The sequence below is a fragment of the Streptomyces sp. MA5143a genome, from assembly GCF_900290235.1.
Classification (GTDB): Bacteria; Actinomycetota; Actinomycetes; order Streptomycetales; family Streptomycetaceae; genus Streptomyces.
The window spans coordinates 111614-225267 of sequence record NZ_OLMK01000043.1; the positions used below are offsets into that span (position 1 = coordinate 111614).

General features: G+C 72.2%; 101 protein-coding genes, 3 tRNA genes and 1 pseudogene (2 of these 105 running past the window's edge). 49 read left to right on the plus strand and 56 right to left on the minus strand.

Annotated features, from left to right (window positions below; translation table 11 throughout):
* Window positions 1-645 carry the 3' portion of a sensor histidine kinase gene (locus SMA5143A_RS20455; protein WP_107464335.1) on the plus strand. It extends 585 nt beyond the left edge of the window, so 645 of the gene's 1230 nt are visible here — the last part of the coding sequence; its start codon lies beyond the left edge, outside the window; its stop codon occupies window positions 643-645.
* On the plus strand, window positions 630-1283 hold the full coding sequence (locus tag SMA5143A_RS20460) for a response regulator (protein ID WP_107464336.1): 654 nt from the start codon (window positions 630-632) through the stop codon (window positions 1281-1283). Before SMA5143A_RS20455 ends, SMA5143A_RS20460 begins: the two co-directional genes overlap by 16 nt.
* 38 nt (window positions 1284-1321) lie before the next feature.
* Here SMA5143A_RS20460 and SMA5143A_RS20465 read toward each other — a convergent pair.
* The 8 genes and pseudogenes from SMA5143A_RS20465 to SMA5143A_RS44005 form a co-directional block, all read right to left on the minus strand.
* Window positions 1322-1395, minus strand: a tRNA-Lys gene (locus SMA5143A_RS20465).
* A 111-nt stretch (window positions 1396-1506) separates the two neighbouring features.
* Window positions 1507-2265 (minus strand): IclR family transcriptional regulator, encoded by a 759-nt coding sequence (locus SMA5143A_RS20470; RefSeq protein WP_107464337.1) that lies wholly within the window; start codon window positions 2263-2265, stop codon window positions 1507-1509.
* A 214-nt stretch (window positions 2266-2479) separates the two neighbouring features.
* The gene (ehuA, locus tag SMA5143A_RS20475; protein WP_107464439.1) at window positions 2480-3256 is read right to left on the minus strand and encodes an ectoine/hydroxyectoine ABC transporter ATP-binding protein EhuA; all 777 of its coding nucleotides are present in this window, start codon (window positions 3254-3256) and stop codon (window positions 2480-2482) included.
* A gap of 10 nt (window positions 3257-3266) precedes the next feature.
* Window positions 3267-3917, minus strand: coding sequence for an ectoine/hydroxyectoine ABC transporter permease subunit EhuD (gene ehuD / locus SMA5143A_RS20480; protein WP_107464338.1), 651 nt, complete (start codon window positions 3915-3917; stop codon window positions 3267-3269).
* Window positions 3917-4633 carry an ectoine/hydroxyectoine ABC transporter permease subunit EhuC gene (ehuC, locus tag SMA5143A_RS20485; protein WP_107464339.1) on the minus strand — a complete coding sequence of 239 codons (717 nt, stop codon included), beginning with the start codon at window positions 4631-4633 and terminating at the stop codon, window positions 3917-3919. The genes ehuD and ehuC overlap by 1 nt, the downstream gene beginning before the upstream one ends.
* Window positions 4630-5553 (minus strand): ectoine/hydroxyectoine ABC transporter substrate-binding protein EhuB, encoded by a 924-nt coding sequence (gene ehuB, locus SMA5143A_RS20490; RefSeq protein WP_258193640.1) that lies wholly within the window; start codon window positions 5551-5553, stop codon window positions 4630-4632. Before ehuB ends, ehuC begins: the two co-directional genes overlap by 4 nt.
* Window positions 5554-5751: 198 nt before the next feature.
* On the minus strand, window positions 5752-6483 hold the full coding sequence (locus SMA5143A_RS20495; RefSeq protein ID WP_107464341.1) for a maleate cis-trans isomerase family protein: 732 nt from the start codon (window positions 6481-6483) through the stop codon (window positions 5752-5754).
* A pseudogene (locus tag SMA5143A_RS44005) lies at window positions 6480-6654 on the minus strand (decarboxylase); the annotation flags it as partial. The pseudogene SMA5143A_RS44005 and the gene SMA5143A_RS20495, both read right to left, overlap by 4 nt.
* Before the next feature lie 195 nt (window positions 6655-6849).
* Here SMA5143A_RS44005 and SMA5143A_RS20505 point away from each other — a divergent pair.
* Entirely contained in the window at window positions 6850-7806 is a 957-nt protein-coding gene (locus SMA5143A_RS20505; protein ID WP_107464342.1) for a D-2-hydroxyacid dehydrogenase, read from the plus strand.
* A gap of 314 nt (window positions 7807-8120) precedes the next feature.
* Window positions 8121-9230, plus strand: a complete 1110-nt coding sequence (locus tag SMA5143A_RS20510) for an LLM class flavin-dependent oxidoreductase (RefSeq protein WP_107464343.1) — start codon at window positions 8121-8123, stop codon at window positions 9228-9230.
* Between the two features lie 47 nt (window positions 9231-9277).
* Here the strand turns inward: SMA5143A_RS20510 and SMA5143A_RS20515 are convergent, their stop codons facing one another.
* A complete protein-coding gene (locus SMA5143A_RS20515; protein WP_375136528.1) occupies window positions 9278-10999 on the minus strand; it encodes a putative bifunctional diguanylate cyclase/phosphodiesterase in 1722 nt (573 codons plus the stop codon).
* A 546-nt stretch (window positions 11000-11545) separates the two neighbouring features.
* On the opposite strand from SMA5143A_RS20515, the gene SMA5143A_RS20520 reads away from it, so the two are divergent.
* A complete protein-coding gene (locus SMA5143A_RS20520; RefSeq protein WP_375136525.1) occupies window positions 11546-12997 on the plus strand; it encodes a M6 family metalloprotease domain-containing protein in 1452 nt (483 codons plus the stop codon).
* Window positions 12998-13051: 54 nt separating this feature from the next.
* On the opposite strand, the gene SMA5143A_RS20525 is transcribed toward SMA5143A_RS20520, so the two are convergent.
* The 7 genes from SMA5143A_RS20525 to SMA5143A_RS20555 form a co-directional block, all read right to left on the minus strand.
* Window positions 13052-13125: transfer RNA gene (locus SMA5143A_RS20525), tRNA-Lys, on the minus strand.
* Window positions 13116-13808: a hypothetical protein gene (locus SMA5143A_RS20530; RefSeq protein ID WP_107464345.1), complete on the minus strand. Its 693-nt coding sequence runs from the start codon at window positions 13806-13808 to the stop codon at window positions 13116-13118. The genes SMA5143A_RS20525 and SMA5143A_RS20530 overlap by 10 nt, the downstream gene beginning before the upstream one ends.
* Before the next feature lie 143 nt (window positions 13809-13951).
* Window positions 13952-14314 carry a hypothetical protein gene (locus tag SMA5143A_RS20535; protein WP_055515894.1) on the minus strand — a complete coding sequence of 121 codons (363 nt, stop codon included), beginning with the start codon at window positions 14312-14314 and terminating at the stop codon, window positions 13952-13954.
* 427 nt (window positions 14315-14741) lie between these two features.
* Complete coding sequence (locus SMA5143A_RS20540) at window positions 14742-16085, minus strand: AAA domain-containing protein (RefSeq protein ID WP_107464346.1); 1344 nt, start codon at window positions 16083-16085, stop codon at window positions 14742-14744.
* Window positions 16082-17695: a hypothetical protein gene (locus SMA5143A_RS20545; protein WP_107464347.1), complete on the minus strand. Its 1614-nt coding sequence runs from the start codon at window positions 17693-17695 to the stop codon at window positions 16082-16084. The genes SMA5143A_RS20540 and SMA5143A_RS20545 overlap by 4 nt, the downstream gene beginning before the upstream one ends.
* On the minus strand, window positions 17686-18837 hold the full coding sequence (locus SMA5143A_RS20550) for a hypothetical protein (RefSeq protein WP_107464348.1): 1152 nt from the start codon (window positions 18835-18837) through the stop codon (window positions 17686-17688). Before SMA5143A_RS20550 ends, SMA5143A_RS20545 begins: the two co-directional genes overlap by 10 nt.
* On the minus strand, window positions 18788-19861 hold the full coding sequence (locus tag SMA5143A_RS20555; RefSeq protein WP_107464349.1) for a phosphatase PAP2 family protein: 1074 nt from the start codon (window positions 19859-19861) through the stop codon (window positions 18788-18790). Before SMA5143A_RS20555 ends, SMA5143A_RS20550 begins: the two co-directional genes overlap by 50 nt.
* A gap of 192 nt (window positions 19862-20053) precedes the next feature.
* On the opposite strand from SMA5143A_RS20555, the gene SMA5143A_RS20560 reads away from it, so the two are divergent.
* On the plus strand, window positions 20054-20650 hold the full coding sequence (locus tag SMA5143A_RS20560; protein ID WP_107464350.1) for a histidine phosphatase family protein: 597 nt from the start codon (window positions 20054-20056) through the stop codon (window positions 20648-20650).
* A 212-nt stretch (window positions 20651-20862) separates the two neighbouring features.
* Here the strand turns inward: SMA5143A_RS20560 and SMA5143A_RS20565 are convergent, their stop codons facing one another.
* The gene (locus SMA5143A_RS20565; RefSeq protein WP_107464351.1) at window positions 20863-22374 is read right to left on the minus strand and encodes a hypothetical protein; all 1512 of its coding nucleotides are present in this window, start codon (window positions 22372-22374) and stop codon (window positions 20863-20865) included.
* A 317-nt stretch (window positions 22375-22691) separates the two neighbouring features.
* Between SMA5143A_RS20565 and SMA5143A_RS20570 the strand changes: the two genes are divergently transcribed.
* Window positions 22692-23141 carry a hypothetical protein gene (locus SMA5143A_RS20570; RefSeq protein WP_258193641.1) on the plus strand — a complete coding sequence of 150 codons (450 nt, stop codon included), beginning with the start codon at window positions 22692-22694 and terminating at the stop codon, window positions 23139-23141.
* Between the two features lie 91 nt (window positions 23142-23232).
* A complete protein-coding gene (locus SMA5143A_RS20575) occupies window positions 23233-24096 on the plus strand; it encodes a spermidine synthase (protein ID WP_107464352.1) in 864 nt (287 codons plus the stop codon).
* Between the two features lie 35 nt (window positions 24097-24131).
* Here the strand turns inward: SMA5143A_RS20575 and SMA5143A_RS20580 are convergent, their stop codons facing one another.
* Window positions 24132-24707 (minus strand): hypothetical protein, encoded by a 576-nt coding sequence (locus tag SMA5143A_RS20580; protein WP_107464353.1) that lies wholly within the window; start codon window positions 24705-24707, stop codon window positions 24132-24134.
* 146 nt (window positions 24708-24853) lie between these two features.
* On the opposite strand from SMA5143A_RS20580, the gene SMA5143A_RS20585 reads away from it, so the two are divergent.
* Together SMA5143A_RS20585 and SMA5143A_RS20590 are read left to right on the plus strand one after the other, a co-directional pair.
* Complete coding sequence (locus tag SMA5143A_RS20585; RefSeq protein ID WP_107464354.1) at window positions 24854-25558, plus strand: response regulator transcription factor; 705 nt, start codon at window positions 24854-24856, stop codon at window positions 25556-25558.
* A complete protein-coding gene (locus SMA5143A_RS20590) occupies window positions 25555-26952 on the plus strand; it encodes a sensor histidine kinase (RefSeq protein WP_107464355.1) in 1398 nt (465 codons plus the stop codon). The genes SMA5143A_RS20585 and SMA5143A_RS20590 overlap by 4 nt, the downstream gene beginning before the upstream one ends.
* Window positions 26953-26973: 21 nt before the next feature.
* Here the strand turns inward: SMA5143A_RS20590 and SMA5143A_RS20595 are convergent, their stop codons facing one another.
* Complete coding sequence (locus tag SMA5143A_RS20595) at window positions 26974-29889, minus strand: AMP-binding protein (protein ID WP_107464356.1); 2916 nt, start codon at window positions 29887-29889, stop codon at window positions 26974-26976.
* 173 nt (window positions 29890-30062) lie between these two features.
* Here SMA5143A_RS20595 and SMA5143A_RS20600 point away from each other — a divergent pair, with 173 nt between their 5' ends.
* The 9 genes from SMA5143A_RS20600 (at window position 30063) to SMA5143A_RS20640 (ending at window position 40325) form a co-directional block, all read left to right on the plus strand.
* Window positions 30063-31118 carry an iron ABC transporter substrate-binding protein gene (locus tag SMA5143A_RS20600; protein ID WP_107464357.1) on the plus strand — a complete coding sequence of 352 codons (1056 nt, stop codon included), beginning with the start codon at window positions 30063-30065 and terminating at the stop codon, window positions 31116-31118.
* Window positions 31119-31124: 6 nt separating this feature from the next.
* Window positions 31125-32729 carry an ABC transporter permease gene (locus SMA5143A_RS20605; protein ID WP_107464358.1) on the plus strand — a complete coding sequence of 535 codons (1605 nt, stop codon included), beginning with the start codon at window positions 31125-31127 and terminating at the stop codon, window positions 32727-32729.
* Complete coding sequence (locus SMA5143A_RS20610; RefSeq protein WP_107464359.1) at window positions 32726-33943, plus strand: ABC transporter ATP-binding protein; 1218 nt, start codon at window positions 32726-32728, stop codon at window positions 33941-33943. Before SMA5143A_RS20605 ends, SMA5143A_RS20610 begins: the two co-directional genes overlap by 4 nt.
* 273 nt (window positions 33944-34216) lie before the next feature.
* On the plus strand, window positions 34217-35527 hold the full coding sequence (locus tag SMA5143A_RS20615; RefSeq protein ID WP_107464360.1) for an ABC transporter substrate-binding protein: 1311 nt from the start codon (window positions 34217-34219) through the stop codon (window positions 35525-35527).
* 123 nt (window positions 35528-35650) lie between these two features.
* On the plus strand, window positions 35651-36637 hold the full coding sequence (locus SMA5143A_RS20620) for a carbohydrate ABC transporter permease (protein WP_107464361.1): 987 nt from the start codon (window positions 35651-35653) through the stop codon (window positions 36635-36637).
* Window positions 36634-37527 carry a carbohydrate ABC transporter permease gene (locus SMA5143A_RS20625; RefSeq protein ID WP_099964726.1) on the plus strand — a complete coding sequence of 298 codons (894 nt, stop codon included), beginning with the start codon at window positions 36634-36636 and terminating at the stop codon, window positions 37525-37527. The genes SMA5143A_RS20620 and SMA5143A_RS20625 overlap by 4 nt, the downstream gene beginning before the upstream one ends.
* A 34-nt stretch (window positions 37528-37561) precedes the next feature.
* The gene (locus SMA5143A_RS20630; RefSeq protein WP_107464362.1) at window positions 37562-39574 is read left to right on the plus strand and encodes a beta-galactosidase; all 2013 of its coding nucleotides are present in this window, start codon (window positions 37562-37564) and stop codon (window positions 39572-39574) included.
* Between the two features lie 125 nt (window positions 39575-39699).
* Complete coding sequence (locus SMA5143A_RS20635) at window positions 39700-39909, plus strand: type II toxin-antitoxin system VapB family antitoxin (protein WP_107464363.1); 210 nt, start codon at window positions 39700-39702, stop codon at window positions 39907-39909.
* Complete coding sequence (locus SMA5143A_RS20640; protein ID WP_107464364.1) at window positions 39906-40325, plus strand: PIN domain nuclease; 420 nt, start codon at window positions 39906-39908, stop codon at window positions 40323-40325. The genes SMA5143A_RS20635 and SMA5143A_RS20640 overlap by 4 nt, the downstream gene beginning before the upstream one ends.
* 140 nt (window positions 40326-40465) lie before the next feature.
* Here SMA5143A_RS20640 and SMA5143A_RS20645 read toward each other — a convergent pair whose 3' ends face one another.
* The 4 genes from SMA5143A_RS20645 to SMA5143A_RS20660 form a co-directional block, all read right to left on the minus strand.
* A complete protein-coding gene (locus SMA5143A_RS20645; RefSeq protein ID WP_107464365.1) occupies window positions 40466-41899 on the minus strand; it encodes a GH1 family beta-glucosidase in 1434 nt (477 codons plus the stop codon).
* A 128-nt stretch (window positions 41900-42027) separates the two neighbouring features.
* A complete protein-coding gene (locus SMA5143A_RS20650) occupies window positions 42028-42945 on the minus strand; it encodes a carbohydrate ABC transporter permease (protein WP_107464366.1) in 918 nt (305 codons plus the stop codon).
* A gap of 10 nt (window positions 42946-42955) precedes the next feature.
* Entirely contained in the window at window positions 42956-43960 is a 1005-nt protein-coding gene (locus SMA5143A_RS20655) for a carbohydrate ABC transporter permease (protein WP_099965003.1), read from the minus strand.
* A 5-nt stretch (window positions 43961-43965) separates the two neighbouring features.
* On the minus strand, window positions 43966-45330 hold the full coding sequence (locus tag SMA5143A_RS20660) for an ABC transporter substrate-binding protein (protein ID WP_107464367.1): 1365 nt from the start codon (window positions 45328-45330) through the stop codon (window positions 43966-43968).
* A gap of 438 nt (window positions 45331-45768) precedes the next feature.
* Between SMA5143A_RS20660 and SMA5143A_RS20665 the strand changes: the two genes are divergently transcribed.
* Complete coding sequence (locus tag SMA5143A_RS20665) at window positions 45769-46824, plus strand: LacI family DNA-binding transcriptional regulator (protein WP_055537306.1); 1056 nt, start codon at window positions 45769-45771, stop codon at window positions 46822-46824.
* A 103-nt stretch (window positions 46825-46927) separates the two neighbouring features.
* On the opposite strand, the gene SMA5143A_RS20670 is transcribed toward SMA5143A_RS20665, so the two are convergent.
* From SMA5143A_RS20670 to SMA5143A_RS20695, 6 genes are all read right to left on the minus strand, one after another.
* Window positions 46928-47635, minus strand: coding sequence for a GAP family protein (locus SMA5143A_RS20670; protein ID WP_107464368.1), 708 nt, complete (start codon window positions 47633-47635; stop codon window positions 46928-46930).
* Window positions 47632-48237, minus strand: coding sequence for a TetR/AcrR family transcriptional regulator (locus SMA5143A_RS20675; protein ID WP_181361945.1), 606 nt, complete (start codon window positions 48235-48237; stop codon window positions 47632-47634). Before SMA5143A_RS20675 ends, SMA5143A_RS20670 begins: the two co-directional genes overlap by 4 nt.
* 235 nt (window positions 48238-48472) lie before the next feature.
* Window positions 48473-48545 (minus strand) — tRNA-His (locus SMA5143A_RS20680).
* A gap of 127 nt (window positions 48546-48672) precedes the next feature.
* Window positions 48673-49275 carry an oligoribonuclease gene (gene orn / locus SMA5143A_RS20685; RefSeq protein ID WP_107464370.1) on the minus strand — a complete coding sequence of 201 codons (603 nt, stop codon included), beginning with the start codon at window positions 49273-49275 and terminating at the stop codon, window positions 48673-48675.
* Between the two features lie 92 nt (window positions 49276-49367).
* Window positions 49368-50597 (minus strand): helix-turn-helix domain-containing protein, encoded by a 1230-nt coding sequence (locus tag SMA5143A_RS20690; protein ID WP_107464371.1) that lies wholly within the window; start codon window positions 50595-50597, stop codon window positions 49368-49370.
* A 378-nt stretch (window positions 50598-50975) separates the two neighbouring features.
* Window positions 50976-51548: a hypothetical protein gene (locus tag SMA5143A_RS20695; protein WP_258193650.1), complete on the minus strand. Its 573-nt coding sequence runs from the start codon at window positions 51546-51548 to the stop codon at window positions 50976-50978.
* A 361-nt stretch (window positions 51549-51909) separates the two neighbouring features.
* Between SMA5143A_RS20695 and SMA5143A_RS20700 the strand changes: the two genes are divergently transcribed.
* Window positions 51910-52440 (plus strand): universal stress protein, encoded by a 531-nt coding sequence (locus tag SMA5143A_RS20700; RefSeq protein ID WP_107464372.1) that lies wholly within the window; start codon window positions 51910-51912, stop codon window positions 52438-52440.
* A gap of 241 nt (window positions 52441-52681) precedes the next feature.
* The gene (locus SMA5143A_RS20705; RefSeq protein ID WP_107464373.1) at window positions 52682-53245 is read left to right on the plus strand and encodes a GPR1/FUN34/YaaH family transporter; all 564 of its coding nucleotides are present in this window, start codon (window positions 52682-52684) and stop codon (window positions 53243-53245) included.
* 153 nt (window positions 53246-53398) lie between these two features.
* On the opposite strand, the gene glmS is transcribed toward SMA5143A_RS20705, so the two are convergent.
* Together glmS and SMA5143A_RS20715 are read right to left on the minus strand one after the other, a co-directional pair.
* Window positions 53399-55216 (minus strand): glutamine--fructose-6-phosphate transaminase (isomerizing), encoded by a 1818-nt coding sequence (gene glmS, locus SMA5143A_RS20710; RefSeq protein ID WP_107464374.1) that lies wholly within the window; start codon window positions 55214-55216, stop codon window positions 53399-53401.
* A 52-nt stretch (window positions 55217-55268) separates the two neighbouring features.
* On the minus strand, window positions 55269-55526 hold the full coding sequence (locus SMA5143A_RS20715) for a hypothetical protein (protein WP_107464375.1): 258 nt from the start codon (window positions 55524-55526) through the stop codon (window positions 55269-55271).
* 186 nt (window positions 55527-55712) lie between these two features.
* On the opposite strand from SMA5143A_RS20715, the gene SMA5143A_RS20720 reads away from it, so the two are divergent.
* The gene (locus SMA5143A_RS20720) at window positions 55713-57287 is read left to right on the plus strand and encodes a purple acid phosphatase family protein (protein WP_181361946.1); all 1575 of its coding nucleotides are present in this window, start codon (window positions 55713-55715) and stop codon (window positions 57285-57287) included.
* A 53-nt stretch (window positions 57288-57340) separates the two neighbouring features.
* Here SMA5143A_RS20720 and SMA5143A_RS20725 read toward each other — a convergent pair whose 3' ends face one another.
* The gene (locus tag SMA5143A_RS20725) at window positions 57341-58204 is read right to left on the minus strand and encodes a DUF4429 domain-containing protein (RefSeq protein ID WP_107464377.1); all 864 of its coding nucleotides are present in this window, start codon (window positions 58202-58204) and stop codon (window positions 57341-57343) included.
* Window positions 58205-58305: 101 nt separating this feature from the next.
* On the opposite strand from SMA5143A_RS20725, the gene SMA5143A_RS20730 reads away from it, so the two are divergent.
* The gene (locus tag SMA5143A_RS20730) at window positions 58306-59931 is read left to right on the plus strand and encodes a beta-N-acetylhexosaminidase (protein WP_107464378.1); all 1626 of its coding nucleotides are present in this window, start codon (window positions 58306-58308) and stop codon (window positions 59929-59931) included.
* Window positions 59932-60157: 226 nt separating this feature from the next.
* Here SMA5143A_RS20730 and SMA5143A_RS20735 read toward each other — a convergent pair whose 3' ends face one another.
* From SMA5143A_RS20735 to SMA5143A_RS20780, 10 genes are all read right to left on the minus strand, one after another.
* Window positions 60158-61930 (minus strand): IucA/IucC family protein, encoded by a 1773-nt coding sequence (locus SMA5143A_RS20735; RefSeq protein WP_107464379.1) that lies wholly within the window; start codon window positions 61928-61930, stop codon window positions 60158-60160.
* Window positions 61927-62472, minus strand: coding sequence for a GNAT family N-acetyltransferase (locus SMA5143A_RS20740; RefSeq protein ID WP_107464380.1), 546 nt, complete (start codon window positions 62470-62472; stop codon window positions 61927-61929). Before SMA5143A_RS20740 ends, SMA5143A_RS20735 begins: the two co-directional genes overlap by 4 nt.
* Window positions 62469-63758 (minus strand): lysine N(6)-hydroxylase/L-ornithine N(5)-oxygenase family protein, encoded by a 1290-nt coding sequence (locus SMA5143A_RS20745; RefSeq protein WP_107464381.1) that lies wholly within the window; start codon window positions 63756-63758, stop codon window positions 62469-62471. The genes SMA5143A_RS20740 and SMA5143A_RS20745 overlap by 4 nt, the downstream gene beginning before the upstream one ends.
* The gene (gene desA / locus SMA5143A_RS20750) at window positions 63739-65208 is read right to left on the minus strand and encodes a lysine decarboxylase DesA (RefSeq protein ID WP_107464382.1); all 1470 of its coding nucleotides are present in this window, start codon (window positions 65206-65208) and stop codon (window positions 63739-63741) included. Before desA ends, SMA5143A_RS20745 begins: the two co-directional genes overlap by 20 nt.
* Before the next feature lie 193 nt (window positions 65209-65401).
* A complete protein-coding gene (locus SMA5143A_RS20755; RefSeq protein WP_107464383.1) occupies window positions 65402-66259 on the minus strand; it encodes a siderophore-interacting protein in 858 nt (285 codons plus the stop codon).
* A gap of 222 nt (window positions 66260-66481) precedes the next feature.
* The gene (locus SMA5143A_RS20760) at window positions 66482-67531 is read right to left on the minus strand and encodes an ABC transporter substrate-binding protein (RefSeq protein ID WP_107464384.1); all 1050 of its coding nucleotides are present in this window, start codon (window positions 67529-67531) and stop codon (window positions 66482-66484) included.
* 155 nt (window positions 67532-67686) lie between these two features.
* Window positions 67687-68847, minus strand: coding sequence for an acyl-CoA dehydrogenase family protein (locus tag SMA5143A_RS20765; protein WP_107464385.1), 1161 nt, complete (start codon window positions 68845-68847; stop codon window positions 67687-67689).
* Window positions 68848-68853: 6 nt separating this feature from the next.
* The gene (locus tag SMA5143A_RS20770; RefSeq protein WP_107464443.1) at window positions 68854-69783 is read right to left on the minus strand and encodes a hydroxymethylglutaryl-CoA lyase; all 930 of its coding nucleotides are present in this window, start codon (window positions 69781-69783) and stop codon (window positions 68854-68856) included.
* 53 nt (window positions 69784-69836) lie between these two features.
* Window positions 69837-71783, minus strand: a complete 1947-nt coding sequence (locus SMA5143A_RS20775; RefSeq protein WP_107464444.1) for an acetyl/propionyl/methylcrotonyl-CoA carboxylase subunit alpha — start codon at window positions 71781-71783, stop codon at window positions 69837-69839.
* Window positions 71784-71802: 19 nt separating this feature from the next.
* On the minus strand, window positions 71803-73419 hold the full coding sequence (locus SMA5143A_RS20780; protein WP_107464386.1) for a carboxyl transferase domain-containing protein: 1617 nt from the start codon (window positions 73417-73419) through the stop codon (window positions 71803-71805).
* Window positions 73420-73506: 87 nt separating this feature from the next.
* Between SMA5143A_RS20780 and SMA5143A_RS20785 the strand changes: the two genes are divergently transcribed.
* From SMA5143A_RS20785 to tesB, 3 genes are all read left to right on the plus strand, one after another.
* Complete coding sequence (locus SMA5143A_RS20785; protein ID WP_107464387.1) at window positions 73507-74289, plus strand: TetR/AcrR family transcriptional regulator; 783 nt, start codon at window positions 73507-73509, stop codon at window positions 74287-74289.
* A gap of 228 nt (window positions 74290-74517) precedes the next feature.
* On the plus strand, window positions 74518-75675 hold the full coding sequence (locus tag SMA5143A_RS20790; protein WP_099964685.1) for an acyl-CoA dehydrogenase family protein: 1158 nt from the start codon (window positions 74518-74520) through the stop codon (window positions 75673-75675).
* Window positions 75676-75710: 35 nt separating this feature from the next.
* Entirely contained in the window at window positions 75711-76589 is an 879-nt protein-coding gene (gene tesB, locus SMA5143A_RS20795; protein ID WP_107464388.1) for an acyl-CoA thioesterase II, read from the plus strand.
* Window positions 76590-76607: 18 nt separating this feature from the next.
* Here tesB and SMA5143A_RS20800 read toward each other — a convergent pair whose 3' ends face one another.
* Together SMA5143A_RS20800 and SMA5143A_RS20805 are read right to left on the minus strand one after the other, a co-directional pair.
* Window positions 76608-77393 (minus strand): phosphatase, encoded by a 786-nt coding sequence (locus SMA5143A_RS20800; RefSeq protein WP_107464389.1) that lies wholly within the window; start codon window positions 77391-77393, stop codon window positions 76608-76610.
* Window positions 77394-77488: 95 nt separating this feature from the next.
* Window positions 77489-79135 (minus strand): helix-turn-helix domain-containing protein, encoded by a 1647-nt coding sequence (locus tag SMA5143A_RS20805; protein ID WP_258193642.1) that lies wholly within the window; start codon window positions 79133-79135, stop codon window positions 77489-77491.
* 162 nt (window positions 79136-79297) lie between these two features.
* On the opposite strand from SMA5143A_RS20805, the gene speB reads away from it, so the two are divergent.
* The 5 genes from speB (at window position 79298) to SMA5143A_RS20830 (ending at window position 85129) form a co-directional block, all read left to right on the plus strand.
* The gene (gene speB, locus SMA5143A_RS20810) at window positions 79298-80299 is read left to right on the plus strand and encodes an agmatinase (protein ID WP_107464391.1); all 1002 of its coding nucleotides are present in this window, start codon (window positions 79298-79300) and stop codon (window positions 80297-80299) included.
* Between the two features lie 34 nt (window positions 80300-80333).
* Window positions 80334-82028 (plus strand): thiamine pyrophosphate-binding protein, encoded by a 1695-nt coding sequence (locus tag SMA5143A_RS20815; protein WP_107464392.1) that lies wholly within the window; start codon window positions 80334-80336, stop codon window positions 82026-82028.
* 117 nt (window positions 82029-82145) lie between these two features.
* Window positions 82146-83423 (plus strand): AAA family ATPase, encoded by a 1278-nt coding sequence (locus SMA5143A_RS20820; RefSeq protein WP_107464393.1) that lies wholly within the window; start codon window positions 82146-82148, stop codon window positions 83421-83423.
* On the plus strand, window positions 83423-84103 hold the full coding sequence (locus tag SMA5143A_RS20825) for an RloB family protein (protein WP_107464394.1): 681 nt from the start codon (window positions 83423-83425) through the stop codon (window positions 84101-84103). The genes SMA5143A_RS20820 and SMA5143A_RS20825 overlap by 1 nt, the downstream gene beginning before the upstream one ends.
* 321 nt (window positions 84104-84424) lie before the next feature.
* Window positions 84425-85129 (plus strand): hypothetical protein, encoded by a 705-nt coding sequence (locus tag SMA5143A_RS20830; RefSeq protein ID WP_146193923.1) that lies wholly within the window; start codon window positions 84425-84427, stop codon window positions 85127-85129.
* A gap of 244 nt (window positions 85130-85373) precedes the next feature.
* Here SMA5143A_RS20830 and SMA5143A_RS20835 read toward each other — a convergent pair whose 3' ends face one another.
* Together SMA5143A_RS20835 and SMA5143A_RS20840 are read right to left on the minus strand one after the other, a co-directional pair.
* Complete coding sequence (locus tag SMA5143A_RS20835) at window positions 85374-86849, minus strand: FG-GAP-like repeat-containing protein (protein ID WP_107464396.1); 1476 nt, start codon at window positions 86847-86849, stop codon at window positions 85374-85376.
* Between the two features lie 114 nt (window positions 86850-86963).
* The gene (locus tag SMA5143A_RS20840) at window positions 86964-87578 is read right to left on the minus strand and encodes a TetR/AcrR family transcriptional regulator (RefSeq protein WP_107464397.1); all 615 of its coding nucleotides are present in this window, start codon (window positions 87576-87578) and stop codon (window positions 86964-86966) included.
* Between the two features lie 86 nt (window positions 87579-87664).
* Here SMA5143A_RS20840 and SMA5143A_RS20845 point away from each other — a divergent pair, with 86 nt between their 5' ends.
* Window positions 87665-88627, plus strand: coding sequence for an alpha/beta fold hydrolase (locus tag SMA5143A_RS20845; protein ID WP_107464445.1), 963 nt, complete (start codon window positions 87665-87667; stop codon window positions 88625-88627).
* Between the two features lie 87 nt (window positions 88628-88714).
* On the opposite strand, the gene SMA5143A_RS20850 is transcribed toward SMA5143A_RS20845, so the two are convergent.
* Window positions 88715-89671, minus strand: a complete 957-nt coding sequence (locus SMA5143A_RS20850; protein WP_107464398.1) for a helix-turn-helix domain-containing protein — start codon at window positions 89669-89671, stop codon at window positions 88715-88717.
* A 157-nt stretch (window positions 89672-89828) separates the two neighbouring features.
* On the opposite strand from SMA5143A_RS20850, the gene SMA5143A_RS20855 reads away from it, so the two are divergent.
* A complete protein-coding gene (locus SMA5143A_RS20855; RefSeq protein WP_107464399.1) occupies window positions 89829-90881 on the plus strand; it encodes a saccharopine dehydrogenase family protein in 1053 nt (350 codons plus the stop codon).
* 96 nt (window positions 90882-90977) lie between these two features.
* Here the strand turns inward: SMA5143A_RS20855 and SMA5143A_RS20860 are convergent, their stop codons facing one another.
* Complete coding sequence (locus tag SMA5143A_RS20860; RefSeq protein WP_107464400.1) at window positions 90978-91781, minus strand: endonuclease I family protein; 804 nt, start codon at window positions 91779-91781, stop codon at window positions 90978-90980.
* A 229-nt stretch (window positions 91782-92010) separates the two neighbouring features.
* Window positions 92011-92841 (minus strand): TioE family transcriptional regulator, encoded by an 831-nt coding sequence (locus tag SMA5143A_RS20865; RefSeq protein ID WP_107464401.1) that lies wholly within the window; start codon window positions 92839-92841, stop codon window positions 92011-92013.
* Window positions 92842-92932: 91 nt separating this feature from the next.
* On the opposite strand from SMA5143A_RS20865, the gene SMA5143A_RS20870 reads away from it, so the two are divergent.
* Together SMA5143A_RS20870 and SMA5143A_RS20875 are read left to right on the plus strand one after the other, a co-directional pair.
* Window positions 92933-94081 (plus strand): erythromycin esterase family protein, encoded by a 1149-nt coding sequence (locus tag SMA5143A_RS20870; protein WP_107464402.1) that lies wholly within the window; start codon window positions 92933-92935, stop codon window positions 94079-94081.
* 233 nt (window positions 94082-94314) lie between these two features.
* Complete coding sequence (locus tag SMA5143A_RS20875; protein WP_375136526.1) at window positions 94315-95679, plus strand: phosphatase PAP2 family protein; 1365 nt, start codon at window positions 94315-94317, stop codon at window positions 95677-95679.
* A gap of 28 nt (window positions 95680-95707) precedes the next feature.
* On the opposite strand, the gene SMA5143A_RS20880 is transcribed toward SMA5143A_RS20875, so the two are convergent.
* The 3 genes from SMA5143A_RS20880 to SMA5143A_RS20890 all read right to left on the minus strand — a co-directional run bounded on the left by SMA5143A_RS20880 (window position 95708) and on the right by SMA5143A_RS20890 (window position 96746).
* Window positions 95708-95851, minus strand: a complete 144-nt coding sequence (locus tag SMA5143A_RS20880; RefSeq protein ID WP_375136527.1) for a DUF4180 domain-containing protein — start codon at window positions 95849-95851, stop codon at window positions 95708-95710.
* Window positions 95852-96066: 215 nt separating this feature from the next.
* A complete protein-coding gene (locus SMA5143A_RS20885; protein WP_055521262.1) occupies window positions 96067-96456 on the minus strand; it encodes a VOC family protein in 390 nt (129 codons plus the stop codon).
* Entirely contained in the window at window positions 96453-96746 is a 294-nt protein-coding gene (locus SMA5143A_RS20890; RefSeq protein WP_055540406.1) for an ArsR/SmtB family transcription factor, read from the minus strand. Before SMA5143A_RS20890 ends, SMA5143A_RS20885 begins: the two co-directional genes overlap by 4 nt.
* Window positions 96747-96917: 171 nt before the next feature.
* Here SMA5143A_RS20890 and SMA5143A_RS20895 point away from each other — a divergent pair, with 171 nt between their 5' ends.
* Window positions 96918-98021 carry a serine hydrolase domain-containing protein gene (locus tag SMA5143A_RS20895; protein ID WP_107464403.1) on the plus strand — a complete coding sequence of 368 codons (1104 nt, stop codon included), beginning with the start codon at window positions 96918-96920 and terminating at the stop codon, window positions 98019-98021.
* Window positions 98022-98154: 133 nt separating this feature from the next.
* On the opposite strand, the gene SMA5143A_RS20900 is transcribed toward SMA5143A_RS20895, so the two are convergent.
* The gene (locus SMA5143A_RS20900; RefSeq protein WP_107464404.1) at window positions 98155-98664 is read right to left on the minus strand and encodes a GNAT family N-acetyltransferase; all 510 of its coding nucleotides are present in this window, start codon (window positions 98662-98664) and stop codon (window positions 98155-98157) included.
* Window positions 98665-98841: 177 nt separating this feature from the next.
* Between SMA5143A_RS20900 and SMA5143A_RS20905 the strand changes: the two genes are divergently transcribed.
* A complete protein-coding gene (locus SMA5143A_RS20905; protein WP_107464405.1) occupies window positions 98842-99792 on the plus strand; it encodes a serine hydrolase in 951 nt (316 codons plus the stop codon).
* A gap of 140 nt (window positions 99793-99932) precedes the next feature.
* Here the strand turns inward: SMA5143A_RS20905 and helR are convergent, their stop codons facing one another.
* Both helR and SMA5143A_RS20915 read right to left on the minus strand, forming a co-directional pair.
* Window positions 99933-102116, minus strand: coding sequence for an RNA polymerase recycling motor ATPase HelR (helR, locus tag SMA5143A_RS20910; RefSeq protein ID WP_107464406.1), 2184 nt, complete (start codon window positions 102114-102116; stop codon window positions 99933-99935).
* A gap of 59 nt (window positions 102117-102175) precedes the next feature.
* Window positions 102176-103417, minus strand: a complete 1242-nt coding sequence (locus SMA5143A_RS20915) for a glycosyltransferase (RefSeq protein ID WP_107464407.1) — start codon at window positions 103415-103417, stop codon at window positions 102176-102178.
* 278 nt (window positions 103418-103695) lie between these two features.
* Here SMA5143A_RS20915 and SMA5143A_RS20920 point away from each other — a divergent pair, with 278 nt between their 5' ends.
* Genes SMA5143A_RS20920 through SMA5143A_RS20940 form a run of 5 tightly spaced genes read left to right on the plus strand, consistent with a single transcriptional unit; the run spans window position 103696 to window position 108185 of the window.
* Entirely contained in the window at window positions 103696-104238 is a 543-nt protein-coding gene (locus SMA5143A_RS20920) for an RNA polymerase sigma factor (RefSeq protein WP_107464447.1), read from the plus strand.
* Window positions 104235-105098 (plus strand): zf-HC2 domain-containing protein, encoded by an 864-nt coding sequence (locus SMA5143A_RS20925; RefSeq protein ID WP_107464408.1) that lies wholly within the window; start codon window positions 104235-104237, stop codon window positions 105096-105098. The genes SMA5143A_RS20920 and SMA5143A_RS20925 overlap by 4 nt, the downstream gene beginning before the upstream one ends.
* A complete protein-coding gene (locus SMA5143A_RS20930) occupies window positions 105095-105961 on the plus strand; it encodes an ABC transporter ATP-binding protein (protein WP_107464409.1) in 867 nt (288 codons plus the stop codon). Before SMA5143A_RS20925 ends, SMA5143A_RS20930 begins: the two co-directional genes overlap by 4 nt.
* Window positions 105958-107484, plus strand: coding sequence for an ABC transporter permease (locus SMA5143A_RS20935; RefSeq protein ID WP_107464410.1), 1527 nt, complete (start codon window positions 105958-105960; stop codon window positions 107482-107484). The genes SMA5143A_RS20930 and SMA5143A_RS20935 overlap by 4 nt, the downstream gene beginning before the upstream one ends.
* On the plus strand, window positions 107481-108185 hold the full coding sequence (locus tag SMA5143A_RS20940) for an ABC transporter (protein ID WP_258193643.1): 705 nt from the start codon (window positions 107481-107483) through the stop codon (window positions 108183-108185). The genes SMA5143A_RS20935 and SMA5143A_RS20940 overlap by 4 nt, the downstream gene beginning before the upstream one ends.
* Before the next feature lie 72 nt (window positions 108186-108257).
* On the opposite strand, the gene SMA5143A_RS20945 is transcribed toward SMA5143A_RS20940, so the two are convergent.
* Complete coding sequence (locus tag SMA5143A_RS20945) at window positions 108258-109274, minus strand: helix-turn-helix domain-containing protein (RefSeq protein ID WP_107464412.1); 1017 nt, start codon at window positions 109272-109274, stop codon at window positions 108258-108260.
* A gap of 143 nt (window positions 109275-109417) precedes the next feature.
* Between SMA5143A_RS20945 and SMA5143A_RS43075 the strand changes: the two genes are divergently transcribed.
* The 6 genes from SMA5143A_RS43075 to argC form a co-directional block, all read left to right on the plus strand.
* On the plus strand, window positions 109418-109564 hold the full coding sequence (locus tag SMA5143A_RS43075; protein WP_181361947.1) for a hypothetical protein: 147 nt from the start codon (window positions 109418-109420) through the stop codon (window positions 109562-109564).
* Between the two features lie 311 nt (window positions 109565-109875).
* On the plus strand, window positions 109876-110064 hold the full coding sequence (locus tag SMA5143A_RS20950; RefSeq protein WP_055713638.1) for a hypothetical protein: 189 nt from the start codon (window positions 109876-109878) through the stop codon (window positions 110062-110064).
* Window positions 110061-110930 (plus strand): RimK family alpha-L-glutamate ligase, encoded by an 870-nt coding sequence (locus tag SMA5143A_RS20955; RefSeq protein WP_107464413.1) that lies wholly within the window; start codon window positions 110061-110063, stop codon window positions 110928-110930. Before SMA5143A_RS20950 ends, SMA5143A_RS20955 begins: the two co-directional genes overlap by 4 nt.
* Before the next feature lie 238 nt (window positions 110931-111168).
* The gene (locus tag SMA5143A_RS20960; RefSeq protein ID WP_107464414.1) at window positions 111169-111804 is read left to right on the plus strand and encodes a DegT/DnrJ/EryC1/StrS family aminotransferase; all 636 of its coding nucleotides are present in this window, start codon (window positions 111169-111171) and stop codon (window positions 111802-111804) included.
* Window positions 111801-113120: an aminotransferase class I/II-fold pyridoxal phosphate-dependent enzyme gene (locus tag SMA5143A_RS20965; protein WP_107464415.1), complete on the plus strand. Its 1320-nt coding sequence runs from the start codon at window positions 111801-111803 to the stop codon at window positions 113118-113120. The genes SMA5143A_RS20960 and SMA5143A_RS20965 overlap by 4 nt, the downstream gene beginning before the upstream one ends.
* Window positions 113113-113654: the 5' portion of an N-acetyl-gamma-glutamyl-phosphate reductase gene (gene argC, locus SMA5143A_RS20970; protein WP_107464416.1), read on the plus strand. 532 nt of this gene lie beyond the right edge of the window; only the first 542 of its 1074 coding nucleotides appear in the window; its start codon is at window positions 113113-113115; its stop codon lies beyond the right edge, outside the window. The genes SMA5143A_RS20965 and argC overlap by 8 nt, the downstream gene beginning before the upstream one ends.

Genomic DNA, 113654 nt, shown 5'->3' on the forward strand with positions numbered 1-113654 from the left:
CCCAGTCAGGCCGAGGGGGAGCGGCGGCTGGCGGAGGTGACCCGTTCGCGGGCCCGGCTGGTCGCCGCCTTCGAGGCGGAGCGGCGCCGCATCGAGCGCGATCTGCACGACGGCGCCCAGCAGCGACTGGTGTCCCTGAGCATGACGCTGGGCCTGGTCCGGCTGGACGCCCCGCCGGAGCTGGCCGACCGGCTCGCCGCAGCGCACCGGGAGGCCGACCAGGTCCTCGGGGAGCTGCGGGAGTTGATCCACGGCATCCATCCCCAGGTCCTCGCCGACTACGGTCTCCCCGACGCCCTCGCCGACGCGGCCGACCGGTCCGCCGTGCCGGTCACGGTCGACGCCGACCTGCCGCGGTTCGCCGAGTCGGTGGAGTCCGCCGCGTACTTCGCGGTCCGCGAGGCGCTCGCCAACGTCGGAAGGCACAGCGGCGCCGGACACGCCTGGGTCACCGGACGCTACGCGGGCGGGCGGCTGAGCGTGGAGGTACGGGACGACGGGCACGGCGGCGCCGACCCGGCCGGCGGCACCGGCCTCACGGGTCTCGTCGACCGGCTCGCCGTCCTCGATGGGACACTGACCGTCCACAGCCCGGCCGGCGGCCCGACCGTCCTGTCCCTGGAGATCCCGTGCCCCACGCGCTGAAGATCGTGCTGGCGGAGGACAGCGTCCTGCTCCGCGAGGGGCTCGTCGGGGTGCTGGCCCGCTTCGGCCACGAGGTCGTCGCGGCGGTCGGCGACGCGGAGGCCCTCAGACGGGCGGTGGTGTCGCACGGCCCCGATCTCGTCGTCACCGATGTCCGGATGCCGCCGGGGCAGAGCGACGAGGGGCTGCGTGCCGCCCTCGACCTGCGCGCCGCGAACCCGTCCCTGCCCGTCCTCGTCCTCAGCCAGTACGTGCAGCGCGCCTACGCCGCCGACCTGCTGGACACGGGGGACGGCACCGGCGTCGGCTATCTCCTGAAGGACCGCATCGGGCAGGTCGAACAGTTCGCGGAGGCGGTCGACCGGGTCGCGGCCGGCGGCACGGTCGTCGACCCCGAGGTCGTACGCCTGCTGCTGCGCCGGCGAAGTGATCCGCTGGCCGCGCTGACCCCGCGCGAGCGGGAGGTCCTCGCCCTGGTCGCCGAGGGCAAGTCCAACGCGGCCGTCGCCCGCGACCTGGTCGTCACGGAGGCCGCCGTCGGCAAACACATCGGCAACATCCTCGCCAAGCTCGCCCTCCCCCAGGCCGAGGACACCCACCGCCGGGTGCTGGCCGTGCTGGCGTACCTGAGGGCATAGCAGAAGGCCCCTCGCCGAAGCGAGGGGCCTTCTTTCGGTGCGCCGCCAGGGACTCGAACCCCGGACCCGCTGATTAAGAGTCAGCTGCTCTAACCAACTGAGCTAGCGGCGCAGACTCTGTCGCTTTTCGCTTTCGCGGCTGGCGACAGAGAAAATACTACCTGGTCCTGGGGGGTGCCTTCGACCACGTAAACGTGACGTGGATCTCCGCTCCGTGAGGGCCCTAGATCGCCAGTGAGAGAAGGACCGGTGCCGCCCCCCGGTTCAGGGTGTGCGCCGCCTGGCGGAGCCGGTGCGCGTGTTCCAGGGGCAGCGACAGCGCGAGACAGCCGACGGAGGAGCCCGCGGTGATGGGGACGGCCGCGCAGACCGTGCCCGGCGCGTACTCCTGGAGGTCGAGGACCGGGACCGTCGGCGACTGGGCGTCGAGTTTGCTCAGCAGCAGCCTCTCGTTGGTGATCGTGCGGGACGTGAGCCGGGCCGGCCGGTGCCGGGACAGGTGGTCCCGCCGGGCGTTGAGGTCGAGCTGGCCCAGCAGGCTCTTGCCTATGGCGGTGGCGTGGGCCGCGGACCGGAAGTCGACCCACTGGTGGACGGCGGGTGTGCCCGGCCCCTCGGCGCAGCCGGTGACCTTGATCTCCCCGTCCTCGTAGCGGCTGATGTAGACGGCGGCGCCCACCGAGTCCCGCAGTCGGTCCAGGGTGCGCTGGAGCTGCTCGCTCAGGGCCTGGTCATGGCCCTGGGCGGAACCCAGCCTGGCGAGTGCGACTCCGGTGACATAGGCGCCGTCGGTGGTCTGCTCCACGTATCCCTCGCGGCGCAGCATCAGCAGGAGCGCGGTCAACCGCTCGCTGCCGACGCCGGTCCGGCGGGCGATCTCGGCGTCGGTGACGCCACCTGCGTGCCGCGCCACCGTCTCCAGGACGCGCAGCGCGTCCTGGGCCGAGTGGTTCGGCGCGGTCGGCTCGTGCTTGAGCGCCACGGTTTCCCCCTGCGCTTCTCGGGCCGTTTTTCGGACAGCTTGCCGTGTCCCACGATACGGCCCAAGGGGCTTACGCGCAGGGGTTGTTCGGCAGAAAATCCGGGGGGCCTCGGGCCTCTCAACTGGTGGATCAGCACTCTGGCATATGCCTGAGTCATGGCCCGACGGCCCCACCTCGGACGTTCCGCCGTGTTCGTCCGCTCACGGCACGTAATCAGAGGACCGCGCCGAGGAACTCCCGTGTGCGTTCGTGCTCGGGTTCGCCGAAGATCTTCTCGGGGCTGCCCGACTCGATGACCTGGCCGGAATCGAACATCAGAACCTGATCCGAGATGTCACGGGCGAAGTTCATCTCATGGGTCACACAGAGCATCGTGATGTCGGTGGTGCGGGCGATGTCCCGGAGGAGATCGAGCACACCCGCGACCAGCTCGGGGTCGAGCGCGGACGTCACCTCGTCGAGGAGCAGCACCTGCGGACGCATCGCCAGGGCGCGGGCGATGGCCACCCGCTGCTGCTGCCCGCCGGAGAGCTGGGTCGGGTAGGAGTCGCACTTGTCGGCGAGCCCGACCATGTCCAGCAGCTCCACGGCGCGCGCCTCGGCCTCGTCCTTGGACAGGCCGAGGACGGTGACCGGTGCCTCGGTGATGTTGCGCAGCACCTTCATGTTGGGGAACAGGTTGAACTGCTGGAACACCATCCCGATGTTCTTGCGGACCTCGCGGCACTGCTTGTCGCTCGCCGGGAACAGCCGCTGCCCGCCGACGGTGATCGTGCCCTCGTCGGGCTTGGTCAGGGTCATCAGCAGCCGCAGGATCGTCGTCTTGCCGGAGCCGGACGGACCGATCAGTGTGACGTGCTTGCCGGCGTCGACCGAGAAGTCGAGCCGGTCCAGCACCGTGTTGCTGCCGAATCGTTTGGTCACGTTCTCGAAGCGGATCAGCTCGGCGTGGTCCACGGCACGGTCGGCGCGGGAGCCGGCTTCCTTCAACAGCGGGGTGTCAGCGGACAAGACGACGCTCCAGGGTTCGCAGGAGGACGGAGGCGAGATAGGAGACGACGATGAACGCCACTCCGATGACGGTCAGGGGCTCGGTGAAGCGGAAGGTCTCCTGGGAGTAGAGCCGTGCCTCGCCGAGCATCTCCGGGACGGTGATCACCATGAGGATCGGGGTGTCCTTGAGCATCGAGATCACGTAGTTGCCCAGCGCGGGCACCACCCGGCGGACCGCCTGCGGCAGGATCACCACCGTCCAGGTGCGCCGCAGCGGCAGGTTCAGCGCCGTCGCCGCCTCCCACTGGCCCACGGGCACCGCCTCGATACCGGCGCGGTAGACCTGCATCGTGTACGTCGAGTAGTGCAGCCCGATCGCGAAGACACCCGTGGTCAGCGCCGAGAACGTCAGGCCCCACTCGGGCAGCACGTAGAACAGGAAGAACAGCTGCACCAGCAGCGGGGTGTTCCGGACGAACTCCGTGAAGACCCCGACCGGCCAGCTCACCCACCGGGTCGGCGTCCGCACGAGCAGCGCCCACACCAGCCCGAGCGCGAACGACACGACCGAGCCCAGCGCCAGCGCCTGGAGGGTGACGATCAGGCCGTCCCGGAAGTGCGGGAGGAAGTCGACGACCGCGTTCCAGTCCCAGTTCATCACGCACCACCTCCGGCGCCCGCCGTCTCGGGTACGCGCGCGGGTGCCGCGTCCGCCTTCTTCGCCGGCGCCCTGCCGACCCCGGCCTTCAGCCGCCGCTCCAGGGCCCGCATGGCCCGGGTGAGCAGGAAGGCGATCACGAAGTAGATGAGCAGGATGTACGTGTAGATCTCCACGCTCTCCTGGAGCGCCAGCCGCACCAGGCTGCCGCTGAAGGCGAGGTCGCCCATGCCCATGATCGACACCAGTGCCGTGCCCTTGAGCAGCTCGACCAGGAGGTTGGCGAAGGGCGGGATCATCTCCGGCACCGCCTGCGGCAACAGGATCAGCCGCATCCGCTGCCACGGGGAGAAGCTCAGCGCGATCCCGCCCTCGCGCTGCGCCGGGTCCACGGAGTTCAGGGCGCCGCGCACGATCTCGGCGCCGTACGCCCCGTAGGTCAGCCCGAGGGCGAGGACGGCCGCCCACATCGGCACGAGCTGCCAGCCGAAGGCCAGCGGCAGCACGAAGTACACCCAGAAGATCATGATCAGCGCGGAGGTGCCGCGGAAGACCTCGGTGTAGACGCCCGCGAGGAAGCGGACGATCCACCGGCGGTCGACCCGCGCGATCCCCACGGCGAAGGCGACGGACGTGGCCAGCAGCCCGCCGAACACCAGCAGTTGCACGGTGACCCAGACACCGCGCAGGACGAGTTCCCACAGGCCCGACGTCATGCGCGACAGAGCTCCCGCATCGTGAGGTCGGTCATCTCGACCTTCGTGAACCCGAACGGCCGCAGGACCCTGAGCAGCTCGCCGCTCTCCTTCATCTTCCGCAGCTCGGCGTTGAAGGCGTCCCGCAGCCTCGTCTCGGTGCGCCGGAACGCGAAGCCCGCGCCGTCCACCCGCGGCTTGCCGTCGACGCGCGCGGCGAACGGCTTGGTGGCCTCCGCCCCGCGGGACTTCTTGACGACCTCACGGGTGGTCAGGGACGTCCCCGCGAACACGTCGACACGGCCCGCCTCGACGGCGTTCATGCCCGCGACCTGGTCGGGGACGATCACGATGTCGCTCTCCGGGTAACCCGCCTCGACCGCGTGCTCGATCTGCGCGTACCCGGAGCCGGTGGCGAACCTGGCCTTGGCGCGGATCACGTCCGCGTAGTCGTTCAGGCCCTTGGGGTTGCCCTTGCGGACCACGAACGCGTCGAGCATCTGGTGGTCCGGCTCGGAGAAGATGACCTGCCCGCAGCGCTCGGGGTTGATGTACATCCCGGCGGACACCACGTCGAACTGCTGGGAGTTCAGGCCGGGTATGAGCGAGCCGAACTCGGTGGGCACGGGCTGGACGCGTTCCACACCCAGCCGCCGGAAGATGATCCTGGCCACTTCCGGCCCCTCGCCGGTCAGTTCGCCGTTCGTGTCGATGTAGCCGAACGGGATCTCCCCGGCGATACCGAGCCGCGCCACGCCCTGCGCGCGCAGCCGGTCCAGCAGGTCACCCCCCTTCACACCGGAGGCGGAGGCGACCCGGCTGCACCCGGCGGCGCCCAGCGCGCCCGCGGTCGCGAGCGCGGACGCGCCGACGAGCAGCGCGCGGCGGCTGGGGTCACGTGGGGTGCCGGTTCTTCCGGAACTCTTCGTTGCTGGAGCCATGGGCGCGCGGCTACCCGACCCCATGCGATGTATTCGGGCCATCCGTGGCCCCTTCACGACCCCCGCACACACCGTGCCGCGGGCCCCGGCCTCCCTGGGCCTTGTCCGCGGCGGCCGCCCGCGCCCCTGGACCAGCGGGGCGCGGGACCCGCCCGGGACGGCACCCGGCACCCGGCACCGTCGGGTCGCTTCGCCGGCTCACGCCTGCACGATCGGTTCCCTCGTGAACAGGGCGCCCAGCTCCGGGGCGTTCACCCTGCGGTCGGCCAGGCGCAGGGCCTCCCAGACGCTCACCTGGGTCGCGGTGAGGACCGGCTTGCCCAGCTCCTTCTCCAGGACGGGGAGGTGGGAGGCGGTGCGCAGGGCCGTGTCGGGCAGCAGGAGCGCCTCGGCGTCGGGACGGTCCGCGTCCCGGGCGAGAGCGAGGATGTCGTCGACGGTCCAGGCGCCCACCTCCGCCGCCGTGGCGACATCGGCCCCGCGCGCGGAGACGACCTCCAGCCCGCCCGCCGTCAGGAAGTCGACGAAGAGGCGGGTCACGTCGTCCGGGTACGTCGCGGCGACGGCCACCCGGGCCGCGTGCACCTCCCGCGCCGCGTGGACGAACGCGAAGGCCGTGGAGGAGGCGGGCAGGCCCGCCGTACGGGCCAGGGCGCGGATCTGCTCGTGGGCACCCTCGTAGCCGAGGACGAAGCTGCCGCCCGCGCACGCCCAGACGACCGCCTCGGCGCCGGACAACCGCAGGGCCTCGCAGCCCGCGGCCAGCCGCTCGGGCGCGCCCATCTCGCGCAGTGCGTCCACCCGGTGCGGGTCCTCACCGACGTCGATCCGCGCCAGGTCGACCCGGATGTCGCTGCCCAGGAGCTGCTCTATGCGTGGATAGTCGTCCTCGGCGGAGTGGCCCGGGTGGAGGAGTCCGAGAGCGGTCATGCCCAACCTTCCTGTTCTTCCGGCCGAGGCCGGCGGTGGTGTGACGGCCCCGCACCGGACGCCTGCCTGGCCGACTCGTCGAGCAGAGCCTGGTACGGACCCACGGCCCGGGTACCCAGGTGACGCACCGCCGCCCCTCATCGTCACCTGGTTGGCCGAGAGAGCGCGGATCCACGCCCCGCGCCGGCCTCACCCAGAGAGAGGCGTCGGCGACGGATCGTGTGCAAGTCCATGTTGACGGCGGGAGGTTCGGGTGCGAGCGTGTCCATCAGTGCACGTCACACGCATCCCACGGGGCCGATCGGGTCGCATCCCGCCACGATCCGCGCTCGGTCCAGGCCGCACTACGGACGGTTTCCCACCGATATGACCGCGACGCGCAGACCGACGCTCCTCGTCCTCGACGCCGAGCCCCGCCCCCGGCTCGGGCGCCTCACGGGACGGGCGACGATCGAGTACACCGACGCGTCGACGCTGCCCGAGCGGCTGCCGCACGCCGATGTGCTGCTCGTGTGGGACTTCACCTCCCACGCGGTACGGGACGCCTGGCCCGGCGACGGCCCCCGCCCCCGCTGGGTGCACACGGCGAGCGCCGGAGTCGACCACCTCCTGTGCCCCGAACTCGTCGCCTCCGACACGGTGGTGACGAACGCGCGCGGCATCTTCGACGAACCCATCGCCGAGTACGTCGCCGCGCTCGTCCTGAGCATGGCGAAGGACCTGCCGCGCAGCTGGGAGCTCCAGGGGCGCCGGGAGTGGCGCCACCGCGAGACGCTGCGCGTCGCGGGAAGCCGCGCCTGCGTGGTCGGGTCGGGGCCCATCGGGCGTGCGATCGTACGGTCGCTGAAGGCGATCGGCGTGCACAGCGCCCTCGTCGGCCGGGTGGCGCGCGTGGGGGTCCACGGCCCCGAGGACCTCGACCGGCTGCTCGCCCGCGCCGACTGGGTGATCGCGGCGGCGCCGCTGACGGAGGAGACCCGCGGCATGTTCGACGCCCGCCGCTTCGGCGTCATGCAGCCCTCCGCGCGCTTCGTGAACGTGGGCCGCGGACAGCTCGTGGTCGAGGACGCGCTCGTGGACGCCCTGCGCCGACGCTGGATCGCGGGGGCGGCGCTGGACGTCTTCGACCGGGAGCCGCTGGCGGGGGACGACCCGCTGTGGGACGTACCCGGCCTGATCGTCTCGCCCCACATGAGCGGCGACACGGTGGGGTGGCGGGACGCCCTGTCCGAGCAGTTCGTGGAGTCGTACGGCCTGTGGGAGGCGGGGCGGAGGCTGCCGCATGTGGTGGACAAGGGGAAGGGGTATGTGCCGGGCGCCTAGTGGCTCGGGGGCGCGCGGTTCGTTGGCGGGTGCGGGTGGTTCGTGGTTTCTCGCGCAGTTCCCCGCGCCCCTGAAGGGAACGGGCCTGCGGCCCGCCCCTTCATATGAAAAGCACGGGGCGCAGCCCCTGCTTTTCAGGGGCGCGGGGAACTGCGCGACAAGCCCCCACTCACCGCACCCGCCAACGAACCGCGCACCCCCGAACTATGAGGCGCCCGACCGTCCCACCTCACCCCACCCGGAATAACCGGAGCCCCCCTCCTGTTAACCCCCGGCGTAACCCAGAACCGCCGTGAACAGCAGGAGGCCCCGCCGTGACCGCAGACGAGATCCGAGGCAAGAAACACGGCACCGCCCCGGCCCCGCTCTCCGTCCTCGACCTCGTCACCGTCGGCGCCGGCCGCACCGCCACCGACGCCCTGCGCACGAGCGTCGCCCTCGCCCGCCGGGCGGAGGACCGCGGCTACCACCGCTACTGGGTCGCGGAACACCACTCCATGCCGGGCGTGGCCTCCTCCTCCCCGGCCGTGATCCTCGCCCACCTCGCGGCCCACACCACCCGCGTCCGCCTCGGCTCCGGCGGCGTGATGCTCCCGAACCACGCCCCCCTGGTCATCGCGGAGCAGTTCGGCACGCTGGAGGCGATGGCCCCCGGTCGTGTCGACCTCGGCCTCGGCCGCGCCCCCGGCACGGACGGTGCCACCGCCGCGGCCCTGCGCCGGACGGCCCGGCTCCACGAGGGCGCCGACGACTTCCCCGAGCAGCTCGCGGAGCTGACCCGGTTCCTGGACGACGACTTCCCCGACGGCCACCCCTACCGCCGTGTCCACGCGGTGCCGGGCCCGGTCCAGGGCACGTCGCCCGGCGGTGTGCAGTCCCCGCACCGCCCTCCGATCTGGCTGCTGGGCTCCTCCGGTTTCAGCGCCCGTCTGGCCGGCGAACTCGGCCTGCCGTTCGCCTTCGCGCACCACTTCTCCGCGCGGAACACGATCCCGGCCCTCGACCTGTACCGCGAGACGTTCCGCCCTTCCGCGGTCCTCGACGCCCCGTACGCGCTGATCGGTGTCTCCGCCCTCGCCGCCGACGAGGAGAAGGAGGCCCGCCGCCAGGTCAGGGCGGCCGCCCTGAACATGGTCCGTCTGCGCACCGGCCGCCCCGGCCTCGTGCCGACCCCGGAGGAGGCGGAGGCGTACCGGTTCAGCGCGGTCGAACAGGACTTCATCGACTCCTGGAACGCCGATGTCATCCACGGCTCCGTCGACGAGGTCCGCACCCGTCTCGACGACCTCCACAAGCGCACCGGCGCCGACGAGCTGATGCTCACCACCCACGCCCATAGCCCCGACCTGCGTCTGCGCTCCTACGAACTGATCGCGGACGCCTACGACCTGCCGCGGGTCCCCCGTACCGACGGCGATCGGTGAGCGGCCTCGGGCCCGGGGCCCGTACCGAGGGCAGTCGCTAGGCGGCCTCAGGCCTGGGTGCAGGTCGCGGTGCCCAGCAGTTCGCCGATCCGTTCGGGCGACACCGCGCGGGAGTACAGCCATCCCTGTCCGGTGTCGCAGCCGAGTCTGCGCAGCCGGGAGGCCTGGGCGTCGGTCTCCACGCCCTCCGCGGTGACGGTCAGCCCGAGCCGGTGGGCGAGCTGGACGAGGGCCTCGACGATGATCTCGTCGGCGGGGTTGGGCACCCCGTCGTCCCCGGTCCCGCCCTCCTGCGGCGTCTCGTACTGGAAGCCCCGGACGAACGCCCCGTCCAGCTTCAGCACGGACACCGGCAGCCGGCTCAGGTACGCGAGGTTGGAGTAGCCCGTGCCGAAGTCGTCGATGGCGATACGGACCCCCATGTCGCTGAGGGCCTTGAGGGCCTGCAACGGGCGGCCGGCGGAGCCCATCAGCGCGGACTCGGTGAGTTCCAGCTGGAGCAGATGCGGGGCGAGGCCCGTCTCGGAGAGGATCTCGGCGACGTCGGCGACGAGGTCGGAGTCCCAGACCTGGCGCACGGCGACGTTGACGCTGACGAAGATCGGCGCCCGGCCGGGGTGGTCGAGCTGCCAGCGGCGGGCCTGTCGGCAGGCGGTCGCGAGGATCCAGCGGCCGAGCTGGACGATCGAACCGTCCTCCTCCGCCAGTGAGATGAACCGATTCGGCGTCAACAGACCGAACTGCGGATGGTGCCAGCGCACCAGGGCCTCCACCCCGCGCACCTCGCCCTGCGCCATCCCGACCAACGGCTGGTACTCCAGCACGAACTCGCCCCGCCCGATGGCCGCCCGCAGTGTGGACGACAGCGCCTGACGGGTCATCCGGTGGGCGTTGCGCTCCGGGTCGAACAGCGTCCAGCGGGACTTGCCGTCGGCCTTCGCCCAGTACAGCGTCGTGTCGGCGGCCTGCATCAGCCCGGTGGCCGTGGTGCTCGCCGACTGTCGTTCCACGACACCGATCGACGCCGACACGGACAGCCGCTGCCCGGCGAGGTCGAAGGGCGCCTGGAGGGTCCTGAGCACGGACTCGGCCAGGTCGGCGAGTTGTTCGGTGCCGGTGGAGTCCTCGACGAGGACGGCGAACTCGTCGCCGCCGAGCCGGGCCACCAGCGGGGCCGTGGCCGGCGCGCCCGCCGAACGGCCGTACGCCGCCGCCTCCGCGCACCGGGTGAGCCGCTCGGCGACGGCCGAGAGCAGCCGGTCGCCGACCCGGTGGCCGAGGGTGTCGTTGACCGCCTTGAACCCGTCGAGGTCCAGATAGACCAGGCCGATCCTGCCGGTGCCGGGCTCCTCGTAGGCGTCCCGCTCCAGGGCGGCGGCCAGCCGTTCGAAGAACAGGGTGCGGTTGGGCAGCCGGGTCACCGGGTCGTGCAGCTGCAAGTGCTGGAGTCTGGCCTGAAGTTGTCGGTTGGCGCTGATGTCGGTCACCGAGAGCAGGACCGCGCCCTCCTCCTCGGGCAGCGGCGCCACCGACACCTGGACCCACAGGGAGGTCCCGTCGGGCCGTTTGAGTCGGCGTGTGCAGCGCAGCCGGGCCTGCCGGCCGCGCAGCACCTCGCGATACGCGTGCCAGGTGCGGGTGTCCGCGGCGAGGTCGACCAACTCGGCCGCGACGCGCCCCGCGAGCGGCCCGGCCGCCCCGTTCCCCAGCAGGGTCTCCATCGCCGCGTTCGCGGTGACGACCCGTCCTTCGCGGTCGACGACGGCCATGGCCAGCGGCGCCGCGGAGAAGGCGGAGGGAGTGCTCTCGACCACCGCTCGGGCCGACGCGTCCGCCGTGCCCGACGCCGCTGACACATCTGACGCCTCGACGTGACGCTCTGTAGTCGCTGACCGGACGAGGTCTGCCGCGGGCGCCGGCCCTTGGGACGTTCCGCTCACCGTTCGCTCCCGCAGTGCACTCGTTTTTCGTACGGATCTCGATTGTGTCGTCGGAGCGGCCGAACTAAGTGCGAAGGGCGCTCTGGCCGTGTCCGTGCAGGAAAGTGTGCCGATCATAGAGGTTGCCCCCAGGGCCTTCTAGCCACTCTCCAGTCTCCCTGAACAACGACCAGATCTGACAGATCGTTTCTGCCCCGAGCTGAACGGCTTCCCGGAAGCGTCGACCGCTTGTGACGTTCCGTGAGTGCACGGGGTGTCGCCCCGAGGGGACTGTACGACCGTCCCTCACCCGTCTGATGTAGGCAAACAGGGCAAAGTACTACTAATTCGGAAAATCTGGACGCGGCGTCCCAAGACTCGCGTTCGGAGGTCCCCGTGCAGCGTCCGCACCCCTGGAAGGGGCCTCTCCGGCAGGGACTCCTCGACGGCCGTGTGCCCACGTTGCGCGGTACGGCGGCCATGCTGACCTCGCTGACCGCCCTCGCCGCGACCTCCCTGATCGCCGCCCCGTCGGTCGCCGTCCCCCTCTCCCAGGCATGTGCCCTGCGCAGGACCGAGGCGCATCACTCGGAGGGTCTGGACACCTGGAACGCCGCCTATCCGCGCCCCACGCGCGACCTCGACGCCGTACTGGTGTTCCTCTCCTTTCCGGACTCCACCCCCGTCACCTCCCCGGAACAGCTGACCGCCGATCACTTTCCGGAAACCAGTCAGTTCTTCGAACGCGCCTCCTACGGCAAGTTCGCCCTCCGTCCGCATCCGCACCGCCAATGGCTGCAGATGCCACGCCGCTCCACGTCGTACGCCATACGGCGGGACTGGAACGCGCCGCACCGGGCCGCCTATCTGAAGGACGCCCTCGCGACCGCCGACCCGCACATCGACTTCTCCCGCTACGACATCGTGTACTTCGTCGCCGACCCGCACGCGCCCGGCGTCGACTCGGACGCGACGAAGGTGGTGAATCTGGAGTCGCCCCTGGAGGTCGACGGGACGGGGCTGCGCCGCGTCGTCACCGTGTTCGAGAAGCACCCGCCGGACCGTCTGGTCCTCGCCCATGAGACCGGCCATGTCTTCGACCTGCCCGACCTCTACCACCGGCCCGTCGACGGCAAGGGCGACTGGGACACCCATGTCGGCGACTGGGACCTCATGGGCAGCCAGTTCGCCCTCGCGCCCGACTTCTTCGCCTGGCACAAGTGGAAGCTGGGCTGGCTCGAACCGCACCAGGTGGCGTGTGTGCGCGGTGCCGGTGTCACCCGTCTGACGCTGGAGGCGGTGGGAGCGGGACCGGCGCGGACGGGGGAGGGCACGGTGCGGGCTGCCGGGAACGCGGGAGGGGGAAGGGGCTCCGGCGGTGGCGCCTCGGGTGCCGCCGGCGCGGCGTCCGGTGACGGCGGGGCCACCGGTGACGGCGGGGCTGCTGGGGGCGGCGGGGGTTCCGGGGGTGTCGTGTCGGCCGGTGCGCGGGCGGCGTTCGGGGCCGGCCGGGGGACGAAGCTGGCGGTCGTCCCTACGGGCCCGGACAGTGCCCTCGGCATCGAGGTGCGGGGGGCGGTCGGCAACGACTCCTCCGTCTGTGCGGAGGGTGTCCTCGTCTACCGCGTCCGCAGCAGCGCCGAGTCCGGCAGTGGCCCCATCGAGGTGCTCGACACCCATCCGCTCACCGGGGCGTGCTGGGACGAGTCGGTGTACCCGCCCCTCGCGGACGCGCCGATGCGGGTGGGCGAGAGCTTCACGGTGCCCGGGGAGGGCGTGCGCGTCGAGGTGGAGGGCCGTACGCCGTCGGGGGAGTGGACGGTGCGGATCATGACGACGGGCTCGTAGGCCGGTCCGCAACGAAAGAAGCCCCTCGCTCTCGCGAGGGGCTTCTTCGTGTCGTGCGCCGCCAGGGACTCGAACCCCGGACCCGCTGATTAAGAGTCAGCTGCTCTAACCAACTGAGCTAGCGGCGCCTGCTGACGTCGTAGACCTTAGCACCCTGATCGGCGGGAGGAAAAATCGATATCCGCACGGTCGCGGAGGCCCTCGCGCGGGCCGCCCGCACGGCCGCCCAGAGCAGAACCTCGGGCCCCGGAAGCCAGGGCCGCGGCGTGTCGGGGGCGACGACCCAGCGGGATCCGGGCCTGGCGACGGGGAGTGCGCCGGCGTCGCCACGGCCGCCGCCGCTGGGCTCCGGGGTGTGGAGGGGCTCCGCGGGGTGGAGGGCCGGGACGGTGAGGGCCGGGACGGTGACCGTGTCGCCGGTGCCGTGGCAGAGGAGGGGCGGGACGGCGCCCGTGCGGCCGGGGGAGCCCCATTCCTCCCACTCCAGCAGGGTGGGCAGGCGGTGGGCGGTGCCGGGGGAGGCGAAGAGGAGCATCCGCCCGCGGTGCACGGCCACCGGGCCGGATCCCGGTCCCTCGGACCACAGCCGGTCGAGCATCCGCCGCCCGAAGAGGGCCGGCGCGCTGACCACGTCGAACACCGTCCCGCACGGCAGCACCAGCGGAGCGGCCCGCCGCTCCTCCCGGCGGGCCGCCGAGGTGCGCCGCGGATACGTTCCTGCCGAGGCCAGCCATGCGGCCCCCTCGGCCGTCACCCCGGTGACGTCGACCCGGTCCTGTGGATACCTGCCCGCTTCCGTCCCAGCGCTCATGTCTCCATGTCTACCGGCCGTCACCAGCTGATTGCCCAGGGTTGCGGGAATGCCGTACGGGAGCGGGGCACGTGGGGTATCTTGCCCGCCCGGCATATGCCACGGGGTGTTTCGCGGTCGGCCGGAGGGTGGGATACGGCGGCTCAGAGGGTGTCCGGGCCGCTCACGTCGCGCCCCCGCAGCAGGTCCCGCCCGAAGTCGACCATCTTCTTCGCGTAGTCCTCGGTCCACTCCGCCCGCTCCGCGATGTCCGCCGCGGTCAGACGGTCGAACCGCCGGGGATCGGCCAGCTGGGCCGCCGCGATCGCCTGGAACTCCACGGCGCGGTCCGCCGCCGCCCGGAACGCCTGAGCCAGCTCCGTCGACCGCGACAGCAGCGCCCGCGGATCGTCGATCGACTCGAGATCGAAGAAGTGCTCGGGGTCGCCGGCCGCCTCCGCCGGCTCGAAGAGCAGGGGCGCGGGGCGTAGCCGCGGTTCGTGCCGACGCGGCGTGGGCTCCGCCATGTCTTCTCCTCCTCGTACGACGGTGCACGGGGCCTGTCCCCGGGGTGTCCCCCGGACGGGCCACCGTCCATTGTCACGTGACCGCGCAAGTAGGCATAGAAACAAGCCGCCCCCGACCACGCGCCCCTACCCCACCGCGCGCCCACGACTACGACATCACGCGGTGTTCCCCCAGCTCCGCAGACACCGCGTGGTTCGCCTCCGGGAATCGCCACCCCCGCTCCGCCGCGCGGCTATGGCTGCCATGGCACCCGGTGTTCCCCCAGTTCCGCCAGTACCGCGTGGTTCGCCTCCCAGCCGTCCGGGGCTGTTTTCTTCGGCCGTCTGTCGGCGGCGTGCCGGACTCCGTCCGGCGGATGGGTCGGCGGTGCAGTGGTCCCTTGCTGGGTGGGCGGTCCGGGGTCGTCGGTCCCGTTTCGCCGCGCGGCTATGGCTGCCATGGCACCCGGTGTTCCCCCAGTTCCGCCAGTACCGCGTGGTTCGCCTCCCAGCCGTCCGGGAACTTGACGGTTACCCCCAGTTGTACCGGCTCGGTGGACGGGTGGTCGTCGAGGAGGTCGGTCACGCCCGCTCGGCAGACGACGATGCAGGCGTGCCGGTGGCGGGAGGCGAGGACGCACAGGCGTCCCGTCTCCAGGTGGAAGGCCGTCGCGTCGGGGCGGCCGGAGAGCGGATGGAGGACGACGGTCACGTCGTACTCCCGGCCCTGGAGCCGGTTCGCGGTGTCGACCACCACCTCGGACACCCCCAGCTCGGCCAGCGCGGCGCGCACCGCCGCGGCCTGGTCCCGGTGGGCCGTGCCGACGGCGATCCGGTCGGCGGTCAGCGGCACCGGCTCCTCGGCCCGCTCGGACGTCGCCGCCCCGCCCCGGTCCAGCAGCCGCCGTACGACCCGGGCGACCGCCCGTACCGCCTCGGGGTCGGTCCGGGGCGTGTGGCGGGCCGGCAGCTCCAGCAGCCCCCACCCCGACTCGGCGGCCTCGTCGATGACCCGGTCCGGGCCGGAGCCGTCGGACGGCACCGCGAAGGCGAGCCGCCGGTCCCCGTGCCCCGTGCCGCTGCGGAACGGCGTGAACGGGTAGAACGCGTCCGACACGAGCGGCGCGGCCGACGCCGGGAGCCGCCACGACACCGGCAGCCGGTGCTGCGGCAGCTCGGGGTTGTGCGCCAGCAGGGTCGTCACCGCCGAGGCCGACGGGTCGTACGACAGGCCCGCCCACTGCTCGCTGCCCACGATCGAGAACGGGTCCAACTGCCCGGGGTCCCCCACGAACAGCGCCCGCTCGAACAGCCCCGCCACGGCCAGCAGCGCGTCCGACCGCATCTGGTACGCCTCGTCGACGATCGCGTGCCGCCACGGCTCGACCCCCTTGACGTGGGCCCACTTGGCGGCCGTGGAGATCACGACGTCCAGGCCCGCCAGCTCCGCCGCCTTCGTGGACTTCTTCACGTTCGGCAGGGCGTCGAGCGCCTTGTCGTACGGGTCGGAGTCACTGCTGTGCAGCCGGCCCACCGGCAGCTCGGGGTCCTTCTCCGCGAGCCGGATCACCAGATCGTCCACCTGCGCGTTCGTCTGCGCGATGACCATCAGCGGGCGTCCGGCACAGGCCAGCTCCAGCGCGGCGCGGACGACGAGCGTGGACTTGCCGGCGCCGGGCGGCGAGTCGACCACCACCCCGCGATGCGTGCCGTGCAGGGTGTCGCGCAGGATCGCCTCGGTGGCCAGGCCGGCCGCGGCCCCGGGGTCGAGCACTGCCTCGGCGCTGGTCACAGGACGTCCTCCTCGGTCACCGGGTCGGGCAGCGGTACGGCGTCGGGCTCACCCGGCGGCCCGCCGTGCGTCCACGGGGTGTCCTCGGGCTCGGGCAGCTTCGCCCCGCCCCGCTGGTCGTGCTCGAACAACGTGAAGCAGACCCGGTCGCCCTTCTCGGGGACCGAGCCGACCTCCGGCTCCTTGCCCCGCCCCATCTTGTCCATGATCCGCAGCGTGAGGAGCAAGCCGCGGCCGCCGTCCTCCGCGTCCTCCTCGGCCGCCACGAACTCGGCGGTCTGCGGCTTCCCGCCCAGCGAGCGGTACACCTTCACCCGCTCCCCGAGATGCGGCCGGTCCCGTGTCGCCACGGTGACCAGCGGCCGGGGGCTCGGCCGCTTGCCCTCGCTGTACGCCATCACGACCTCGACGACCTCACCGGCGAACGCCTCCCCCGACAGCCGCCGCCCCGCCATGACCAGCGGGTCGTCAAGGGCCTCCTGGGCGTCGAGCCGGGCCTGCTCCCGCTCGCGCGCGGCCAGTTTGTTCGCGGCGGTGACCGCGTCGTCGATACGGGGCTGCGGGGGCTCCCCGGCGACGATCCGGTCCCGGTGGCCGGTGAAGGACCAGCGGTCCCGGGTCCACCGGTCGGCCGCGTGGGCGCCCTCCGGCAGGGCACGGAGCAGGTCGAGGCCGTGCCAGACGGCGTCCCACGTGGGCCGGGTACGGCTCTCGACGAGGGCGCGGATCTCGCGCTCGGCGGCGGTCAGCGCGCCGAGGCGAGCGTCGGCCTCCAGCCCGTCCTCGGCGGCGCCCAGCGCCAGCCGCGCCCGGTCGTACCGCTCGATGGCCGGGGCCAGCAGCTTGTTGTCGAACGCCGGGTCCGTCGCGGGACCGGCGGGCGGGCACAGCAACTGGCCCTCGGCGTCCCGCGCCAGCTCGGCCCGCCGCGCCGCCACCTCACCCGACTCGCCCTCCGGCGGGTCGATCCACGCGAGCAGCGACGCGAGGTGCTGGTCCTCGACGCCGGACTGCCCGGTCGCCCAGTGCCGCGCCAGCAGGTCCGTCAGGGCCAGCAGCAGCGACGAGCCCGGCACCCGTGCCCGCTCCCCGAAGTGGGTGAGCCACCGCCCGAGCAGCGGCACCCGCGGCGGCGCCGGGTGGGGCGCCTCCGGGTCCTGCTCGGCGGTCCGCCGGAACCGCATGGAGCGCCCGAGGAGCCGTACGAAGTCGATGCCGGCGCGGCTCGGCACGATCAACTGCGGTGCGTCCGCGCACAGTTCGACCTCGACCTTGACCCGTTTCCCGGTCTCCGGGTCGGTCTCGCTGCGCTCGGCCGCCTCCACGACGTCGGCGTACGCGTCCACGTAGGGCAGCACGATGTCCGCCAGCTCCGCCAGGAACGCGAACCGCAGGTCGCGGTCGCGGGGTTGGGGGACGACCAGCAGCCGGGGCGCGTCCCGGTCGGTGCCGACGAGCGCCCCGAGCGGGGCCCCGGCCTCGCCGGCGGTGATGAGCGGCACGAACACCAGCGGAGTCGCCGTCAGATGCCGGTGCAGCACGGTGGCGGCGGGCTGGGCGCGGCCCGAGCTGATGGCTTCGAGCCGGGCGAGGGTGGCGATCAGTGACACACGGCCCCCTCGGTGACCGGGACGGGCGCACCGGCCGCCGCGAGGGCCTCCGCGCGCAGCTCCGCCGCCCGGCGCAGCGCCGCCACCGTCGGGTCGTCGGGGTCGCCCGCCCTGCCGTGGGCCGCCGCCAGGACGTCCTCGACGGTGGTGAGTCCGCCCAACTCGGCCCGCGCGGCCCGCCCCAGGGAGGTCACGGCACCGTCCGCGCGGGAACGGGCCCGGCAGTGGAAGGCCAGCTCGCAGGCGGCGAGGCACTCGGGGGCGTAGGTGGCGGAGAGGGCCTCGACGGCCGACGTCAGCTCGTCACGGGGGAGGTCGGGGGCGAAGCAGGTGCCCTCGGGGAGGGAGCGGGCGATGTCCTCGATCCGGGTGAGCCGGGTCAACTGGCGCCGGGTGACCGCGCGTTGCTTGCGGATGTCGACGGCGGCGGCCGTGGGCAGGTTGGTGAAGTCCTTCGGGCACACGAGCAGCACCCGGTGGTGGACGGCGGGCGCGGGGTCGAGCCGGGCGGCCACCTCCTCCAGTGCCAGGACGTAGACCGCGGACTGGCGGGCGGCGGCGCCCACCTTCGCCGGGTCCGCCGAACCGTCCAGCATCGGGAAGGACTTGATCTCGACGACCGTCCAGGTGCCGTCGGGGTGGACCACCACCGCGTCCGGCTCCAGGAAGGCGGGGGAGCCCGCGACGTCCAGCGCCACCATGGGGTGGTCGAGCAGCGCCCAGCCGCCCGCGTCGGTGGCCTCCCTCAGGGCCAGTGCCGTACGGGCCGCGCGGCCCTCGGGGCCGACGGCGGCGAGGTCGGGGACGGACGCGCCGGCCGGCGGCTCGGCGCCCGGGTCCAGCCTCTCGTGGACGAGTCTCAGCAGCTCCGCTCCGCCGTCCGCCTTCACCCGGGCCTCGAAGGCGTTGCCCCGCATGAAGGCGAACTGCGACTGACCGAAGGCGGAGGGCGAACCGAGCGCGTCCGCCAGCACCGCCTTGTTCACCCCGGCGCCGTCCAGCAGCGCTCGGCGCTCGCAGCCCGGGTTGGCCGCGAGCGCGGCGAGGGCGCGCGCGTCCAGCGCCTTCGGTGGGACCTCGGGTCCGCGCAGCTCAGCGAGCTGCTGCCGGAGCGCCGTCCCCTGCTTCCGAGGGGACGGCACCCGGCTCGGGTTCGGTGATCCGCTGCCGTGGAATTCGCTCACCCGGCGAAGTCTGGCATCCGGCACTGACAATCGGGGACAGGGCGCCGGGAGAGGCCGCCGGGACGGGGGTGACGGCGTCGTCCGCCCGCCCCTCACGGCGCGGCCCGCCGTCGCGCTCGCTCCGGATCACGAGGCCGGTGTCGGCGCGGTCGCCGCCGGTCGCCGTGAGTCCGAGTGCGGTCCGGCACCGGTCGGCGGTCCGCAGCACCAGCGGTGCCAGCAGCAGGCCGACGCCCATCACGGCGGCACCCGCCGCCGCGTCGAGGAAGTAGTGGTTCGCGGTGCCCATGACCACGAGGGTGGTGATCACGGGGTAGCCGACGGCCGCGGCCCGGACGAGGCGCGAGCCGCCGCCGAAGCGCCAGAGGATCACCCCGCACCACAGCGCCCAGCCGACGTGCAGGCTCGGCATCGCCGCGTACTGGTTCGTCATTCCCCCCAGGCCGCGGGGCGCGCTGGCCTCGCCGCCCCACCAGCCCCAGGAGCTGTAGTGGGCCATGGTGTCGACGAAGCCGTGCGCCGGGTCGAGCAGCCGGGGCGGGCAGGTCGGGAGCAGGGTGAAGCCGATCAGTCCGATGAACGTGGAGGTCATCAGCCAGGTGCGGGCCGCGCGGTAGCGCACGGTGTGGGAGCGGAACAGCCACACCAGGAGCACGGGCGTGACCAGGTAGTGCAGGGAGGCGTACCAGAAGTCGGCGGGTATCCCTATCCAGGGTTCCCGCGTGAACAGCCGGTTCAGCGGATGCTCGGCGTTGAGGCTCAGGGCCTTCTCGAAGCGCAGGATCGCCAGGCCGTGCTCGACGGCGGTCGACGTGTCGCCCCGGGCGAGCAGCCGGCCGGCCGAGTACGCCCCGTACACCAGCAGGATCAGCGGCAGCTCGGTCCACCAGCGGAGCCGCGTGCGCGTGGCCGGCACCGCCTCGGTAACCGGTGCGTCGGCCCTCTCGGTGACCGGTGCTTCGGCCGCCTCGGTCTGCGGCATCCGATCGCCCTCCCCCATCTGCGTCCACTGTGTTCATCTGTGCGTCGTGCGCGGGACGTCCTCCCGTGTGCAGGACGCTGTCCAAGACGCTGGGATCGCCCCTCGGGTTGCCCCCCGGCAGTCTGAGCGATGATGGACGCATCCGCCTCTTCATTCTCCCTTCTCCCAGAGGACACCCGGAAAGGTTTTCGCATGGCACCGCGCATCCTGCTGGCCCGCCACGGACAGACGGAATGGTCCCGGCTCGGGAAGCACACCGGCAGGACGGACGTCCCCCTTCTCGAAGAGGGCCGATGCGGTGCCAAGCTGCTCGGCGAGCGCCTGCACCGGCCGCCCCTGGACGGGCTTCCCGGGGTCGAGGTCCGTACGAGTCCCCTCTCACGCGCGCGTGAGACCTGTGAACTGGCCGGGTTCGGCGAGCGCGCCACACCGTGGGACACGCTGATGGAGGTCGACTACGGGGCGTACGAGGGGCTCACCCCGGCCGACATCCACGCCGTACGGCCCGGCTGGCTCATGTGGCGCGACGGCGTCCCCGAGGGGGAGACCCTCCAGCAGCTCACCGCGCGCGCGGACGACGTGGTGGAGTGGGCGCGGAGCGAGGAGCGCGATGTGCTGGTCTTCGCCCACGGGCACATCCTGCGCTCCATAGCCGCCCGCTGGCTCGGCGAGGGCATCGACTTCGCCGCCCGTGTCCGCCTCAACCCGACGTCCCTGTCGGTCCTCGGCTGGGCCTACGGCGACCCGGCGATCGAGTCGTGGAACGACACGGGACACCTGTCCGCCTGAGACCCCTCACCCCACGCGGAACCGGGCCCCGAGCCCGACGAAGTATCGCTAGTGCTGTGACAGGAAAGGTTCACCGGCTCGCGACGCCCGGCACGGCACCTCGCGGCGTTGTCGCATGACCCGAGTACATCCAGTACGCGGGTCATGCTCCGCCTTGCGAGGCACCGCACCGGACGCCGCGAGCTTCCCGGCAACCCTTTCCGGTCACAGCACTAGGCGGTGCGCGCGACGCCCGCGTGGCGTTCCAGGAACGCCGACACGCCCGCCGCGCGGCGGTGCGGCAGCAGGACGCGGGCGGTGCCCGCGAGCATCTGCTGGACGCGGGAGGACTGGACCTCGTCCAGCAGGTCGAGGACCCGCATCCCCGCCGCCGCGGCCTCGTCGGGGCGGCCGCCGCGCGCGAGGTCGTCGGCCAGTTCGGCGGTGTAGAGGGCGATGTTGCGGGTGAAGTGCGGGTTCTGGAGCTGCGCGGCCCGCCGCGCGTGCCGGGCCGCGCGGGGCCAGTCGCCGAGCGTGGACCAGCACTGCGCCTCCAGTGCCTCCAGCTCGGCCTCGCCGTAGAAGGTCATCCACTCCGGGTCGGTGTCGGACCTCCCCCGCCCGAACAGGGCGTGCGCCCGGGCCAGCGCCTGCTCGCACCCGGTGCGGTCGGCGAGCCCCGACCAGCCGCCCGCCTCCCGCAGCGCCAGCAGGGACATCAGCCGCGGCGAACCGAGGGGCCGCGCCACCCGCTGCGCGGCCTGTGCCGCCCGCACCGCCTCCCGCGGCCGGCCCGCGTCCCGCGCGAGGAACGCCGTGTTGCAGAACGCGTGCGCCTCCAGGGCCGGGTCGCCCGACATCCGGGCCGTGGCGAGCGCCTCCGCGTAGTGGGAGCGGGCGTCGTCGAAACGCCCCGAGTCATGGGCCAGCCAGCCCACCGAGATCGCCAGTTCACCGGCGCCCGCGTACAGCCGGTCGGCGCTGGCCTGCCGGGTGGTCCCCGCGTCGAGCAGCGCGTACGCGGCCCGCAGCGGCGCCGAGGCCCTGCGGTACAGCCCGTCGGCCCCGTGCCGGTCGTCGAGCAGCCGGATCTTGCGCACGGCCGCTTCGAGGGCCCCGGCCTCCGACGAACCCGCGCGGAGCGCGGGACGGCCCGCGGCCGAGGCCGTGCCGGCGAGGGCGAGGGGGCCGAAGGAGGCGGCCGCCACGGCGGCGGTACCCCCGGTCATGAATGCGCGACGTTGCACGTCGCTCTCCTCGTGGTCCTGGTACGTGTGGTGCGTGTCCCGCCGGCCGCGGACACAGCCCGTGTCGCCCCGCGGGTCCTGCATGTCGTACGTCTCTTGCGTTTCATACGGCTCGTACGCCCCTTCCGTCTCACCCCCCGCACCGAGTGGGGAGCGCGAGCGGCTCTTGGTGCGAGGGGAGGGCGCCTCCTCGGTGTTGCGCGCCCCCCTTCCACGTACCTCCGCGCGGGGCGCGAACCCCAGGTCGGTCAGGGTCCGGCCCGGGAACATATGCAGGAACACCCGCTCGTACGCGTAGTTCGGGCAGCGGATCTCCCCGGACTCGACCCGCCCGACGTAGCGCGCGTCACAGCTCACCCGCTCACCGATCTCACGCGCGGCACGGCGTACCGCCGCGGCGAACTCGCCCGGCGAGCGCTGCCCGCGCAGCCGCCGAAAGGCGAGGTTCGGCCGCTGCGGCCGGGGGGACTGGGATGAGGTCACCGATGACGACGCCATGGTCGGGCCCTCTCTCACGAACCGTCGAACCGTGCCGGAATCAGGGGAGTTGTCCCAGTCGAGTTGTCCCCGTCCTGGGTGGTTGGTTCCTCTGTGTCCGGCGGGGCAAGAACGTACCCGCCCCACGGATGCCTCGATGCGAGGTTTGGCTACAAACCGGATATCTCATCCTTGATCTGCCATGAACTGCCATCCTTTGCGGCACGGTTCCGCCGTAGCCGTTGACGGGCCCGCGCGTTGGGCAGCATGGACCGGGAGCGCCCGAACTCCCGCTGCCGTCTGCCGGAAGAAGGGGGTTGTACGCGTTGGAGGCCCGGATGAAGAACGTCGAACCCCGTACGCCGTTGTCCGACGTACCCGCCGGGGAGCACTGGCCGACCCCCGGACACCCCGCCCCGCCCGCCCAGTCGGCCTCCGAGTGCGACCTCGTGACCGTCCCCGCGCGACAGGGACTGGAGGCCGTCGACATCCTCCGGCGCGGGGCCCTCGACGTGGTCGGGCCCGTCATGACCGTCGGGCCCGTCCTGCACGACGACGCCTGCGACACCCTCGGGTTCCTCGTCCCGCCGGGCACGGCCGACGCCTGGGACGTGCCGGGCAGCACCTGCACACAGAGCGACGGGCAGGGCGCGGTACTGGCCCCCGCGGACGGTGCGGACTGGCTGCTGCCGCCGGGGGAGGCGGACCTGGCGACGGACCCGGCGGTGCTGCGGGCGGCGCTCGGCGAGGCGGCGCGGATGATCGAGGCCGCCGACAACTGCCGCTGAACCGCGGACGGCCCGGCGCCGGGGGCCGTGGGAGCCGTCGGGGGAGCACACCGGCGTGGAGGGCCTGTTCCGCACGGTCGATAATGGCCGTATGGGCAGGTCCAAGAAGGGGCGGGGACGGGGAGCCGACGTCGTCGCCGAAGCGGTCGACGGAGGGCTCGCCGAGCTGGTGCCGGATCCGGACCGGGCGCGGGCCTGGACGCTGCTCGTCGACGGGGCCCCGCAGTCGCACGTCGACCTCGACGACCCCGCGTATCTGTCGTTCGAGTACCAGCGGCGACTCGGCCACGTCATCGATCTCGTCGCCCCGGCCGGGCGGCCCGTGCACGCCGTGCACCTCGGCGGGGGAGCCTTCACCCTCGCGCGGTACGTCGCCGCCACCCGGCCCCGGTCCACCCAGCAGATCGTCGAACGCGACGCTGCGCTGGTCCAACTCGTACGACGTGAGCTGCCGTTGGACCCGAACGCCCGGGTCAGGGTGCGGTCGACGGACGCGCGCGAGGGTCTGGCCAAGGTGCCGGACGGCTGGGCGGACCTGGTGATCGCCGATGTGTTCAGCGGGGCGCGCACCCCGGCGCATCTGACGTCCACGGAGTTCCTCACGGACGTACGGCGGGTGCTGAAACCGGACGGGTGCTACGCCGCCAACGTCGCCGACGGCCCCCCGCTCGCCCATCTGCGCGGCCAGATCGCCACCGCCGCAGCCGTCCTCCCCGAACTCGCGCTGGTCGCCGACCCGACCGTGCTCCGGGGCAGACGATTCGGCAACGCGGTCCTCGTGGCCTCGGGGCGGCCGCTGCCGCTCGCCGAACTCACCCGCCGTGCCGCCTCCGACCCGCATCCCGGCCGCGTCGAGCACGGCAGGACGCTCACCGACTTCACCGGCGGGGCGGCACCCGTGACCGACGCGGCGGCCGTCGCCTCGCCCGCACCGCCGCCCTCGGTGTTCCGCTGACCCGCGGGCCGGGCACGGCGGGCGGCGGTCGGCGGTCAGAAGTTCTGCACGTCCACGCGGGGCGCGCTGTCGTGCCAGGTGCAGAACACCGACACCCGGTCCGAACCCGCGGCGAAGTCCACACGGATCCAGGACTCCGTCTTCCACACCTGCATCGACCAGCCCGAGCCGGGTGTCGCCGAGACGAGGGTCGCGTACGTCCTCGTCAGCGAGAAGACCACCCGGCCGCCCTCGGTGTCGTACGCCTTGACCTCACCGGAGTCACGGGAGTCGCCGGACGGGCCGGCGCCCGGACTCGGGCTGACCCGCGGGGACTTCGTCGGGGCCGGTGACGCCGTGCCGGCGTTGCTCCTCCCCCGACCGCCCTTCCGCTCCGGCCCGTCGGCACTGGGGGAGGGGGCCGGGCGGGCCGTGTCGGAGCCCCGGGCCGGCTCCTCGAGGTCCTTCCCCGGGTTCTTCGCCTCGGCGGCCGTGATGGGCAGGGCGCGGGGCGGGTCGTAGGCGGTGCCGGCCAGCACCGTGTGGACACCCCACCACGACAGCGTGACCGCCGCGCCCGTGGCGAGCAGCCAGGCCAGTACATGGAGGAGTCCTCTGCGCATCGCGGCCATCCTGCACCACGAGTCCCACCCGTGTCGTGGGGTGCGGGACCCCGTCCGGCGCGTGGAGGGCCTGTGGCGACGGTGTGCGCGGAGGGTGTGGACAAGTTGTCCACAGGCCCCGACCGGGCCCGTCCCGATGGCGTACGGTGCGGCGCATGGCAAGTGTGCTCGTGGTCGAGGACGACCAGTTCGTACGCTCGGCGCTGATCAGGCATCTGACGGACGCCGCACACACCGTGCGCAGCGTCGGCACGGCCCTGGAGGCGCTGCGCGAGGTCGCCCATCACCGCTTCGACCTGGTCGTCCTCGACCTCGGGCTGCCCGATCTGGACGGCTCCGAGGCGCTGAAGATGCTGCGCGGGATCACCGACGTACCGGTGATCGTCGCCACCGCGCGGGACGACGAGACGGAGATCGTCCGCCTGCTCAACGCGGGCGCGGACGACTACCTGACCAAGCCGTTCTCCGTGGAGCACCTGTCCGCCCGGATGGCCGCGGTCCTGCGCCGCGCGCGCGGCCCCGTGGCGGAGCCGCCCCCGTCCACGGTCATCCGCGTCGGCGGTCTCGCGATCGACCCGCTGCGCCGCCAGGCCGAACTGGACGGCGCACGACTCGACCTGACCCGACGCGAGTTCGACCTCCTCGCGTTCCTCGCCGGACGGCCCGGTGTGGTCGTCCCCCGCAAGGAACTCCTGGCGGAGGTGTGGCAGCAGTCCTACGGGGACGACCAGACGATCGACGTCCATCTGTCGTGGCTGCGGCGGAAGTTGGGGGAGACGGCCGCGCGACCGCGCTATCTGCACACCCTGCGGGGCGTCGGGGTGAAGCTGGAGCCGCCGGGGCCGGCGGTGCTGCCATGAGGTGGGCGCTGGTCAAGGTGTGCGTGGCGGTGACGACGATGGTCGTGGTCGCCTTCGCCGTGCCGCTCGGTCTGGTCGTCAAGGAGATGGCCCGCGACCGCGCCTTCTCGGGCGCCGAGCGGGAGGCGGCGGCCATCGCCCCCGCCCTGTCCATCACCAGCGACCGCGAGCAGTTGGAACGGGTCGTCGCCTCGGCGGGCGCGGACGACGGGCTCGCGGTCCACATCCCCGCGGCCGGCGACGGGGCCGCCGCGCTCGACCTCGGCCGGCAGCGGGCCTCCGACCAGGACATCGCCGCCGTGCGCGAGCTGGGCCGCGCGTCCACCACCGAGGTGGCGGGCGGGTCCACGCTGCTCCAGCCCACCGCGCTCAGTTCGGGCGAGATAGCGGTCGTCGAGGTGTTCGTCCCCGAGGCCGAGGTGAGCAACGGCGTGGCCACCGCGTGGGCGGTGCTCGCCGGTGTGGGCGTGGCCCTCGTCGTCGGCTCGGTCGCGGTGGCCGACCGGCTGGGGGTGCGGATGGTCCGGCCCGCCCGGCGGCTGGTGGACAGCGCTCACGACCTGGGCGAGGGGCAGTTGGGCGCGCGGGTGCCCGAGGAGGGGCCGAAGGAACTGCGGCTGGCGGCGGTGGCGTTCAACGCGATGGCCGACCAGGTGGTCCAACTCCTGGCGAACGAGCGGGAGCTGGCGGCCGACCTGTCGCACCGGCTGCGCACACCGCTGACCGTGCTGCGGCTCAACGCGGCCTCGCTCGGCGACGGGCCGGCCGCCGAACAGACCCGGGCGGCGGTGGAGCAGCTGGAGCGCGAGGTCGACACGATCATCCGGACGGCGCGGGAGGCCAAGCCGCAGACCGCGGCGGTGGGGCCGGGCGCCGGGTGCGACGCGGCGGAGGTGGTCCGGGAGCGGATGGCGTTCTGGTCGGCGCTCGCGGAGGACGAGGGCCGCAAGTGGCGGGTGGCCGGGGTCGAGCGGCCGGTCCGCATACCCGTCGCGCGGGCCGACCTCGCCGCCGCGCTCGACGCCCTCCTCGGCAATGTCTTCCGGCACACGGCGGAGGGCACCGCCTTCGCCGTCGACGTGCACAACGGCGAGGACGCCGTGATCGTGCTCGTCTCCGACGCCGGCCCCGGTATCGCCGATCCGGAGGCGGCCATGGCACGCGGCCGAGGCTCCGGGCACGACGGCTCGACCGGGCTCGGCCTCGACATAGTCCGCCGCCTCGCGGAGGCGACGGGCGGCGACGTACGCATCGGATCGTCGGTGCTGGGCGGCACCGAGGTGCGGATCTGGATCCAGCTGGGCGGTCGGGACGTGAGGAGGCCGACGCGCAAGGGGCACCGCGGGGCGATGCGGCGCCGCAGGCAGACGGGGCCGGCGTCGGTGTTCAAGTAGCCGCCGTCGCCACGACGGGGGTCACGGCCGTCGCACGGCTCGGGTCACCCGGGTCGTCACCGCCGCGTACGCGATGCCCACGGCGAGGGAGGCGAGGAGGGCGAGGGCGGGGAAGTCGTCCTGGAGGTGCGGGTAGACCTGGAAGTGGGTCAGATAGATGTAGAGGGAACTGCCCGCGAGGACGCCGGCCAGGCGGTTCAGGGGGGCGAGGCTGGGCAGTGTCGGGACCCAGATCAGCAGGGTCAGGCCGGCGATCACCACGGCGGTGCGCAGCTGCTGGTCCGGCTGGAACAGGCCGGGCGTGGCGAGCACCAGGACCGCGGTCAGGAGCAGACGCCGCCGGGCCGTGGTGGCGCGGGCCGCCGCCCAGCCCAGGGCGAAGAGCCAGAAGACCACCGTGGGGCCGAGGTGGAAGCGGGCGGGGGCCAGGTCGGCGATGTCGTAGCGGCCGAGAAGCCCTACGGCCAGCAGGGCGAGCGGGAGGCCGAAGGGGTGGCGCCGCTCCAGACGGTCGACCAGGGGGAGGGCCAGCAACAGGGCGAGGGTGACGAGGAAGTAGAGCAGGGCCTCTATGAACCAGTAGTGCCACTCGTGGCGTTCGGGTCCCTGGTCGACGAGGCTGTTGAGGAGAAGGGCGTTCGCGGGGTCGTAGAGGCCGGTCGCCAGGACCGCCGCGGTGATCCACGCCGCGCTCGGCAGGGCGATCCGGGCGATGCTGCGCCACAGGTGCCGTACTCGCGAGCGGTGTTCGGCGTCGGTGAGGTGGAAGCGGGCGAAGTTGTGGCCCGCGACGCCGATGAGGATGTGGGCGGCGCCCTGGACGGTGAAGAGGTGGATGTGCGAGCCGACGATCAGGACGATGCCGACGGCGCGCAGGGCGATACCGGTCTCCAGGGTGCGGCGCAGGCCGGCGCGGGCGGGGGCCGGCCCCGTCCCGGTCCGCGCCGAGTCGGTCGGCGCCGCCGGAGCCAGGTCGCGCAGGGGGCGGGTGTGCCAGTCGGGCGGGAGGGCGCCGAGTGCCTCCTCCAGACGCAGGGACATCTCGACGTAGCAGAGGGAGTCGCCGCCGAGCCCGACGAAGGTGCTGTCGTCGGTGACGTCGGTGCGGTCGAGGATCTCGGCGTAGAGGGCGCGGAGTTGATCGGTGGGGCGCCGGCCGGGGGCCGGGGGGCGGTCGTCTGACGGGGACTCGGCTGTCACGCAGCGGTCCGCGGCCGTGCTCCGCCGGGTGGCGGTGGCGCTTCCCGGGGCAGGGGTGTGCTCATGGACCGGGGTGGTCCCCGCGCCCCCGGTGTGCCCGTCGGCCGGCGGGAGCGTGGAGCGCGTGGCGGCTGAAGGGGGAGCGGCCGGGCGGGTCAGATGGCGGACCGCCGTGTAGTCCGGCTTGCCCGTGGGCAGGCGGGGGAGGTCCGCTTCGGGGAGCGCGCAAAGGCGTACCGCCCGGGGCGGGAGACCGCACGCGGCCGCCGCCAGGCGTCGGAGACGGGGCTCGTCGGCGGCGGTTCCGGCGGCGGCGATCGCCAACTCGTCGCCGTCGCCCGCGCAGTACGCCCGCACGCCGTGCCGTTCCAGCGCGGCCTCGACGCGCTGCGGGTCGATCCGCAGGCCGAGGATCTTCGCGAAGCGGCTGCGGCGGCCGACGATCTCGTACAGGCCGTCGGCCGCCTGCCGGGCGAGGTCGCCGGTGCGGAGTTCGGTGACGGTGCGGCCGAGGGAGAGGTCGGCGGGGCTGTCGGCGTAGCCGAGCATCACGTTGGGGCCCGAGTAGACCAGTTCGCCCACGAGGGTCCGCCGGTCGCCCTCGCCACTGGCCGGGCCGTGGTCCGAGGCGCGGACGGGGGCGAGTCCCTGGCCGGGAGCGAGCCCGTGGTCGGCGGTGCGTCCGTGGCCGGGGGCGAGCGCGTGCTCGTGGTCGTCGAGCGGCCGCAGGTGGAAGGAGCCGCCGGGGATCGGGATGCCGACGGCCTCCGGGCGGGTGGCCGCGAGGTGGGGCGGCAGATACGCCATACGGGCCGTGGCCTCGGTCTGGCCGTACATGACGAACAGGTCCCAGCCGCGGCGGCGCCCCAACTCGGCGTAGCGGGCGACCCGCTCGGGCGCGAGCCTGCCACCGGCCTGAGTGATCCGGCGCAGTCGCGGCAGCTCCATGCTGTCGAAGCCGATCCGGTCGAGCAGGTCGAAGGTGTACGGCACCCCGGCGAGTGACGTCGCTTCGGCGGCGCGGAACTCGGCCCAGAACGCGTCGTCGGTGACCGACCGCTCGGTGAGGAGCAGACCGGCGCCGCGCGAGAGATGGCTGTGGATGACGGACAGGCCGTAGCAGTAGTGCATCGGGAGGGTGGTGGCCGCCCGGTCGGAGTCGGTGATGCCGAGGTAGGTGGCGATGGACTCGGCGTTGGCCAGCACGTTGTCGTGCGAGAGCCGTACCAGTTTGGGGGAGCCCGTCGAGCCCGAGGTGCTCAGCAGCAGGGCGAGGTCCGGGTGGAGGGTGTGGGCGGTGCCGGGGTGGTGCTCGTCGAGCGTCCAGGCGCCGTCGGGGCCGGTGCGGGCCACCACGTCGGGCGCGTACGCGGCGGTGAGGGAGGCGATGGCCTCGTCGCCGTCGCCGGGGACGAGCAGCACGGGGTGGCCGACGGAGAGGGCGGCCAGATACGTGACCAGCGCGTCGGCGCGGTTGGCCCCGGCCACCAACACCAGCCGCCGTACGGGGCCGAGTCGCTCGGCGGTGGTGGCGACGCGCTCCGCGAGGGCGCGGTAGGTGACCGTGCCGCTGGGGGTGTGGAGCGCGACGCGGTCGCCGTGCGCGGCGAGGTCGCGGGCGAAGGGCACCGCGTGCGGTCGTGCCGGGGGGCTCGGCAGCAGGACCGGGGCGGCCGGGGCGGTGCGGACGGGCAGGGCGACGGAGGCGGCCCGGACGGGGCCGGAGGAGTGGATCACGGGGCGTGGCCTTTCGGGACAGCGTTCGCGGGTAGCACGCGCCCCTTGACGCTTAGGCAAGGTTTACCTTATTCATAGCATGTTCACAGTTGGCTAAAAAGCGTCACTTCGCCCTCGCCGACCGGGGTCACGACCCTTGATGCACCGGCGAGCCGCGCAGGAAAGGCATACATATGCGACCCCCTCTGGGTGGCCGGATCTTCGCGCTCGTCGCGGCCGGTCTGCTGCTCCCCGCCCTCGCCGCCTGCGGCTCCGGCGACGACAAGGACGGCGGGTCGGGTGAGGCGGGCGACGCGACCCTCGTCATCTACACCGGCCGCAACGAGAAGCTGGTCAAGCCGATCCTGGACAAACTGGAGAAGGCCGTGGGCGCCGACGTCGAGGTGCGCTACGGCGACAGCGCCGAACTCGCGGCGCAGATCCTGGAGGAGGGCGACCGCACCAAGGCCGGGCTGTTCTTCTCCCAGGACGCCGGGGCGCTCGGCGCGCTCTCGAGGGAGGGCATGCTCGCGAAGCTGCCGCAGGCCACCCTCGACAAGGTCGACAAGGCGTACCGCGGCGGCGAGGGCGACTGGGTGGGCCTGTCGGGGCGCGTCCGCGTCATCGCGTACAACCCGGACCGGGTGGACGCGGACGACGTGCCGGACAGCGTCCACGACGTGGTGAAGCCCGAGTGGAAGGGCAAGGTCGGCTTCGCGCCCACCAACGCCTCCTTCCAGGCGTTCATCACCGGGATGCGTGTCCTGGAGGGCGACGACGCGGCCCGGAAGTGGCTGGAGGACCTCAAGGCCAACGGGTCCAAGACCTACACCAACAACCTCGCCACCCTCGACGCCGTGGAGGCGGGCGAGGTCTCGCTGGGCCTCGTCAACCACTACTACTGGTACGAGCGGGTCGCCGAGAAGGGCGAGGACGGCGTCGACGCCAAGTTGCACTTCCTGCCCGGCAAGGACCCCGGCTCCCTCATCAACGTGGCCGGCGCCGGCGTCCTCGCCGCGAACGAGGACCAGGCCGCCACCGCGCGGAAGGCCGTGGACTACCTGCTGTCCAAGGACGCGCAGACCTACTTCGCGGACACGACGAAGGAGTACCCGCTGGCCGCGGGCGTCACCAGCTCCGTCGACGGGCTGCCGCCGTTCGAGTCGCTCCAGTCGCCCGACATCGACCTCGGCAAGCTGGAGTCCCTCCAGGAGACCCTGGCGATGCTCCAGGACGTAGGGCTGGTCTGACGGGCCGTGAAACAGTCGCCGACCGCCGCGCGGACGCGGTCCGAGCGCGCGCGGGCCACCCCCCGTCCGGCGGGGACGACCGTCGCCCTCGCCGGACGCGGGGCACAGCGCAGACCGCCCCTGGTCCTGCTCGTCCCCGCGTGCGTGGCCGCCCTCTTCGCCCTGCTCCCGCTCGGCTATCTCGCCGTCCGCGCGCTGGAACGCGGCCCCGCCTTCGCCTGGGAGGTGGTCGCCGACGAGCGGACGCTGGACCTGCTCGGGCGCAGTCTGGGCCTGACCGCCGCGGTCGTCGCCGCCTGCGTGGTCCTCGGGGTCTCGCTGGCCTGGCTGACGGTGCGCACCGCGCTGCCGGGCGCCCGCTTCTGGTCGGTGGCCGCGACCCTGCCGCTGGCGGTGCCCAGTTACGTGGCGGCCTTCACATGGCTGTCGGCCGAACCGGGCCTCGCCGGGTTCGGCGGGGCCGCGCTCTCGCTGACCCTGGTGAGCTTTCCGTATGTGCTGCTGCCGGTCGCGGCGGCGCTCAGGGGCATCGACCCGGCGCAGGAGGAGGCCGCGCGCTCTCTCGGGTACGGTCCGCTCCGTACGTTCCTCCGGGTCACCCTGCCGCAGCTGCGTCCGGCGGCGGCGGGCGGGGCGCTGCTCGTCGCGCTGTACGTGCTCTCCGACTTCGGTGCCGTCTCCCTCATGCGGTACGACACCTTCACCCGGGCCATCCACACCTCGTACCGGGCCTCCTTCGACCGCACACCCGCCGCCGCGCTCAGTGTCGTGCTGGTGCTGATGACGGTGGCCCTGGTCGCCGCGGAGGCGCGGACGCGCGGCCGTGCCGGGCACGCCAGGACCGGCGGCGGCACCGCCCGCCCGGCGGTGCCCGTGGCGCTCGGCCGCTGGAGGGCGCTCGCCCTGCTGTGGTGCGGTGCGGTGGTCGCCGTGGCCGTCGCCTTCCCGCTCGGCACCCTCGGCTACTGGCTCGCCGTCGGCTCCTCCGCCACCTGGGACCTCGGCGGCCTCACCGAGACGGCCCGGGCCACGCTCGGCGTCGCCGCGGCGGGCGCCGCCCTCACCACGCTCCTCGCCCTGCCCGTCGGCGTGATCGCCGCCCGGCACCAGGGGCGCGGTGCCCGGCTGCTGGAACAGGCCGCCTACGCCGGGCACGCCCTCCCCGGCATCACGGTCGCCCTGTCCCTGGTCTTCTTCGCCGTCCGCTACGCCTACCCGCTCTACCAGCGGCTGCCGCTGCTGGTGTGCGCGTACGCCGTCCTCTTCCTGCCGGTGGCGGTGGCCGCCACCCGTGCCGCCGTGCTCCAGGCCCCGCCCGTCCTGGAGGACGTGGCCCGCTCGCTCGGCCGACGGCCCTGGCAGGTGCTCCGCGAGATCACCGTCCCGCTGGCCGCGCCGGGCGTCGCCGCCGGGGCCGCGCTGACCTTCGTCGTTTGCATGAAGGAACTCCCCGCGACCCTGCTCCTGCGCCCCACCGGCATGGACACCCTCGCCACCCGCCTGTGGACCGAGACGGGCGCGGGCTCCTTCGCGGCGGCCGCCCCGTACGCCGCCGCGCTCATCCTGTTGGCCGCCGTGCCTTCGTACCTGCTGGGGAGGCACCGATCATGAACGAGTCGCACGCGAGCGAGCCGGGTACGCACGCACCGGACGCACACGGATCCATCACGGACGAACAGCACACGATCGAACAAGAACCGTCATGGCGGCGGGGGGACGGGTCCGAAGCAAACGAGCCGCACGCAAATCCGGCGCAGTCGGACGACCCGCACGGCAACGCGCTCCATGTCGAGGGCCTCACGAAGTCCTACACGGCCGGCCACGACCCGGTCCTGCGCGCCCTCCGGCTCACCGTCCCGGCCGGCGCCCTGGCGGCCGTCCTCGGCCCCTCCGGGGGCGGCAAGACGACCCTGCTCAGGATCGTGGCCGGGTTCCTGCGGGCCGACGCGGGCACCGTCCGGCTCGGCGGGCGGACCCTGGCCGGGCCCGGTGTCCATGTGCCGCCGGAGCGGCGCCGCATCGGGATCGTGCCCCAGGAGGGCGCCCTCTTCCCGCACCTGAGCGTCGCCCGGAACGTGGCCTTCGGCCTCACCGGCCTGACCCGGGGCGAACGGCGGCGGCGCACCGGCGAGCTCCTGGACCTGGTCGGCCTCGCCGGATACGGCGACCGGATGCCGCACGAGCTCTCCGGCGGCCAGCAGCAGCGCGTGGCCCTCGCCCGGGCCCTCGCGCCCCGGCCCCAGCTCGTGCTGCTGGACGAGCCCTTCAACGCCCTCGACAGCGCCCTCAGGGCGGGCGTACGGGCCGACGTGAGGGCCGCGCTGCGGGCGACCGGGGCCACGGCGCTCCTCGTCACCCACGACCAGCAGGAGGCGCTCTCCACGGCCGACCTCGTCGCCGTCGTCCGGGAGGGCCGTGTCGCCCAGTGCGCCACCCCGCAGGACCTCTACCGCCGCCCGGCCGACCCCTGGGTCGCGGGCTTCGTCGGCGACGCGGTGCTGCTCCCCGCCACCGTCGGCGGCGACGGCACGGCCCGGACCCCGCTCGGCGCCGTCCCGCTCGCCGCCGCGCCCGACGGGCCGGCCACGGGCACCGTGCTGCTCCGCCCGGAACAGCTCCGGCTCACCGCTCCGGCCGCCGAGGGCGCCGTGCGGGGCACGGTCACCGACGTGCGCTTCTACGGCCACGACGCCATGGTCACCGTCGCCGTCGACGGCCACGACGCCCCGGTCGGCGTGCGCGTCGGGGGCCCGCTGCCCGTGGGGCCGGGCGACGCGACCGGCGTCCGTGTCACGGGCGAGGCGACGCTGCACCCGGCGGGCTGAACGGACCCGCCCGCGTGACGGGTCTTGTGTGATCGACGCACCCGCAATACGTGCATAGGGCACCTAGTGACATGACTCACGTATATGACGGTCACGTTTCGACGAACAGGGATTACGTTTCAACAAAGGGGGACAAGAAGGCTTGACGCGCGACCTGGCATAGGGCTGTTATGGCGACCACGATGTTCGGTCAAGTTGGTTTCTGGTCGATTTCGATCACTAGCCGACGAGGGCCTCTTGATGACCGAACCACTTGTCCCCAGGGAGCCGTTCATGCATCTCACACCTTCCGGTCTCTCCGTGCCCGGCACGAGCCGCCGCACCCTGCTGCGCGGCATAGGCGGGGCCGCGGCGCTCGGCGCGGGCATCCCGCTGCTCAGCGCCTGCGGCGGCAGTGGCAGCTCGGCCACTGACTCGAAGACCGTCTCGCTCGGCTCCAACGCCTCCGACGCGGTGCCGAAGAAGGCGTTCGCGGAGATCTACGCCGACTTCGCCAAGAAGTCCGGCATCAAGGTCGACGTGAACACCAAGGACCACAACACGTTCCAGGAGCAGATCAACTCCTACCTGCAGGGCACGCCGGACGACGTGTTCCACTGGTTCGCGGGCTACCGGATGCAGTTCTTCGCGGCCAAGGGGCTGGCCAGCCCGATCGACGACGTCTGGAAGACGATCGGCGGGAACTTCCCCGAGGCGATGAAGAAGCTGAGCCAGGGTGAGGACGGCAAGGCCTACTTCGTGCCGCTGTACACGTACCCCTGGGCGCTCTTCTACCGCAAGAGCGTCTTCAAGGAGAAGGGCTACGAGGTTCCCACCACGTGGGACCAGCTCATGGCGCTGTGCAAGCAGATGAAGAAGGACGGCCTCGTCCCGATCGCCTTCGGTGACAAGGACGCCTGGCCCGCGATGGGCACGTTCGACCAGATCAACTTCCGTGCCAACGGCTACGACTTCCACGTCGAGCTGATGGCGGGCAAGGTCGCCTGGACGGACGCCAAGGTCCGCAAGACGTTCGACCTGTGGTCCGAGCTGCTGCCGTACCACCAGGAGGGCGCGGTCGGCCGTACCTGGCAGGACGCGGCGCAGACGCTGGTGTCGAAGAAGGCGGGCATGTACCTGCTGGGCTCGTTCGTGGGCCAGCAGTTCACCAACAAGGCCGACCTGGACGACCTGGACTTCTTCGCCTTCCCGGAGATCGACCCGGCGTACGGCCAGGACACCGTCGAGGCCCCCACCGACGGCTTCATGATGAGCAAGAGCCCGAAGAACAAGGCCGGCGCGGTCAAGCTCCTGGAGTTCCTCGGCACCCCCGAGGCGGAGCAGATCTACCTCAAGGCCGACCCGAACGTGGTGGCCGCCTCCACCAAGGCCGACACCTCCTCGTACACGCCGCTGCAGAAGAAGGCGTACGAGATGATCTCCGGCGCCAAGAGCCTGACGCAGTTCATGGACCGCGACAGCCGCCCGGACTTCACCTCCACGGTGATGCAGCCGGCGCTGCAGAAGTTCATCCGTGACCCCAAGGGCATCGACAGCCTGCTCTCGTCGATCGAGCGCCAGAAGAAGACGATCTTCGCGTCCTGACGGCCGACCGTCCCGACGGCCGCCCCACGACCGCCTCCGCGGTCACGTGGGCGGCCGTCGGGGCGGCTGTCCCCAGGACTGTCCGCCCCCAAGACCGTCCTCACGACTGGATGACCGACAGACATGACGACCTCACCCACCAAGAGCCCGGAAGCGCCCGCGCCGCCTCCGGGCTCCACCCCTGCCCCGAAGACGGCGGCCACCAAGGTGCCCCAGGGGCACAAGCGCCTCCTCACCCGGCGTGACCGGCTCACGCTGGGTGTGATGGCGGGCCTGCCGACGATCCTCCACGTCGCCCTCGTCTGGGTGACCGCGCTCGCCTCGATCCTGCTGGCCTTCACCACCTGGGACGGCATCGGCTTCGACTCCATCAAGTGGGTCGGGCTGCACAACTTCGAGGAGTTGTTCACCAACAACCCGCAGTTCTGGCCCGCGGTCGAGCACAACATCGTGTGGTTCGTCGTGCTGATCCTGATCCCGACGCCGATGGGGCTGTTCCTCGCGGTGCAGTTGGACAAGCAGATCCGCTTCAGCCGCGTCTACCAGACCGCGTTCTTCCTGCCCGTCGTGATGTCGCTCGCGGTCATCGGCTTCGTGTGGCAGCTGATCTACAACCCCGACACGGGCCTGATCAACAGCATCATCGGCGCCAACAAGCCCGGCCACTACATCGACTGGATCGGCGACCCGGACCTCAACCTGTGGGCGATCCTGATCGCCGCGTCCTGGCGCCACACCGGCTACATGATGATCCTCTACCTGGCCGGTCTGAAGAGCGTCGACCCGTCCCTGCGGGAGGCCTCCGCCCTCGACGGCGCCAACGAGTGGCAGACGTTCAAGAACGTCATCTTCCCGACGCTGCGCCCCACCAACACCGTCGTGCTGGTCGTCACCATCATCGAGGCCCTGCGCGCCTTCGACCTCGTCTTCGTCTTCAACAAGGGCGCCGAGGGCACCGAGCTGCTGTCGATCCTGGTCACCAACAACATCATCGGTGAGTCCAGCCGTATCGGATACGGCTCGGCCATCGCCGTCGTCCTGCTGGTGATCTCCCTCGCCGTGATCATCCCCTACCTGATCGCGACCTTCCGGAAGGAGCGGCGCGCATGAGCACCACCGTCGCCACCGACGCTGTGAAGCAGCGCACTCCCGTCCGCCCCGCCCGGGTCCTGCTGCACGTCTTCCTCGGCGGCGCGGCGCTGGCCTGGCTGGCGCCCCTGCTGTGGGCGCTCTACGCGGCGATGCGCCCGTACGGCGAGACCAGCGAGAAGGGCTACGTGTCGTGGCCCGACAAGCTGAGCTTCGACAACTTCACGAACGCGTTCACCCAGTCGGACATGACGCACTACTTCGTGAACACGCTGATCATCGCCGTGCCCGCGGTGCTGCTGACGCTGTTCCTGTCGTCGATGGTCGCGTTCTACGTCAGCCGCTTCGACTTCCGCGTCAACCTCTTCCTGCTGCTGGTGTTCACGGCCGGCAACCTGCTCCCGCAGCAGGTCATCATCACCCCGCTGTACCGCCTGTACCTGCTCATCGACCTGCCCGGCATCACGATGAGCGGCAAGCTGTACGACTCCGCGCTCGGTCTGGTCCTCATCCACGTGGCGTTCCAGTCCGGCTTCTGCGCCTTCGTGCTGAGCAACTACATGCGGTCCCTGCCGCACGAGCTGACCGAGGCCGCGCTCGTCGACGGCGCCTCCGTGTGGCGCCTGTACTGGCAGATCGTGCTGCCCCTGTGCAAGCCCGCGATGGCCGCCCTGGCGACGCTGCTGTCCATCTGGATCTACAACGACTTCTTCTGGGCGCTGGTGCTGATCTCCACCGGTGAGAACATGCCGATCACCTCGGCGCTGAACAACCTCTCCGGCCAGTACTTCACCGACCCCAACCTGGTCGCCGCCGGTGCCCTGCTCACCGCCATCCCGACGCTGGTCGTGTACTTCGCGCTCCAGCGGCAGTTCGTCAGCGGTCTGACGCTCGGCGCCAACAAGGGCTGACACCGGCCCCGTTCGAGAGAGAACAACCCGACCCATGAGCACCCTGAACGTCCCCGGCATCGCGTACGGCGGCGACTACAACCCCGAGCAGTGGCCCGAGGAGGTCTGGCACGAGGACGTACGCCTCATGCGCGAGGCCGGCGTCACCATGGTGAGCGTCAACATCTTCTCGTGGGCGCTCCTGGAGCCCCGCGAGGGCGAGTACGACTTCTCCCGCCTGGACCGCATCCTCGCCCTGCTCCACGAGAACGGCATCGCGGCCGACCTGGCCACCCCGACGGCGGCGCCCCCGGCATGGTTCTTCCGCGCCCACCCCGAGGCGCTCCCGGTCGACAGGGACGGCCGCACCCTGTCGTACGGCAGCCGCCAGACGTTCTGCCCGTCGAGCCCCGCCTACCGCGAGGCGGCCCTGCGGATGGTCGGCGAACTCGGCCGCCGCTACGCCGACCACCCGGCGGTGGTCATGTGGCACGTCCACAACGAGTACGGCTGCCACAACGGCGAGTGCCACTGCGACACCAGCGCGGCGGCGTTCCGCGTCTGGCTGCGGGAGAAGTACGACGACGACCTGGCGGCGCTCAACGACGCCTGGGGCACGACGTTCTGGAGCCAGTGGTACTACGACTGGGACGAGATCATCCCGCCCCGCGCCACCGGTGCCGTCCCCAACCCGACGCACCAGCTGGACTGGCGCCGCTTCTCCAGCGACGCGCTGCTGTCCCTGCTGAAGGCGGAGCGCGAGGTGCTGCGGGGCGCGGCCCCCGAGGTGCCCGCCACCACCAACTTCATGGTGATGTACAACTTCGACAAGCTGGACTACTGGCGCTGGGCGCCCGAGCTGGACATCGTCTCCAACGACCACTACCTCCAGTCCACCGACCCCGAGTCGGAGATCGACATCGCGCTCAGCGGCGACCTGGTCCGCTCCCTCGCGGGCGGCCGGCCATGGCTGCTGATGGAGCACTCCACCGGCGCGGTCAACTGGCAGCCGGTCAACCGCGCGAAGACGGCGGGCGAACTGCGCCGCAACGCGCTCTCCCACGTGGCGCGCGGCGCCGACGGCATCGCCTACTTCCAGTGGCGGGCCGCGAAGGCCGGCGCCGAGCAGTGGCACTCGGCGATGCTCCCGCACGCCGGCACCGACAGCCGGATCTGGCGGGACGTCGTCGCACTGGGCGCGGACCTGAAGGCGCTGGCGGAGGTGCGCGGCAGCACGGGCACCGCCGAGGTGGCCGTCGTCTGGGACTGGGACGCCTGGTGGGCCGTCGAACTGCCCTCCCAGCCGAGCGGTGAGCTGCGCTTCCAGGACCTGGTGCGGGCCTGGTACGAGCCGCTGTGGCGGTCCGGGGTGGCGGTGGACTTCGTCCGCCCCGACGCGGACCTGTCGGCGTACAAGCTGGTGCTCGCGCCGAGCCTGTACCTGGTGGACGACGAGGGCGCGGCGAACCTCACCGGCTTCGCCGAGCGGGGCGGCACGCTGGCCGTCGGCTTCCACAGCGGGGCGGTCGACGAGAACTGCCACATCCGCCTCGGCGGCTACCCGGGCGCGTTCCGTGAGGCGCTCGGCGTCCACACCGACGAGGTGTTCCCGCTGCTGCCGGACGAGTCGGTCGAGCTGACCGGGCTCGGCGAGGGCGCGCGGGGTGTCCTGTGGTCCGAGCGGGTCGCGCTGCGGGGCGCCGAGTCGGTCGCCGTGTACGCCTCCGGCCCGCTCGCCGGTGTCCCGGCGGTGACCCGCCACGCGTACGGCACGGGCACGGCCTGGTACGTGGCGACCCGCCCCGACCCGGAGGCCCTCGCGTCGCTGCTGGACCGCGTCCGCGAGGAGGCGGGCGTCCGCCCGGTCCGCACGACCCCGAGCACGGTCGAGGCGGCCCTGCGCCGCGGCCCCGAGGCCGACTACGTCTTCCTGATCAACCACGGGGAGGCGGAGGCCGAGGTCGAGGTGGCCCCGAACGCCGTCGACCTCCTGACGGGCAGCCCCGTCCCCACCGGCTCACTGAAGCTGGCGGCCGGTGACGTGGCGGTGGTTCGGGAACCGCGCTGACGGTCGCGACCTGCTGGGGGCGCCCGTACGAGCACGACTGCGGAGTCGGTGCCGTGCGGGCGCCCGGCGTTTTCCACCTTCTATGGATATACTGATGCATCTTTTGGATATCCGGGAGGTTCTCCGTGGCCAAGACGCTGATCGACATCGATGAGGAGCTGCTGGCGGAGGCCGCCATAGCGTTCGGGACCAGGACGAAGAAGGACACCGTCAACGCGGCGCTGAGGGACGGTGTGGAACGCAAGAAGCGGGCGCTCGCGCTGGCCCGGCTGGCGGCGAAGGCGGACGCGGGCGACTTCGACGAGCTGCTGGACAAGGAGACGTACCGTCGGTGAGTACCGCCTCCTACCTCATCGACACCAGCGCCCTGGTCCGCATCCTGCGGCGCCCGGCCCGTTCCGTCTGGGCGAGGCCCCTGGAGGAAGGGCTGATCGCGCGCTGCCCCCTCACCGAGGTCGAGTTCCTCTACAGCGCGAAGAACGCGGAGGACCGGGCGGAACTGGTCCATGATCTCGACGCGCTGTTCGGCTGGACGCCCTTGGACGAGCGGGCCGTCACACGGGCGTGGGACGTGCAGCGGGAGCTCACCGAGAAGGGGCGGCACCGTTCCGCGGGCGCGGTGGATCTGCTCGTGGCCGCGACCGCCGAGCTGCGGGGCCTGACGATGCTCCACTACGACCACGACTTCGAGACGATCGCCTCGGTCACCGGTCAGCCGACGCAGTGGCTCGCGCCGCCGGGCAGCCTCTGAAAGCCCTGGTGACGGCCGCAGCAACCCCCAGGGGCGCGGTGCTCCCCTATTGGCACCGCGCCCCCTGCCCCCGTTCCCCCCGGAGGGTTTCCCCTGCCCTCCGTTCGTGGCCGGGGGCTTCGCGACCCCCGGTGTCGGTGTTACGCCGTGGGCGTCGCCAGCGGCGGGAGCGCGCCCGTCCTCGCCGCCTGGGCGTACCAGAGCGCGCTGGACTTGGGGGTGCGGGTGAGCGTCGCGTAGTCGACGTACACCGCGCCGAAGCGCTTGCTGTACCCGTAGGCCCACTCGAAGTTGTCCATCAGGGACCACAGGTAGTAGCCGCGCACGTCCGCGCCCTCGGCGATGGCGCGGCGCACGGCGCGCAGATGGCCGTGGAGGTAGGCGATGCGCTCCGGGTCGTGGACGCGGCCGTCGCTGTCCATCTTGTCGTCGTAGGCCGCGCCGTTCTCCGTGACGTACAGCGGCAGGCCGGGCGCCTCCCGGGTGTACCGCATGATCAGCTCGTGCAGGCCGGTCGGGTCGATGGTCCAGCCCATCTCCGTGCGTTCGCCCGGCGTCTGGTGGAACAGCACGTCGTCCGCCGCCGGCCACGGCGAGTGGTCGCTCGCGCCGTGGCCGTCCGCCCGCGGCCCGGTCATGTCCGGCGACGCCGCGCCGACGAGGGTGGGCGTGTAGTAGTTCAGGCCCAGGGCGTCCAGCGGCTGGTGGGCCGTCGCCACGTCACCGTCCTGCACGAACGACCAGTCCGTCAGCTGCGACGTCGCCGCGAACAGCGACTCCGGGTACGCCCCGTGCAGCATCGGCCCGTGGAAGACCCCGTTCGCCAGGTCGTCGATCTTCCGGACCGCCGCCAGGTCCTCCGGGGTGTTCGACAGCGGCCGCACGACGGACGAGTTCAGGCTCACCGCCACCGAGTTGCGCGCCGGCATCACCGAGCGCAGCGCCACCGTGCCGAGACCGTGCGCCAGGTTCAGATGGTGGGCCGCGCGCAGCGACGCCACCGGGTCCGTACGGCCCGGCGCGTGCACCCCGGAGCCGTAGCCCAGGAACGCGCTGCACCACGGCTCGTTCAGCGTGATCCACTGCTCGACGCGGTCGCCCAGCGCCTCACCCACGATCCGCGCGTACTCGGCGAAGCGGTACGCGGTCTCGCGCTCCGGCCAGCCGCCCGCGTCCTCCAGCTCCTGCGGGAGGTCCCAGTGGTAGAGCGTCACGGCCGGCTTGATGTTCTTCGCCAACAGCTCGTCGACCAGCCGGCGGTAGAAGTCCAGGCCGCGCTGGATCGCCGGACCCCGGCCCGTCGGCTGCACCCGCGACCAGGAGATCGAGAAGCGGTACGAGGTGAGACCCAGGTCCGCCATCAGCGCCACGTCGTCGCGGTAGCGGTGGTAGTGGTCGACAGCGATGTCACCGGTCTCACCACCGGCCGTCTTGCCCGGCGTGTGGCTGAAGGTGTCCCAGATGGAGGGCGTGCGCCCGTCCTCCCGCACCGCCCCCTCGATCTGGTACGCGGACGTCGCCGCGCCCCAGAGGAAGGCGGGAGGAAAGGTCACTGGCGTCGTGGGCTCAGGCATGGAAGCGCTCCCATTGGTGGTCGATCAGACCGACGATGTGGGTGGGGGGAAAGAGAACGGAGGGAGGAAGGGGCCGGGGCGGCGGTGGCCCGGCCCCCCTCAGGGGTGCGAAGCGGGCGGCGCGGGGGTCAGCCCTTCACCGCGCCCTGCATGATGCCGCCGACGATCTGCTTGCCGAAGACCGCGAAGACCAGCAGCAGCGGCAGGGTGCTGAGCAGCGCGCCCGCCATGATCAGGGCCTGGTCGGGGGTGTAGCCCCGGCCCAGACCGGCGACCGCGACCTGCACGGTCGGGTTGCCCAGCTGGGTCAGGACGAGGAACGGCCAGAGGAAGTCGTTCCAGGTCTGGACGAACATCAGCATGCCCAGCACGGCCATCGCGGGCCGCGCGGCGGGGAAGACCACGTGCCAGACCACCCGCCAGCTGCTCGCGCCGTCGACGCGGGCCGCCTCGATGATCTCGTCGGGCAGCGCCTGGAGCAGGTACTGCCGCATGAAGAACACACCGAACGCGCTCACCAGCGACGGCAGGATGACCGCCTGGAGCTGGTCCGTCCAGTCGAGCTTGGCGACCATCATGTACAGCGGGATCACCTGGAGCTGCGGCGGCACCATCATCGTGCCGATCACGATCAGCATCAGCGCGCCACGGCCCTTGAACTTCAGCTTGGCGAAGGCGAACCCGGCGATGGTCGACAGGAAGACGATGGTCAGCGAGGAGACGCCCGCCACGATCGTGGTGTTGAGGAACGCCTCGCCGAGGTTGGCGTCCTTCCAGGCCACTTCGATCTTGTCGAAGAGGTTCGCGCCGAACCAGAACGGCGGCGGGGTCTCCGCCAGCCGCGCGTTGTCACGGGAGGCGGCGACCGCCGTCCAGAACAGCGGGAACAGCGAGATCAGGGTGAACCCGATGAGGATGATGTAGGCGACGGGCCCGGCGTGGTGCTGGCCGCCCGCCCGCGCGGCCTTCGGCCCGCGCCTGCGCCCGGCGCCCCGGGGCGGCTCGGGCACCGCGTCGGCCGGGGGCTTGGTGATGGTCGTCGTCACGGCCGGTCTCCTAACTACTGGCGCGCAGCCGGCGCGAGATGACGTAGTTGATGATTCCGACCACGATGAGGATCAGGAACATCGTCCAGGCGATCGCCGAGGCGCGGCCCAGGTGCTGGTTCACCCAGCCCTGCTCGTACAGATAGAGGCCGAGCGTCTGGAACTGGTGCTGGGACCCGCCGGACGCGCCCTTGTTGGCGTCGAACAGCAGGGGCTCGGCGAACAGCTGCGAGGCGCCGATGGTCGAGACGACGCAGGTGAACAGGATGGTCGGGCGCAGTGACGGCAGCGTCACATGGAGGAACTGCTTCCAGCGGCTCGCGCCGTCGAGGGCCGCCGACTCGTACAGGTCCTGCGGGATCGCCTGCATCGCGGCCAGGTAGATCAGCGCGTTGTAGCCGGTCCAGCGCCAGATGACGATGGTCGACACGGCGATCTTCGAGTACCAGGTGCCGTTCTGCCAGTCGATCTGGTCGATGCCGAACAGCCCCAGGAACCAGTTGATCATTCCGTAGTCACGGCCGAAGAGCAGCACGAACACCAGGGTGGCGGCGGCGATCGACGTGGCGTACGGGGCGAGCATCACGACCCGGTAGAAGGTCGAGGCGCGGAGCTTGTAGTTGAGGATGTGCGCGATGCCCAGCGCCATCATCAGCTGCGGGACGGTCGAGATGACCCCGATGATCAGGGTGTTCTTCGCCGCGTTCCAGAAGAACTCGTCGTCGAAGATACGGGTGAAGTTGCGCAGCCCCACCCAGCTCATGTCGGTGGGGGCGGTCAGCTCCACCGCGTGCAGCGAGGCCCAGCCGGTGTAGAGCAGCGGGAACAGGCCGAACGCGACGAAGAGCAGGAAGAAGGGCGAGACGAAGGCGTACGGGCTCCAGCGCACGTCCCGCTGCCAGCGGCGGGACAGCCGGGCCCGGCGTCGTTCCTCGGTCGCGGACTCCGCGGGCGGGCGGGCCGGGGCCGCGCCCCCCTTGACGGGGGGCGCGGCGGCGTCGTGCCGTGTGGGCATACCGGTCACTTGTCCAGTGCGTTGTCGATGGTCTTGACGGCGTTCTTCCAGGCCTCCGCGGCCGACTTGCCCTGGGCCACGAGGATCACGCCGTTGTCGGTCAGGCCCTGCTGGATGATCTGGTCCTTCGGGCCGATCGTCTGCACGGGGATGTTCTTGGCGGCCTCGGCGAAGATCGTGCCGATCGGCGCGTCACCGGTCATGTCGTTCTTCGCGTCCTTGACCGCGGCCGAGTCGTAGGCGGCCGGGGTGCTGGGGAAGCTGCCCTGTACGGCGAAGAGCTTCGCCTGCTGCTCGGGAGCCGTCAACCAGGCGGCCAGCTTCGCGGCCTCCTCGGCGTTCTTGCCGTTCTTCGGCACGGACAGGAAGGAGCCGCCCCAGTTGCCGGACTTCGGGGCCTGGGCGATGTCCCACTTGCCCGCCGCCTCGGGCTTCGACTTGCCCTTGATGTAGCCGAGCATCCACGGCGGGCAGGACATCGCGGCGAACTTGCTGTTGGCGATCGTGGTGTCCCAGGCGGGCTGGAACTGCGTCTGGTTGCCGACCAGTCCGTCCTTCGCGGCCTTGGCCGTGAGGTCGAAGGCGGTCTTCACGGCCGGGTTCGTCTTGTAGATGACCTCACCGGAGGAGTCGTAGAACCGGTCCTTCTCGCTGCTGAGGATCGCCTGGAGCAGACCGCCGGGGGAGTCCAGGAACGTGGTGCCCTTGGGCGCCTTCGCCTTGTACTTGTTGCCGGTCTCGACGAGCTTGTCCCAGCTGCCCGCCCACAGCTTGCCGACCTCCGCGCGGTCGGTGGGCAGTCCGGCCTTCTCGAAGAGGTCCTTGCGGTAGCAGATGGCCATCGGGCCGACGTCGGTGCCGAGGGCGACGGTCTGGCCGCCGGAGGTGGAGCCCTGCTGCCACTTCCAGGGCAGGTAGTCGTCCTTCTTGCCGTACTTCGACAGGTCGAGCAGCTTGTCCGACTGGGTGCCGACGATCTCGGCGATGTTGCCGACCTCGACCATCTGGATGTCCTGCAGACCGCTGCCCGTGGTCAGGTGGTTGAGGAGAGCGGGGTAGTAGTTCTCGTTCCGCTCCACGACGGTCTGCTGGATGTCGATGTCCGGGTGGAGCTTCTCGTACTCCTTGTACAGGCCGGACTCCTCGAAGCCCGCGGTGCCGAACAGCCCCAGGGTGATCTTGGTCTTGCCGCCGCCACCACTACCCGACGACGTGTCGTCCTCGTCCTTGCCGTCGTCGGCACAGCCGGCGAGCAGCCCGGCGCCCAGCGCGGCGACGGCCGCGATGACCACCGTCTTGCGCGTAGTGCGGGCGATTCGGGTGCCCCCGCCCGACCGCAGCCGAGAGTGGGGGAGGGTACGTGCTCGCATTGCGTCCTCCTGATGCCCTGACGTGCCGACCCCCCGGCCAACTGCGTTGTTGGGCCCGTCTTTTCACTGCTGCGGCTCGGGCGGGGAACGTGCGGGATGTGTAAGTGCCAGGTACTGTGGGAGCGCTCCCACAAGTGATGTGTTGAAGAGTCGTCGGTTCGTGCGGGGGTGTCAAGGGAGTCGGCGCGGAGAGATGTCTTCGGTTATCGGGCTGTTAACTAACCCGGGTGTCGAGGGCCGAGCATGCCCCGAACCGTCCGCCGGCGCGACCGGAGGGACTTCAGAGGTCGGCGCGATCGGGGAGACGAACAGGTCGGCGGGGTCCGCGCCGGTCCGGGGGCCGGGTCCCGGCGTCCGGAAGAGGGGTCGCCGGACGTCGTCCGTGGAGCGGGACTGTTAGATTCCACGCCAGCGCGGTGTGAACGGGAGGCGACCATGGTGGCAGGCCACGGAGCACGGGGCCGAAGCGGCCGGCGGCCGACCCTGGAAGAGGTCGCCGCACGGGCCGGTGTCGGCCGCGGCACGGTGTCCCGGGTGATCAACGGCTCGCCACGGGTCAGCGAGGCGACCCGGGCGGCGGTCGAGGCGGCCGTCGCGGAGCTGGGCTACGTCCCGAACACGGCGGCCCGCGCCCTCGCCGCGAACCGCACCGACGCGATCGCGATGGTCGTGCCCGAGCCGGAGACCCGCTTCTTCTCCGAGCCGTACTTCTCCGACATCCTCAAGGGCGTGGGCGCCCAGCTCTCCGACACGGAGATGCAGCTCCTGCTGATCTTCGCGGGCAGCGACCGGGAGCGCCGGAGGCTGGCCCAGTACCTCGCCGCCCACCGGGTCGACGGGGTCCTGCTGGTCTCCGTGCACGCCGACGACCCGCTGCCGGACCTGCTGTCGCAGCTGGAGATCCCGGCCGTGATCAGCGGTCCCCGCTCCGAGCACGAGACGCTGCCCTCGGTCGACTCCGACAACTACGGCGGTGGCCGCTCGGCGGTGGAGCACCTCATCGAACGCGGCCGTTCCCGGATAGCCACGATCACCGGCCGCCTCGACGTCTACGGCGCCCAGCGCCGTATCGAGGGCTACCGCGACGCCCTGGAGGACGCGGGGCGCGAGGTGGACGAGCGGCTGATCGTCCCCGGTGACTTCACGGAGGAGGGCGGCCGCCGGGCGATGTGGGAGCTGCTGGAGCGCTGCCCCGACCTCGACGCGGTCTTCGCCGAGTCCGACGTGATGGCGGCCGGTGCCCGTCAGGTCCTCCGTGAGGCCGGGCGCCGACTGCCCGACGACGTCGCCATGGTGGGCTATGACGACTCCGCGATCGCCCGCCATATGGACCCGCCCCTCACCAGCGTCCGGCAGCCGATCGAGGAGATGGGCCGCGCCATGATCGACCTGCTCCTCGACGAGATCGCCGACCGCCGTCCGGCGATCTCGCGGGGTTTGGAACGCCGCCAGGTGGTCCTGCCCACGGAACTGGTGGCGCGGGCGTCGTCCTGAGCGCGGCCGGCCCGGGGCGGTATTCGCGTGTGACGCCGCCCTCGCGCAGCGGCTCGGCCGGCTGCCGGCCGCAGTCCTGCGGCCGCGGGGTCGTGCCCCCGGGTCAGTCGAACGCCTCGGGCACCCACAGCCGGGCCGCCGCGTCACGGGCGACGAGGAAGCCGGCGATGGCGAGGATCCACCCGGTGGCGCCGGTCGCCCGCTTGGAGATCCAGGCGTTCATGCGTTGCAGCGCGGGTTCGACGGCCGAGCGCAGCAGCACCCGTCCGGCCAGCAGCACCACGGCGGGCACCACCATGACCAGGCAGTACCCGGCCAGCAGCGTGGTGATCTCGACGGTGTTCAGCCCGGAGGTCGTCAGCATGCTGATGGCGCCGAGGTACGGCAGCATCGTCGCCACCTCGGCGAGCCCGGCCAGCAGGGCGAGCCCCACCATCCAGCCGGCGGAGGAACTCGAACTGACGCGGTCGCGCCACTTGCCGGTGCTGTTCTTGCCCTTCTTCTCCTGGCGCTTGGGGTCGAAGCGGAAGCTCAGCAGGAACAGGCCGACGCCGACGCCGAGCTGGATCCACAGCCCGGTCCTGGCGTCCAGGGCCTCACCCGCGACGGAGAACAGGTTGTCGGCGCCGTGGACGATGGCGAGGCCCACACCGAAGTAGAAGACGGTGATGGTCACGAGGTAGACCAGCACCTTGCCGACGTTGAAGCGTCCTGGGGCCAGCAGCAGCCACACGGGAATGAACAGGGTGCCCATGCTGGTGCTGTCGAGCAGGGCCAGACCGGCCAGCGACAGCAGTAACGCGGCGCTCAAAGGGGCTCTCCTCGGTCTTTCCGATCGTCCATCAGTCGGTCCAGGTAGCGGCTCAGCAACTGCCGTACGTGGTCGGGTCTCAGCAGTTCGGGCTCGACGGCTCGCTGGACGGTCAGACCGTCGGCGAAGGCGATCAGCGCGAAGGCCTCGGCGCGGGGGTCGAGGCCGGCGGGCAGCCGGCCGAGCCGCTGCGCGAGGGCCAGCGCCTCCGCGCACCGGTCGCGGATCTCCCGTGAGCCGGCGGAGTGCACCTCCCGCAGCGCGGGGTGGTAGGCGGCCCGCGCGAGGAAGGCCAGCCAGATCCTGGCCTCGGTCCCGCTGCCCTCGTCGGCGCCCGTGAGGACGCCGAGGGAGGTCAGCAGCCGCTGCTTGACGTCGTGCGGGTCGCACGTCTCCAGCAGGGTCGCGACACGGGTGTTCATCGCCTCGCCGACATACTGCGCGGCGAAGACCAGCAATTCGTCCTTGGTCCGGAAGTACGTCTGCACCAGGCCCGTGGTCGCGCCGAGTTCCCGCGCGACGCGCGGGATGCTGGCGGCTTCCAGGCCCTCCGACTCGACCACTCGCAACAGTGCCTGAGCCACCTGCCGACGTCGTTCCACAGGGTCTGCGTAACGTGGCACAACGTTAGATTAAGCTCTTAATCTAACGAGGGTCAATGAGGCCCCGGGCCGGCCCCGACGCCTGGACCGTGCCGATTGGTCGGATCAACTCGCTTGCAGCGAGGGCAGGTTGGATGGTGAGTGACGATCCAGTCCGGATCCGGCCGGGGGTCGATGCTCACGCGGAAAAGACGATCGGCCCGGTCCGCTTCCGCGGGCCGGGCCGATGTATCAGGGTGAGTGACGGGACTCGAACCCGCGACATCCTGGACCACAACCAGGTGCTCTACCAGCTGAGCTACACCCACCATGACCGGCGGTTCATCCGAAGGTTTCCCCGACCGGCCGAGAAAAAGTGTACAGGGTCCTGAGGGGTGCCCGCGCACACCTTTCCGCGCGGGGCTTCCGGGGCCCGGCTGGGCCCCCGGAGCCGGACTAACCCGCGGGCAGGACGTGCTTCGCGGCGATCGTGCGGGCGGTGTCGGAGTCGGGGCCGGGCTGCGGGACGAAGATCGCCTCGCGGTAGTAGCGGAGTTCGGCGATGGATTCGCGGATGTCCGCCAGCGCGCGGTGGTTGCCGTTCTTCTCCGGGCTGTTGAAGTACGCCCTCGGGTACCAGCGCCGGGCCAGTTCCTTGACCGAGGAGACGTCCACGATCCGGTAGTGGAGGTAGTCCTCCAGCGTCGGCATGTCCCGCAGCAGGAAGCCGCGGTCCGTGCCCACCGAGTTCCCGCACAGCGGTGCCTTGCCCGGCTCCTTGACGTGTTCGCGGATGTACGCGAGGACCTGCTCCTCGGCGTCCGCCAGGGTCGTGCCACCGGGCAGCGCGTCGAGCAGTCCGGACGCGGTGTGCATCTGGCGCACCACCTCCGGCATGGTCTCCAGCGCCGAGTCCGGCGGGCGGATGACGATGTCGACACCGTCACCGAGCACGTTCAGCTCGGAGTCGGTGACGAGGGCGGCCACCTCGATGAGCGCGTCGTCGGACAGCGAGAGGCCGGTCATCTCGCAGTCGATCCACACCATGCGATCGTTCATGTGTCTCACCTTACGGCCCGTGACAGCCGTACGGCCCGGTCCTGCACCGGGGTGATCCAGTGCGGGACCGGGCCGTCGAGCGCCGCTACGGGCTAGTGCGCGCTGCGCTGCCCCGGCAGCCGGCCGGTGGCGTACAGCTCCGGCTTGCCGCCGCCGTCCGCCGCGAGGGACGCCGACGGCGCCAGGGCGCTCGCCGCGGCCGTACGACGGGCCTGGAGCGGCACCCCGTGGGCGTGCTCAGGCGACACCGGGGACGGACCGTGGTGGCCGCCCTGGCTGTCATGCTCGACGGGCTTGTCGCCCTGCGGACGACGGGCACGGTAGGCCGCCCGGTACGCCGCGGGGGACGAGCCGAGCTGGCGGCGGAAGTGCCCGCGCAGCGCCACCGGCGAACGGAAGCCGCAACGGCCCGCGACCTCGTCCACCGAGTAGTCCGACGTCTCCAGCAGCCGCTGCGCCTGGAGCACCCGCTGGGTGATCAGCCACTGCAACGGGGCGCTGCCCGTCAGCGACCGGAACCGTCGGTCGAACGTCCGGCGGCTCATGTACGCGCGCGCCGCGAGCGTCTCCACGTCGAACTGCTCGTGGAGGTGCTCCAGCGCCCAGGCGACGACCTCGGCGAGCGGGTCGGCGCCGATCTCCTCCGGTAAAGACCGGTCGAGATAGCGCTCCTGGCCGCCCGACCGGCGCGGCGGGACCACCAGGCGGCGGGCGAGCGCGCCGGCCGCCTCGTTGCCGTGATCCGTCCGCACGATGTGCAGACATAGATCGATTCCGGCCGCGGTGCCGGCCGATGTCAGTACGTCCCCGTCGTCCACGAACAGCTCCCGTGGATCGACGTGGACGGACGGATAGCGCTTGGCCAGCGTCGGCGCGTACATCCAGTGCGTGGTGGCCGGCCTGCCGTCCAGCAGTCCGGCCGCGGCCAGCACGAACGCACCGGTGCACAGCCCCACGATGCGGGCGCCCTCTTCGTGCGCGCGACGCAGGGCGTCGAGCGCTTCCTCCGGCGGCGGTGAGGTGATCGAACGCCATGCGGGCACGACCACCGTGCCCGCCCGCGAGATCGCCTCGAGGCCGTTCGGTGCGGTGAGTTCCAGGCCCCCTGTGGTCCGCAGGGGGCCTTCCTCGCCCGCGCACACCAGTAGGCGGTAGCGCGGTACGCCGGCGTCCTGGCGGTCGATCCCGAACACCGACAGTGGTATGGAACTCTCGAAGATGGGGCCGCCGCTGAACAGCAGCACCGCGACGATCTCCTTGCGGCGGCGCCCGGAAAGCTTCCGGGCCGCGGCATCCGGCGCGGCGGTGGAGTCGTGGCTCATCCTGCTAAGCCCCCCTCGGTGGTCGCGGCTCCTCGGTTGTGTCGCTCCTGCACGTTTCCCCTCGGTCCTGCACGAGTCCCCCGCCGTAAGACAGTCATGATCGAATCTACTGTGTCCCGTGGTGCCGTCGTGACCAGTTCGCCACCCGGCACATTGTCGACATGGCAACTTGGCGTAAAGCATTCGATCACGAAGCGTTGCACTCGTGGGCCGTGCAGGGAAGTGCGCCTCGTCCCGGTGGCTGGTCCACGTAGGGTGCGCGCGGCCCCAGGACCCCTTTCAGTGCAGGTCGAACCGGGCGTGGAGGGGTGTTCGACCCGGGGATGCCCGGTGAGCCGAAGTTGGCTGAAAAGATACGGGGGTGAGTGCGGAAACCGGTCAGTCGACCGGCGTACCGGGGCCGGGGTTCCGTCCGCCCCTGTGCGCCCCCGAGTCCGTACGGCCGTGTCGGCCGCGCTGGGGGGAGTGTTCTTCGGCCACGGCGTGTTCGGTTCGGGCCAGGTGCGGTGAGCGGCTCGGGGGGACCGGGCGAGCCGTATGAGCCGTGTGTGCCGCCCCGGTCGAGCGGTCCCCATGTGTCCCGTGCGTCGAGTGCGTCGAGTGGGCCGCCTGTGCCAGGTCGGCCGCGTGGGCGGCTCCCCGTTCGGACTGGCGCAGGAGGACGCGGCACGCCCCGGTCACCGCGGCCAGGCCGAGCGCCGCGCCCGTCGCGCCGGCCAGCGACGTGCCGTACCAGACGAGGACGACCGGCACGAGCACACAGCTGAACGCCGCCCAGCGGACCACGTCCGTCGCGGTGTCGGAGTGGGCCGGGGAAGGGGCCGCGGCGAGGGGAGGGCCGTCGGCCGGAGGGGGTCCGTCCGCCACGGACGGGCGGGGGGTGTCGGGGACGGTGCGCGGGGCGTCGGGGGCGGGGTGGGGCGACTGTCGGGCGGGGCGGGGTGCGGACACGGGCTTGCTCGCTTCTGACTCCCTCGGGTCTGACTTACCGGGGTTCAACGCGTGTTCGACCCGTCGGTCACTGTCGGCGTTCCCTCGGGTGGACCTCCGGGCGCCGCCCGGTACGCACCCCGGCCTCACGGAGCCCCGGCCGGGCGGCGGGAACCGGCTGTACGTGGCAGCAACCATTGCGTTACGGGCGGGGGGTCGTGCATGCTCCCTGGAACCCCGCGGAGCCGGTGCGCGGAGGAGGCGTGCGGCCGTACCCTTGGGGGTATGGGGTTGGGAAGATGATTCCCGGACACAGCTCCGCCGCACACTGACGTCCCATCCACGTCGTCCCACCCACGAGGATCCAAACGCCGAGACACCCATGGCCGGTCACGATTTCTTCGACTCCGCGGACCGCAAGCGACGTCCCGTCGCCGATCACACGGCGGCCGACCCCCTCGCGGCGGAAGAGGCACGCCCCAGCTGCGATCCCGCCTTCAAGCACGGCGTCGTCGTCGGCTTCGACGGTTCGACGTCCAGTGAGCGCGCCCTCGCCTACGCCATCGGCATGGCCCGCCGCTCCGGCTCGGGCCTGATCATCGTCCACGTCGCCAACCGGCTGCCCACGACCGTGTGGGCCGGCTGCGAGCCGCCGGTCTTCGTCGACGTACCGGACCACCGCACCGAGGTGCTCGGGCTGGAGCTCGCCTGCGCGGACTATCTCGCCGAGGTGCCGTGGATCCTCGTCGAGCGCGGCGGTGACATCTGCCACGAACTCGAAGAGGTGGGACGGGAGTACGAGGCCGACGCGATCGTCGTCGGGTCCACGCACGGCCTCGTCGGCCGGATCTTCGGTTCCGTCGCCGGGCGCCTCGCGAAGCGGGCGCAGCGGCCCGTCATCGTCATCCCCTAGACCGCGCCGCCCCTTTGCGGCCCGTTCCGTAGTTCCCCGCCACTCCGCCCCCTTCCCGCCCCTTCCTGCGCACTCCCTCCGTTCCGCAACTCCCGTCTTCCGCAGGTGGGGTGGGTGGAGGCCGGTGCGGGTCCCTCCTGTGCCGCCGCGTGAACCTACTGGCGCGTAGAGGTGTTTGTGCCCTTGTGAAGGGCATAACCCGATCGCCGCACCACCGCACACGCACGAAGGGAGCCCCGCCGTGGACAACGACGTCTCCGCGGGAAGCAACACCACCACTCTCGGCCAACTCGCTCTCGGACTGACCCTGTTGGCGTTCGGTCTCGGACACACCCGGATGATCGACGGGCTGACCGAGGCCGACGCCGGCCCGCTCGCCGCCTATGTCGGCGGCGTCGCGCTCTTCGTCGCCGGTCTCCTCGCCTTCCGCGACCGCGACGGATTCACGGGCACGGCCTACGCCGGGCTCGGCGCCCTCTGGTTCACCTGGTCCGTGGGCGACCTCGGGTCCACCGACGCGACGGGGCTGTTCCTGCTCCTGTTCGCCCTCGTCGCGCTGAGCCTGACGCTCGGGGCGTCCGGCGCCGCGACGCTCACGCGGGCGACGTACGGGCTGCTGTGCGCGGCGATGCTGCTGCTGGCCGTCGCGTCCTTCGGTGACAGCGGCGGGCTCGCGAAGGCGGGCGGATGGGTCGCCGCCGTGGGCGGCCTGGTCGCCTGGTACGCGGCCACCGCGGCGTTGGCCCACTGGCCCACGACGCTTACCGGGCGGGCTGCCGGACGGGGTGTGACGGCCACGGGTTGACGGCAGCCGAGGTCGGGGAGTTGGGCGACCCCGGCGACATGAGCGGACCCCCACGGGTGAGGTGTCACCACGTGGGGGTCCGTTCGGTCGGTGCGCGGGAGGTCAGGCGCGCCTCGCAGCGGGCGCCCGCCGGCAGCCGGTACGGCGTCCCGACTACTCCACCGTCACCGACTTCGCCAGGTTGCGGGGCTTGTCGATGTCCCGGCCGAGGGCCAGCGCCGTGTGGTAGGCGAGGAGTTGGAGGGGGATGCCCATGAGGATCGGGTCGAGTTCGTCCTCGTTCTTGGGGACGAGGATCGTCTGGTCGGCCTTCTCCTGCTCCTGGTGGGCGACGGCGAGGATCTTGCCGCTGCGGGCCTTGATCTCCTCCAGGGCGGCGCGGTTCTTCTCCAGCAGGTCGTCGTCGGGGACGATCGCGACCGTGGGGAGGGCCGGCTCGATCAGGGCCAGCGGGCCGTGCTTCAGCTCGGAGGCGGGGTAGGCCTCGGCGTGGATGTAGGAGACCTCCTTGAGCTTGAGGGAGGCCTCACGGGCGACCGGGTAGCCGCGGACCCGGCCGATGAAGAGCATCGAGCGGGCCTCGGCGTACTCCAGGGCCAGCTTCTTGATCTCCTCCTCCTGCTCCAGCATCTCGGAGATCTGGCCGGGCAGCTTGCGCAGGCCCTCGATGATCCGCTTGCCGTCGCGGACCGAGAGGTCACGGGTGCGGCCCAGGTGCAGGGCGAGGAGCGCGAAGGCCACCGTCGTGTTGGTGAAGCACTTCGTGGAGACCACACAGACCTCGGGGCCCGCGTGGACGTAGATGCCACCGTCGGCCTCGCGGGCGATCGCCGAGCCGACGACGTTCACCACGCCGAGGACGCGGGCGCCCTTGCGCTTCAGCTCCTGCACGGCCGCCAGCACGTCGTAGGTCTCACCGGACTGGGAGACGGCGACGTAGAGGGTGTCGGGGTCCACGACCGCGTTGCGGTAGCGGAACTCGGAGGCCGGCTCGGCGTCGGCGGGGATACGGGCCAGTTCCTCGATCATCTGGGCGCCGATCATGCCCGCGTGGTACGAGGTGCCGCAGCCGAGGATCTTCACCCGGCGGATCTGGCGCGCCTCGCGGGCGTCCAGGTTCAGTCCGCCGAGGTGCACGGTGGAGAACCGGTCGTCGATGCGGCCGCGCAGCACACGGTCCACGGCGTCGGCCTGCTCGTGGATCTCCTTGTGCATGTACGTGTCGTGGCCGCCCATGTCGTACGAGGCCGCCTCCCACTCCACGGTGGTGGGCTCCGCGGTGGTGCGGGTGCCCTCCGTGGTGTAGGTGCGGAAGTCGTCGGCCTTGAGGGTGGCCATCTCGCCGTCGTCGAGGGTCACTATCTGCCGGGTGTGGGCGACCAGCGCGGCGATGTCCGAGGCGACGAACATCTCCTTCTCACCGATACCGAGGACGACCGGGGAGCCGTTGCGGGCGACGACGATACGGTCGTTGAAGTCGGCGTGCATCACGGCGATGCCGTAGGTGCCCTCGACGATGCGGACCGCCTGGCGGACCTTCTCCTCCAGGGTGGTGGCCTGGGAGCGGGCGATGAGGTGGGTGAGCACCTCGGTGTCGGTCTCGGAGAGGAACTCGACGCCGTCCGCCTCCAGCTTGCGACGCAGGTCCGAGGCGTTGTCGATGATGCCGTTGTGGACGACGGCGACCTTGTTGTCGGCCGACATGTGCGGGTGGGCGTTCACATCGGAGGGGGCGCCGTGGGTGGCCCAGCGGGTGTGGGCGATGCCGGTGGTGCCCTTGAAGCGCGCGGGGACCTTGGCCTCCAGGTCGCGGACCCGGCCCTTGGCCTTGACCATCTTCAGGCCGGCCGCCTTGGGCGAGGTGACCACGATGCCCGCCGAGTCGTAGCCCCGGTACTCCAGGCGCTGGAGGCCCTCCAGGAGCAGCGGCGCGACATCACGCTTGCCGATGTAGCCGACAATTCCGCACATATATGGGTATCCCGTTTCTCGGTCGGTGTGGACCGGGTCCGTGGCCTTCCCGTCAGCCGTAGACGATGCGGCGCAGCTGCCTGAGCGTGAGCTCCGGCGGCGCGACCGCCCGGTATCTCAGGTCCGCCTCGATCCGTTCGAAGATCGCCGCGTTCACCAGGCCCTGGGCCTGGAGCTCGCGGTGGCGGCGACGGACGTAGTCCTCCGTCGTCTCGTCGAAGTAGGCGAGCACGTCCTGGATCACCCGCAGCGCCTCGCCCCGGCTCAGGGGCGTGGACCGCGTCAGATGATCGACAAGTTCGTCGTGCACCCGGTAGATCCTGGAGTACGGGCGTGCGTTTCGCAAGAATCCTGCCCGATTTCGGGCAGGCCACTGCGGGGGAATCTTGGGGGAACGTTGAACGTGTGATGGGCGCCTGTTCGGAGTCCGTCCATCCGATGGCCCGCATCCCGTCGCCTGAGGCGACGACTTTCGGACGCCATGGACATTCCTCGCATGGGCGTTCCCGAGTCGCTGGCCGAGCGCATGAGCATGGCCGAGCAGCACGAGTACCTGCGCGCCCGTTTCTCCCGGCGCACGATGATCAGAGGCGGCGCGGTCACGATCGGCGCCGTCACGGGCGGCGTGTTCGTGCCGGGCACCGCGGCCCGGGCCGCCACCCGGAGCGCCGTCCCCACCCAGGGCGCGCCGCGCGCCGAGCACGTCGACGGCTCCCTCGTCGCCCCCTTCGGCCGCCACCTCGCCTTCGGCAACGACCCGCGCACCGAGGTCAGCGTCTCCTGGCAGGTCCCGGTCGCCGTCAAGAAGCCCTTCATCCGGATCGGCGCCCACCCCCAGGACCTCTCCCGTCGGATCGACGCCGAGGTCCGCACCCTGTTCACTCCGGCCGGCGTGGGCGCGAGCGGCAACCACACCCAGTACTACGTGCACGCGAAGCTCACCCACCTCAAGCCCGGCCGCACCTACTACTACGGCGTCGGCCACGCGGGCTTCGACCCGGCCGAGCCGCACCTCCTCGGCACCCTCGGCACCTTCACCACCGCCCCCGCCCACAAGACGCCCTTCACCTTCACGGCCTTCGGCGACGAGGGCGTCGGCTACCACGGCCTCGCCAACAACAGCCTCCTCCTCGGCCAGAACCCCGCCTTCCACCTGCACGCCGGTGACATCGCCTACGCCGACCCGGCCGGCCAGGGCAGGACCGCCGACACGGGCTTCGACTCGCGGGTGTGGGACCAGTTCCTCGCCCAGACCGAGTCCGTCGCCAAGTCCGTCCCGTGGATGCCCGCGTACGGCAACCACGACATGGATGCGTGGTACGCGCCGAGCGGCTACGGCGGCGAGGAGGCCCGCTGGAGCCTCCCCGACAACGGCCCCGACAAGAAGAACCTGCCGGGCGTCTACTCCTTCGTCTACGGCAACACCGCCGTGATCTCGCTCGACGCCAACGACGTCTCCTTCGAGATCCCCGCCAACCTCGGCGTCTCCGGCGGCACCCAGACCAAGTGGCTGGAAGCCCAACTGAAGAAGTACCGGGCCGCCGAGGACATCGACTTCATCGTGGTCTTCTTCCACCACTGCGCCTACTGCACCTCCACCGCCCACGCCTCCGAGGGCGGCGTACGCCAGGAGTGGGTGCCGCTGTTCGAGAAGTACACGGTCGACCTGGTCATCAACGGCCACAACCACCAGTACGAGCGCACCGACGTGATCAAGGCGGGCAAGGTCACCAGGAAGCTGCCGATCGGCGGCACGGCCTACCCGGAGAGCGACGGCGTGGTCTATGTCACGGCGGGCGCGGCCGGCCGCAGCCTCTACGCGTTCAGCGCCCCGCAGTCCTACGAGGGCCACGAGAACGAGGTCGAGTCGGTGGCGTCCTTCGTCAACACCAAGGACGGCAAGCAGAACGAGACCGTCGCCTGGTCGCGGGTGCGCTACCTCGACTACTCCTTCCTCCGGGTGGACGTGAAGCCCGCGCCGAAGGGGCGGCACACCACGCTGACCGTGCGCGGCATCGCCGCGACCGGCGAGCAGGTCGACCACTTCACCGTCGCGCGCAGGGCCAAGTAGCGCCCCAAGGGCGCCGGGCGGTCCCCGGCGGCCCCCTGCGGTCCTCGGGCGTGTCACATGCGCTTGAGGACCGCCTGCTTGGCCAGCGTGAACTCCTCGTCCGTGAGGACACCCGACCTGTGCAGCTCGCCCAGTTCGCGCAGGCGGCGCAGCAGCGCGTCGTGGTCGTCCCCGCCGCCGGCGGGCGCGAGCTGCTTCGGCGCGGTGTCGCCGGCGCTCGACGGATGCGGCAGCCGGGCCTGTACGGCCGCCGCGACCAGCGCCATCAGCGGGTCCTTCTTGAAGCCCCACAGCTCCACGGAGTTGGGGTCGTACTTGGCCGGCGCCTTGGTCGGCGCGTTCCGCACGGTGAAGCGCAGGGCGCCGTTCTCCAGGCCCACCGAGGGCTGCCACTCCACGGCCGCGATGTCGGCCAGCGCCAGTGTCCGGGGCCCGGCCGCCGCCTTCGCGTCCTCCGTCTTCCAGTTCCACTCCAGGCGTACGTGCTCCCCGTCGAAGCTCGCCGTGCCGTCCCCGGCGGAGACGGAGAGCGGGACGACCGGGCCCGGCAGCAGATACGCGCCCACCGCGTCGGCGGGCACCTGGTCCAGCAGCAGCGCGTTGCGTATCTCGTCCACGACGTACTCGGCGACCCCGTACCGGTCGGCGTCGACGCTCAGCTGGTACGGGTCGTTGCCGTCGGTGAGCCGGCCGCCCGTCACGTGCAGCAGGGGGTCGGCGCCGTCGCGCAGCCGCAGGCGCAACCGTCCCGACCTCCTGCCCTGCTCGAACGAGATCCCCGCCAACGCGCCCAGGGGGACGGAGAGTTCACCGAGTGTCTTGCGGAGCAGGCTCACGCTCTTGTCGCGGCCCGGAGTGAGCCGCAGGGTGTCACCGTCGAAGGTCCACGACCCGTCCCGCTGGAGGATTTCCGCCATGAGGGGATTCTTTCACCGGCCGAGCGCCGGGATGGTCTAGACCTGGCGGTGCTTTGCGGGGATGGTGGTGTCGTCCGTTCGGTTGTGGGAGGGAGCACGTCGTGAGTCCGCGCCACAGATCGACTCGCCTTCTCGGTGCGCTGCTGCTCGTGGTGACCGGGATCTTCGCCGTGGGAGCCGCGCCCGTGTCCGAGAACGCCGAAGCCACCACGGTCCCCCTCGGGCAGGTGATCCCGGCCCCCGCCCGGGTCGAGGCCGGGGGAACGCCGTACCGGCTGACGAGCGGCGCGCGCCTCGTCGTGGACGGCGGCCCCGGGGCGCGCCGGGTGGGGGAGTACCTGGCGGGCCTCCTGCGGCCGTCGACCGGCTACCGGCTGCCCGTGACGGACCGGGCGAGGGACGAAGGGGGCGATGTCCGGCTGCGGTTGGCCGCGCACGAGCCGGCGCTCGGGCAGGAGGGGTACCGGCTGCGCAGCGCCCGCTCCGGCGTCACGATCACCGCCCGCACGGCCGCCGGACTCTTCCACGGGGTGCAGACCCTGCGCCAACTGCTGCCCCCGGCGGTCGAGAAGGACTCCGTGCGGCCGGGACCCTGGACGGTCGCCGGCGGCACCGTCGAGGACGTGCCGCGCTACGGCTGGCGCGGGGCCATGCTCGACGTGTCCCGGCACTTCTTCACCGTCGACCAGGTCAGGCGGTTCGTCGACCAGTTGGCGCTCTACAAGTTCAACAAGCTGCATCTGCACCTCTCCGACGACCAGGGCTGGCGCATCGCCGTCGACTCCCGGCCGCGGCTCGCCGCCCACGGCGGCTCCACCCAGGTCGGCGGCGGCCCCGGCGGCTTCTACACCAAGGCCGACTACCGGGAGATCGTCCGGTACGCGGCCTCCCGCCATCTGGAGGTCGTCCCCGAGATCGACATGCCCGGCCACACCAACGCGGCCCTCGCCTCCTACGCCGAGCTGAACTGCGACGGCGTCGCGCCCCCGCTCTACACCGGCACCGACGTCGGCTTCAGCTCGCTGTGCGTCGACAAGGACGTCACGTACGACTTCGTGGACGACGTCGTGCGGGAGCTGGCCGCGCTCACCCCCGGCCGGTACCTCCACATCGGCGGGGACGAGGCGCACTCCACCAGTCACGCGGACTACGTGACGTTCATGGACCGGGTGCAGCCGGTCGTCGCCCGGTACGGCAAGACGGTCATCGGCTGGCACCAGCTCACCGGCGCGACCCCGGCGCGGGGCGCCCTCGCCCAGTACTGGGGCCTCGACGGCACGAAGCCGGAGGAGAAGGAGCGGGTCGCGGCCGCCGCGCGGGGCGGCACGGGGATCGTCCTCTCGCCGGCCGACCGGATCTACCTCGACATGAAGTACGACAAGGACACGCGGCTGGGGCTCGACTGGGCGGGGTACGTGGAGGTGCGGCGGTCCTACGACTGGGATCCGGGCGCCTATCTGGCGGGGGCGGGGGTGCCTAAGTCCGCGGTGCGGGGGGTCGAGGCGCCGCTGTGGACGGAGACGATCGTGACGCCGGCCGACATGGATCACATGGTGTTCCCCCGGTTGCCGGGGGTCGCCGAGCTGGGCTGGTCGCCGGCGTCCACGCACGACTGGGGCGACTACCGGGTGCGGCTGGCCGCGCAGGGGCCGCGGTGGGAGGCGCTCGGGATCGGGTACCACCGGTCGCCGCAGGTCCCGTGGGGTGGTGGGCCGGGCGCGCGGTAGAGCTCGGGGGTTCGGGTCTCGTCGGCGGGTGCGGGTGGTGTGTGGTTGCTCGCGCAGTTCCCCGCGCCCCTGAAAGACCCGGGTGCCACCCATGCCGTGAAGGGGCGCGGGGAACTGCGCGATCAGCCCCCACCCAGCCGCACCCGCATGCTCGACACAACGCGACGGGCACCTCGGAGGACCGTACTCCGAGGTGCCCGTCTGTTCACGGGGGCCTTGCCGGAGGCTAAAGGCCGGCTATCGGGTTCTTCAGGTCGCCGACCAGTTGGAGCGCGCCCGCCGGGTCCGACAGGTCGACCATCTGGCGGTTGTCGCGCAGTTGCAGCCGGTTGAGGCAGGACAGCGCGAACTCGGGGGCGAACATGTCGTACTGGGCGAACCTGTCGGCGAGTTCCGGCAGCGCCCGCTGATGGTCGCGGACCGTCTCGGCGACCGTGCGCCAGAAGTCCTCCTCCTCCAGCACGCCCTCCTCGGCCAGCTGGGCGGCGAGGAAGCGGAAGAAGCAGTCGAAGACGTCCGTGAAGATCGACAGGAGTTTCTTGTCGTCGGGGACGTCCACGCGCACCCGCTCGACCGCCGGCGGGAGGACCGCCTGCGGGTCCATGACCGCGATCTCCTCGGCGATGTCCTTGTAGATGGCCCGCTCGACCACACCGTCCCTCAGGACCAGGATGACGTTCTCGCCGTGCGGCATGAACACCAGGTCGTAGGCGTAGAAGCTGTGCAGCAGCGGGGTGAGGTACGCCTCCAGGTAGCGGCGCAGCCACTCCGTCGGGGTCAGGCCCGAGCGGGTGATCAGGGCCGCCGCGAAGCCGTGGCCCTCGTGGTCGACGTGGAGCAGGGAGGCCATCGTCGCCAGTGACTCGCCCTCCTGGAGCCCGGACACGGGGCTCTCCCGCCACAGCGCGGCCAGCATCTTGCGGTACGGGGAGTACCGGTCGGTGGCGGCCTCGTACTCCAGGTGGCGGTAGCCGACGGCGGCCCGTTCGCGGATGATCGACAGGCCCGTCGACTTCAGCACCGGGTCGTTCTCGATCAGCCCGGCCAGCCAGTCGTTGATCGCCGGGGTCGCCTCCATGTACGCCGCGGACAGGCCGCGCATGAAGCCCATGTTGAGGACGGACAGGGCCGTCTTGACGTAGTGCTTCTGAGGGCTGGAGCTGTTGAAGAAGGTCCGGATGGACTGCTGGGCCAGATACTCGTCGTCGCCCTCGCCGAGCAGCACCAGATGCCGCTGGGCGACCTCGGCGGCGAAGGTGACGGAGAGCTTGTTCCACCACTGCCAGGGGTGGACCGGGATGAACAGGTAGTCGGCCGGGTCGAGTTCCAGGTCGGTGAGGACGGAGGTGAAGCGGGCGACGGTCTCCGCGCCCAGCTCGTCCCGCAGGAACGCCTCGTACTCGATGCCGACGCCCGCCGTGAACGCCGCCCGGGAGCGGTGCGCGGCCAGCCAGACCAGGCGGACCGGACTCGCCGTCTCCGGGGCGTAGGCCAGGTACTCGTGGACGCCGAAGCCGAGGCGGCCGTTGTTGGCGACGAAGCAGGGGTGGCCCTCGGTCATCCCCGTCTCGATGGCCTGGAAACCGGCGTCCACCAGCTCGGCGACCGGGATCTGCGGTTTGGTCAGCTTGTAGCAGGTGCCGGAGAGGGTGGAGGAGATCTCCTCCAGGTAGACCGGGAGGATCTCGTCGCTCAGCCCCAGGGACCCCTTCAGTTCGATGAAGAAGTCCAGGGCGGCGAGGGGGAGGTCGACGCCGTCCCGGTGACGGGTGATCGAGTCGGCGTCGACCTGCCAGTGGTCGAGGGCGTAGCGCCGCGCGGTGAACCCGTAGCGGGTCCGGCCGTCGTCGCCGCGGACCTCGAAGCGGCCGTCGGCGGTGGCCTCCGGCGTGATGAGCCGCTCGTGGGCGAACTCGGCGAGGGCTTTGCGGATGAGCAGGCGGTTGGCCCGTGCCCAGCGGTGGGGGGACAGATGCGCCACGGCATCGGACAGGGTCATACGGGGACTCCTCGGGCGGCGAGGCGGTGACGGGCGAGGAACTGCTCGCGGGTGCAGAAGCTGAGCAGGGCGCGCTTCTCGGGCTTGTCGATCTCACGGTCGGGGACGAAGCCGACGAACGCGTTGAGCGCGTGCACCGCCGTGTTGGACACGTCCGGCTCGACGACGACGCGGCGGGTGGCCGGGTCCTCGAAGAGGTGCGCCATCACGGCGGTGATCACGGACCGGGTGAACCCGTGCACGGGGGTGTCCGTCGGCGGCACCAGGAAGTGCATGCCCACGTCGCCGGGCTCCGGCTCGTACAGGCCCACCAGCTCGCGGTGGGCCGGGTCGTACTTCTCCATGAGGAACGCGGGCTCGCCGTCGCCGAGGCCCAGCAGGGCGTGGTGGTGCGGGTCGGCCGCGATCTCCCTGTAGGCGCGCTCGACGTCCGCCGGCCGGGCGTCCTGCATCATCCAGTAGGCCGCCTTGGGGTGCGTGACCCAGCGGTGCAGCAGCTCGGCGTCCTCCAGCGGTTCCAGGGGACGGAAGGTGAAGGTCATACCGCGAACTCCTGGAAGGCGATGGTCTTCTCGACCGGGTAGTACTCGGTGCCCAGCAGCTCGCGGATGATGGACGCGTTGCGGTACGCGCCCATGCCCAGGTCGGGCGAGGTGACGCTGTGGGTGTGGACGCCCGCGTTCTGGAGGAAGATCCCGCGGCCGGTGGTGTCGACGGCGTAGTTGCGGGCCACGTCGAAGCGGCCGTGACCGTCGAAGACGAGCCGGTCGCGGATCGGCGCGAGGAACGCCGGCGGCCGGTAGTGGTAGCCGGTGGCCAGGACCAGGCCCTCGGTCTCGATCTCGAAGTCCTTGCCCTGCTCGTCCTGGCGGAAGCCGAGCGTGTACCGCCCGTCCTCGTGGGTGGCGCTGTTCAGGGACGAGTTGGTGAGCAGCCGGGTCGGGACCGGGCGGCCGCCGGAGGTCACGTTCTTCTGGTAGAGCAGGTCGAAGATCGAGTCGATCAGATCCCCGTTGATGCCCTTGAACAGGCCCTTCTGCTGCTTCTCCAGCCGGTAGCGGGTGTTCTCGGGCAGCGCGCGGAAGTAGTCGATGTAGTCCGGGGACGTCATCTCCAGTGTCAGCTTGGTGTACTCCAGCGGGAAGAACCGCGGGGAGCGGGTGACCCAGTTGAGCTGGTAGCCGTGGACGTCGATCTCGGACAGCAGCTCGTGGTAAATCTCCGCGGCGCTCTGGCCGCTGCCGACGATCGTGATCGACTTCTTCTTCAGCAGTTCCGCCTTGCGGTGCATGTACCGCGCGTTGTGGAAGAAGTCGCCGCCCAGCCCCTCGCACGCCTCGGGGAGGTAGGGGACGGTGCCGGTGCCGAGGACCAGCCGGCGGGCGTACAGGACGTCGCCGTCGGCCGTCCGCACGGCGTACACGTCGTCCTCGTACGTGACCTCGGTGACCGTCGTGCCGAAGCGGACGTTGCTCAGCCGGTTCGCGGCCCAGCGGCAGTAGTCGTCGTACTCGACGCGCAGGGGGTAGAAGTTCTCGCGGATGTAGAACGAGTACAGCCGGCCGGAGTCCTTCAGGTAGCTGAGGAAGGAGTACGGCGACGTCGGGTCGGCGAGGGTGACCAGGTCCGACATGAACGGGGTCTGGAGGTGGGCGCCGTCGAGGAACATCCCCGAGTGCCACTCGAAGTGGGGCTTCGCGTCCAGGAAGATCCCGTCGAGCTCGGCGATGGGCTCGGTGAGGCAGGCGAGGCCGAGGTTGAAGGGTCCCAGTCCGATACCGATGAAGTCGTGGACGTGCACGGCGGATTCAGGAAGCGACGCGGTCAAGGGATTCTCCCAGGTACTGCTCGGCGTGGCCGGCGATCAGATCGAGCACGGCGGCGATGTCGGCGACCGTGGTCTCGGGGTTGAGCAGGGTGAACTTCAGGTAGTGGCGGCCGCCCACCTTGGTGCCCGCCACCACGGCGTCGCCGGAGGCGAACAGGGCCTTGCGGGCGTACAGGTTGGCGCGGTCGATCTCGGCCGGGTCGGTGACGGTCCCGGGGATGTAGCGGTAGACCAGCGTGGACAGCCGGGGCTCCACGACCACGTCGTAGCGCGGGTCGGCGGCGAGCAGCCGCCAGCCCTCCTCCGCCAGGTCGCACACCTCGTCGAACAGTTCCCCGATGCCGTCGGCGCCCATCGTGCGCAGCGTCATCCACAGCTTCAGCGCGTCGAAGCGGCGGGTGGTCTGGAGGGACTTGTCGACCTGGTTGGGGATGCGCTCGGTGACCGTACGGCGCGGGTTGAGGTACTCCGCGTGGTACGTCGCGTGGCGCAGGGTCGCCCCGTCCCTCACCAGGACGGCGGACGAACTCACCGGCTGGAAGAAGGACTTGTGGTAGTCGACGGTGACCGAGTCGGCGCGCTCGATCCCGTCGAGCAGGGCGCGCCGCTTGCGGGAGACGAGCAGTCCGCAGCCGTAGGCGGCGTCGACGTGCATCCACGCCCCGTACTGGGCGCACAGCTCGGCGATCTCGGGGAGCGGGTCGATGGACCCGAAGTCGGTGGTGCCGGCGGTGGCGACCACGGCCATGGGGACGAGGCCCTCGGCCTTGCAGCGCTCCAGCTCACGGGCGAGCGCCATGGTCTGCATCCGCTTGTCGGCGTCCACCGGCACGGTGACGACCGCGTCCTGCCCGAGGCCCAGCAGTTTCGCGGACTTCTGCACGCTGAAGTGGCTGACCTCGGAGGCGAAGATCCGCAGTCGGGTGTGGTCGGCCGGCCCCTGCCACCGGCCGGGCCCCGGCTTCGCCTCCTCCCGGGCGAGGAGCAGGGCCTGGAGGTTGGACTGCGAGCCGCCGGAGGTGAAGACGCCGTCGGCGGCGGGGCCGAAGCCGACGCGCTCGTTGGTCCAGTCGATGAGCTTCCGCTCGATCAGCGTGCCGCCCGCGGACTGGTCCCAGGTGTCCAGCGAGGAGTTGACGGCGGACAGGACGGCCTCGCCGAGCACGGCCGGGATGACGACCGGGCAGTTGAGGTGGGCGAGGTAGCGGGGGTGGTGGAAGTAGATCGCGTCCCGGAGGTAGACGTCCTCCAGCTCGTCGAGGACGGCGGCCGTGTCGTGCAGCGGCTTGTCGAGGTCGATCTCCTCGATGACGGGAGCGAGGGCGTCGGGGCCGACACCGGTGAACGGCCGGTCGGTGGTGGCGAGTTTGGCCGCCACCCGCTCCACGCCTTCGGTCACGGTGCGGCGGTACCGCTCCGCGGTCGTGTCATTGAGCAGGTGCGAGCGCATGGGGAGGTCCTCCGAGCGGGGGCGGTCCGGGCGGGACGGTGAGGCGAGTGGGGGCCGATGGGCGAGGAGAGAGGGCGGAAACATCGGTTCACTTAGGTTAGCCTAACCTAAGTTAGTCGACCGAGGTCATGCCTCGTCCGTGACCGACATCACGTCAACCACCTCTGGAAGGTGGGCAGTTGGTGCGTCGGGGCTACTCGCCGCGCTCGCGCAGCTGTTCCTCCGTCAGGCCCTCACGCCAGTACCCGACGAACGTCACGCGCCGCTTGTCGATCCCGCGCTCCCGCACGAGATGCCGGCGCAGCTCCTTGACCCGGCCGGACTCCCCGGCGATCCACGCGTACGGAAGCCCGCCGGACGGCAGCGGGGCGGCGCGGACGGCGTCCAGCGCGGACGGCGTGCCCTCGCCGCGCACCAGCCAGGTGATCTCGGCGTCGGCCTCGGTGGACAGGTCCTGGATGTCTCCCGCGTGGCGGACCTCCAGCCAGACCCGTGCCGGCATCCCGGCGGGCAGCGACTCCAGGATCGCCGAGGCGGCGGGCAACGCCGTCTCGTCCCCCCAGATCAGCACCAGATCGGTGTCGGCCGGCGGCCGGAACCGGATCGCCCGGTTGTCGGCGACCGCCGGCCCGAGCAGCACGACCCGGTCCCCGGCCGACGCCCGTGACGCCCACCGTGACGCGGGCCCGGCGGGCACGGCGGCCCCCGGCTCCACCCCGTGCAGCACGAAGTCGATGTCGATCTCGACGGTCTCCCCGCGCCCGTCGGCCCGCAGCCCCCGCAGCGTGTACGAGCGCATCACCGCCCGCACGTCGTCCGGCAGCTCCCGCCACGCCTGCCACCAGCCGTCGCCCAACTCGTACGGAACGGCGGGGGCGTCCTGCCCCGGCTGCGGCAGGAACAGCGACAGTGACTGGTCCCTCCCGTCCGACAGGAAGAACCGCAGGTCGTCCCCCGCGAAGGAGACGCGCACGAGAGACGGCCCCAGCCGCTCCGTCCGTACGACCTGAAGAGAGAAGAAACGGAAGGGTGCGGCTACGGCCGTCGTCATGAAGGGCTCCTGGGTAGGGGGGCGGGAGCGGGTGTGGGTTCGTGGGCGGGTGCGGGTCCGGTGGGGGCTGGTCGCGCAGTTCCCCGCGCCCCTGAAAAAGCAGGGGCTGCGCCCCGTGCTTTTTCAACGGCCCGCAGGGGCCGTTGCCTTCAGGGGCGCGGGGAACTGCGCGAGAAGCCCCACCGGACCCGCGGTCGCCCCCCGGCCTCAGCCCGGACGGGCCTAGCTGACCTTCTTCGCCTTCTCGATCGCCTCGGCCAGTTCCTCCAGGAGCGGCGCGCACTTGTCGTAGGACAGGATCGGCTCGGGGTTGCGCCCGATGACCTGCCCGGCCTTGACCGCGGGCAGCTTCTTCCAGGTCGCCTCTTCGATCGCGTCCGGCTGGATCGCCGACGTGCGGTTGTCCATGATGATGACGTCCGCGTCGTACTTGTCGACGTTCTCCCAGCTCAGGTTCTCGAACCAGCCGCCGCTGGCCTTGAGGGCCTCGGCGCTCGGCTCGACGAAGTTCACGCCGAGGGCCTTGAAGTACTCCAGGTCGATGGAGAGGTTCGAGCCGGACACGTAGAAGATGTCCTGGCTGGCGGAACCGGCCAGCACCTTGATGTCCGGCTTGGCCTTGGTGGCCGCGCGCAGCCGGGCGGCGGCGTCCTCGAACCGCTTCTTCGCCGCGGTGACCTTCTTCGACGTGACGTCCGCGCCCAGCGACTCGGCGAGCTCGTAGACCCGCTGGAGCGGCTCGGTCATCTGACGGTCGTACACGGAGATGCCGACGCTCGGGGCGAGCCCCGCGATCTGGTCCTTGGACGCGTCGGGCACGTACCAGAGGGTGCCCGCGTCGTCGAACATCGTGGTGATGAGGACGTCGGGGGAGAGGGCCGCGTACTTCTCGACGCTGAACTCGTCCCAGACGTTGCCGATGACGGTGACCTTGCTGATGTCGAGGTCGCCGGCCTGGACGTCGGCCTTGCCGTTCTGGAGCCTGGTCGGGCCGAAGACCCCCGTCACGCCGATGCCGTAGTCGTGCAGTGCGGCGGCGACCCCCACGAACGCGACGATGTTCGCCGGGGTCCTGTCGAGCTTGACGGTCTCGTCGCGGTCGTCCTTGAACGTCCAGGGGCCCGACTTGGCGGCAGCCGTCTCCTTGCCGGAGCCGGCGCCGCTGCTCGCCTTGTCGTCTCCGCAGGCCGTGAGCACGGCACCGAGACCGAGTGCGCCACCGGCGGCGAGGATGCCACGGCGGGTGAGGTGGGCGGCGCTGGCGTTGGGCATGAGTATGGCTACTTTCGAACGGGGCGGAGTGCCGCCCGAGGGCGAGTTCGAAGATAGGTTAGCCTAACCTCACTATGTGTCCAGGGGGCGGGGTCGCCCGCACGTCAGAAGGCCGGACCCGTGAGAACGGATCCGGCCTCCTCGATACGGCGGTCTCAGCCCACGAGCCCCAACTCGCGGGCGATCAGCATGCGCTGGACCTCGCTCGTGCCCTCGCCGATCTCCAGGATCTTGGAGTCGCGCCACATACGGGCCACCGGGTACTCGTTCATGAAGCCGTAGCCGCCGTGGATCTGCGTGGCGTCGCGGGCGTTGTCGACGGCGACCGTGGAGGAGTACAGCTTCGCCAGCGCCGCCTCCTTCTTGAACGGCTCCCCGGCGACCAGCCGTGAGGCCGCGTCCCGCCAGGCGAGGCGGGCCGTGTGGGCCTTCATCTCCATGTCGGCGATCTTGAACTGGATCGCCTGGTTGGAGCCGATCGGCCGGCCGAAGGCATGGCGCTCCTTGGCGTACTTCACCGACTCGTCCACGCAGCCCTGGGCGAGCCCCGTGGCGAGTGCCGAGATGGCGATCCGGCCCTCGTCGAGGATGCGCAGGAACTGCGCGTAGCCGCGGCCGAGTTCACCGAGGAGGTTCTCCGCCGGGACCCGGACGTCGGAGAAGGACAACTCACGGGTGTCGGAGGCGTTCCAGCCGACCTTGGAGTAGGGGGCCGCCACCGTGAAGCCCGGGGTGCCGGACGGGACGATGATGGAGGAGATCAGCGGCTTGCCCTCGGGGGTGCGGCCGGTCACCGCCGTGACCGTGACGAGGCTCGTGATGTCGGTGCCCGAGTTGGTGATGAAGCACTTGCTGCCGTTGATCACCCACTCGTTGGTCTCCTCGTCCAGCCGGGCCGTCGTACGGGTCGCGCCCGCGTCCGAGCCGCCGTCCGGCTCGGTGAGGCCGAACGCGCCCAGGATCTCCCCGGAGCACAGCCGCGGCAGCCACTCCTCCTTCTGGGCCGGCGTGCCGAACAGATGGATCGGCATGGCGCCCAGGGACACCCCCGCCTCCAGGGTGATGGCCACGGACGAGTCCACCCGCGCCAGCTCCTCCAGGGCGATACCGAGCGCCAGGTAGTCGCCGCCCATACCGCCGTACTCCTCCGGGAACGGCAGCCCGAACAGGCCCATACGGCCCATCTCGCGCACGATCTCGTACGGGAACTCATGGCGCTCGTAGAAGTCGCCGATCTTCGGTGCGACGACCTCGTGCGCGAACTCCTCGACCGTACGGCGGAGTTCTTCCAGTTCGGGAGAGAGGTGGTGGTCCATGAAAACTCACTGCTCCTTGTGGGAGAGGGCTCGTACGGTGCGGGACGGGCTGGGTCGGCCCAGGTGGTCGGCCATCCACGCGCTGGTGGCGACGAGACGGCCGAGGTCGACGCCGGTGTCGATGCCGAGGCCCCGCAGCATCCACACGAGGTCTTCCGTGGCGAGGTTGCCGGTGGCGCTCCTGGCGTAGGGGCAGCCGCCGAGGCCGCCGGCGGAGGCGTCGACGGTCGTGACGCCGTGCCGCAGCGCCGCGAGGGTGTTGGCGAGGGCCTGGCCGTAGGTGTCGTGGAAGTGGACACCGAGGGCCGACGTCGGTACCCCCGCCTCGTTCAGCGCGGTGAGCAGCGCCCGCACATGGCCCGGGGTGGCGACGCCGATGGTGTCGCCGAGGCTCAGCTCGTCGCAGCCCAGGTCGATGAGGGCCCGGCAGACCCGGACGACCTGCGGGACCGGCACCGGGCCCTCCCAGGGGTCGCCGAAGCACATGGAGAGATAGCCCCGCACATGCACGCCGTCGGCCTTCGCCATGCTCACCACCGGGTCGAACATGGCCAGCGCCTCGTCGACCGTGCGGTTGAGGTTGGCCTTGGCGAAGGACTCGGTGGCGCTGGCGAAGACGGCCACCCGGCGGGCGCCCAGCGCCAGGGCCCGGTCGAGACCGCGCTCGTTGGGCACCAGGACCGGCAGGTCCACCGGCAGGCCGGCGACCCGTGGGAACAGCGCCTCGGCGTCGGCGAGCTGCGGCACCCACTTGGGGTGCACGAAGCTCGTCGCCTCGATCGTCGTCAGCCCCGCGTCGGCCAGGCGGCGGACGAACTCGGCCTTCACCTCCGTCGGGACGGTCGCCTTCTCGTTCTGCAGGCCGTCACGGGCGCCCACCTCGTGGATGCGGACCCGTGCCGGGAGCCCGTCGGCGGCCGGTGCGGGCACGGTCATCGGCAGGCCGAGGACGGGACCCTCCTTGGTCGCACCCGTGCTGTCCGGTGAGGTCATCGCGCGGCCTCCTCGTCCTGCTCGTGCGGGGCGACGACCGCCAGCACCTGGTCCATGGCGACGGTCGTGCCCGGCGCCACGTCCAGCTCGGTGACGGTCCCGGAGTGCGGTGCGGCGATGACGTGCTCCATCTTCATCGCCTCCACCACCAGCAGACTCTGACCGGCGCTCACCTCGTCCCCGACGGCCACCTTCACCACGGTGACCGTGCCGGGCATCGGCGCCGTCAGCGAGTCCGCGCCCCCGTGCGCCGCGCCGGTCAGGGCGGCGGCCACCGGGTCGTGGTCCCGTACGTGCCAGGCGTCGCCGTCCCCGCCGAGCCAGTCGGCGGCCCGGTGGAACGTGTGACGGACGCCGTCCAGGGTCACGGTGACCCGGTCGTCGGTGACGGTGTGGCTGCCCAGCGGGCGATGGGTGACGGGTTCCAGGCCCGGCACCCGCAGGTCGAAGGCCGGCGGAACGCTCTCACCGCCGAGGCGCCAGCCGCTCGGCACCGAGAAGGGGTCGGTCCAGCCCTCTCCCCGGGGCGTCAGTCCGTCGAGCCGCACGGCCGCCGCCGCCTCGTACACGGCCTCGGGCACCCCCTCCGACACCAGCCCGTCGACCTCCCGCTCGACCAGGCCCGTGTCCAGGTCGCCCGCGACCACCGCCGGATGCGCCAGCAGCCGCCGCAGGAACCCGGCATTGGTCTGGACGCCCAGGGTGACCGTCCCGGCGAGGGCGGCCCGGAGCCGGCGCAGCGCGGTGGGCCGGTCGGGGCCGTACGCGATGACCTTGGAGAGCATCGGGTCGTACAGCGAGCCGACCTCCGTGCCCTCGGTGAGGCCGGAGTCCGTGCGGACACCGTCGCCCTGCGGTTCGCGCAGCCTGAGGATCGTGCCACCGGAGGGCAGGAAGCCGCGTGAGGGGTCCTCGGCGCAGATCCGGGCCTCGACGGCGTGGCCCGTCAGCCGGATGTCGTCCTGCGTGAGGGCGAGCCGCTCACCGGCCGCGACCCGCAGCTGCCACTCCACCAGGTCGATGCCCGTGACCAGCTCGGTCACCGGGTGCTCCACCTGGAGGCGGGTGTTCATCTCCATGAAGTAGTACGACGACGGGTCGCCGCCGGGGACGATGAACTCGACCGTGCCCGCGCCGGAGTAGCCGCAGGAGCGGGCCGCCTGGACCGCCGCCTCGCCCATCGCGGCACGGGTGGCCTCGTCGAGCAGGACGCTGGGCGCCTCCTCGATCACCTTCTGGTGGCGGCGCTGGAGGGAGCACTCGCGCTCCCCGAGGTGGATCACGTGCCCGTGGTTGTCGGCCAGGACCTGGATCTCGATGTGCCGGGGGCGGTCGATCCACCGCTCCACGAGCAAGGTGTCGTCGCCGAAGGAGGCGCGGGCCTCACGGCGGGCGGCGGCGATCTCGTCGGCCAGCGCCGCCTCGTCCCGCACCAGCCGCATGCCCTTGCCGCCGCCGCCCGCGCTGGGCTTCAGCAGCACCGGCATACCGATCTCCCGCGCCGCGTCCGCGAGCCGGTCGTCGGTCAGACCGCTGCCGCTGGAGCCGGGGACCACCGGCACCCCGGCCGCCCGGACCGTCTCCTTGGCGCGGATCTTGTCGCCCATGAGGGAGATGGCGTCGGCGGGCGGCCCGATGAAGACCAGGCCCGCCTCGGCGCACGCCCGCGCGAACCCGGCGTTCTCCGCGAGGAAGCCGTACCCCGGGTGCACGGCCTGCGCGCCCGTGCGGGCCGCCGCCTCCAGCAGGCGCTCCACCGACAGATAGCTCTCCGCCGCCGGCGCCGGGCCGATCCGTACCGCCGTGTCGGCCTCCCGTACGTGCCGGGCGTCGGCGTCCGCGTCGGAGTACACCGCGACCGAGCGGACGCCGAGGGCGCGGAGGGTGCGGATGACGCGGACGGCGATCTCGCCGCGGTTGGCCACCAGCACCGTGTCGAACATGCTCACGTTCACAGCCCCCTCACATCCGGAAGACGCCGAACTGGGGGTCACCCAGGGGCGCGTTGGCGCAGGCGGTCAGGGCGAGGCCCAGGACCTGGCGGGTGTCCAGCGGGTCGATCACGCCGTCGTCCCAGAGGCGGGCGGTGGCGTAGTAGGCGTTCCCCTGGCGCTCGTACTGGGCGCGGATCGGGTCCTTGAAGGACTCCTCGTCCTCCAGGGGCCACTGCTCGCCCCGCGCCTCCAGTTGGTCCCGCTTCACGGTGGCCAGCACGGACGCGGCCTGCTCGCCGCCCATCACCGAGATCTTGGCGTTGGGCCACATCCACAGGAAGCGCGGCGAGTAGGCCCGGCCGCACATCGAGTAGTTGCCCGCGCCGTACGAGCCGCCGACGACGACCGTCAGCTTGGGGACGCGGGTGCAGGCCACCGCCGTCACCATCTTGGCGCCGTGCTTGGCGATGCCGCCGGCCTCGTAGTCCCGGCCGACCATGAAGCCCGAGATGTTCTGGAGGAACAGCAGCGGGATGCCGCGCTGGTCGCACAGCTCGATGAAGTGGGCGCCCTTCTGGGCCGACTCCGAGAACAGGATGCCGTTGTTGGCGACGATCCCCACCGGGTGGCCGTGGATCCGGGCGAAGCCGGTGACGAGGGTCTGCCCGAACTCCGCCTTGAACTCGGCGAAGCGCGAGCCGTCGACCACGCGCGCGATGACCTCCCGTACGTCGTACGGGGTGCGCGAGTCGACCGGCACCGCCCCGTACAGCGTGTACGGGTCCACCTTGGGCTCGACGGCCGGTGCCACCGACCAGGGGAGCGGGCCGCGCGAGGGCAGTGTGGAGACGATGGTCCGCACGATCCGCAGGGCGTGCGCGTCGTCCTCGGCGAGGTGGTCGGTGACCCCGGAGACCCGGGAGTGCACCTCGCCGCCGCCCAGCTCCTCCGCGGTGACGACCTCACCCGTGGCGGCCTTCACCAGCGGGGGGCCGCCGAGGAAGATCGTCCCCTGGTCGCGGACGATCACGGCCTCGTCGCTCATGGCGGGGACGTACGCGCCGCCCGCCGTGCACGAGCCGAGGACGGCCGCGATCTGCGGGATGCCCGCGCCCGACATCCGGGCCTGGTTGTAGAAGATCCGGCCGAAGTGCTCGCGGTCGGGGAAGACCTCGTCCTGCATGGGCAGGAAGGCGCCGCCCGAGTCGACGAGATAGAGGCAGGGGAGGCGGTTCTCCAGCGCCACCTCCTGGGCCCTCAGGTGCTTCTTCACCGTCATCGGGTAGTACGTGCCGCCCTTGACGGTGGCGTCGTTGGCCACGATCACGCACTCGCGGCCGCTGACCCTGCCGATCCCGGCGATCACCCCGGCCGCCGGCGCCTGCCCGTCGTACATGCCGTCGGCGGCGAGGGGGGCCAGCTCCAGGAAGGGCGAGCCCGGGTCCAGGAGGGTGTCGACCCGGTCCCTCGGCAGCAGCTTGCCCCGGGCGGTGTGCCGGGCGCGCGCCTTCTCGCCGCCGCCGAGGCGGGCGGCGGCCAGCCGGGCGCGCAGCTCCTCGCCGAGGGCGCGGTGCGCGGCCTCATTGGCCCGAAACGACTCCGCCACGGGGTCCACCGCGGTCGTGAGCTCCGGTGCCTGGTCCATCGTGCGGTCCCCTCACCTTTGTTAATGAGCGTTAACGCATTTCCTCCAGGTTAACGACCGCTAACCTCCCTGTCTAGAATTGGCTCCATGGCCACCAGAACCGACGCCCCCACCCGCCGCGAGCAGATCCTCAAGGAGGCCGCCCGGCTGTTCGCCGAGCGCGGCTTCCACGGTGTCGGCGTCGACGAGATAGGCGCCGCCGTCGGCATCAGCGGCCCCGGCCTCTACCGCCACTTCGCCGGCAAGGACGCGATGCTCGCCGAACTGCTGGTCGGCATCAGCGGCCGGCTGCTGACGGGCGCGAAGCGCAGGATCGCCGAGGCGGACGGCTCGGCGGGCGCCGCCCGGGGAGCCGTGGGTGCCAGGAGCGCGGGGGGCGCCGGGATCGCCGGGCGGGCCGCTGGCGCCGGTGCCGCCGGGGGCGCTGGTGGCGCCGTGGCGGCCGGCGGTGCCGATGGTGTGTCGGCCGTCGGGGGCCCCGCCGGTGTGCGGGGGGACGGGGGCGGGAGTCGGCGGGATTCCGGGGCGTTGCTCGACTCGCTCATCGAGGGGCACATCGACTTCGCCCTCGACGACCGTCCCCTCATCACCCTGCACGACCGTGAGCTGGACCGCCTCCGCGACAGCGACCGCAAGCTGGTGCGCCAGCTCCAGCGGCAGTACGTCGAACTGTGGGTCGAGGTGCTCCGCGAGGTCTACCCCGCCCTCGCCGAGCCCGCCGCCCGCTCGGCCGTCCACTCGGTCTTCGGCCTCCTGAACTCCACCCCCCACCTCGGCCGCCCCGGCTCCCTGCCCGGCCGTGCGGCCACGGCGGAACTCCTCCACCGGATGGCCCGGGGGGCCTTCGCGGCGGCCGCCGACGGCGAGTGAGCCGACGGGTGACGGGCCGCGCGCCGCACGCCCCGCGAGGGCCGGGCGGGGCGCCCGGCGTGACGAGCGTTACCCCCTGGATTGTCTGGACGGTTGTTCGTACTCGCCGGTACCGTTGAGTCTGAGCAAGCGCTTAGCCAAGCGGAGTGCGGCCGTCGGCCCGGTTCCGCCGGCTTGCAGCCATGTGGGTGACAGTGGCGCCGGTTCGGGCGCAGAAAGGGGTCGGCCGTGCGCCGTACGGTGTTCAACGAGGATCACGAGGCGTTCCGGGAGACCCTGCGTGCCTTCATCGAGGCCGAGGTCGTCCCCGTCTACGACGAGTGGCTGGCCGCGGGCCAGGCGCCGCGCGACTTCTACTACAAGCTCGCCGAGCTGGGCGTCTTCGGCATCCGCGTGGACGAGGAGTACGGCGGCGCCGGCATCGACTCGTACAAGTTCGAGGCCGTGCTCTACGAGGAGACCGCCCGCGCCGGCATCACCTTCGGCGGCTCCGGCGTGCACGTGCTGCTCGGCCTGCCGTACATCAAGATGCTCGCCAACGACGAGCAGAAGAAGCGGTACCTGCCCAAGTTCGTCTCCGGCGAGGAGATGTGGGCGATCGCGATGACCGAGCCGGGCACCGGCTCCGACCTCGCGGGCATGCGCACCACCGCCAAGCTCAGCGAGGACGGCACGCACTACGTCCTCAACGGCGCCAAGACCTTCATCACCGGCGGTGTGCACGCCGACCGCATGATCGTCTGCGCCCGTACGGCCGCCCCGACCAAGGAGGACCGCCGCCACGGCATCTCCCTGTTCGTCGTGGACACCAAGGCCGAGGGCTACTCGGTCGGCCGCAAGCTCGACAAGCTCGGTCTGAAGACCTCCGACACCGCCGAGCTGGCCTTCGTCGACGTCAAGGTCCCCGTCGAGGACCTCCTCGGCGAGGAGAACAAGGGCTTCTACTACCTCGGCCACAACCTCGCCTCCGAGCGCTGGGGCATCGCCTACGGCGCCTACGCGCAGGCCAAGGCCGCGATCCGGTTCGCCAAGCAGTACGTGCAGGAGCGCGTCGTCTTCGGCCAGCCCGTCGCCGCCTTCCAGAACACCAAGTTCGAGCTGGCCGCCTGCCAGGCCGAGGTGGACGCCGCCGAGGCCGTCGTCGACCGCGCCACGGAGGCCCTCGACGCCGGTGAGCTCACCCCGGCCGAGGCCGCCAGCGCCAAGCTGTTCACCACCGAGGTCGCGCACCGCGTCATCGACCGCTGCCTTCAGCTGCACGGCGGCTACGGCTTCATGAACGAGTACCCGATCGCCCGCCTGTACGCGGACAACCGCGTCAACCGCATCTACGGCGGCACCAGCGAGATCATGAAGTCGATCATCGCGAAGGACATGGGTCTTTAAGGTCCGGGCAACAACCGTCCACTACAACTGACCCCATGAGTCAGGCACCACTTGTGGATCTCCTCGATCTGCTCGACCTGGAGCAGATCGAGGAGAACATCTTCCGCGGCCGGTCCCGGCCCGCCATCGTCCCGCGCGTCTTCGGCGGGCAGGTCGCGGCGCAGGCGCTCGTCGCCGCGGGGCGGACGGTCCCCGAGGACCGGCTGCCCCACTCCCTCCACGCGTACTTCCTGCGCACCGGCGACCCCGGCGCGCCCATCGTGTACACGGTCGACCGCATGAACGACGGCCGTTCCTTCACCGCGCGCCGGGTCGTCGCGGTTCAGCACGGGCAGCCGATCTTCGCCCTGTCGGCGTCGTTCCAGCGGTGGGAGGAGGGCCTGGAACACCAGGCCCCCATGCCGTCCGCGCCCGACCCGGAGACCCTGCCCACCGCCGAGGAACTGCTCCCGACGTACGGTCTCGACCCGGCCGTCCTCCGCAAGGCACTGGAGGCACGGGCCGCCGTAGACCTGCGCTACGTCGACGACCCGCCCTACGGCCGCTACGGCGAGCCCCGCGAACCCCGCTCCCAGGTGTGGTTCCGCGCCAACGGCAAGCTCGACGACGACCCCCTGCTGCACGTCGTGCTCGCGACCTACGTCTCCGACATGACGCTGCTCGACTCGATCCTGCTCGCGCACGGGCGCGGCGGCTGGGCCGTCGGCGACGTCGTCGGGGCGTCGCTGGACCACGCCATGTGGTTCCACCGGCCGTTCCGCGCCGACGAGTGGCTGCTGTACGACCAGGAGTCGCCGTCCGCGTCCGGCGGGCGCGGCCTCGGCCAGGGCCGCATCTACACCCGTGACGGCCGGCTCGCGATCTCCGTGATCCAGGAGGGCGTCGTCCGCGTCCCACGACCGAAGACGCCCTGAGCCCGCCGCCGGGAAAACCTAGTCCCCCGCCTGCTCCAGCAGGTACGCCGTCATCGGGTCGTAGTAGCGGGGGCTGATCACGTGGTCGTCGAGGGGGACCGCGACCTGGAGGGTGCCCTCGGCCTCGCCCAGGAAGAGGGCGGGGTCGTTGGAGTCCGCGTAGCCGACGGAGTCGATGCCGAGCTGGCCCGCGCAGCCCGCCCAGCCGTGGTCGGCGACCACCAGGTCGGGCAGCGGCCGGCCGGCGCCCTCCAGCCCGCGCAGGATCGCCCGCATCGGCTCGGGCGAGTGGGTGTGCCAGAGCGTGGCGCCGTGCTCCAGGACGGCCACGTCCGCGAACTGCATCACGTACCCCTCGTCCGTCTGGAGCCCGTCCGGGATCACGACGATCTCGCAGCCCGCCACGCGCAGCGCCCGCGCCGTCTCGTGGTGCACGTGCAGCAGACCGCCGGGGTGGCCGGTGGCGAACAGGACACGCTGCCCGCCCTCCGCCGCCTTGCGCAGCCGGGCCGCCATGCGCTCCAGCGCGTCGACCGTCAGATCGGGGTCGATGGTGTCCTGGCCGTAGCGGTACCCGGGGTCGTCGTTCACGCCGACGCGCTCGGCCATCACGGCCAGGACGTCCTGCTCGTCGCTCCAGCGGTCGCCGAGCTCCAGCCCGAGCCAGTAGTGGCGGTTGCCGTTGGCCAGTTCGCGGTAGTGGGAGAGGTTGTTCTCGCGCGGCGTGGCGACGTCGCCCGCGATACGCGTCCGTACGAGGTGTTCGACGAGCTCGGCGCGGCTGGGGGTCCCGGGTATCGGCATGCGTCCATTGTGAGGCAGACAACTGCGTCAGTCGCGGGCGTACCGTCCGCTGCGACCTGCGTCACTCTCCGTCGGCGGTCGTTCGCCCCGCCGGTTCACTCCTGGCGCAGCGCGAACCACAACTCCATCCGTACGTCCGGGTCGTCCAGGTCCGCCCCCAGCAACGCGGCGCAGCGGCCCACCCGTTGGCGGACCGTGTTGCGGTGCACGGCCAACGCGACGGCCGTACGGTCCCAACTGCCGTGCAACGACAGCCAGGTCCGCAAGGTCTCCACGAGCGCCGGGGAGCCGGCGAGCGGCGCCAGCAGCGTGCGGGCGTGGGCCGCGGCGTCCCTTGCCGGCACGAGATCGGCGAGCGCGGTACGGGACCCGTGCCGCACCAGCGCCGTCCGGGTGGCCCGCGCCCGGGCCAGCGCGCGGGCGGCCTGCGCGTCCGCGGACGGCCACGCCTGCGGGCCCGCCGGCGCGCTCACCCCGCAGGTCCAGCCCGGCTGGGCGGTGACCTCACGGCCGGCGGGGACCAGGACGCGTACGACGTCGCCGTGCGCGTCCACCAGCGCGGAGCCCAGGGCCGCGCCGAGCGCGCCGGCCATGAGGGGGTCGGGCGAGGACGCGTCGTCGGTCGGGCGGGCGTGCACGACCAGCCACGCCTCGGCCCCGCCCAGCAGGGGCGCGACGTCCTGCGGGGCCGCGCCGAGCAGCAGCCGCACCAGGGCGGACCCGCGGGCCGCGCCGGTGCCGCTCTGCTGCTCGCCGGTGAGCAGGGAGAGGAGCACGGCGGCCACGGAGGTGATCGTGTGGGTGCCGGGGTCGCGGTGGGGGGTGGCGACGGCCAGGGCGAAGCGAGGCGGTGAGCCGAGGGCGTGGGCGGTGAGGTGGGTGCCGGCGATGGTGTCCGTGGCGGAGGTGGGAGTGGGGGTGGGGGTGGGGGTGGGGGTGCGCGGGGAGAGCTCGGGAGGTTGCTGTGCGGGGGCGGCCGCGGGTGCGTCGTGGCTTGTCGCGCAGTTCCCCGCGCCCCTAGCGGCGACAGGGTGCACGACGGCTGCCAGGGCGGCCAGAGCCCGTGCGACCGTCTCCGCCGGATCGCGGTCCGTGGCTGCCGGTTCCGCACGTTCCGGTATGCGTCCGAAGGTCGCCACTGCCGTGCCCTCCGGGCCGTACAGGACCGCGCGGCCCTCGACGCGGCGGGCCAGTTGGCGTAGGACCGCGTGGACCGGGTCCGGGCGGGACGCGGCCGCGGCGAGGCTCTGCTGGGCCTCCGTGACGCGGCGGAGCTCGGTGTGTCTCGCCCGGGCCATCAGCTGCCAGACCGCTCGGGCGACCCCGGAGAACGTCGTGCGGGGCGGGACCTCGACCAGGGGCAGCCCATGGGTGTCGCAGGCGGCCACCAGGGCCGTCGGCACCGTGTCGTGCACCGGGGCGAGGCCGAAGCCGAGGGCCGCGCCGCCCGCCGCGACGATCCGGGAGACATACGCGTCGAAGTACGCGCCGGACCCGGCGGCCCCCGGGGTGTCCGCCCCCGTCGCGGCCTCCGGGATGTGCACGCCCGCCGTCAGCAGCAGCTCGCCGCCGAGCAGGTACGGGTAGGGGTCGGACAGCTCCGAGGTGTGCGCCCCGTGGATCACCGTGCCGCCGCCGGTCGGGCCCGCGATCTGCCGCAGCCCCAGGTCCTCGCGGGCGAGGAGGGCGGCGAGGGGCACGGGAGGGGTGGGCGGCACGGCCGGGACCGCCGCGTCCGACATGATGTGCGTTCCCTCCATCCGGAACGGCTCCAGTGGAGGAAACGTACACTTCGCAGCCGCTTCCCGGCCACCTACTGTCGAGGCACGCGCCCGCGCGCACCCGCACCCACCGGTATCCATCCCGCCCGTACCGGCATCCACCCCCCTGGAGAGGCACGCACCATGAGCAGCAACGAGAACCCGGCAGCCGGCGGCCGGCCCCGCGGTCCCGTCGACTCCTCCCGCATCCCCCGGTACGCGGGCCCCGCGACCTTCGCCCGGCTGCCGCGCCTGGACGAGGTCGGCGGACGGACCGACGTCGCGGTCGTGGGCGTACCGTTCGACTCGGGTGTCTCCTACCGGCCGGGCGCCCGCTTCGGCGGCAACGCCATCCGTGAGGCGTCCCGGCTGCTGCGCCCCTACAACCCGGCCCAGGACGCCTCCCCGTTCGCCCTCGCCCAGGTCGCGGACGCCGGTGACATCGCCGCCAACCCGTTCAACATCAACGAGGCCGTGGAGACCGTCGAGGCCGCCGCCGACGAGCTGCTCGACAGCGGGGCCCGGCTGATGACCCTCGGCGGCGACCACACCATCGCACTGCCGCTGCTCCGCTCCGTCGCCAAGAAACACGGCCCGGTCGCGCTGCTCCACTTCGACGCGCACCTCGACACCTGGGACACCTACTTCGGCGCCGAGTACACCCACGGCACCCCGTTCCGGCGGGCCGTGGAGGAGGGCATCCTCGACACCTCGGCCCTCTCCCACGTGGGCACCCGCGGCCCGCTGTACGGCAAGCAGGACCTCACCGACGACGAGAAGATGGGCTTCGGGATCGTCACGTCCGCCGACATCTACCGGCGTGGCGCCGACGAGGTCGCCGACCAGCTCCGCCAGCGCATCGGCGACCGCCCGCTGTACATCTCCATCGACATCGACTGCCTCGACCCGGCGCACGCCCCCGGCACCGGCACCCCGGAGGCCGGCGGCATGACCTCCCGGGAACTCCTGGAGATCCTGCGCGGCCTGGCCTCCTGCAACCTGGTCTCCGCCGACGTCGTCGAGGTGGCGCCCGCGTACGATCACGCCGAGATCACCGCGGTGGCCGCCTCGCACACGGCGTACGAACTCACCACGATCATGTCCCGCCAGATCGCCGAGGCCCGCACGGGGAACCCGGCCGGGTGATCCGCGGCAGGGACCACGAGGAGAAGGCAGCGCAGTGACCCACGACCACGACCTGGTACTCCGCCCGACGGCCGCCCAGCGGGAGGCCGCGCTGAACCCTCCGCCCGGCCGTACCGGCGGGGACCTGGTCGTGGAGACGCTGGCCGGGCTCGGCGCGACGACGGTGTTCGGGCTGCCCGGCCAGCACGCCCTCGGCCTGTTCGACGCGCTGCGCCGCTCCGACCTCAGGTACGTCGGCCTGCGCGTGGAGAACAACGCGGGGTTCGCGGCCGACGCGTACGGCCGGATCACCGGCGAGGCCGCGCCGCTGCTCCTGTCGACGGGCCCCGGCGCGCTGACCTCGCTGGCCGCGCTCCAGGAGGCCGCCGCGGCCTCGGCGCCCGTCCTCGCCGTCAGCAGCCAGATCCCGACGGCGGGCCTGGGCGGCGGCCGCCACGGCTATCTGCACGAACTCCCCGACCAGTCGGCCTCGTTCCGGGGTGTCGTCAAGTCCGTCCACACCGTCCGTACGCAGTCGCAGATCCCGTCGGCGATCGCCGCCGCCTGGGAGTCGGCGCTGACCGCCCCGCACGGGCCGGTGTGGGTGGAGATCCCGCAGGACGTGCTGCTCGCGGAGACGATGATCCCGGTGGTGACGGGAGGCGACGCCTTCCCCGAGGAGCTCCCGCCGCGCCCCGAACTGACGGCCGTGGCCGCCCATCTGCTGGCCACGGCCGCCCGCCCGGCGATCATCGCGGGCGGGGGAGTGGTACGGGCGGACGCGGCGGGCAAGCTGCGGCAGCTGGCGGAGCGGCTGTCGGCGCCGGTCGTGACCACGTTCGGCGGCAAGGGCGCCTTCCCGTGGACGCACCCGCTGTCGCTCCAGTCGTGGCTGGAGGACCGGCACACCACGGATTTCCTGGAGGACGCGGACGTCCTGCTGGTCGTCGGCTCGGGCCTCGGTGAACTCTCCTCGAACTACCACACGTTCACGCCGCGCGGCCGGGTCGTCCAGATCGAGGCGGACCTCGGCAAGCTGGAGTCGAACCATCCCGCGCTGGGCATCCACGCGGACGCGCGGCTCGCGTTGCAGGCGCTGCTGGAGACGATCGAGGAGCCCCGCGAGGACCCGTCGGCGCCCGAGCGGGTGCGGGAGGTCCTGGCGAAGGTCCGCGCACGCATCGACGGCCAGGAACTCACCCTGGAACAGGACCTGTTGGCGTCCATCCGCCGGGCCCTGCCGCCCCGGGCGCCCTCCTTCTGGGACATGACGATCCTCGCGTACTGGGCGTGGTCGGCGTTCGATCCGCGGGGCGCCAACACGATGCACTCCGCGCAGGGTTCCGGCGGCCTCGGCTACGCCTTCCCGGCGGCGCTCGGCGCGGCCGTCGCCGACCCGACGTCCCCCGTCCTCGCGGTCTCCGGCGACGGCGGCGCGCTGTACTCCGTCGCCGAGCTGGCCACGGCCCGGCAGTACGACCTGAACGTCACCTGGCTGATCGTCGACGACGGCGGCTACGGCATCCTCCGCGAGTACATGACCGACGCGTTCGGCGCGACCACGGGCACGGAGCTGACCCGCCCGGACTTCGTGGCACTGGCGGAGTCGTTCGGCGTGCCGGGGGTGCGGACGAGCCCCGAGACACTGGCGGAGGACCTGGCGAAGGCACTGGCCGCGCCGGGGCCTTCGGTGGTGGTGCTCCCGGCGGTGCTGCGGATGTTCGCGCCGACGCACCTGCGCTCGGACTGATCACCCGATCGGCCGGGCGCGACGACCTTCACGGGATATGTTCCGTGAGGTCCCGGGCGTCCCGGCCGGGCCGATGTCGGACGCGGCCATTACTCTGAGCCCGGAGAGGAGGACAGCGTGCTGCTGCGGTTCCGTGTCGCGAACGTACGGTCCCTGCGAGACGAACAGGAGCTGTCCTTCGTCGCGCCTGGCGACGAACAGGGCGGGTCGGCGAATCCGGTGGACCTCGCGGGTGGTGGATCCATCTCCGTCCTCCCGCTGATCGGCATCTTCGGGGCCAACGCCTCCGGCAAGTCGAACGTGCTGACCGCGATGACGGACATGCGCAACGCGGTCCTCAACTCCTACGCGCGTTGGGCCTCTTACGACGGCATCCCGCGCCAGGTCTTCGCCCTGGACCCCAAGAGCGAGAACGAACCCTCCTTCTTCGAGGTCGACGTCGTCATCGACTCGGTCCGCTGGACATACGGCTTCGAGCTCAGTGCCACCCGCGTCGAGTCCGAATGGCTGCACAGCTACCCGCTCGGCCGCCGCCAGGAATGGCTCGACCGCGACGCCTCGCGGCCGGATGTCTTCAAGTGGCCCGGTGGACGCGTCAGGGACCGGTCCCAGCTCGTACGTCGTACGCGGCCGAACGCACTGCTGCTCTCCACAGCAGGCACGGACAACCACCCGCAGCTCTCCCCGCTGTTCCACTGGTTCCGCCGTAACTTCTGGATGGTCAACCCGGAGGTCGAGCGCGACGAGCGCGCGCGGTACACCACGAGGGAGCTGTCCGGTCCGAGGGCCACCAGGATCCAGGAGCTGCTGAGGGTCGCCGACCTCGGCATCACCGGAGCGACGGTGGTCAAAGAGGGCCCAGGCCAGGACACGGTGAAGCTGTCGCACCATGCGGCTGCCGGAGACGTGTCCTTCGACTGGCAGGAGGAGTCCTACGGCACCCGGTCCTGGTTCGCCCTTCTCGGCCCTCTGCTTCTCGCCCTGGACGAGGGCGCGGTCCTGCTCGTCGACGAACTCGACGCCAGCCTGCACTCCCGCTTCGCAGCCGAGGTCGTCCGGCTCTTCCACGATCCGTACGCGAATCCCAAGGGCGCTCAGTTGGTCTTCACGTCGCACGACGCGACGGTGCTGACCACCCCGAGCGGTGAGCGGCTCCTCGACCCGGCGCAGGTGTGGCTGACGGAGAAGGACAAGGGCGGGGCGACCGCGCTGTATCCGCTCACCGATGCGGAACCGGGTGAGGACGAGGACCTCACGCAGTCCTATCTCGCGGGAGCCTTCGGTGGGGTTCCGGCCCTCCTGGAGGGGCAGATCGCGCGGCGGCTGATGGTGGCACGCGAAATCGGCAGGTACGACGAGACAGGCGAGCGAGCGGACAGGGCGGGGCGCGACTGATGGGGCGGGCGCAGAAGGGCAAGGACTCGTGGGAGCGTCCGGCCCGACGGGGCGGACAGCGCAAGCGCCAGGTCTTCGTTTTCACCGAGGGCAAGGTGACCGAGCCCTCGTACCTCGACATCCTCAAGGACAATGGCGTCCCCCTCGCCGACGAGGTCCCGGTGGAGATGCACATCGCCAACCGAAGGGCCGACAGCGGACGCAAACCGCTCGACCTCGTCGAGCAGGCGATCAGTCTGAAGCGCGAAGAGGACCGCAAGGCGAAGCGGGCCAAGCTGGAGGCGAAGTACCTGCCTCAGGTCTGGTGCCTCTTCGACCACGACAACTACAAGTACATTGGCGACGCCCTGACGCAGGCGAAGGCGGCGGGCATCGGAGTCGCCTTCTCGCATCCGTGCTTCGAGGTGTGGCGCCTCGCGCACTACAAGCCGGTCAGCGGCTCGTTCGCCGGGGTGTGCGACGGGGCGGCCGAGCGGCTCCCGTTCCAGCGGGGCTCGCAGGACGCCAAGACTCCCAAGGTCGTCCTGCCACACCAGGTCCTGGGCAGCTACGAGACGGCGCGGAAGAACGCCGAGCGGATGAATGGCCAGCATCCGGCGCATGTGAACAAGTGGGACAGGGACCCGTACACGGACGTGCATGTGTTCGTGGAGGAGGCACTGCACATCGACAGCTACTGACCCCTCTCGACCATGATCACGTGTGCTGATTTCGGTAGGAACCGAGCGGAGTCATAGGGTCTTTCCGTCATCTCAGGTCGGGTCGGTCGTAGGGAGCCTCGTACGTGGCCAAGCTCACACTCGCCCAGCTGGAACGGCATCTGTGGGCCGCCGCCGACATTCTACGAGAACCTGTGGGAGAAATACGGGCTTTCCTTCCGGGAGATCGAGCAGCAGCTGAGAGGACCGGTGGAAGGCGGCGCGGTCCCCGACTACCCCTGGTCCGAGCGGAGTGCCTGGGAGGTGATCGCGGACAGCCCGAACCCGTTGGCCAATCGGAACATGGCCGCCGACGTCATTCGCTCACTGATCGAAGCTGAGAAGGAAGTCGAAGGCGAGCTGGCCAAGCTGAATATCGATGAACTGCTTTCGCTCCTGGCGACAGTTGATCCTGGTGGTGCCGGTGGGGCGCGGCGCTGTCCGCTGCGCGAGGTGGTCCAAGCGGTGCGGCCCGGAGTCTTCCGCGGCACTGACGCACGGCCGGAGGTCCCGGTCCTTCGGCCGGCTGACCTGAGCGAACGGGAGCTCGGGGCGTCCGGGTTCCCCTCGGCCGCAACCGAACTCACACGGGGAGCAGTCCTGCTTCCCGGCGATGTACTGTTCGCCCCGGCCGACGCGACCGGGCGGTCGTACCGCGCCGCCGTGTGGCGAGGGGAGCGGGGCCAGGCGACGTACAGCCCCGGCGTTCTCTGCATCAGGCCCGACACCACCAGGCTGGTCGCCGACTACCTTGTGGCGTGGTTGATGCTTCCCGAAGTCCAGCAGCGCATTCACACGGTGGCGCGGTCCTCAGTCGGCCTGCAGTTCCTGAGTCCGTCCCGGCTGCTCGACGCGGAGATGGAGGTACCGAGCCTCGCGGCACAGGAAGCCTTCACCGGACGTCACGCGGCCATCACCCGGGAAAGGCGCGTTCGGCAGGCGCAGCTCGCCAAGCTTCGCCGCGTGAAGGGCATTCTCGTGGACAATCTCAGGCGATCGATGGCGTGATCGGCAGGATGGGAGCAATCAGCCGATCAGCGGCCGCATGGGGCGGCGCCCGCTTGAAGGGCCGGCCGACCGGGCGTTCACAATGTCTTCGTCCTGCGGGCAGCAGCCTGCTACAGGCCTGATTCATTGGGGCGCCGTCCGGTTCGACCGACCGCCGACCGACCGGCGCCGAGCCCATCGAAGCCCCGCCAGGTCCTCTCGGCGGGGCTTCAGCATGGGGTGACGGCAGCAAACGACGGCAACGTCAGCGCAGGAAGCTGCCGAACAGGGCGTTGGTGTACGGGGCCGAGAGGTCCTTCGGGCCGAAGGCCAGGGCGGACTTCGTGGTGAGGCCGGACGCGGTGCCGCGCAGGAGCCAGACGGCGCCGTTGGAGGCGTTCTCGGCCATGGACGCGGCGGCCAGGTCACGGTGTCCGTCGCCGTCGACGTCGAGCAGCGCGGTCGTGGCGCCGAACTGGTCGTTCGCCTCGGCCGCGCCGGGGACACCCGCCGTGTCCTGGTGGAAGACCTGGGCGCCGGTGCCGGTGAGCCCGGCGGCGCTGCCGTGGAGCAGGGCGACCGAACCGGCGTCGGCGAGGGTGCCGACGTCCTCGCCCTCGATGCCGAGCGCGACGTCCGCGAAGCCGTCGCCCGTGACGTCGGCGACGGACACGGCGGAGCCGAGGCGGTCGCCCTCCTCCTGGGCGCCCGGGAAGCCCGGCAGGTCCTGGTCGAAGGCGTGGGTGTTCGCGTCCGTGAGGCCCGCGGCGGAGCCGTAGGCGATACGGCCCTTCTGGGACCAGTCGTCGGCGCCGACCACCAGGTCGTCGTAGCCGTCGCCGTTCACGTCGCCGACGCCCGTGCCCGCGTCGCCCCCCGTGGTGTCGCCGGGCGCCTGGCCGCGGGTGAAGCCGGTGGCGCCGCCGCCCATGAGCAGGCGGTTCCCCCAGGTGCCGTCGCCGGTGTAGACCCACTGGACGATGTCGTCGCGGCCGTCGCCGTTGAAGTCGCCGACCTCGCCGGAGACCACCGGGCCGGTGATCGAGGAGGGGCCGTCCTCGCAGCCGCCGCCGGTCGCGCAGGAGGCGTCCTCCTCCGAGTAGCCCCACCACAGCGACTTGTCGAGGAGCGGCAGGACGGCGGTGGGCTTGCCGTCACGCTTGATCGGGCCCTTCCACAGCGCGGCCGGGGCGCCCGCCGGGTCGTCGCCGCCGACCCGCTGCGCGGAGAACAGCGCCAGGTCGGTCTTGCCGTCGCCGTCGAAGTCACCCGCCTGGGGCGCGGCCCCGTACGCGATGCCCGTGCCGCCGGTCAGGCCGGACGCGGAGCCCCACAGGATCACCGAGCCCTCCTTGCCGCCCGCGATCACGAGGTCGCCGTAGCCGTCGTGGTCCAGGTCGGCCTTGGCGAACGAGGCGCCGAACGACTGGTTCTGGGTGGCGGCCCCGGGGATCCCGGCGGTCGAACGGCTGACGATCTTCTTGTTCGCCGTCGACAGCCCCGTGGCCGAGCCGTACGTCACGGCCACGTACCCGGCCTTCGTCTTGCCGGACACCGTCGCGCCCGGCGCGCCGACGACCAGGTCGGCGTAGCCGTCCCCGTTGAAGTCGTCGGCGGCCGGGACGGAGGCGGGCGCGGCCGACACGGAGCCGGAGCCGGTCAGCACCACCGAGGCGGCCAGGGGTACGGCCAGGAGGGCGCTGCTGATCCTGCGTCGGGTGGCTCGGGGGGCTCGGGACATGGGCGGTGCCTTTCGAGTCGGTCATGAGAACTGCTGCTCAGGGAGTGCGACTCGAACAGGGGGGCGGGGGTTGTACGTGGGAGTGGGGTTGCGCGGGGGTTGGTCGCTTTTCGGTCAGATCCGCAGACGCTCCGCCAGTCCCGCGAAGTAGCCGCGGTGCACGGCGGTCAGATCGACCTCGTCCGGGTCCAGCAGCCACAGCAGGTGGGCGCCCTCGATGAACGCGGCCACCTCCGTCGCCAGGACCGCCGGGTCCAGGTCGGCGCGGGCCGAGCCGTCCGCCGCCGCCCGCGTGAACAGGGCGTTCAGCTGGGCCCGCAGGGCCCGGCCCCGGTCGCGGAACCAGGTGTGCAGGGCGGAGCCCGGCTCCAGGTTCTCGGCGGTGAGCGTGGTGTGCAGGGCGGCGAGTTCGCGTTCGGCGGCGGCGGTGTGCTCGGCGTCCCGGACGAACCAGTCGAAGGCCTGGTCGAGAGTGGGCTCGGCGTCCGGGGGGACCGACAGCCGCTCCAGGGCGCGCCGGTCCGCCTCCTCCAGGACGGCCTGGACGAGACCGTCCTTGCTGCCGAAGTGGTGGATCAGGGCGGAGGGGGTGGCGCCGGCCCGCTCGGCGATGGCGGCCACACCCGTGCCGCGCACGCCCTGCTGCGCGAACAGCTTGATCGCCGCGTCGACCATCGCGCGCCGACGCGCCACGCCCCGCTTCTGTACCTGCCCCTTGACTCCGGCCATGGGGATCAGGGTGCCGGGCGGAGGGCGGGGCGTCCAACTCGAAAAACGGGTGCGTGGCCTGCGCCGAGCGATTATCTTGAATGACCATGCAGGAAAATGATTCCCGAACTGAGGGCGAGATCGAGAACGTGGCGGAGAACACCTACGAGTACCTGGTCGGCCGGGAGCGGATCGTGTCCACCGACGGCGTCGAGCTGTGGGCCGAGGAGTTCGGCGGTCCCGGCGATCCCACGGTGCTGCTGATCATGGGGGCTCAGGCGCAGGGCGTGCAGTGGAACGACGGGCTGGTGCGGCGTCTCGTCGACGGGGGCCGCCGGGTCGTCCGGTACGACCACCGCGACACCGGCCGCTCCTCCACCGTCGACTACGCCGCCCGCCCGTACACGGTCGCCGACCTGGCATCCGACGCGCTCGCCGTCCTCGACGCGTTCGGGGTGGACCGCGCGCATCTCGTGGGCGCCTCACTCGGCGGGATCATCGCGCAGCGGATCGCCGTCACCGCCCCCGAGCGGGTGCTGACCCTGACGAGCCTGTCGTCCCAGCCCCTCGGCACGGACACGGCGGCCGCGGTCCTGCGGGCGATGGAGGGCGCGCCCCCGGCCCCCGACGAACTGCCGCCGCCCGCGCCGGAGTTGCTGGCGGCGCTCGCCTCCGCCTTCCCCGGCCCGGACACCGGTCCCGAGGAGTACCTCGCCCTCCGGCTGCCGCTGTGGCGGGTGCTGCACGGCCCGGTGCTGCCGTTCCCCGAGGAGGAGTACCGGGCGACGGAACGGCGGGTGTACGAGCGGGCCCGCGATCTGCTCGCCGGGTTGAACCACACGCTCGCCGGGGCCGCCGGCGGTGACTCCACGGCGGACCTCGCCTCCGTCACCGCGCCGACGCTCGTGCTGCACGGCACCGAGGACCCGATGTTCCCGCCCCCGCACGCCGAGGCCACCGTCGCAGCGATCCCGGGCGCCCGTCTGGTCATGGTCGAGGGCATGGGCCACACCCTGCCCCCGGCCCTGGACACCCGCCTCGCCGATGAGATCCTGCGCCACACGGCCTGAGCGCGAGCCGCTTGGGCACGGCGGACTCGGCCGCGTGTGGTCCGGGCATGGGCGGCGGCCCGAGCGCGTGCGGCCTCCGCCCCCGAATCAGCCGGTCGTCGCGGCCGAGCGGGCGCGGAACGTGCGGCGGTACGTGTCCGGCGGCACTCCGACCGTGCGGTTGAAGTGCCGCCGCAGGGTCGTCGCCGTACCCATGCCGGTGGCCTCCGCGATGGCGTCCACCCCGTCGTCGGTGGCCTCCAGCAACTCCTGGGCCCGCCGGATGCGTTGGGTCAGCAGCCACTGCAAGGGGGTGGTGCCGGTCGCCGCCCGGAAGTTGCGGCCCAGATGACGGGCGCTCATGTTCGCCTTGCGCGCCAGGTCCTCCACGGTGAGCGGCTGGTCGAGGCGTTCCAGCACCCAGGGGAGCAGCGCGCCGAGCGGATGGTCGTCGCGCGCGGGCACCGGGGCCGTGACGAACTGGGCCTGGCCGCCCGCCCGGTGCGGCGGTACGACCAGCCGCCGGGCCGCGGTGTTGGCGACCGCCGAACCGTGGTCCTGGCGCACCAGATGCAGACAGAGGTCCAGCGCGGCGGCCTTGCCCGCGGACGTCAGCACGCTGCCGTTGTCCACGTACAGCACGTCCGGGTCGACCTCCACCTCCGGGTGGCGGGCGGCCAGGACGTCCGTGTGGGCCCAGTGCGTGGTCGCCCGTCTGCCGTCCAGCAGGCCGGCGGCGGCCAGCACGAACGCGCCCGTGCACAGCGAGGCCACCCGTGCGCCCGCCTCGTGGGCCGCGCGCACCGCGTCGACGAGGGCGGCGGGCGGCTCCACGTCGACGTCGGCCCAGCCGGGCACGATCACCGTGTCCGCGTGCGGGAGTCGCTCCAGCCCGTGGTCGGGTTCCATCAGGAACCGGCCGACCCGCACCGCGTCCGGTCCGCAGACCGAGACGTCGTACCAGGGGCCGGGGACGCCGTCCGGGACGGACGCGAAGATCTCGTAGGCCACGGACAGTTCGAAGTGCAGCATGCCCTCGGTGACGGCCAGCGCGACGGAAGCCATGTCCGGAATTGTACGCGGCATGTCGTTCCGGACACTCACCTGGAGGCCGCCAACTTCGCCAGGATGGTCACAACAGCACGACGGAACGCCGGTGCCACGCGGGGCTTCTCGCGTATGGCGACGGCGACGGCGACGGCGGCGAACGGTGGGAGAGACGATGGGTACGGCAACGGGGTCGGGGCGGCGCACGGTGGCGGTCTTCGGCGCGTACGGGCACACCGGGCGGTTCGTGGTGGCGGAGCTGCGGGCACGCGGCTTCCACCCGGTGGCGGTCGGGCGGGACGCCGGCAAACTGCGGGCGTTCGCGGCCGCCGAGCCGGGACCGGCGCTCGACGCCCGGACGGCCTCGGTCGACGACGCGGCCTCGCTCGACCGCGCGCTGGCGGGCGCCGACGCGGTGATCAACTGCGCCGGGCCCTTCGCGGTGACCGCCGCCCCGGTGATCGAGGCGGCTCTGCGCGCCGGGATCCCGTACGTGGACGTGGCCGCCGAGATCGAGGCCAACGCCGACACCTTCGCCCACTTCACCGAACGGGCCCGTGCCGCCGGGGCTCTGATCGTCCCGGCGATGGCCTTCTACGGCGGCCTCGGCGACCTGCTCGTCACGGCGGCGATGGGGGACTGGACGGCGGCCGACGAGGCGCACATCGCGTACGGGCTGAGCGGATGGCACCCCACGGCAGGGACCCGCGCGGCGGGCGCCGTCTCCCGGGAGCGCAGGGACGGCCGCCGGGTGCGCTACGCGAACGGCGGGCTGGAGTACCGGGACGACGCCGCGCCCGGCCTGAAGTGGTCCTTCCCCGAGCCGATGGGCACCAGGGCCGTCATCGGCGAGTTCAGCATGGCCGACATCGTCACCGTGCCCAGCCATCTGTCCGTCCCCGACGTGACCACGTACATGACCGTCGAGGCCGCCGGTGAACTGGCGGATCCGGAGACCCCGGCGCCCACCGCGTCCGACGAGCAGGGGAGGTCCGCGCAGACCTTCCTCGTCGACGCCGTCGTCCGCTCCGGCGGGGTGGAGCGGCGGGCCGTGGCGCGCGGCCAGGACATCTACGCCGTCAGCGCGCCCCTCGCGGTGGAGGCGGTGGACCGCGTCCTCACGGGGCGGACCCGTGCGAAGGGTGTCGTCTCCGCCGGGGCGGCTTTCGACGCGACGGACTTCCTGCGGGCGCTGTCGGCGCACCTCACCGTCGAACTGGTCGGGTGACCGGCTGGGCGTAGCCGCCCCCGAAGCCCCCCGGCGACGCGACGGGCTCCCGGCCGACGAACGGCGGGGAGCCCGTGCGGCACGGCGCCGCCGCCGTTACCAGATCGCCTCGACCCACTCCGGGTGGTCGATGAACGGGTTCCGGTTGCCCTGGTAGTTGGAGTAGATGACGTCGTTGCGGCGCTCTTCCCACGCGTCCGGCGGGTCCTCGTCGTTCCAGGCCTTCAGGACGGAGAGCCGGCCGTGGAAGCGGGTGCCGCCGTTGTTCACGGCGTCGTTGGGCTCCAGGTCGGGCCAGCTGTCGTCCCCTTCGTAGCGGACGGCCATGTAGAGGATCATGCGGGCCACGTCGCCCTTGACCGCGTCGCGCGGCTCGAAGGAGTTCGAGTCGATGAGGCTGCCGCCGCTGTTGGTGAAGGCGCTGCCGCCGTTGTCGAAGTCGAGGTTGCCGCGCCGGGCGTTGACCTGGACGTCCTCGGCCCGCAGGTGGTGCAGGTCGGTGCCGGGGCCGGCGGACGTGCCGAAGTCGCCGTGGGACTGGGCCCACACGTGCTCGCGGTTCCAGTTGCCGGTGTTGCCGCCGTTGAGGGACTTGCTGCGGGAGATGCCGCTGTACAGCAGCTTCACGTTGCTGCTGTTGTTGGGGTCCTGGTCGGTGACCTTCAGCGCGTTCCAGACCGCCGAGTACGAGATGGAGGTCTGGTCGCTGATGATCGTGTGCAGCGAGGACTTCAGCGCCGTGCCGGTCTTGCCGATCGCGTTCGCGTAGTACGTGTCGTCGTACGCCGTCGTCGTCGCCGAGGCGGGGGCGGCGGTGGCCGCCGGCAGGACGAGACCGGCGAGCACGGCCGACGTCGCGAGCGCGACCGTCTTCCAACTGCGTATCCGCGCAGCAGGCATGAGGGGTTGTCCCTTCCCAGAGGGCCGCGTGGAACGAGGGGTGGTTCGGGGAGTCTCGGTCTACGCGGGTTGACTGTGTGGGTAATCGAGAGATTGGCATGGACGGGTCAGTCCGTGTGTAAAGAGCAGGGGGCGGTTCGGTGACGTTTTTGAGAACGCGTCAACTTCGTTGTACACAAAGCCCTCTGCGCGCCCGGATCCAAGGGAAGACCCTCATTGACGTGCGACGTCAGGCGTGCAGCGGGCCGGCGGGGGAGGTCGCCGAGGCCCGGAGCTCCAGCAGCGTCAGATAGCGGCTGACGTGGGTGGCCGCGTGGAGCATGGCGACGCCCCGTGCGGTCAGCTTGCTCTGCCAGTCGCCGAGGGAGGCGGCCAGGGCGTCCGCGCCGCCGGCCGTGCGGATCCGCCGGACCACGGTGGCGATGTGGTCCAGTGGGTGGCCGCCGCGCCGCAGCAGATGGGCCAGCTCGGCGTCGCGGACGTCGTCCGCGCGGAAGACGCGGTACCCGGTGGCCGGGTCACGCGCGGGGGCGAGGACGCCGGCCTCCTCCCACTTCCGCAGCGTGGCCGGGGTGACGTCCAGATGGCGGGCCAGCTCGCCGACGGTCCAGGCCCGATGGGCCCCTGACCCCGTCGCCGTCGCCGCCGTCGCCCCCGTCGCCCCCGACGGCTCTGCCGGCCCCGGCCCCGGCCTGGTCGCCTCCTTCGCCTCCGTCGGCCCCGCCCGCTCCGCCGTCAGTCGGCCGAGGGCGTCCCGTACCGCTGCGAGGGTCTCCCGGTCACGGAGCAGCCCGCTGTGGCCGTGGTCGATGAGGGTCAGCGCGTCGTCGAGCGCGCCGTCGTGGAGCGCGCGCATGATCCGCCCGGCGGTCGCGTGCCCGTACGTCGGGACCAGGGCGAGGAAGGCGCGCAGGGCCGCCGCGTGCACCTCGGTGTAGAGGCGGTAGCCGCTGTCCGTGCGCTCGGCGGGCGGGAGGAAGCCGTCCCGCTCGTAGTTGCGGACCGCCTGGGCCGAGAGGCCGTGCTCACGCGCGAGATCGGAAGGTCGCAGGCTCGTCATCGTTTGAGACTTTACGGTCATGACGAGCGGCCGCGCACGCGGAATGCGAAGCCAAGTCTCAACCGGACCTTCACAGATACGATGGAGGCTCATGAGTCAGGACATCCGAGACTTCGTGCCCCCGTCGTGCGACCTTCTGGCGCTCGGCGAACCCACCCACCAGGAACCGGCCTTCGCGCGGCTCCGCAACGACCTGTTCGCCGAGCTGGTCGGGCACGGCTTCCGCTCCGTCGCCCTGGAGACGGACCGCGTGGCCGCGCTCACCGTGGACGACTACGTCCGGGAGGGCATCGGCACCCTCGACACGGTGATGCGCGAGGGCTTCTCCCACGGCTTCGGCGAACTGGACGGCAACCGGCGGCTGATCGCCTGGATGCGCGCGTACAACGAGGGCCGGACGCCCGAGGAGCGGCTGACGTTCCACGGCTTCGACGCCCCGCTGGAGACCATGAGCGCCCCCAGCCCCCGCCCCTACCTCGAACACGCCGCCGCCTACCTGCGGCACAGCCCGGCCCCCGGCCCCGATCTCGACTTCGCCCACCTCGTGGGCGACGACGAGCGATGGAGCCGTACGGAGGCGGTCCTCGACCCCGCCCGGTCGGTCGGCGACTCGGCGGACGCCGCACGGCTGCGGGTGATCGCCGACGACATGCTCGCCGCGCTCCACGAACGCGCGCCGGAGCTCATCGCGGCGACCTCGCGGGACGCCTGGGCGCGGGCCAGGATCCACCTCACCGCCGTCCTCGGTCTGCTGCGCTACCACCGGGAGGCGGCCCAGCGCATCGAGGAGGGCGCGCGGGTGACCCGGCTGTGCGTCACCCGGGACGTGCTCATGGCCCACAACCTCCTCGACATCCGCCGGGCCGAGGCCCGCCGCGGTCCGACCCTGGTCTTCTCCCACAACCTCCACCTCCAGCGGAACCCCGGCACCCTGCGCATGGGGGACACGGAGGTGAACTGGTACGGCGCCGGAGCCGTCGTGGCGTCGCTGGAGGGCGAGCGGTACACCTTCGTCGCCGGCAGCCTCGGCCGCAGCGAGGCCATCGCGCTCGGGGAACCCGACCCGGACACCTACGAGGGAGGTCTGCAAGGCCGGGTCGCCACCTGGGCCCTGATCCCGGCCGCCGCGATCCCGGCCGCCCGCACCCGTACCGACACCACACCCCCGCAGGGCTATTTCCCCCTGGACCGGGCGACTTTGGACGGCGCCGACGCGGTCCTGCACATCACGGCGGGGTGAGGACCCCGGCGGGCGGGGAGCGGTCGGACGGACGGGTAGGAGGACGGACGGGCGGGTCGGCGGGGCGGGTGCGGCAGGGCAACCTCCGGGGGCGCCCTTTCGTCTTCCTTCCTGGGCCTGCAACCCTGTGTACGACTTGTGACCAGCCGACCGACCCGACCCGTTCACCGGAGAACCCATGCCGTCCAGTGCGAAGAGACCCAGCCGGCTGAACGACACCATGGCCGCATAAGTTGATATCCACAGCCTCGCGGGTGCTCTCGCGAATAAGCAGCGGAATCTCCTCCGTCGAATGGCGCCGGCCCCGCGTCCTGCTGTGGGCCGCGATGAGCGTGACGACGCTGGGCTTCTTCGTCGCGCTGGAGATCGCCGCCCGCCACTACGGACTGCCGGGACCGCTCACCAACCAGGCCCGGGAAGTCGTTTTCGCCCCCAAATCGGGGCCCTTGCTGTACGCCAGCATGGCGCTGACGATGGTGGTGCTCACCTGGCGGCAACGACTGGTCGCGGCCGCCGTCGCCGTCGGCATCGACCTCGTCTTCTTCCTGGTGCGGTGGGCCGCGGGCGCCGACATGATGTTCGGCAACGGCGCGCTGTGGGTGATCCTCGGCTGCGCCGTCATCGCCCTCACCCGCCGCACCGGCGCGGAGAGAACCCTGCTCCTCAAGGGCGTCGGGCTGGGGCTGCTACTGGTCGCCGGCCGCAAGACCGGTGACACGTGGCTGCTCATCACCTCCAAGACCCAGCCGCTGGTGCTCGACCAGTACCTGGCCTCCGCCGACCACGCGCTCGGCAACCCGTCATGGCTGATGGGCCGACTGGTCCGGGCCACCGGACCCGTCGGCACCCACCTCCTCGACTGGATCTACATCCAGCTCGCGGTGGCCGCCGTCGCCGTCGCCCTCCACCAGCTCCGCCATGTGGTGGCCGAACGCCGCTTCCCCCGCCACCACCTGGTGCGCACCTTCCTGGTGATCGGCCTCCTCGGGCCCGGCATCTACATGATCTTCCCGGTGGTGGGGCCGGTCTTCGCCTACGGGGGCGGCGCCATGGGAACCGGCGGCGCGCACTGGGCCGTGGCCGACCTGTGGCCGCACACGGCCCCGCCGGTCGGCGTCCCGGAAGCCATGCCGTACGACGGGGTCACCCCCCGCAACTGCATGCCCAGCCTGCACACCGCGTGGGCCACCGCGATCTTCCTCCACTCCCGCGGCGGCCCCCGCGCCCTGCGCTACGCGGGCACGTTCTGGCTGGTCGCCACGCTCTGCGCGACGCTCGGCTTCGGCTACCACTACGGCGTGGACCTCATCGCCGGTGTCGTGTTCACCCTCACCATCGAGGCGGCCCTGCGCACCTACGACCGAGGCTGGGACCGCTCCGGACTCCGCCTGGTCGCCTACGGCTCGACCGTGTTCGTGGCGCTGCTGGTGTCGTACCGCTGGCTGCCGGAGGAGATGGCCAGGTACCCGTGGATGGCCGGACCGATGCTGCTCACCGCCATGGGGTCCGTGATCTACGGCTATGCGCGCACCGCCGGCCGGTGGGAGCCGAAGGCCGCGCCGCTGCCCAGGCCGGAACGACGACTCGAACTGGTGTGAGCGGCTGAAGGGCTGAGGAGGGCCCGCCTCAGCCCTTCAACCGCTCACCCAGCTCGTCGAGGTCGGACACGAACCACGTCTGACGGTTGCGGTCGCACTCGCGGACGAAGTCCCGCAGGGCCGTACTCGCCGTCGTGTGGCGGGAGATGTCGCCGACGACGGCGAGGCCCACGCACAACGGGCACGTCGTGGATGGTCCGCAGGGTGATCGTCATGGACGTCGACGCCGTGTGTCGGGCGGGCCCCCGGGCCACGCGTTTCCGGCCTTGGCCGACGACGACCCGCGCGTCCGTGCGGCCCTGCGCCGTGCCGCCGTGGGCACCGCTCGCGCTGCTCACCCGGGCCCGCCGAGGGCGCGCGGAGGCCTCCGGGGTAGTGCTCAGGGGCCTATGCGCTGTGGACGAGCTGGATCAGGTTGCCGCAGGTGTCGTCCAGGACGGCGGTGGTGACCGGGCCCATCTCCAGCGGCGGCTGCGTGAAGCGCACGCCGAGCGCGCTCAGGCGGTCGTACTCCGCGGGGACGTCGTCCACGGCGAAGGACGTGGCCGGGATGCCGTCCTCGACCAGAGCCGCCTTGTACGGCCGCACCGCCGGGTGACCGGAGGGCTCCAGCAGCAGCTCGGTCCCCTCGGGCTCCTCCGGGGAGACCACGGTCAGCCACCGGTCCGTGCCGCCCATCGGGACGTCGTGCTTCTTCACGAAGCCCAGCACGTCCGTGTAGAAGCGCAGGGCCTTCTCCTGGTCGTCGACGAAGACGCTGGTGATGTGGATCCTCATGGGGTGCTCTCCGGTCCGTCGGGCCTGAGCCATCGGGTCATGATGCGCTCCAGGGGCTCGGTGTTCAGATCATGGAACTTGTAGCGGCCCTGGCGGCGCGTGACGACCAGACCCGCCGACTCCAGGACTGCCAGATGCTGGCTGATCGCCTGCCGGGACAGCCCCAGACCGTGCTTGGTGACCAGTCGCGCGCATATCTCGAACAGCGTCTGCCCGTCCCGTTCCACCAGCTCGTCGAGGATGCGCCGCCGGGTCGGGTCGGCCAGCGCCTTGAACACATCCTCCGCCATGCCCTCCACGATAGGCAAGCAACGACTTGCCTATCAAGCGGGTGGCGCGGGGCGGCCGGGGCGTCAAGGGGGCCCGCCCCCGGGGCGATGCGGGGGTCCGGTGCAGTGATCTCGACGGCCGGGGCTGGGAGGGTCGGGGGAGACGTACGTCATCACTCAGGGGGAACACAGATGCGCAGCACACGCCGTGCCGTGACCGCCGTCCTGCTCGCCGCCACGCTCGCCGGGGTCTCGGCCCCGATGGCCGCCGCCCGACAACCCGACCCCGTGCAACGGCAGTTGGACCTGCTCGTCGAGCGGGACGGAGTGCCCGGGGCCCTCGCCCACGAAGGGAGGACGACCCGCCGGGCCGGGGTCGCGGACGTGGGGTCGGGGCGGCCCATGGTCGGGTCCGCGGGGCGGTTCCGGATGGCCAGCAACACCAAGGCGTTCACGGCGACGGCGGTGATGCGCCTCGTCGCCGACGGTCGGATACGGCTCGGCGACCGGGTCGGCGCCCACCTGCCGCAGCTTGCCCGACGCGACATCACCGTACGGCAGTTGCTGATGCAGACCAGCGGGCTGCCGGACTACACCACGCTCGTCGACTGGAGCAGACCCGGCACCGAGGAGGAGTACCTGGCCCTCGCCCTGGCCGAGGAGCCCGTCTTCCCGCCGGGCACCGACTGGGGGTACTCCAACACCAACTACCTCGTGCTCGGCATGCTGATCGACAAGGTCTCCGGCACCGACTACCGGACGTACGTCGAGCGCACGATCCTGCGCCCGCTGCGCCTGGACCACACCTACTGGCCCGCGCCCGGCGAACTGACCCTGCGCGGACCGCACGCCCGCAACTACGGCATCCATCCCGCGCACCCCGAGGCCGGCCGGGTCGACGTGACCGAACTGCCGGGGTACGAGTTCGGGGCGTCCGGCGGGCTCGTCACCACGCCCGGTGACCTCAACGCCTTCTGGGACGGCCTGTTCGGCGGCCGGCTCCTGCCCCGCTGGGCGGTGCGCCTGATGACCTCCGACACCAGCGACGTCGGCGGCCGCGACGTCTACCCGCCGGGCAGTCGCTACGGCTACGGCGTCGCCTCCATCCCCCTCAGCTGCGGCGGCGCCTACTGGGGCCACGGCGGCGACCTCCCCGGCAGCTCGGTCGCCGGGGGGCGGGCCACGGGCGGGCGGGGCACCGTGACCGTCTACACCACCACCTGGGCGGCGGCGGGCGACAGCCTCCGTCATCTGCTCGGCGCGGTGGACGCGGCCCTCTGCGCCGACGACCGCTGAGCGGGCGGGGGAAGGGTTCCGGCGGGTGCGGGTGCGGGTGCGGGTGCGGGTGCGGGTGCGGGTGCGGGTGCGGGTGCGGGTGCGGGTGGTCTGTGGTCTGCCGCGCGGTGCGACGCCCCCGGCACCCTCCCGGTCAGATGCCGAACGGTGCCGCGTAGCGCACGGTGCCGCTCGGCAACGGGTGCGCGGGGTCGAGGGTGAGGGCCATCAGGGCCTCGTCGGGGACGTCGATGGTCAGCCGGATGCCGTGCAGGGAGGCGCGGCCGAAGCCGAACCGGGGATAGTACTCCGGGTGGCCCAGGACCACGACGAAGCGTTCGCCCATCGACGCGGCGGCGCGCAGCGCGGCTTGGACGGCCGCCGCCCCCGCCCCGGTCTTCTGACGGTCCGGCAGGACCCCCACCGGGGCCAGGCACAGCGCCGGAGTACTGTCGACATGACAGCGGGTCAGCAGCGCGTGGCCGACGACCGTGCCGTCCTCCCCGGTGGCGACGATCGACAGGCCGTCGATCCAGCCGGCGTCGGCGCGCAGCGCCTCGACGAGGTCGGCCTCCTCGGGCCGCCCGAAGGCCGCCACATGGACGGCATGGACGGCGGGGATGTCCGCGTCGGTCTCGGCGCGCGTGGTCCACGACTGGGGCATGGCGGGTGGATGTCCGTTTCGTCGACGTTCAAGGGGGTGTCGCCCGGGGACGCTAGCACCGGCCGCGAAACTGTGCCGGAAATCACGAACTGATGTGCAACTTTCGGTCATCCTTGCGAGTCGAGTGGGGTGAACGTGCCACGAGCGCGTTCGCCGTCACTCAAGGGGGAAACCGCAATGACTCACCGGATGTCCCGGACGGGCCGGACGTCCCGCTCGACCCGTGTGCTCGCCACGGGCATAGGGGTCGGCCTGCTCGTACCGCTGGCCGTCGCCCTCGCACCGAACGCGGTCGCCGCACCGCCGCCGGTCACCTGCACCTCGGACAAGGCGGGGCTGGCCGAGAAACTCCAGAAGGACATCGCGGCGGCGGTGGCCAAGCGCAAGGGCACGATGGCTGTCGGGGTCTACGACCGGACCACCAACACCACGTGCACCCTGCGCGGCAGTTCCGCCTACGACTCGGCCAGCGTGGTGAAGGTGACCGTGCTCGCGGCGCTCCTGTGGGACGCCAAGAAGTCCAACCGGTTCCTCACCGACCGCGAGACCAAGCTCGCCACCGCGATGATCACCAAGTCCGACAACGCCGCCACCAGCACGCTGTGGAAGCAGCTCGGCATGACCAAGATCAAGGGCTTTCTGGCGGCCGCCAAGATGACCCAGACCAAGCCCGGCGCGAACAACTACTGGGGCCTCACCCAGATCACGGTCCGCGACGAGCAGCGGCTGCTCGCGCTCCTGGCCGAGAAGAACACCGTCCTCAGCGACAACGCCCGCGCCTACGTGCTGAAGCTGATGAACCAGGTCGTCTCCTCGCAGCGCTGGGGCACCCCGGCCGGGGCGCCGTCCTCGGTGAAGGTGCACGTCAAGAACGGCTGGCTGTCGCGGGCCACGCACGGCTGGCGGGTGCACTCCGTCGGCGTGTTCCAGGGCGGCGGCCGTGACTACCGCATCACCGTCCTCACCCACGACAACCCCGACATGACGTACGGCGTGAACAGCATCCAGGCCGTCGCCAAGGTCATCCACAAGGACCTGGTGCCCGTGACGAGCGCGGCGAGCGCGCAGCGTTACGTGCCGACCAGCGAGCCCAAGGAGGCGTTCCCGGCGGTGCCGCCCGCCGGCTGATCCGCCGCCCGGCCGGCCGGCCGAGACCCGCCGGCCGGTGCCCGCCCGCCCGCCGTCGACGTCCGACCAGCGTCGACGGCGGGCCGGGGCGGGCGTTCAGCCGCTCGTCAGCCGCTCGTCAGTCGCTCGTCAGCCGCTCGTCAGTCGCTCGTCAGGACGACGAGTCGCCGCGTCGCCCGGGTCATCGCCACATAGTGGTCCACCGCTCCCTCGATGCCGGTGCCGAAGTCCTGCGGGTCGACCAGGACGACCAGGTCGAACTCCAGGCCCTTCGCCAGCTCGGGGGTCAGGGAGCGGACCCGTGAGGTCGCCCGGAACGAGGGATCGCCGATGACACAGGCGATCCCTTCGTCGTGTGCGGCGAGCCACTCGTCGAGGATCGCGTCCCGCCGCTCGACGGACCCGTGCAGGACGGGCACGCCGCCACTGCGGATGGACGTCGGGACGTTGGCGTCCGGCAGCGCCGCCCGGATGACCGGCTCGGCCTCCGCCATGATCTCCGCCGGTGTCCGGTAGTTGATGCTCAGGGAGGCCAGGGTGACGCGGTCGAGACCGACCCGCTCCAGCCGCTCCCGCCACGACTCCGTGAACCCGTGCCGGGCCTGCGCCCGGTCACCGACGATGGTGAAGCTCCGCGACGGGCAGCGCAGCAACAGCATCTGCCACTCCGCGTCGGTCAGTTCCTGCGCCTCGTCCACCACGATGTGCGCGAACGGGCCGGCGAGCAGATCGGGGTCGGCGGTGGGCACCTCGGACTCGTCGACCAGGCTCACCCGCGCGTCCGCGCCCCGCAACATCACCACCAGGCCCTCCCCGTCGTCCCCGTCGGCGCCGGAGACGGCCGCCGCCTCGATCAGGTTGTCGACGACCTGCTCCATACGGACGCGCTGCGCGGCGAGGACGGCCTCCCGGCGGCGCCTGCGCCGGGCGGTCTCCGGGTCGCCGAGCCGCTGCCGGGCCGCGTCGAGGAGCGGCAGGTCGGACACCGTCCACGCCTGCGGGTCCCCCGCCCGCCGCAGCCTCCGTACGTCGTCGGGCCCGAGCCAGGGCGCGCACCTGCGCAGATAGGCGGGCACCGTCCACAGGTCCGCGACCAGGTCGGCCGCCTCGATCAGCGGCCACGCGTGGTCGAAGGCGGCCAGCAGGTCCCGGTCCCGCGCCAGCGCCTTCCTCAGCGGGTCGGGCGAGCTCGTCCCGTCGTCCCGCTTGTCTTGCTTGTCCACCAGGATCGTGAGGAGTTCGCCCCACACCTGCTCGCGGGCCTCGTTGTGCGGGGTGCCGGGCTCCGCCGCCGCGAACGCCTCGGCCCAGTCGTCGGGGCTCACCCACACGTCCGACCAGTGGGTCTCGACCAGCAGCCCCTCGGTGGGCGGCTCCTCGTAGAACCGGACGGCCTCCTCGATGGCCCGCACCATGCCGGCCGACGCCTTCAGCCGGGCCACCTCCGGGTCGGCCTCGGTCCCGGCGTCGGCGCCCTCGGCGACCAGGTCCCGCAGCACGCAGATCTGCACCCCCTCCTCACCGAGACTCGGCAGGACGTCGGCGACGTACGACAGGTAGGGCCGGTGCGGGCCGACGAAGAGGATGCCGCCGCGGCGGTGGTCGACGCGGGGGTCGGCGTGCAGGAGGTAGGCCGAGCGGTGCAGGGCGACGACCGTCTTGCCGGTGCCGGGACCACCGTCGACGACGAGGGCGCCCCGGGAACCGGCGCGGATGACGGCGTCCTGGTCGGCCTGGATGGTGCCGAGGACGTCCCGCATCCGCTCCGACCGGTTGCCGGCGAGACTGGCGATGAACGCGGACTGGTCGTCGAGCGCGGCATGCCCCTCGAACCCGTCCGGGGTGAACACCTCGTCCCAGTAGTCGCTGATCCGGCCGTCCGTCCAGCGGTACCTGCGGCGGCTCGCCAGGCCCATCGGCTGGGCGTGGGTCGCCCCGAAGAACGGCTCCGCCGCGGGGGACCGCCAGTCGACGAGCAGCCGGCGGCCCGTGCTGTCCATGAGGCCGAGCCGCCCGACGTAGACGGGGTCGGTGCCGTCCGAGCCGACCATGCGGCCCAGGCACAGATCCAGTCCGAAGCGGCGCAGGGTGCGCAGCCGGGCGCTCAGCCGGTGGATCTCCGCGTCCCGGTCCATGGCCTGCCTGCCCGTGCCGCCCGGCGCCCTGCGCTCGGCGGCGAGACGGGCGGACACCTCGGCGATCGTCTGCTCCAGGCACTCCGCGACGGCCGCCAGATGCCGCTCGTCACCGGCGATCAGCGCCGGGTCGGCCTTGGCGGCGAGACGCTCGGGAAGGTCGAACGCGCTGGTGGACAGGGAATTCACGGTGACTGACTCCGATCTGGGGCGGACCCGGATGTGCGGCACGGGCGTGGGGAGACGGCTCACGCGGACCCGAGGGGCGTGCCCGCGTCGGCCCCGGCGGCTCCGTCGAGCAGCAGCCGCGCGGCCACCGTCGTGCCGTCGGCGCGGACGGTGGCGGCGACCTCCTCGGCCCGTCGGCCGGTCTCGGGGGCCAGGGCCACCTCCAGCGCCGCCGACAGGGAGGCGTACGTCGGGACGGGGCCGTCGTGGGCCGCGCCGACGCCGAGGTCGGCCACGCGGCCCGCCCAGTACGGCTGGTCCACGACCTGGGGTACGACCACCTGGGGTGCCCCGGAGCGGGTGGCCGTCGCGGTGGTGCCCGCACCGCCGTGGTGCACGACGGCGGCCACGCGGGGAAACAGTGCCTGATGGCTGACCTCGCCGACGGCGAAGCAGTCGTCCCGGTCGTCGATCGGGACGAGCCCGGCCCAGCCGCGTCCGACGAGCACCCGGCGGCCCCGGTCGCGGACCGCCTCGACGGCGACCCGGGCGACGTCCGGCGACCGCATGGCCATGCTGCCGAAGCCCACGTACACCGGGGGATCGCCCGCCTCCAGCCACGCCGACAGGTCCTCGGGCAGCGGGCGCTCGTCCGGCAGGAACCAGGCGCCGGTCTGCACCACGTCGAGATGGGTCAGCCCCTCGACGGGCCCGAGGACCGGGTCCGCCGCCAGCCACGGCCGGTCGGTGAAGACGTGGTCGCGGACGTTGTCCACCGGGGCGAGGCCGATCGCCGCCCGGTGGGTGTTGAGGGCCTCGCCGTACAGGGCGTTCACCCGCCGCGCGTCCAGGTCCCACAGCGCCCGGTTGTCCGTCATGCCCGGCGGGGTCGGCGGGCCGGGGCGGCCCGGGGGCGGGAAGTGGGGCGACGGCAGTCCCAGCGGATGGAAGCCGGCGTACACGTACCGCAGGCCGTGCCGCTCGGCGACGGACCGGGCGCCGGCGGGCAGCAGTCCGGTCGCCACGAGCGCGTCGCACCCCTCGGCCGCCGCGCCGACCGTCTCGAAGTGCGCGGCGACCAGGGCGGCCGCCAGCCGGAACGCGTCCTCCTGCGTCGGCGGCCGCGCACCGACCGCCAGCGCGCGCACCGACGGACCGAACGGCACATGCGGGACGCCGACCCTGGCCAGCAGCTCCGCGAACTCCTCGTCCGGGGGCGCGCACACCACCGCCTCGGCACCGAGTTCCCGCAGCCGCACCGCGAGGCCCGCCAGTGGCTCCACGTCCCCGCGCGATCCGTACGACATCAACAGCACACGCATGAACTGCTCCCCGTTTTCCCGTCGACCACCGCTTCGGCCGGTGATTGTGCGGGACGGAGGGGGCCTTGCCGCAAGGCCCCCCATGCGCTATACGTTGAGAGTGGCAAGGAGTGGGTGACTCCTTGCCTTCGCTGTTTTCCGGGCCCGCGACGGACGGATCCACTCGAACGCCGTCCAGCCGACCCGCTTCTCCGCGCCGCGGGTCAGCCTGCGCCGAGTCGCCCATCCGCCGCGTGAACCGTTGCGGCACCCTCGTCCGATGAGGGGGCGTGAGCGACATGAAGCGGGGGAGTCCGGGCGACGCCGAGTTGATGCGCGCCGTCGCGGACGGCGACCGTCGTGCCTTCGAGGAGCTGTACCGCCACTACGCGCCGTGGCTCCGCCTGCGGCTGCGCGGGCGGTGCGCCGATCCGGTGCTGGTTGACGACGTGGTCCAGGAGACGTTCCTCGACGTGTGGCGGGGAGCGGCCCGCTACCACCGGGAGGGCGACGTGGCGGGCTGGCTGTGGCGGATCGGGTCACGTCGGCTGGTGGACGCGCTGCGCGGCGACGGCGCCCGCGGCCGGCTGCGGCAGGCGCTGGCCCGGCTGCGCCACCGCGACGAGGCGTCCGCCGAGGAACAGGTGTTGGCCCGGGTCCGACACGGCGACCTGGCGGGCTCGCTCGCCGCGCTCTCGCCGGAACTGCGGGCGGTGCTCCAGGCCACGGTCATCGACGGACTGACGACCCGTGAGGCGGCCGTCCTGCTGGGCATCCCGCCCGGCACGGTCAAGACCCGGGCCATGCGCGCCCGGAGGCAACTGCGGGAGGGCCTGGCATGAGCTGGCACACGGACGACGCGGACCTGCGGGAGTACGCCGCCGGAGCGCTGGCGCCACCCCGGCTATGGTCCGTCGAGACCCATCTCGCCGCCTGCGCCGACTGCCGGACGGCACTCGGGGCCCATGTCCCGCCCGCCACCACCGACTTGGGCTGGGCGCGGCTGGACGCCGAACTCGACGCCCCGCGGCCCGGCCCCGTCGAGTCGCTGCTGATCCGGTTCGGGGTCGCCGACCACACCGCGCGGCTGCTCGCGGCGACCCCGCTGCTGCGCGGCTCCTGGCTCGGCGCCGTGGTGCTCACCCTGGTCCTCGCGGTCTGCGTGGCGCTCGCCGCGTCCCCGCTGATGCTGCTGGCCACGGCGCCGCTGCTGCCGCTGGCGGGGGTGGCCGTGTCCTTCGGCCCCGGCCTCGACCCGACGTACGAGACGTCCGTCGTCGCGCCGATGCACACCTTCCGGCTGCTGATGGTGCGGACCGTCGCCGTGCTCGCCACGACGACGCCGCTGAGCGCCCTGGCGAGCCTGGCGCTGCCGTCGCTCGGTCTCGCGGCGCTCGGCTGGCTGCTGCCGGCCCTCGCGCTCACCTCGACCGGCGTCGCGCTGACCGCCCGGCTGGGGCCCGTCCTCGCGCCCGCGCTGGTCGGCGGCGCCTGGGCCGCCCTGGTGGCGCTGAGCCGCCTGCTGGCCTCCGGCACACCGCTGCCCTTCACCGCCGAGGGCCAGGGCGGGGCGGCGGCGGTCGCCGTGGTGGCGACGGTGCTGCTGGTGGCGGCCCGCGACCGCTTCGACAGCGGGGCCCTGCCCGGCCCGTCCTTCCGATCCTCGCGAACCCTTCGATCCGCAGCCAGGAGGCTGTCATGACACGACCCACGGTCTCGGCCGCCGGCCTGACCCTGAGCTACCGCGGCACCAGGGCCGTCGACGAGGTGACGCTGCGCCTCACCGAGGGCGTCACGGGCCTGCTCGGACCGAACGGCGCGGGCAAGACGACGCTGCTGCGGATCCTCGCCACGGCGACCGTGCCGGACAACGGCGCGTTCACGGTGCTCGGCCACGACCCGAGCACCGTCACCGGCCGGCAGGACGCCCGCAGGGTCCTCGGCTACCTGCCGCAGAACCCCGGCTTCCACCCGGACTTCACCGCCTTCGAGTTCGTCGACTACGTGGCCATCCTCAAGGAGCTGACGGACCGGCGGAGCCGGCACGCCGAGGCCCGCCGGGTCCTCGACGCGGTCGGGCTCGCGGACGTGCGCGGAAAGAGGATCCGGAAACTCTCCGGCGGGATGAAGCAGCGCGTGGCGCTGGCCGCCGCCCTGGTCGGCGACCCCGGCTTCCTCGTCCTGGACGAGCCCACGGTCGGCCTGGACCCGGAGCAGCGGATGCGGTTCAGGGAACTGATCGCGGAGGCCGGCGAGGGCCGCACGGTCCTGCTGTCCACCCACCAGACGGAGGACGTGGCGATGCTCTGCAACCGGGTGGTGGTCATGGACCAGGGGCGGGTGCGGTTCGACGGCACCCCGGCCGAGCTGACGGCGGTGGCCGACGGCCGGGTGTGGCGCAGCACGGAGCGGCAGCCGGGCGCCCGGGCGGGCTGGCGCACCGGCACCGGCGAGTTCCGCAACGTCGGGGACCCGCCGGAGGGTGCCCGGCTGGTCGAGCCGACGCTGGAGGACGGCTATCTGCTGGCCCTCGGCGGCGACCCGGTGGCGGGGGTGGCGGCATGACGGCCCTGACCCGGACCCCGGTCACCGTGCCCGCGCCGCCGTCGGCCCGGGACGGTCTGCGGGCGGTGCTCGCGCTGGCCCGCGTGGAGGCGCGGCGTCTGCTGCTGCACCCCCTGGTGCTGGTCTCGCTGGCGGGGTACCTGGCGCTGCTGCTGTGGCCGGGCGGCGGCCCCGAGGACGCCTACCCGGTGCTCCAGGACGTCGACCGCGAGACCCAGTTCGGCCAGCTGCTGCTGGGGCTCGCGGTGATGATCGCCGCGAACCTGGGGGTGCTGCGCTCCCACCGGCGGGGCACCGACGGCTCCTTCGCGGTGCTGGTGGTGCGGCCGTGGCGGCGGACCTGCGCGCATGTCCTGTCGGTGCTGCCGACGGTGCTCGTCGGGGCGCTGATCGTGGCCGGGCAGTTCACCGCCGAGGCGCTGAGACCCGGTGCCGTCGGCCACGGCTCGGTGTTCGAACTGGTGACCGGGCCGCTGCTGATCCTGCTGCTCGCCGTCCTCGGCGTCCTGCTGGGCCGGCTGATCCGGTCGTCGTTCGTGGCCCCGCTCGCCGCGGTCACCGTCATCGCCGCCGTCTTCGTCTTCGTGGCCGACTCCGGCAGTTCGGCCTGGCTGCGGGGCCTTGCGCCCATCCTCTTCGACGAGGGAAGCCGACCGCTGCCGTCCGCCCTGCTGGGGCGGCCCGCGGGGTGGCACGCCCTGTACCTGCTGGCGCTGGCGGTGCTGGCGGCGGCGGGCGCGGTCCGGGCGAGCGGCGGCCGGACCAGGGCCGTACGGGCCACCGCGCTCACGGCGCTCGCGGCGGTCGTGGCCGCCGTCGTGCTCCAGGGCACGGCACCCTCGGACACGGTGCGCGAGGCACGCGAGGTGGCGACCCGCCACCCGGCCGAGGTGCAGGACTGCGAGCGGCGCGGGCCGACGACGTACTGCGCCTTCCCCGAGTTCACGCCCTGGATCGACGAGTGGGCCCGGGTCACGGACCGCGTGCGGTCACTGGCGGGCGGGCCCCGCACCCGACAGGGCCTGACCGTACGGCAGAGGGTCGACGCCCTCGGCGGACCGTCGGGTGTCCAGGAGCTCCCTCCCGCCGCACCGGGCGAGTTGACGGCGAGCACGGCCTGGGGCGGGGAACGGGAACTGGAGTTCGCGGCGAGCGTGGCCCGGGGGCTGGTCGTCGGGCACGAGCGGTACGCGGGGGCGTACTGCGACGCGCGGGGCGTGCTGATGGTGTGGCTGGCGATCCACGCGACCCGCGACGGCGAGGCCCTGTTCGTCGAGACCGGGAACGCCTACAACAGCCCCGGCGTGATCCAGGCGCCGGTCACCGCGATCAGCCTGCGCGACCGCGAACTCATCGTGCTTGAACGGCTGTTGACCCGGCCGCAGGCGGACGTGGGACGCGCGGTGCGGGCGCACTGGGCGGAGCTGTCCGCAGCCGGGACGACCACCGACCGCGCGGCCGCCCTGCTGGGCGTCACCGCCCCGGCCGAGACGGCCGCCGACCGGGAGTGGATGTGCGCGTGAGACGGCGGACGCAGGTGGTGGCGGCCCTGACCCGGCCCACGGTGCGGTCCCTGCCGTGGCGGCTGCTCGCGGGCGGCTGGGCGCTGGGGGTGGTCGTCGCCGCCGTACCGGCCCTGTTCTCGCTGGACCTGCCTGCGGCGGTCCTGGCCAATGTGGTGCGGGCGGCGGCCCTGTGCGGGGCGGTCGGCACGGCGTTCGCGCTGGACGACCCGGCCCGGCACACCACCGGTGCCGTTCCCGTGCCGCGCCCGCTGCGGCAGACGCTGCGGGTGGCGGTGGTCGGGCTCGCGGGCGCCGTCTGGTGGGCGGCGGTCCTCGGCGCCGTACGGGCGGGCGCCGACGCCGAGCCCTGGGCCGCGCTGCCCGCCGGGGCCCTCACGGTCGAGGCCGCGGCGCTGTCCGGGCTGGCGCTGGCGCTCGCTGGGGCGGCGGTCCGGTTCAGCGCGGTCCGGCTGCCCGGCCCGGCGGTCGCCGCCGCGCTGCCGGCGTTCCCGGTCGCGGCGGCCGTGTTCCTCCCGTACGAGCACGCGCTGTTCGTGCCCCCGGGCGACCCCCGCTGGGCGGACGCCCACACGCTGTGGGCCGGGATCCTGGCGGCGACGCTCGCCGTGTGGGCGGCGTGCGGCCCGGAGCCGCGCCACCGGGTGCGCCAAGTGCCGGGGCGCGGCGGCGGTGTGCCGCAGCGGGGCGGCGGCCGCTGACCCCGGATCGGGACCGGCGGCCGACGCGGGCGGGGCTGCCGGTGGGGGAGCCGGTGGGGGAGCCGGTGGGTCTCAGGACGGGCGGTCGCAGTCGCAGGCGCTCGACGCGGCGTCGTCCAGGAGGCCGCTCTTCGCGGTCAGATAGGCCAGCTGGGCACGGCTGTTGCTGCCCAGCAGGTCGCCGACCTTCTTCAGATGGCTGGCGACGGTCCGGGTGCTGATGCCGAGCCGGCTCGCGATGGCCGCGTCGGTGTAGCCGTCGACCATGAGCCGCAGCACATGCAGCCGGGTCTCGTCGGTGAGCAGCGCCGGGCGCTGCTGGTCGTGCTCGTAGACGACCGGCTTCGCCCGCTCCCAGGCGTACTCGAAGGCCGAGACCAGGAAGTGCACCACTCCGGGGTCGGTGACCTTCAGGGCGTGGGTGCCGTGGTCCTTGCCCATGTCGGGGATGAACGCGACGGCACGGTCACAGATGATCATCCGGTCGAAGACCTCGTCGACCGTCCGCACCTCGACGCCCAACTCGGTGACCTGCTTGATGTAGTCGAGCGTCGGACCGTGGGCCCGGATGGTGTGCTGGTACAGCGTGCGCTGCTTCACGCCCTTGCGGTGCGCCGTGAGCGTCCGGGGCAGCGCCTTCACGAGGACCTCCTCGGGGCGCCGGCCGCCGGGGTGCGCGGTGAGCAGCTCGTGCCGGGTGGCCTCGATCGCCTCGTCCAGCGCGGCGGTGATCACCGGTGCGGGGGTGAGCCGTTGGGAGGACTCGTTCTCGTCGCGGCGGGCGGCGCGGTACACGCTCTCGGCCTGCGACATCGACGCCCGCACGGAGGCGAGGGCCTGCCGCTGCTCCAGGATCAGCCGCTCCAACGGGTGGGCCAGCGCCGCCGTCGCCACCGAGGGCGGTACGGGAACCAGTGCCCCGGCGTCGTCCACCGCGGCCGCCACAAGACCGAACTCCCTTACGCAATCGGGTGCCCCGGCGACCGGAGCCCTCCCCTCCAGCAGCGCGGTGCGGTAGAACTCGAGTCCCGCGCCGCACACCTCCGCCGGTGTCTCGGCGCCCCCGCGTCTGTCCGTATCACCGCACATGCATGGTCCCCCTTCAGGTTTCAGCAGTGCACGATCATGACCCCTGCAATCACTTTCGGCAACCGGGCTTCCCCAGGCATGCTCTTCGTGTGGACACCGGCGGGGAGCCGGAAGTCCGGGAATTCTTCAGGGGGATACAAGAAATGACGTACCTGCGCAGACTCGCCGGCGCGCTCGCCATTGTCGCCGCCGCGGCGCTGACTCTTTCCGCCGCCTCCCAGGCGGCCGACCGCACGGCGGTCGCCGAGGCCCGGGTGGCCGACGCGCCGGCCGACCCGGGCTGGCCGTAAGCCCCGGCGAGTCGAGGCCGATCCGGGGGGTCGGCTGATTCTTCCCACGTAAAGCCCGTGCAAAGCGTGTGTGCCCCCGTGGTCCGGGGGTCGTCCCCGACCGGTCGGGGACGACCCCCGGCGGGCGCCGGCAGCGCCCTGTCACGGCACGGGGTGGGCGTGGGGTTCCGACCCGGACCGCCGACGGGGGACCGTCCGGCCGGATTGCTGTCCCGTGAATTCCGTATGTCAAGACCCGGTAATACGCGTAGGCCGACCCCGGGTGATCCGGCATGCCGGTTTCACATGGAACAAATGAAGGAGTTCGACGAATGACCACCGCAATCGCCGCACCGAAGTGCCTCGTGTGCGACACCGAATTCGAGGTCCAGGAGGACTGGGAAAAGGGTGAGATCACCGAGTGCACCGCCTGCGGGCAGGAGCACGAGGTCGTGGAGAAGGCCGCGACCGGCGTACGGCTCGACCTCGCGCCCGAGGTCGAGGAGGACTGGGGCGAGTGACGACCCCCGACGAGGTCCTGCTCTCGGTGACGATGCTGCGGCCCGAGGAGAAGCTCCTCCTCGGCGCCCTGCGGGCCGAGGGGCTCGCCGCGCGGCCGTTGCTGATGGAGGACGTGGCGGCCGTCGTGGCGGGCCGGGGCGGCCCGCCCGCGCTCGCCGTGATCCGCAACCTGTCCCACCGGGACGCCGTCAACGTGTCCCGGCGGCTGGAGTACGCCGGGGTGACCACCCTCAACCGGTCGTCCGTCATCGAGGCGTGCAACGACAAGGGGCTCCAGTCGCTGCTGTTCGCCCGCCACGGCATTCCGCACCCGGTGACCCGGCACGCCTTCAGCTACGACCAAGTCCGCTCCGCTGTCTCCGAGTTGGGGATGCCGGCCGTCGTCAAACCCGTCAGCGGGTCATGGGGGCGGGGCGTCACGAAGATGGCCAACGCGGAGTGTGTGGAGGCGTGGGCCGGGGGCCGGGAGTCCGCCGACGCGACGGGCAAGCTGTTCCCCGTCGTGGTGCAGTCCTACATCGACAAGCCGGGACACGACCTGCGGGTCGTCGTGGTCGGCCGGACCCCGGTGGTCGCGATCCAGCGGGTGTCCGACGACTGGCGCACCAACACGCATCTGGGGGCGGAGGTCCGGCGGGTCGAGGTGACCGCCGAGATCGACAAGCTGTGCGGCCAGGTGGTGGACGCGCTGGGGCCCGGGTTCTACGGAGTGGACCTCGTGGAGGACCGGAGCACCGGGGAACTGCTCGTCCTGGAAGTCAACGCCAACCCCGAGTTCGCGAAGTCCTCGGAGCGGCATGGGGTGGATGTGGCGGGGCTGTACGCGACGTATGTCGCGGAGCGGGTGTCCGTGGGCGCCCAGTAGCTCGGGGCCGCGGGTTCGTTGGCGGGTGCGGGTCCGTTGTGGTTCCTCGCGCAGTTCCCCGCGCCCCTGAAGGGAACGGGCCTTCGGCCCGCCCTTCAGATGAAAAGCACGGGGCGCAGCCCCGGTCGCTTTTCAGGGGCGCGGGGAACTGCGCGACCAGCCCACACCCACCCGCACCCGCCAACGCACCCCACCCACCCCCCACCCTCGCGATCTTCAGAAAGAGGCACCGCATCACATGGAACTGTTCGACACCGCCACGGTGCTCACCCGCGTCCTGACCTCGGGCGTGGTGATGAGCATCGAGAAGAGCGACCGGGAACTGCCCGGTCTGGAGCGGCTGCTCCAGAAAGCGACCGGCCGCAGCAAGGCCGTGCTGCTCAACAGCCGCACCGGGGCGATCCACGCCGCCCTGGCCGGCCAGGGGATCGGGCACGGCGACAGCGTCGCCCTGCCCGACGTGGACGCCGAGACCTCGGCGTTCCTCGCCTGGCTCGGCGTGACGGTCACCTCGTACGACGGGCCCGCCGCGTACGACCACATCGCGCTGGACCCGACGAACGCCGACCGGCTCGGCGCGTTGGCCGCGGGGGCCACCGCGCCGGCGCTCGTCGTCGACCTGACCGGCCTCGGCTTCGGTCCTGCCGCCGCCGTCCTCACCGACGACCCGAAACTCTGGGCCCGCGCCGAGCGGTTGAAGATCTTCGGCGCCTACGACCTGCGCACGATGTGGACGCAGGAGGAGGCGGACGCCGACCTCGTGCCCGGGGTGCAGTTCAACTACCGGCTCAGCCCGCTGGTGGCCGCCTGCGCGCGGATGGCCCTGACCCAGGCGGCGCGGCCCGCCGCGACCTCCGGAGCGAAGCAGTCATGATCACCGATTTCCCGAACGCGCCCCTCCCGCTGCCCGATCCGGCCGACCTCGACGAGGAACTCGCGGCCCTCGGCGGCAGCGAGATCATCCCCAAGGCGCAGCGCCGCACGCTCTTCCCGGTCATCACCAAGGAGGACGTGTTCAACCTGATGCTCGCCCAGCGGCAGACCCCCGAGAAGGTCGTCGCCGACTTCGCCGAGGCCTACCGGCAGTACGTGGGCGCCGCCCACGCCCTGCCCACCGCCAGCGGCACCTCCAGCCTGCACATGGCGCTCGTGGGCGCCGGCGTGCGGCCGGGCGACGAGGTCATCGTGCCGGCGTTCACGTTCATCGCCACCGCGCAGGCCGTCGTCGCCGCCCACGCCGTCCCCGTGTTCGTCGACGTCGACCCGGTCACGTACTGCATGGACCCGGCCGCCGCCGCTGCCGCGATCACCGAGCGGACCCGGGCGCTGATGCCGGTGCACGTGCACGGTCTGCCCGCCGACGTCCCCGCGCTGCGCGCCCTCGCCGACCGGCACGGCATCGCCCTCGTTGAGGACGCCTCCCACGCCCACTCCGCGAAGATCGGCGGCCAGGTCACCGGCTCGTTCGGCGACGCCGCCGGGCAGAGCCTGATGGCCGACAAGAACTTCCCGCTCGGCGGCGAGGGCGGCATCGCCTTCTTCGCCACGGAGGAGGCGTACGGCCGGGCCGTCGACTACCTCGCGCGGCACGGCATCGACTACCGGATGTCGTGGATCGCCGCCGCGTTCGGCGCCAGCCAGCTCAAGCGGCTGCCGTACTACGACGAGATCCGCGCCCGCAACGCCGCCCTGCTGGGCGAGGCCCTCGACGGCACCGGGCTGTTCACCCCGCCGCACGTGCCGGACGGGCACGTCCACGCCTACAACATGTACCGGATCACCCTGCACCCCGAGGCCGTGGGGCTCGCGGACCTGCCGGTGCACGCCGTCAAGGAGGCCGTGCACGAACTGCTCGTCGCGGAGGGCGTACCGGCGCGGGAGTGGCAGAACACGCCGATCCCCTGCCACCTGCCCTTCCAGCACCGCGACGGGTTCGGCAACGGCTACCCGTTCACCCTCAACCCGGGCGCCGTGCGCGACCACCGGCCCGAGGACTTCCCCGTGACCCTCGGCATGCTCGACTCCACCCTCGTCCTCTGCCGCGAGCTGCGCTCCCCGGTCGAGTACGAGCGGATCCTGCGCTACGCCGACGCCTTCCGCAAGGTCGCCCGCCGCCCCGACGCCATCCGCAAGCTCGTCGACGAGCGCGACTACGTGCGGCCGTACGAGAAGGCGGCCCGCCTTGGCTGACACCGACCTCTCGCAGGAGAAGATCCGGGTCGCCGTCATCGGCGCCAGCGGATACACCGGGGGCGAGGTCATCCGGCTGCTCCTGGAGCACCCCCGTGTCGAACTCGCCTTCCTGTCCGCCGAGCGGGCGGCCGGAGCCGCCATCGGCAGCGTCCACCCGTGGCTGCGCAACCACCCGAGGGCCGCGGGCCTGAAGTTCCGGCCCCTGGACCGGCTGGCGGACATCGACGCCGTCGACGTCGCCTTCGGCTGTCTGCCCACCGGCGCGCTGCCCGAGCGGCTGCCGCTGATCGCGGCCCACACCAAGCGCGTGCTGAACCTGGGCGGCGACTTCCGGCTGCGGGCCGAGAACGAGGTGCGCACCCACTACCCGAAGACCGCCGCGCACCCGCCGCTGGAGGACTTCGCCTACTACGTACCGGAGTTGAGCCCCGTCGTCCCGGACGGCAGGTTCGTCAACCTGCCGGGCTGCATGGCCGTCACCTCGATCTACGCCCTGTACCCGCTGTTCGCGGGCGCCGAGCCGCTCGCCAC

Coding starts and splice junctions, on each gene's coding strand:
- ehuD (WP_107464338.1), bottom strand. CDS start 3,917: ATGAACTGGGACTGGAACGCGGTCGTCGACTTCCTCCCGCACTTCCGG.
- ehuC (WP_107464339.1), bottom strand. CDS start 4,633: ATGACGTCGGGCCTGTGGGAACTCGTCCTGCGCGGTGTCTGGGTCACC.
- ehuB (WP_258193640.1), bottom strand. CDS start 5,553: ATGGCTCCAGCAACGAAGAGTTCCGGAAGAACCGGCACCCCACGTGAC.
- SMA5143A_RS20495 (WP_107464341.1), bottom strand. CDS start 6,483: ATGACCGCTCTCGGACTCCTCCACCCGGGCCACTCCGCCGAGGACGAC.
- SMA5143A_RS20505 (WP_107464342.1), top strand. CDS start 6,850: ATGACCGCGACGCGCAGACCGACGCTCCTCGTCCTCGACGCCGAGCCC.
- SMA5143A_RS20515 (WP_375136528.1), bottom strand. CDS start 10,999: ATGGCCGTCGTCGACCGCGAAGGACGGGTCGTCACCGCGAACGCGGCG.
- SMA5143A_RS20530 (WP_107464345.1), bottom strand. CDS start 13,808: ATGAGCGCTGGGACGGAAGCGGGCAGGTATCCACAGGACCGGGTCGAC.
- SMA5143A_RS20535 (WP_055515894.1), bottom strand. CDS start 14,314: ATGGCGGAGCCCACGCCGCGTCGGCACGAACCGCGGCTACGCCCCGCG.
- SMA5143A_RS20555 (WP_107464349.1), bottom strand. CDS start 19,861: ATGCCGCAGACCGAGGCGGCCGAAGCACCGGTCACCGAGAGGGCCGAC.
- SMA5143A_RS20560 (WP_107464350.1), top strand. CDS start 20,054: ATGGCACCGCGCATCCTGCTGGCCCGCCACGGACAGACGGAATGGTCC.
- SMA5143A_RS20565 (WP_107464351.1), bottom strand. CDS start 22,374: ATGGCGTCGTCATCGGTGACCTCATCCCAGTCCCCCCGGCCGCAGCGG.
- SMA5143A_RS20570 (WP_258193641.1), top strand. CDS start 22,692: ATGAAGAACGTCGAACCCCGTACGCCGTTGTCCGACGTACCCGCCGGG.
- SMA5143A_RS20575 (WP_107464352.1), top strand. CDS start 23,233: ATGGGCAGGTCCAAGAAGGGGCGGGGACGGGGAGCCGACGTCGTCGCC.
- SMA5143A_RS20580 (WP_107464353.1), bottom strand. CDS start 24,707: ATGGCCGCGATGCGCAGAGGACTCCTCCATGTACTGGCCTGGCTGCTC.
- SMA5143A_RS20585 (WP_107464354.1), top strand. CDS start 24,854: ATGGCAAGTGTGCTCGTGGTCGAGGACGACCAGTTCGTACGCTCGGCG.
- SMA5143A_RS20590 (WP_107464355.1), top strand. CDS start 25,555: ATGAGGTGGGCGCTGGTCAAGGTGTGCGTGGCGGTGACGACGATGGTC.
- SMA5143A_RS20600 (WP_107464357.1), top strand. CDS start 30,063: ATGCGACCCCCTCTGGGTGGCCGGATCTTCGCGCTCGTCGCGGCCGGT.
- SMA5143A_RS20610 (WP_107464359.1), top strand. CDS start 32,726: ATGAACGAGTCGCACGCGAGCGAGCCGGGTACGCACGCACCGGACGCA.
- SMA5143A_RS20615 (WP_107464360.1), top strand. CDS start 34,217: ATGCATCTCACACCTTCCGGTCTCTCCGTGCCCGGCACGAGCCGCCGC.
- SMA5143A_RS20620 (WP_107464361.1), top strand. CDS start 35,651: ATGACGACCTCACCCACCAAGAGCCCGGAAGCGCCCGCGCCGCCTCCG.
- SMA5143A_RS20625 (WP_099964726.1), top strand. CDS start 36,634: ATGAGCACCACCGTCGCCACCGACGCTGTGAAGCAGCGCACTCCCGTC.
- SMA5143A_RS20630 (WP_107464362.1), top strand. CDS start 37,562: ATGAGCACCCTGAACGTCCCCGGCATCGCGTACGGCGGCGACTACAAC.
- SMA5143A_RS20645 (WP_107464365.1), bottom strand. CDS start 41,899: ATGCCTGAGCCCACGACGCCAGTGACCTTTCCTCCCGCCTTCCTCTGG.
- SMA5143A_RS20655 (WP_099965003.1), bottom strand. CDS start 43,960: ATGCCCACACGGCACGACGCCGCCGCGCCCCCCGTCAAGGGGGGCGCG.
- SMA5143A_RS20660 (WP_107464367.1), bottom strand. CDS start 45,330: ATGCGAGCACGTACCCTCCCCCACTCTCGGCTGCGGTCGGGCGGGGGC.
- orn (WP_107464370.1), bottom strand. CDS start 49,275: ATGAACGATCGCATGGTGTGGATCGACTGCGAGATGACCGGCCTCTCG.
- SMA5143A_RS20690 (WP_107464371.1), bottom strand. CDS start 50,597: ATGAGCCACGACTCCACCGCCGCGCCGGATGCCGCGGCCCGGAAGCTT.
- SMA5143A_RS20700 (WP_107464372.1), top strand. CDS start 51,910: ATGGCCGGTCACGATTTCTTCGACTCCGCGGACCGCAAGCGACGTCCC.
- glmS (WP_107464374.1), bottom strand. CDS start 55,216: ATGTGCGGAATTGTCGGCTACATCGGCAAGCGTGATGTCGCGCCGCTG.
- SMA5143A_RS20720 (WP_181361946.1), top strand. CDS start 55,713: ATGGGCGTTCCCGAGTCGCTGGCCGAGCGCATGAGCATGGCCGAGCAG.
- SMA5143A_RS20725 (WP_107464377.1), bottom strand. CDS start 58,204: ATGGCGGAAATCCTCCAGCGGGACGGGTCGTGGACCTTCGACGGTGAC.
- SMA5143A_RS20735 (WP_107464379.1), bottom strand. CDS start 61,930: ATGACCCTGTCCGATGCCGTGGCGCATCTGTCCCCCCACCGCTGGGCA.
- SMA5143A_RS20740 (WP_107464380.1), bottom strand. CDS start 62,472: ATGACCTTCACCTTCCGTCCCCTGGAACCGCTGGAGGACGCCGAGCTG.
- desA (WP_107464382.1), bottom strand. CDS start 65,208: ATGCGCTCGCACCTGCTCAATGACACGACCGCGGAGCGGTACCGCCGC.
- SMA5143A_RS20755 (WP_107464383.1), bottom strand. CDS start 66,259: ATGACGACGGCCGTAGCCGCACCCTTCCGTTTCTTCTCTCTTCAGGTC.
- SMA5143A_RS20760 (WP_107464384.1), bottom strand. CDS start 67,531: ATGCCCAACGCCAGCGCCGCCCACCTCACCCGCCGTGGCATCCTCGCC.
- SMA5143A_RS20765 (WP_107464385.1), bottom strand. CDS start 68,847: ATGGACCACCACCTCTCTCCCGAACTGGAAGAACTCCGCCGTACGGTC.
- SMA5143A_RS20770 (WP_107464443.1), bottom strand. CDS start 69,783: ATGACCGTGCCCGCACCGGCCGCCGACGGGCTCCCGGCACGGGTCCGC.
- SMA5143A_RS20775 (WP_107464444.1), bottom strand. CDS start 71,783: ATGTTCGACACGGTGCTGGTGGCCAACCGCGGCGAGATCGCCGTCCGC.
- SMA5143A_RS20780 (WP_107464386.1), bottom strand. CDS start 73,419: ATGGACCAGGCACCGGAGCTCACGACCGCGGTGGACCCCGTGGCGGAG.
- SMA5143A_RS20785 (WP_107464387.1), top strand. CDS start 73,507: ATGGCCACCAGAACCGACGCCCCCACCCGCCGCGAGCAGATCCTCAAG.
- tesB (WP_107464388.1), top strand. CDS start 75,711: ATGAGTCAGGCACCACTTGTGGATCTCCTCGATCTGCTCGACCTGGAG.
- SMA5143A_RS20800 (WP_107464389.1), bottom strand. CDS start 77,393: ATGCCGATACCCGGGACCCCCAGCCGCGCCGAGCTCGTCGAACACCTC.
- SMA5143A_RS20805 (WP_258193642.1), bottom strand. CDS start 79,135: ATGTCGGACGCGGCGGTCCCGGCCGTGCCGCCCACCCCTCCCGTGCCC.
- speB (WP_107464391.1), top strand. CDS start 79,298: ATGAGCAGCAACGAGAACCCGGCAGCCGGCGGCCGGCCCCGCGGTCCC.
- SMA5143A_RS20825 (WP_107464394.1), top strand. CDS start 83,423: ATGGGGCGGGCGCAGAAGGGCAAGGACTCGTGGGAGCGTCCGGCCCGA.
- SMA5143A_RS20830 (WP_146193923.1), top strand. CDS start 84,425: ATGGCCGCCGACGTCATTCGCTCACTGATCGAAGCTGAGAAGGAAGTC.
- SMA5143A_RS20835 (WP_107464396.1), bottom strand. CDS start 86,849: ATGTCCCGAGCCCCCCGAGCCACCCGACGCAGGATCAGCAGCGCCCTC.
- SMA5143A_RS20840 (WP_107464397.1), bottom strand. CDS start 87,578: ATGGCCGGAGTCAAGGGGCAGGTACAGAAGCGGGGCGTGGCGCGTCGG.
- SMA5143A_RS20845 (WP_107464445.1), top strand. CDS start 87,665: ATGCAGGAAAATGATTCCCGAACTGAGGGCGAGATCGAGAACGTGGCG.
- SMA5143A_RS20850 (WP_107464398.1), bottom strand. CDS start 89,671: ATGGCTTCCGTCGCGCTGGCCGTCACCGAGGGCATGCTGCACTTCGAA.
- SMA5143A_RS20855 (WP_107464399.1), top strand. CDS start 89,829: ATGGGTACGGCAACGGGGTCGGGGCGGCGCACGGTGGCGGTCTTCGGC.
- SMA5143A_RS20860 (WP_107464400.1), bottom strand. CDS start 91,781: ATGCCTGCTGCGCGGATACGCAGTTGGAAGACGGTCGCGCTCGCGACG.
- SMA5143A_RS20865 (WP_107464401.1), bottom strand. CDS start 92,841: ATGACGAGCCTGCGACCTTCCGATCTCGCGCGTGAGCACGGCCTCTCG.
- SMA5143A_RS20870 (WP_107464402.1), top strand. CDS start 92,933: ATGAGTCAGGACATCCGAGACTTCGTGCCCCCGTCGTGCGACCTTCTG.
- SMA5143A_RS20885 (WP_055521262.1), bottom strand. CDS start 96,456: ATGAGGATCCACATCACCAGCGTCTTCGTCGACGACCAGGAGAAGGCC.
- SMA5143A_RS20890 (WP_055540406.1), bottom strand. CDS start 96,746: ATGGCGGAGGATGTGTTCAAGGCGCTGGCCGACCCGACCCGGCGGCGC.
- SMA5143A_RS20895 (WP_107464403.1), top strand. CDS start 96,918: ATGCGCAGCACACGCCGTGCCGTGACCGCCGTCCTGCTCGCCGCCACG.
- SMA5143A_RS20900 (WP_107464404.1), bottom strand. CDS start 98,664: ATGCCCCAGTCGTGGACCACGCGCGCCGAGACCGACGCGGACATCCCC.
- SMA5143A_RS20905 (WP_107464405.1), top strand. CDS start 98,842: ATGACTCACCGGATGTCCCGGACGGGCCGGACGTCCCGCTCGACCCGT.
- SMA5143A_RS20915 (WP_107464407.1), bottom strand. CDS start 103,417: ATGCGTGTGCTGTTGATGTCGTACGGATCGCGCGGGGACGTGGAGCCA.
- SMA5143A_RS20920 (WP_107464447.1), top strand. CDS start 103,696: ATGAAGCGGGGGAGTCCGGGCGACGCCGAGTTGATGCGCGCCGTCGCG.
- SMA5143A_RS20925 (WP_107464408.1), top strand. CDS start 104,235: ATGAGCTGGCACACGGACGACGCGGACCTGCGGGAGTACGCCGCCGGA.
- SMA5143A_RS20930 (WP_107464409.1), top strand. CDS start 105,095: ATGACACGACCCACGGTCTCGGCCGCCGGCCTGACCCTGAGCTACCGC.
- SMA5143A_RS20935 (WP_107464410.1), top strand. CDS start 105,958: ATGACGGCCCTGACCCGGACCCCGGTCACCGTGCCCGCGCCGCCGTCG.
- SMA5143A_RS20945 (WP_107464412.1), bottom strand. CDS start 109,274: ATGTGCGGTGATACGGACAGACGCGGGGGCGCCGAGACACCGGCGGAG.
- SMA5143A_RS43075 (WP_181361947.1), top strand. CDS start 109,418: ATGACGTACCTGCGCAGACTCGCCGGCGCGCTCGCCATTGTCGCCGCC.
- SMA5143A_RS20950 (WP_055713638.1), top strand. CDS start 109,876: ATGACCACCGCAATCGCCGCACCGAAGTGCCTCGTGTGCGACACCGAA.
- SMA5143A_RS20960 (WP_107464414.1), top strand. CDS start 111,169: ATGGAACTGTTCGACACCGCCACGGTGCTCACCCGCGTCCTGACCTCG.
- SMA5143A_RS20965 (WP_107464415.1), top strand. CDS start 111,801: ATGATCACCGATTTCCCGAACGCGCCCCTCCCGCTGCCCGATCCGGCC.